77 protein-coding genes and 1 other RNA gene are annotated in these 84,153 nt (G+C 40.5%); 48 read left to right on the top strand and 30 right to left on the bottom strand.

Translation table 11 applies throughout. The annotated features are described in order from the left end of the window. The 3 genes from HY063_13470 to HY063_13460 all read left to right on the top strand — a co-directional run. Window positions 1-137: hypothetical protein (locus HY063_13470; GenBank protein MBI3502795.1), on the top strand; the 137-nt coding region annotated here is incomplete at its 5' end. A 274-nt stretch (window positions 138-411) separates the two neighbouring features. Then, complete coding sequence (locus HY063_13465) at window positions 412-2,637, top strand: T9SS type A sorting domain-containing protein (protein ID MBI3502794.1); 2,226 nt, start codon at window positions 412-414, stop codon at window positions 2,635-2,637. 81 nt (window positions 2,638-2,718) lie between these two features. After that, window positions 2,719-3,750, top strand: a complete 1,032-nt coding sequence (locus HY063_13460; protein ID MBI3502793.1) for a T9SS type A sorting domain-containing protein — start codon at window positions 2,719-2,721, stop codon at window positions 3,748-3,750. 11 nt (window positions 3,751-3,761) lie between these two features. On the opposite strand, the gene HY063_13455 is transcribed toward HY063_13460, so the two are convergent. After that, window positions 3,762-4,361, bottom strand: a complete 600-nt coding sequence (locus tag HY063_13455) for a redoxin domain-containing protein (GenBank protein ID MBI3502792.1) — start codon at window positions 4,359-4,361, stop codon at window positions 3,762-3,764. A 67-nt stretch (window positions 4,362-4,428) separates the two neighbouring features. Between HY063_13455 and HY063_13450 the strand changes: the two genes are divergently transcribed. The 8 genes from HY063_13450 (at window position 4,429) to HY063_13415 (ending at window position 10,704) form a co-directional block, all read left to right on the top strand. Then, window positions 4,429-5,442, top strand: a complete 1,014-nt coding sequence (locus HY063_13450) for a bifunctional oligoribonuclease/PAP phosphatase NrnA (GenBank protein ID MBI3502791.1) — start codon at window positions 4,429-4,431, stop codon at window positions 5,440-5,442. An 8-nt stretch (window positions 5,443-5,450) separates the two neighbouring features. Beyond that, the gene (locus tag HY063_13445) at window positions 5,451-5,978 is read left to right on the top strand and encodes an FKBP-type peptidyl-prolyl cis-trans isomerase (protein ID MBI3502790.1); all 528 of its coding nucleotides are present in this window, start codon (window positions 5,451-5,453) and stop codon (window positions 5,976-5,978) included. A gap of 83 nt (window positions 5,979-6,061) precedes the next feature. Further along, the gene (locus tag HY063_13440; GenBank protein ID MBI3502789.1) at window positions 6,062-6,910 is read left to right on the top strand and encodes an FKBP-type peptidyl-prolyl cis-trans isomerase; all 849 of its coding nucleotides are present in this window, start codon (window positions 6,062-6,064) and stop codon (window positions 6,908-6,910) included. A 9-nt stretch (window positions 6,911-6,919) separates the two neighbouring features. Further along, a complete protein-coding gene (locus HY063_13435) occupies window positions 6,920-7,846 on the top strand; it encodes an FKBP-type peptidyl-prolyl cis-trans isomerase (GenBank protein ID MBI3502788.1) in 927 nt (308 codons plus the stop codon). A 3-nt stretch (window positions 7,847-7,849) separates the two neighbouring features. Continuing rightward, a complete protein-coding gene (locus HY063_13430; GenBank protein MBI3502787.1) occupies window positions 7,850-8,692 on the top strand; it encodes an FKBP-type peptidyl-prolyl cis-trans isomerase in 843 nt (280 codons plus the stop codon). A 54-nt stretch (window positions 8,693-8,746) separates the two neighbouring features. Further along, complete coding sequence (locus tag HY063_13425) at window positions 8,747-9,178, top strand: GxxExxY protein (protein ID MBI3502786.1); 432 nt, start codon at window positions 8,747-8,749, stop codon at window positions 9,176-9,178. Between the two features lie 27 nt (window positions 9,179-9,205). Beyond that, complete coding sequence (gene panB, locus HY063_13420) at window positions 9,206-10,024, top strand: 3-methyl-2-oxobutanoate hydroxymethyltransferase (protein MBI3502785.1); 819 nt, start codon at window positions 9,206-9,208, stop codon at window positions 10,022-10,024. Continuing rightward, a complete protein-coding gene (locus tag HY063_13415; GenBank protein ID MBI3502784.1) occupies window positions 10,024-10,704 on the top strand; it encodes an RNA pseudouridine synthase in 681 nt (226 codons plus the stop codon). The genes panB and HY063_13415 overlap by 1 nt, the downstream gene beginning before the upstream one ends. Here HY063_13415 and HY063_13410 read toward each other — a convergent pair. Both HY063_13410 and arfB read right to left on the bottom strand, forming a co-directional pair. Next, on the bottom strand, window positions 10,699-11,754 hold the full coding sequence (locus tag HY063_13410; protein ID MBI3502783.1) for a hypothetical protein: 1,056 nt from the start codon (window positions 11,752-11,754) through the stop codon (window positions 10,699-10,701). The two genes, HY063_13415 and HY063_13410, sit on opposite strands and share 6 nt — an antisense overlap. Window positions 11,755-11,787: 33 nt before the next feature. After that, on the bottom strand, window positions 11,788-12,195 hold the full coding sequence (arfB, locus tag HY063_13405; GenBank protein MBI3502782.1) for an aminoacyl-tRNA hydrolase: 408 nt from the start codon (window positions 12,193-12,195) through the stop codon (window positions 11,788-11,790). Between the two features lie 20 nt (window positions 12,196-12,215). Here arfB and HY063_13400 point away from each other — a divergent pair, with 20 nt between their 5' ends. Genes HY063_13400 through HY063_13390 form a run of 3 tightly spaced genes read left to right on the top strand, consistent with a single transcriptional unit; the run spans window position 12,216 to window position 16,382 of the window. Next, window positions 12,216-13,424 carry an N-acetylmuramoyl-L-alanine amidase gene (locus HY063_13400; GenBank protein MBI3502781.1) on the top strand — a complete coding sequence of 403 codons (1,209 nt, stop codon included), beginning with the start codon at window positions 12,216-12,218 and terminating at the stop codon, window positions 13,422-13,424. A 45-nt stretch (window positions 13,425-13,469) separates the two neighbouring features. Continuing rightward, window positions 13,470-14,564, top strand: a complete 1,095-nt coding sequence (locus tag HY063_13395; GenBank protein MBI3502780.1) for a PA0069 family radical SAM protein — start codon at window positions 13,470-13,472, stop codon at window positions 14,562-14,564. A gap of 9 nt (window positions 14,565-14,573) precedes the next feature. Then, complete coding sequence (locus HY063_13390) at window positions 14,574-16,382, top strand: tetratricopeptide repeat protein (GenBank protein ID MBI3502779.1); 1,809 nt, start codon at window positions 14,574-14,576, stop codon at window positions 16,380-16,382. 176 nt (window positions 16,383-16,558) lie between these two features. On the opposite strand, the gene HY063_13385 is transcribed toward HY063_13390, so the two are convergent. Both HY063_13385 and HY063_13380 read right to left on the bottom strand, forming a co-directional pair. Continuing rightward, window positions 16,559-17,341: a C40 family peptidase gene (locus HY063_13385; protein MBI3502778.1), complete on the bottom strand. Its 783-nt coding sequence runs from the start codon at window positions 17,339-17,341 to the stop codon at window positions 16,559-16,561. After that, entirely contained in the window at window positions 17,341-18,519 is a 1,179-nt protein-coding gene (locus HY063_13380) for an acetyl-CoA C-acyltransferase (protein ID MBI3502777.1), read from the bottom strand. Before HY063_13380 ends, HY063_13385 begins: the two co-directional genes overlap by 1 nt. A 72-nt stretch (window positions 18,520-18,591) precedes the next feature. Between HY063_13380 and rimO the strand changes: the two genes are divergently transcribed. From rimO to HY063_13340, 8 genes are read left to right on the top strand one after another with little or no spacing between them, the layout of a single operon-like run. Next, complete coding sequence (gene rimO, locus HY063_13375) at window positions 18,592-19,938, top strand: 30S ribosomal protein S12 methylthiotransferase RimO (GenBank protein MBI3502776.1); 1,347 nt, start codon at window positions 18,592-18,594, stop codon at window positions 19,936-19,938. Next, window positions 19,935-21,200 carry a bacillithiol biosynthesis cysteine-adding enzyme BshC gene (gene bshC / locus HY063_13370; protein MBI3502775.1) on the top strand — a complete coding sequence of 422 codons (1,266 nt, stop codon included), beginning with the start codon at window positions 19,935-19,937 and terminating at the stop codon, window positions 21,198-21,200. Before rimO ends, bshC begins: the two co-directional genes overlap by 4 nt. Before the next feature lie 22 nt (window positions 21,201-21,222). After that, complete coding sequence (locus HY063_13365) at window positions 21,223-21,708, top strand: methylated-DNA--[protein]-cysteine S-methyltransferase (protein MBI3502774.1); 486 nt, start codon at window positions 21,223-21,225, stop codon at window positions 21,706-21,708. Then, window positions 21,705-22,133: a hotdog fold thioesterase gene (locus HY063_13360; GenBank protein MBI3502773.1), complete on the top strand. Its 429-nt coding sequence runs from the start codon at window positions 21,705-21,707 to the stop codon at window positions 22,131-22,133. The genes HY063_13365 and HY063_13360 overlap by 4 nt, the downstream gene beginning before the upstream one ends. 2 nt (window positions 22,134-22,135) lie before the next feature. Beyond that, window positions 22,136-23,341 carry a 3-oxoadipyl-CoA thiolase gene (pcaF, locus tag HY063_13355; GenBank protein MBI3502772.1) on the top strand — a complete coding sequence of 402 codons (1,206 nt, stop codon included), beginning with the start codon at window positions 22,136-22,138 and terminating at the stop codon, window positions 23,339-23,341. Further along, entirely contained in the window at window positions 23,338-23,931 is a 594-nt protein-coding gene (locus tag HY063_13350) for a transferase hexapeptide repeat family protein (protein ID MBI3502771.1), read from the top strand. Before pcaF ends, HY063_13350 begins: the two co-directional genes overlap by 4 nt. Then, entirely contained in the window at window positions 23,928-25,055 is a 1,128-nt protein-coding gene (locus HY063_13345; GenBank protein MBI3502770.1) for a T9SS type A sorting domain-containing protein, read from the top strand. Before HY063_13350 ends, HY063_13345 begins: the two co-directional genes overlap by 4 nt. A gap of 2 nt (window positions 25,056-25,057) precedes the next feature. Next, window positions 25,058-25,516, top strand: a complete 459-nt coding sequence (locus HY063_13340) for a hypothetical protein (GenBank protein MBI3502769.1) — start codon at window positions 25,058-25,060, stop codon at window positions 25,514-25,516. Here the strand turns inward: HY063_13340 and HY063_13335 are convergent. After that, window positions 25,513-26,925: a SpoIIE family protein phosphatase gene (locus tag HY063_13335; GenBank protein ID MBI3502768.1), complete on the bottom strand. Its 1,413-nt coding sequence runs from the start codon at window positions 26,923-26,925 to the stop codon at window positions 25,513-25,515. The two genes, HY063_13340 and HY063_13335, sit on opposite strands and share 4 nt — an antisense overlap. Window positions 26,926-26,997: 72 nt before the next feature. Between HY063_13335 and paaZ the strand changes: the two genes are divergently transcribed. Next, window positions 26,998-29,124, top strand: coding sequence for a phenylacetic acid degradation bifunctional protein PaaZ (gene paaZ, locus HY063_13330; GenBank protein MBI3502767.1), 2,127 nt, complete (start codon window positions 26,998-27,000; stop codon window positions 29,122-29,124). Here the strand turns inward: paaZ and HY063_13325 are convergent. Then, on the bottom strand, window positions 29,121-29,756 hold the full coding sequence (locus HY063_13325) for an endonuclease III (protein MBI3502766.1): 636 nt from the start codon (window positions 29,754-29,756) through the stop codon (window positions 29,121-29,123). The genes paaZ and HY063_13325 overlap by 4 nt on opposite strands. 62 nt (window positions 29,757-29,818) lie before the next feature. Here HY063_13325 and HY063_13320 point away from each other — a divergent pair, with 62 nt between their 5' ends. Both HY063_13320 and HY063_13315 read left to right on the top strand, forming a co-directional pair. After that, entirely contained in the window at window positions 29,819-30,142 is a 324-nt protein-coding gene (locus HY063_13320) for a DUF4188 domain-containing protein (GenBank protein MBI3502765.1), read from the top strand. A gap of 3 nt (window positions 30,143-30,145) precedes the next feature. Beyond that, window positions 30,146-30,919: an enoyl-CoA hydratase/isomerase family protein gene (locus HY063_13315; protein MBI3502764.1), complete on the top strand. Its 774-nt coding sequence runs from the start codon at window positions 30,146-30,148 to the stop codon at window positions 30,917-30,919. 78 nt (window positions 30,920-30,997) lie between these two features. Here HY063_13315 and HY063_13310 read toward each other — a convergent pair whose 3' ends face one another. Next, window positions 30,998-33,070 carry a dihydrofolate reductase gene (locus HY063_13310; protein ID MBI3502763.1) on the bottom strand — a complete coding sequence of 691 codons (2,073 nt, stop codon included), beginning with the start codon at window positions 33,068-33,070 and terminating at the stop codon, window positions 30,998-31,000. Window positions 33,071-33,196: 126 nt separating this feature from the next. Between HY063_13310 and HY063_13305 the strand changes: the two genes are divergently transcribed. The 3 genes from HY063_13305 to HY063_13295 all read left to right on the top strand — a co-directional run bounded on the left by HY063_13305 (window position 33,197) and on the right by HY063_13295 (window position 37,210). Next, window positions 33,197-35,266, top strand: coding sequence for a tungsten formylmethanofuran dehydrogenase (locus HY063_13305; GenBank protein MBI3502762.1), 2,070 nt, complete (start codon window positions 33,197-33,199; stop codon window positions 35,264-35,266). A gap of 1 nt (window position 35,267) precedes the next feature. After that, entirely contained in the window at window positions 35,268-35,696 is a 429-nt protein-coding gene (locus HY063_13300; protein ID MBI3502761.1) for a GNAT family N-acetyltransferase, read from the top strand. A gap of 86 nt (window positions 35,697-35,782) precedes the next feature. Then, the gene (locus tag HY063_13295) at window positions 35,783-37,210 is read left to right on the top strand and encodes a T9SS type A sorting domain-containing protein (protein ID MBI3502760.1); all 1,428 of its coding nucleotides are present in this window, start codon (window positions 35,783-35,785) and stop codon (window positions 37,208-37,210) included. Here the strand turns inward: HY063_13295 and HY063_13290 are convergent, their stop codons facing one another. The 3 genes from HY063_13290 to HY063_13280 all read right to left on the bottom strand — a co-directional run bounded on the left by HY063_13290 (window position 37,211) and on the right by HY063_13280 (window position 40,546). Then, window positions 37,211-38,635 (bottom strand): sugar transferase, encoded by a 1,425-nt coding sequence (locus HY063_13290; GenBank protein ID MBI3502759.1) that lies wholly within the window; start codon window positions 38,633-38,635, stop codon window positions 37,211-37,213. It abuts the gene before it with no gap. 81 nt (window positions 38,636-38,716) lie between these two features. Further along, on the bottom strand, window positions 38,717-39,556 hold the full coding sequence (locus HY063_13285) for a hypothetical protein (GenBank protein ID MBI3502758.1): 840 nt from the start codon (window positions 39,554-39,556) through the stop codon (window positions 38,717-38,719). Between the two features lie 3 nt (window positions 39,557-39,559). Then, a complete protein-coding gene (locus HY063_13280) occupies window positions 39,560-40,546 on the bottom strand; it encodes a Gfo/Idh/MocA family oxidoreductase (GenBank protein ID MBI3502757.1) in 987 nt (328 codons plus the stop codon). 64 nt (window positions 40,547-40,610) lie between these two features. On the opposite strand from HY063_13280, the gene HY063_13275 reads away from it, so the two are divergent. After that, window positions 40,611-41,255: a protein-L-isoaspartate(D-aspartate) O-methyltransferase gene (locus tag HY063_13275; GenBank protein MBI3502756.1), complete on the top strand. Its 645-nt coding sequence runs from the start codon at window positions 40,611-40,613 to the stop codon at window positions 41,253-41,255. 2 nt (window positions 41,256-41,257) lie between these two features. Here the strand turns inward: HY063_13275 and HY063_13270 are convergent, their stop codons facing one another. Genes HY063_13270 through HY063_13260 form a run of 3 tightly spaced genes read right to left on the bottom strand, consistent with a single transcriptional unit; the run spans window position 41,258 to window position 44,437 of the window. Continuing rightward, on the bottom strand, window positions 41,258-42,376 hold the full coding sequence (locus tag HY063_13270; protein MBI3502755.1) for a glycosyltransferase: 1,119 nt from the start codon (window positions 42,374-42,376) through the stop codon (window positions 41,258-41,260). Between the two features lie 15 nt (window positions 42,377-42,391). Then, on the bottom strand, window positions 42,392-43,468 hold the full coding sequence (locus HY063_13265) for a glycosyltransferase family 9 protein (protein ID MBI3502754.1): 1,077 nt from the start codon (window positions 43,466-43,468) through the stop codon (window positions 42,392-42,394). A gap of 30 nt (window positions 43,469-43,498) precedes the next feature. Continuing rightward, window positions 43,499-44,437, bottom strand: coding sequence for a glycosyltransferase family 2 protein (locus HY063_13260; GenBank protein MBI3502753.1), 939 nt, complete (start codon window positions 44,435-44,437; stop codon window positions 43,499-43,501). 189 nt (window positions 44,438-44,626) lie between these two features. On the opposite strand from HY063_13260, the gene ffs reads away from it, so the two are divergent. Then, window positions 44,627-44,725: signal recognition particle sRNA small type (gene ffs / locus HY063_13255), an RNA gene on the top strand. A 197-nt stretch (window positions 44,726-44,922) separates the two neighbouring features. Here the strand turns inward: ffs and HY063_13250 are convergent. Both HY063_13250 and HY063_13245 read right to left on the bottom strand, forming a co-directional pair. After that, a complete protein-coding gene (locus tag HY063_13250) occupies window positions 44,923-45,657 on the bottom strand; it encodes a hypothetical protein (protein ID MBI3502752.1) in 735 nt (244 codons plus the stop codon). 44 nt (window positions 45,658-45,701) lie between these two features. Continuing rightward, a complete protein-coding gene (locus HY063_13245; protein ID MBI3502751.1) occupies window positions 45,702-46,157 on the bottom strand; it encodes a hypothetical protein in 456 nt (151 codons plus the stop codon). A 331-nt stretch (window positions 46,158-46,488) separates the two neighbouring features. On the opposite strand from HY063_13245, the gene HY063_13240 reads away from it, so the two are divergent. After that, the gene (locus HY063_13240; GenBank protein ID MBI3502750.1) at window positions 46,489-47,253 is read left to right on the top strand and encodes a hypothetical protein; all 765 of its coding nucleotides are present in this window, start codon (window positions 46,489-46,491) and stop codon (window positions 47,251-47,253) included. A gap of 382 nt (window positions 47,254-47,635) precedes the next feature. Here HY063_13240 and HY063_13235 read toward each other — a convergent pair whose 3' ends face one another. The 4 genes from HY063_13235 to HY063_13220 form a co-directional block, all read right to left on the bottom strand. Beyond that, window positions 47,636-48,022 (bottom strand): hypothetical protein, encoded by a 387-nt coding sequence (locus HY063_13235; protein ID MBI3502749.1) that lies wholly within the window; start codon window positions 48,020-48,022, stop codon window positions 47,636-47,638. A 38-nt stretch (window positions 48,023-48,060) separates the two neighbouring features. After that, on the bottom strand, window positions 48,061-48,453 hold the full coding sequence (locus HY063_13230) for an endonuclease domain-containing protein (GenBank protein ID MBI3502748.1): 393 nt from the start codon (window positions 48,451-48,453) through the stop codon (window positions 48,061-48,063). A 63-nt stretch (window positions 48,454-48,516) separates the two neighbouring features. Further along, the gene (locus HY063_13225) at window positions 48,517-51,324 is read right to left on the bottom strand and encodes an N-6 DNA methylase (protein MBI3502747.1); all 2,808 of its coding nucleotides are present in this window, start codon (window positions 51,322-51,324) and stop codon (window positions 48,517-48,519) included. 231 nt (window positions 51,325-51,555) lie between these two features. Continuing rightward, complete coding sequence (locus HY063_13220; GenBank protein ID MBI3502746.1) at window positions 51,556-54,018, bottom strand: TonB-dependent receptor; 2,463 nt, start codon at window positions 54,016-54,018, stop codon at window positions 51,556-51,558. A gap of 189 nt (window positions 54,019-54,207) precedes the next feature. Here HY063_13220 and HY063_13215 point away from each other — a divergent pair, with 189 nt between their 5' ends. The 4 genes from HY063_13215 to HY063_13200 all read left to right on the top strand — a co-directional run bounded on the left by HY063_13215 (window position 54,208) and on the right by HY063_13200 (window position 57,108). Next, a complete protein-coding gene (locus HY063_13215; GenBank protein ID MBI3502745.1) occupies window positions 54,208-54,588 on the top strand; it encodes a 30S ribosomal protein S6 in 381 nt (126 codons plus the stop codon). Between the two features lie 35 nt (window positions 54,589-54,623). Beyond that, complete coding sequence (locus HY063_13210; protein MBI3502744.1) at window positions 54,624-54,902, top strand: 30S ribosomal protein S18; 279 nt, start codon at window positions 54,624-54,626, stop codon at window positions 54,900-54,902. A 75-nt stretch (window positions 54,903-54,977) separates the two neighbouring features. Then, a complete protein-coding gene (locus tag HY063_13205) occupies window positions 54,978-55,427 on the top strand; it encodes a 50S ribosomal protein L9 (GenBank protein ID MBI3502743.1) in 450 nt (149 codons plus the stop codon). Between the two features lie 76 nt (window positions 55,428-55,503). Further along, window positions 55,504-57,108: a peptide chain release factor 3 gene (locus HY063_13200; GenBank protein ID MBI3502742.1), complete on the top strand. Its 1,605-nt coding sequence runs from the start codon at window positions 55,504-55,506 to the stop codon at window positions 57,106-57,108. A gap of 18 nt (window positions 57,109-57,126) precedes the next feature. Here HY063_13200 and HY063_13195 read toward each other — a convergent pair whose 3' ends face one another. Then, on the bottom strand, window positions 57,127-58,359 hold the full coding sequence (locus HY063_13195) for an ABC transporter permease (protein MBI3502741.1): 1,233 nt from the start codon (window positions 58,357-58,359) through the stop codon (window positions 57,127-57,129). Between the two features lie 101 nt (window positions 58,360-58,460). On the opposite strand from HY063_13195, the gene HY063_13190 reads away from it, so the two are divergent. The 3 genes from HY063_13190 to HY063_13180 are packed head-to-tail and all read left to right on the top strand — an operon-like array spanning window position 58,461 to window position 61,163. Continuing rightward, window positions 58,461-59,003 (top strand): DUF5606 domain-containing protein, encoded by a 543-nt coding sequence (locus HY063_13190; protein MBI3502740.1) that lies wholly within the window; start codon window positions 58,461-58,463, stop codon window positions 59,001-59,003. Next, a complete protein-coding gene (locus tag HY063_13185; protein ID MBI3502739.1) occupies window positions 59,003-59,884 on the top strand; it encodes a universal stress protein in 882 nt (293 codons plus the stop codon). The genes HY063_13190 and HY063_13185 overlap by 1 nt, the downstream gene beginning before the upstream one ends. A 58-nt stretch (window positions 59,885-59,942) precedes the next feature. Continuing rightward, the gene (locus tag HY063_13180) at window positions 59,943-61,163 is read left to right on the top strand and encodes a cation:proton antiporter (GenBank protein MBI3502738.1); all 1,221 of its coding nucleotides are present in this window, start codon (window positions 59,943-59,945) and stop codon (window positions 61,161-61,163) included. 126 nt (window positions 61,164-61,289) lie between these two features. Here HY063_13180 and HY063_13175 read toward each other — a convergent pair whose 3' ends face one another. Beyond that, window positions 61,290-62,135, bottom strand: coding sequence for an MBL fold metallo-hydrolase (locus HY063_13175; protein ID MBI3502737.1), 846 nt, complete (start codon window positions 62,133-62,135; stop codon window positions 61,290-61,292). Window positions 62,136-62,228: 93 nt separating this feature from the next. Here HY063_13175 and HY063_13170 point away from each other — a divergent pair, with 93 nt between their 5' ends. Further along, on the top strand, window positions 62,229-63,590 hold the full coding sequence (locus HY063_13170; protein ID MBI3502736.1) for a peptidoglycan synthetase: 1,362 nt from the start codon (window positions 62,229-62,231) through the stop codon (window positions 63,588-63,590). Here the strand turns inward: HY063_13170 and HY063_13165 are convergent. The 4 genes from HY063_13165 to HY063_13150 form a co-directional block, all read right to left on the bottom strand. Next, complete coding sequence (locus HY063_13165) at window positions 63,577-64,086, bottom strand: DUF4199 domain-containing protein (GenBank protein ID MBI3502735.1); 510 nt, start codon at window positions 64,084-64,086, stop codon at window positions 63,577-63,579. The two genes, HY063_13170 and HY063_13165, sit on opposite strands and share 14 nt — an antisense overlap. Window positions 64,087-64,200: 114 nt before the next feature. After that, window positions 64,201-65,718: a transcription termination factor Rho gene (gene rho / locus HY063_13160; protein ID MBI3502734.1), complete on the bottom strand. Its 1,518-nt coding sequence runs from the start codon at window positions 65,716-65,718 to the stop codon at window positions 64,201-64,203. 257 nt (window positions 65,719-65,975) lie between these two features. After that, window positions 65,976-68,420: a primosomal protein N' gene (gene priA / locus HY063_13155; protein MBI3502733.1), complete on the bottom strand. Its 2,445-nt coding sequence runs from the start codon at window positions 68,418-68,420 to the stop codon at window positions 65,976-65,978. A gap of 18 nt (window positions 68,421-68,438) precedes the next feature. Continuing rightward, window positions 68,439-69,113, bottom strand: coding sequence for a DUF2490 domain-containing protein (locus tag HY063_13150; GenBank protein ID MBI3502732.1), 675 nt, complete (start codon window positions 69,111-69,113; stop codon window positions 68,439-68,441). 103 nt (window positions 69,114-69,216) lie between these two features. Between HY063_13150 and uvrA the strand changes: the two genes are divergently transcribed. Continuing rightward, window positions 69,217-72,084, top strand: coding sequence for an excinuclease ABC subunit UvrA (gene uvrA, locus HY063_13145; protein ID MBI3502731.1), 2,868 nt, complete (start codon window positions 69,217-69,219; stop codon window positions 72,082-72,084). On the opposite strand, the gene smpB is transcribed toward uvrA, so the two are convergent. Next, the gene (smpB, locus tag HY063_13140; protein ID MBI3502730.1) at window positions 72,081-72,530 is read right to left on the bottom strand and encodes an SsrA-binding protein SmpB; all 450 of its coding nucleotides are present in this window, start codon (window positions 72,528-72,530) and stop codon (window positions 72,081-72,083) included. The two genes, uvrA and smpB, sit on opposite strands and share 4 nt — an antisense overlap. 19 nt (window positions 72,531-72,549) lie before the next feature. On the opposite strand from smpB, the gene HY063_13135 reads away from it, so the two are divergent. Continuing rightward, on the top strand, window positions 72,550-73,587 hold the full coding sequence (locus HY063_13135) for an RHS repeat protein (protein MBI3502729.1): 1,038 nt from the start codon (window positions 72,550-72,552) through the stop codon (window positions 73,585-73,587). Between the two features lie 42 nt (window positions 73,588-73,629). Here HY063_13135 and HY063_13130 read toward each other — a convergent pair whose 3' ends face one another. Together HY063_13130 and HY063_13125 are read right to left on the bottom strand one after the other, a co-directional pair. Beyond that, window positions 73,630-75,525: an Nramp family divalent metal transporter gene (locus HY063_13130; protein ID MBI3502728.1), complete on the bottom strand. Its 1,896-nt coding sequence runs from the start codon at window positions 75,523-75,525 to the stop codon at window positions 73,630-73,632. Next, complete coding sequence (locus tag HY063_13125; GenBank protein ID MBI3502727.1) at window positions 75,503-76,183, bottom strand: metal-dependent transcriptional regulator; 681 nt, start codon at window positions 76,181-76,183, stop codon at window positions 75,503-75,505. Before HY063_13125 ends, HY063_13130 begins: the two co-directional genes overlap by 23 nt. Before the next feature lie 168 nt (window positions 76,184-76,351). Here HY063_13125 and HY063_13120 point away from each other — a divergent pair, with 168 nt between their 5' ends. The 7 genes from HY063_13120 to HY063_13090 all read left to right on the top strand — a co-directional run bounded on the left by HY063_13120 (window position 76,352) and on the right by HY063_13090 (window position 83,627). Next, on the top strand, window positions 76,352-76,699 hold the full coding sequence (locus HY063_13120; GenBank protein ID MBI3502726.1) for a hypothetical protein: 348 nt from the start codon (window positions 76,352-76,354) through the stop codon (window positions 76,697-76,699). Window positions 76,700-76,774: 75 nt separating this feature from the next. Continuing rightward, complete coding sequence (locus HY063_13115; GenBank protein MBI3502725.1) at window positions 76,775-78,067, top strand: TolC family protein; 1,293 nt, start codon at window positions 76,775-76,777, stop codon at window positions 78,065-78,067. Window positions 78,068-78,073: 6 nt separating this feature from the next. Beyond that, on the top strand, window positions 78,074-79,270 hold the full coding sequence (locus tag HY063_13110) for an efflux RND transporter periplasmic adaptor subunit (GenBank protein MBI3502724.1): 1,197 nt from the start codon (window positions 78,074-78,076) through the stop codon (window positions 79,268-79,270). Between the two features lie 105 nt (window positions 79,271-79,375). Beyond that, window positions 79,376-79,807: an IS200/IS605 family transposase gene (gene tnpA / locus HY063_13105; GenBank protein MBI3502723.1), complete on the top strand. Its 432-nt coding sequence runs from the start codon at window positions 79,376-79,378 to the stop codon at window positions 79,805-79,807. Then, window positions 79,785-79,964, top strand: coding sequence for a hypothetical protein (locus HY063_13100; protein ID MBI3502722.1), 180 nt, complete (start codon window positions 79,785-79,787; stop codon window positions 79,962-79,964). Before tnpA ends, HY063_13100 begins: the two co-directional genes overlap by 23 nt. Beyond that, entirely contained in the window at window positions 79,961-83,056 is a 3,096-nt protein-coding gene (locus HY063_13095) for an efflux RND transporter permease subunit (protein MBI3502721.1), read from the top strand. The genes HY063_13100 and HY063_13095 overlap by 4 nt, the downstream gene beginning before the upstream one ends. Window positions 83,057-83,180: 124 nt before the next feature. Next, the gene (locus HY063_13090; protein ID MBI3502720.1) at window positions 83,181-83,627 is read left to right on the top strand and encodes a DUF1003 domain-containing protein; all 447 of its coding nucleotides are present in this window, start codon (window positions 83,181-83,183) and stop codon (window positions 83,625-83,627) included. Between the two features lie 7 nt (window positions 83,628-83,634). Here HY063_13090 and HY063_13085 read toward each other — a convergent pair whose 3' ends face one another. Then, entirely contained in the window at window positions 83,635-83,991 is a 357-nt protein-coding gene (locus tag HY063_13085; protein ID MBI3502719.1) for a hypothetical protein, read from the bottom strand. Window positions 83,992-84,153: the final 162 nt, after the last annotated feature.

Raw genomic sequence — 84,153 nt, 5'->3', positions numbered from 1 at the left:
TTGAACTGGCGTATTTCAGCATCGGCATTTCGTATGATATAAATATTGCCTCTGCTTCGCAAGTCAGTAAACCAAATGCTATAGAGATTTCGCTGAAGTATTCCAACCTGAAAGACGCTTTGTTCAAAGAGAAGTAAAATATTCAAGACACTGCTCTGATAAAGATAGGAGCAGTTTTTCATTTTAGTTTTTAAAGGTAGCAAAACATCCCCGGAATAACACCCTCATTCGTAAAATTCGTTACTTCGTTACCAGGAATAGAAATCTACATTCTTACATTTGATACGCCACCCTTCTTTCCGTTTTTCTTTCCGGGAAAAGGTGCAAAACCCGTTGAAAAAATAATCTTCAAATAATTTGTTTTTGTTGCGCCAAAAAATACCTTTGTACTACTCAAAAACCAATTCTCCTATGAAAAAAACTTTTACCCTATGCGCTTTCATGCTTGCAGCAGGCACGAGCGCCAGTTTTCTTTTTGCGCAGGAACACATTCAAACGCCTCCCGATGCCAACGGATACATCCGCTGCGGGCAGGTGATGTACGAGAATTACCTCCGCTCCGTTGACCCCAAGTTTGACGAGAAGCGCGCGGAAGCGGATAGAATAATCAGTGAAGGCGCAAAGCAATTTTTAGAAGCGCGCCTGAACGGAAACAGCGTCAATACGGTTTATACCATTCCGATTGTAGTTCATATTTTATACAATGGATCCGGGCAGAACCCCACCGATAACCAGGTGAAAGCCGCCATTACGCAAATGAACAAAGATTGGTCGCGCACCAATGCCGATGCCGCGAACACGCCTTCTGCCTGGGTGCCGCGCGCAGTGAGTTTGGATGTTCAGTTCTGCCTCGCGCAGAAAGACCCCAGCGGAAATTCTACCACCGGAATTATTCATAAGGCAACCAGCGTTGCTTCTTTTACTACGGATGATAAAATAAAATCAAATGCCTCTGGCGGTGATGATACCTGGCCCATCAATCAATACTTCAATATATGGATTGGAAATTTGGGAGGCGGCTTGCTCGGCTATGGTTCGTTTCCCCCTCCGGGCTCTGGGTATGGAACCGTGGTTCACTACTGTACCATTAACGGAACCTGTCCTCCTTATAATATGGGAAGAACCCTCTGCCACGAAAACGGGCATTGCTTCGCCCTCTATCATATATGGGGCGATGACGGTGGCGCCTGCACCGGCAGCGACCAGGTGGCGGACACCCCCAACATGGCGGATGCAACTTCGGGCAACCCGAGCGGCTGCGTAACCGATGCCTGCGGAGTGGGTGCCGGTTCCAACGAGGGCTCTAACACCTGTTCCCCCTACCCGGGAAGAATGTACCAGAACTTTATGGATTATACCGATGATGCCGGTTATAATATGTACACCACCGGGCAGAAAGCGCGCGTGCAGTCAACCGTTACCAGTTATTTAATGGCGCTGGCAAATAATTCTTCTGTGGTATGTTCTCCCCCCGTTGCGCTCGATGCAGGCATTTCATCCATTGTTTCTCCCAACGGAACAATATGCAACACCTCTTTCACTCCTGTGGTTACAGTGAAAAATTTCGGAACCACTACGTTAACTTCCTGCACCATCAATTATCATGTGGATGCCAATCCAAGCGCAATGTTCAACTGGACGGGTTCTCTTACCACCGGGCAAACTGCCAATGCCACGCTTCCGGTTCAAACCGCTGCGGCAGGAACGCATACTTTTTATGCTTCCACCAGCGCTCCTAATAGCGGCTCTGACCTGAACACGAGCAATGACCTGTCGTCAAATCCGTTTGTGATTGGCACAACGGGTGCTGCGCTTCCTTATACAGAAGCGTTCGGAACATTTCTTCCTTCGGGATGGACGCAGACAGCCGCTCCCGCCAATGCCGACCTCTGGCTGCAAAACACCACGTACGGAAATCCGGCTCCCAGCGCGTTGTATAATTTCTGCAACCCTACTTACACCGCCACCGCACGGGTGAAAATGATTACCACCGGCTATAATTTTTCTGCCGCCAACTCGTCAGCGCAAATGACTTTTGATGTGGCGTATGCTCCCTGGGATGCTACCTACAGCGATACACTGGATGTTTATTATTCCACCAACTGCGGCAATACATGGAACATGGTTTATACCAAAGGCGGCACCACGCTCGCCACTGTTCCGTGCATCATGAGCAACACTGCTGCCTGCAGCGCTTATGCCGATGGGCAGGGATGTTTCATTCCCAACAGCAGCGCATGGCGCAATGAAAACGTATCGCTTGCTGCAGTAGTGGGGCAGAGCAACGTCTTGTTCGCTTTTGAAGCGCGCAACGGCTATGGCTCCAATCTCTTTGTGGACAACATCAACCTTCAGGCGGTGGTGGGAGTGAATGAACTCAGCCAGGAGAATGCCATTTCGGTGTTTCCCAATCCTACCGATGGAACGGTGAACGTGAGCGTGAACATTCCCAATGCCGGGCTCACAAGCGTGAAGGTTTACACTGTGGTGGGAGAAACGGTTTCGGAACTATCGGATAACATAGTCACGCCCAAAAACTTTAAAGTGAACCTTGCCGACAAGCCCAACGGAATTTATTTCATTGAAGTGAAAACAAATTCGGGCAAGGCGACTAAAAAAGTGGTGCTGAATAAATAAAAGCCGGAAGAAGGGAGGGTTGGAACAGCATTCATCATTCCAACCTTCCAATCTTCCATCCTTCCATCCAATTATTCTTTTATGAAAAAATCGTTACTTCTTCTTTTACCTGCTTCCTTTTTATTCGCGGAAGCATTTTCACAAAACGTAAATTATGTTCTCCAGTTTGACGGAAGCAGCAATTACGTGAACATAGGAACTTCTGCCGGAGCCGGAGTGCGCAGCATTGAATTCTGGTTTGCGCCTTCCATCACTATTACTCCTGCAACCACCGACCCTGCCTATACGTTCATTCAGCGCAACGATGCCACGCAATATCATGAATATGGATTTTCCATTCCCGGAACGGATTGGTCGACCGGTTATAGGGGATATATTAATTTCGGAATGCGTGATAACGGCACGTTGCATAATGTAACATCCAACGCCAACACATGGTCTGCAGGCGTATGGCATCACGTTGCCGGAGTGATTGACCCCGCAACAGGAGTGAAACTTTATATTGACGGAGTGCTTCAAACTTCCACCGACCCAACCGGAACTGTTCCCATTGCCGCGAGTACGGAAATCACCGCCTTCGGAACATGGGGCGATGCGTTTATCCGTTTTTACAACGGCTTGCTGGATGAAGTGCGTTTTTGGAACCGCGCGCTTTCACAAACGGAAATTCAGCAGAAGATGTGCTACTGGCTTGTTCCCGCCAACGAAACCGGTTTGGTGGGCTACTGGAAAATGAATGAAGGAAGCGGCACCACTGTTTACGATGCAACTTCAAGCAGCAATAACGGTACCATCAGCGGTGCAACTTTTGTGCAGCAAACCAATTGCTTTACCGGATATTTTGGCGTGAACGAATTGGAAAGCGGGGTGAACATTTCTGTTTTTCCTAATCCTGTTTCTTCCGATGCATTCATTCAGTCAGATAAAATTCTGAAGAACGCAACGCTTACTATTTGCAATCAACTTGGGCAGGAAGTAAAAACAATAGAAAACATTTCGGGGCAAACGATTCAAATAAGTTGTACCGATTTATCCGAAGGGCTTTACTTTGTTCACCTGAAGCAAGAAGGAAAAATTCTTGCCGTGCAGAAACTGGTGATGGGCGCTCAATAAATTCGCGGGTGCTATTTTTCCGACACCCACTTTACAATTTCATCAACGGGCAAATGGTCGCCAACAAATTTTCCGTAATAGGCGGTGTGAATAATTCCCTGATCATCAATTAAAAAATCAGCGCCTATCCGGTTAAGATGCCCGTCTCTTTCATAGTTGTTTTTGAAAAGTTTTTTTCCTGCCGAATGTTTTTGTCCATAATGGTTGAACAAGCCGATAAACGTTTTCCACCAACTCTTTTGCACCTTGAATTTTTTATACAGCGTTTCCTGCGGGTCGGCAATCAGGAAGAAAGGAATTTCTTCTTTGCTCGCGTACTGCGTGAGCATTTCTTTGCTTGATTCGTACACGGAAATAATAACAAACCCTTTTGCTTTTAAACTATCGTACTGCTGAAGCAGTTCGTGCGTGCGGAAATTGCAGAGCGGGCAACTCACATAGCGGTTGAAGGTGAGAAGAATCTTTTTTCCTTTTAATGCACCGGTAGAAACCGTATCGCCAAACGCGCTCGTGAGAAAAAGCGCGGGCAATTTATCTCCCGCTTTAAATTTATGCGGTGATTGAGAAAATAAAGAGAATGGAATGAAAAGTAAAGAAAGAAAAAGTTTCATTCTGCAAATATACCCCAATCATTTCCGAAAATTCAAGACAGGGACAATTCCGTATATTCGCAAATCCATGACACAGCAGGAAGCAGAAGAAATAAAAGAGTTGCTCTCTTCAAAAAAGAGCATTGTAATTGTTACGCATAAAAATCCAGATGGCGATGCCATGGGCTCTTCGCTGGGCTTGTATAATTTCCTGCTTCGGAAAAATCACCGCGTAAGCGTAATCACTCCCAACGGTTATCCTGAGTTCCTTAAATGGCTGCCGGGCGATGATAAGGTGCTTGAATTTTCAGAGAACCCGGATAAAGCGGAAGCGCTCGTCAAAAAAGCCGCAGTGATTTTTTGCCTCGACTTTAATGCGCTGCGCAGAATAGAAACGCTGGGAACGCTGGTGAAAAAATCCAAAGCGATAAAAATTCTTATTGACCATCACCTGCTGCCGGAAAAGTTTGCGCACTATATGCTTTGCGATAAAAAATCCTGTTCCACCGCGCAACTTGTGTTTGATTTCATTGTGATGCTCGGTGATAAAAAAGGTATTAATAAAAAAGTGGCGAACTGCCTTTACACCGGCATTATGACCGATTCGCTGAACTTCAAAATCAATACCACTTCTGCGCATACGCACCGCGTGGTTTCCGATTTAATTGAAGCAGGCGCGCAAAATAATCTTGCCTACTCAAACGTTTTTGATACCAATTCAGAAAACAGAATCCGCCTGCTGGGGCATTGCCTTGTGAAAGAAATGAAAGTGCTGAAAGAATACAATACCGGCTTCATTGCGCTTTCGGCAAGCGATTTGAAAAAATATAATTTTCAGAAAGGCGACACCGAAGGCGTGGTGAATTATCCGCTCTCCATCGAAGGAATAAAATTTTCTGCTCTCTTCACTGAACTGAAAGGCGAAATACGGATTTCGTTCCGCTCGAAAGGAAATTTTGATGTGAATAAATTTGCGCGAAAACATTTCAGCGGTGGCGGCCACCTGAATGCTGCCGGTGGCGAAGCGCACACCACCCTTGATGAAGCGGTGACCAGATTTGTAAACATTCTTCCCGAATACAAAGACGAATTGCTGAAGTGATTTTACCTATGAAATTTACTTTTTATTTTTTAGTATCTTCATTTTTATTTTTGTTTTTCTCCTGCGGAAACCCTGAAGTGAAAAAGAAAAAAGAAATTAATCCCGATAAATTCAAAGAGCAGTTGCTTAAAGTGAATAAATACGAAGTGGAAAAAGAATCGGATGAAATCAACCAGTATATTGCCAATCACAACTGGCAAATGGAAAAAACCGGAACGGGCTTGCGCTATATGTTTTTGAAAAAAGGAAACGGGCTGCCGGCTCAATCCGGAAACAATGTAAAAGTGAATTATAAAATTTCTTTGCTCGATGGAACGGAATGTTATTCTTCTGAAAAAGACGGAGCATATGAATTTAAAGTGGAAGGCGAAGCCATTGAAAGCGGCTTGCAGGAAGGAGTGCAACTGATGCATGTGGGCGATAAAGCAAAATTTATTGTCCCCTCTTGGCTTGCGCACGGCTTGCATGGCGATGACGCAAAAATTCCTCCGCTCTCCAGCATCGAAGCAGATATAGAACTTTTAGAAGTGAAATGAAAATGCCAGCGAAGCACGAACACTTTACGAACGTACGAAGTACGAATTATTTTTTTTACTTTTCACTTCTTACTTTTCACTTCTTGCTTTTCTCCTGCGGTGACAGCAGGTTTCGCGATTTTACCAAAACAAAAAATGGTCTTTACTATAAACTCATTGATGTAGGCGAAGGAATTAAAAAAGCAAAACCAAATGATTATGTTACTGCTCAAATAATAATCAAGTCCGAGAAAGATTCTATTCTTTATGATACGCGCACCATTGGTTTGCAGGGCGCGGTAACTTTTCTTCTCCCTCCTCCTGAATATGAAAAGGACTACCGCGAGGGATTTCAGTATTTATCAGAAGGCGACAGCGTAGTTTTTATTACCGATGCTTACACACTGTACATGAAAAAAAATCATACGGTGATTCCCGCAGGCATCGGAATGTATCTTGAATCGCCCATTTATATTTACGCGAAAGTTTTTAAGGTGCAAACTCCCGCAGAACACGAACAGGATGCGAAAGCGGAAAAAGAAAAATCAGAGCAGGGAGAGTTTGAAGAAAAAAAAGTTCTTGATAAATATCTTGCCGACAGTTCAGTGTCGGCAGAATTAATTTCCAACGGAATGTATTATATGAAACTCAGCGAAGGAAAAGGGCTCATGCCCGATTCGGGAACAGTCGCGCTGCTGAATTACAGGGGAACTTTTTTAAACGGACGCTGTTTTGATTTTTTCTATGAGAGTCAGCCCTTCGAATACATGGTAGGAATGGAAGACCAACTCATAAAAGGATTGGAAACCGGAGTGCGGAGAATGCACGAGGGCGAACGCGCAAAATTTATTATACCTTCGCACCTCGCTTACGGAAGCAGTGGTTCAGCAAACGGAATTGTGCCTCCGTTCACGACTGTAATTTATGAAGTAGAACTAATAAAAGTGCAATAAAAAAAGTTTATGGTTTACAGTTTACGGTTTTCGGTTTGGATTCTTTCCATTTGCCTTCTGCCATCTGCCATCTGCCTTGTCTCCTGTGGAGATTCAAAATATTCCGGCTTTGAAAAAACTCCCAGCGGCTTGCGCTATAAATTTCATGTGCATGGAAAAGATACCGCGCATCCGAAATACGGGGAAATTGTTCGTTTGAAAATGCTCACGCGCATTGGCGACTCAACGGTTGACAACACTTCGCTCATTTATCCCGATGGCGTTCGCAGAAATCTTCGTGAGCCGATTTTCAAGGGCGCTGTGGAAGAAGGGATTCACATGATGGCGATTGGCGACAGCGCAACTTTTCTCGTGCCCACCGATTCGGTAAATAAATTTTATCCTTCGAAAGATTCTGCCAAAAATTATTTGACGGGCGAATACCTCGAGTTCAATGTGAAACTGGAAAACATTCAAACCATGCAGGACATCATGTGGGAACAGGAACAGCAGCGGAAAATGTATATGAGCGAGCGCAAAGAAAAAGAGCCTAAAGAACTCAGCCAGTATATCACAGACAACCACATTGACGCGAAGCCGGCAAAAAGCGGAATGTATTTTATTGAAACCGCCAAAGGAAAAGGCGCAAGCCCAAAGGATGGCGATTCGGTGCTTGTGCATTACACCGGAACTTTTCTCAACGGAACCATTTTTGATTCTTCAGTGAAACGAGGGCAGCCGTTTACATTTGCTGTGGGAGAAAAAAAAGTGATTGAAGGATGGGAGCAGGCAATTAAAATGATGAAGAAAGGTTCTGCGGCTACAATTATTTTGCCTTCTTCACTGGCGTATGATTCCAGTGGCGTGCAGGACCCGCGCACCGGAAAATATTTTCTTCCTCCGTACATGCCTCTTAAATTCGATATTCAACTGTTAGACATTAAATCAAAAAAATAAAATATGAAAACAATTATTTCTTTTTTTATTGCAGCAACTTTTTTGTTTCCTCTTTCCTCGTTCGCTCAGAAAAAAAAATCGCAGGCAAAAACTGAAACGAAAAAGGAAACCATTGAACTCAACAAGGAATACACCACCGCTTCCGGCTTGAAATATAAAATCACTAAGAAAGGAACAGGAGTGAAAGCAGAAGCCGGTGATATGGTTTCGGTTCACTATGTGGGAACACTTCCCGACAGCGCGAAAACAAAATTCGACAGTTCGCGCGACCGTGGGCAACCATTTTCATTCACGCTTGGCGCAGGACAAGTAATTAAAGGATGGGACGAAGGAATTGCGCTGCTGCATGTAGGCGACCAGGCAATGCTCACCATTCCTCCTGATTTAGGATATGGCGCGCGCGCTATGGGAAAAATTCCTGCCAACGCAACTTTACTGTTTGAAGTGGAGTTGATGGATGTGAAAGCGCCTCCCAAACCATGGGATGTGAAAGGATTGAAAGTGGATTCAACCGGTGATGGATTAAAATATATTGTGCTAAAAAAAGGAACCGGAGCCAAAGCCGTGAACGGAAAAAAAGTTTCTGTTCATTATTCAGGATTTTTAGGCGATGGAAGTTGGAAACTTTTTGATTCATCGGTTCAGCGCGGGCAGCCCATTGAATTTAATCTCGGAGTAGGGCAGGTGATTAAAGGATGGGACGAAGGCATTGCGCTTATGAGCGTGGGCGATAAAATGCGCCTGCTTATTCCGTATCAACTTGCGTATGGTGAACAAGGTCGTCCGCCTATTATTCCTCCGAAGGCAACTTTGATTTTTGATGTGGAGTTGATGAACGTAGAATAGAACAACCAGTCCTGGTAACGAATTAACGAATCGGTAACGAATGTTACAAATCCAATGAAAGAAGATTTATTATTTCCTGAATTGAGTTATAAAATTGTTGGGTGTTCTTTTGAAGTATTTAATGAAATCGGAGGTGGACATAAAGAGATTACTTATCATAAAGCATTTGGAATAGCGCTTTCTAAAATCCAAATCCCATACAAAGAGAATTTATATTATCCCGTTAAGTTTAATGATACAACTGTAGAGAAAGGATATTTTGATTATTTGGTGGATGAAAAAATTGTTGTAGAATTAAAATCACGCGATGTATTTCTTAAAAAAGATTTCGAGCAATTGACAAATTATCTCATAAATTCAAAATTGAAATTAGGGATTCTAATTGCTTTCGGAAGTACGCAAGTAAAATATAAGCGCGTATTAAATACAATACTCCTGAATAAGGAAAAAGAACTTTTATCTGATTCCGATTCGTTAAATTCGTAATAAGATTCGTTAATTCGTTACCGGAAAATGAACAAAGGAAAAAAGGAAATAAAAAGAATCACCACGCACGTTCTTCTCCAAATGAAGAAGAACGGAGAAAAAATTTCCATGCTCACCGGTTATGATTTTACTTCAGCAAAAATTTTGGATGCAGCAGGAATTGATGTAATTCTTGTTGGAGATTCCGCTTCCAATGTAATGGCTGGAAACGAAACAACTCTGCCAATTACGCTCGACCAGATGATTTATCACGCCACTTCGGTTGTTCGCGCGGTAAAGCGCGCGCTCGTTGTGGTTGATTTGCCCTTTGGTTCTTACCAGGGAAATTCAAAAGAAGCATTGAATTCCGCTATACGAATCATGAAAGAATCGGGCGCGCACGCAGTGAAACTTGAAGGAGGAAAAGAAGTGAAAGAATCCATCGAGCGGATTTTATCGGCAGGAATTCCTGTGATGGGACATTTAGGATTAACTCCGCAATCCATTTATAAATTCGGAACGTATGAAGTACGCGCAAAAGAAAAGGTGGAAGCGGAACGAGTTGAAAAAGATGCGCAGTTGCTTGAAGAGACCGGATGTTTCGCGATTGTTCTTGAAAAAATTCCTGCCAAACTTGCCGCGCAGGTCTCAAAAAATATTTCTATTCCTGTAATTGGAATTGGTGCAGGCAGCGAAGTGGACGGACAGGTTTTGGTTTTTCACGATATGCTCGGGCTCAATAAAGAATTTTCTCCCCGTTTTCTCCGCAGGTATTTGAATCTTTACGATGATGTGAAAACTGCCGTGCAAAAATATATCAAGGATGTAAAGAGCAAAGATTTTCCGAATGAAAAGGAACAGTACTAATGGAAATTCTTTTTGAAGACAATCACCTCATCGCTGTAAATAAAAAACCTTCCGAAATTGTTCAGGGCGATAAAACGGGCGATGAGCCGCTGAGCGAAAAAGTAAAAAAGTATTTAAAGGCAAAATACAACAAGCCGGGTGAAGTTTTCCTTGGAGTAATTCACCGCATTGACCGCCCGGTGAGCGGAGTTGTGATTTTTGCAAAGACCAGCAAAGCCCTTGCCCGCATGAATGAATTGTTCCGCACGAAAGAAGTGAAAAAAACTTATTGGGCGGTTGTAAAAAATAAACCGGAACCCGAAAGCGGAAATTTAATTCATTACCTAAAAAAAAATGAACAGAAAAATATTTCACGTGCGTATGAAAAAGAAATGGAAGGAAGTTTAAAAGCGGAACTGGAGTATAAAATCAGTTGCCATTCGGAAAATTATTTTCTTCTTGAAATAAATCCGCATACAGGAAGGCATCACCAGATTCGAGTGCAACTTTCAGCCATCGGCTGCCCCATCAAAGGCGATGTGAAATATGGATTCAAACGAACGAATGAAGATGCAAGTATTCATCTTCACGCCAGAAAAGTTGAATTTATTCATCCTATAAAAAAAGAATCTATAACAATCACCGCAAATCCTCCCGATGAACCGCTCTGGAATTTTTTTTTGAAACAAGTTCAGTTATAAGTTACGCAGGTAACTTACAAAAGGAATCATGCCCGAAACCGCAATTCCAAAAACTCTTTTGTTGAGAGAAAAATTTCCGAAACCAAAGTCGAACGAATTTTTTTCTCCCATATAGCGCATGCCTGCCGTAAGAAATTTTATTTTATTGTCAAATGCAAGCCAGTTTTCTGTTACCAGCGCGCAATGCGGAGTTAAGCGATGTTCTGCGCTGAGCGTAAAAGTGTTTACATATACATTGTAAGTATGATGCAAGTAATAATATCTTCTGTTCTGATACGTAAAATATCCATAGCCGCCACCAATGCTGATGTGCGAATTTCTGTTTCCAAAAGTCAGCATTCCATAACCAAAAGCAGAATATTGTTTTCCTGTGCGCAGAGAAAAAAGTCCGCCACCGCCTGCATAAATTCCGTTGCTGATTTTATAACTTAAATGCGGTGCAATAAATACTGCAACAGGAAGAATGACTCCTCCGCTCAGCGAAAAATTTTTTGACAGCGATGCTTCGAATCCGTTAAAGAGCCCCATCGTGTTTTGGTAATACGCTTCGTTTGTATTCAGCGGAATGGAGGAAGGAGTGATAAAGTAATGCGCGTCTATGGAAGTTTTGAACCAGTATTTTCCATTCGGAAAATTTCCGGGCGCAATCACCTGAATGTTTTTTATTTTGTTCACATCCACTATAACATTTCCAATTGCCGAAGTTTCAACAATAATTTCTTTTTCTTTTTTGTTGATGATTTTCCCCTGCAAGATGGTCCCGTTCATCAGGGTAATGAGATAAAATTCCTGCGGCTCTATTTGCGCTATACTTGCCACATCGCGTGCATGGAAAGAAACATTTCCGAGCAATTCATCCTGAAAAACAGTTTCTCTTTTTTCCTCGCTGATAATTTTTCCTTTTAATACCGTGCCGTCTTTTAGCGTCACAATGTGATAAAGCGAATGCAGCGAATCGCTGCCGGAGAATGAAGTTTGCTGGGAGAAAGAAAAAAAAGAAATAGGAATAAAAAAAATAATCAGAATAATTTTTTTCTCATTCGCGCTCATAATCTTGCAAAGGTAAATTAAAAAAATCGTGCCTCAAATCCATTTTTCAGAGCGGCTCTTTTTCAATTCGGAGCGTATTTTTTTTTGCTTTATTCTTTTTTCTTTCGAAGTTCTTGTTGCCTTGGTGATAATTCTTTTCTTTTTCTCCCTGAAGCAGTCATGGATGAGTTTGTGAAATTTTTTCAGTGCAATAAATTTATTTTCCAGTTGCGAGCGCGATGTCTCCGCAGTTACTTTCAGAATTCCTTCCTTATTGATATGTTGAAAAAGTTTTTCAGAAATTTTTTGTTTTTGCTCATTCGTTAATAACTTCGAATTGGCAACATCAAAATTCAATTCTACCTTTGTGGAAACTTTATTTACGTTTTGTCCGCCTTTGCCGCTGCTGCGCGATGCACGGTAAAAAATTTCTTTCTCAAAAGGAAGCGACAAAATATTCATAAAGCGAAAGTACAATTAAGATGAGAATCGGAATTACTATAATTCTTACTCTGGCTATCACCCTGAGCGTAGTCGAAGGGTCTTTTGCACAAATTAATCCCGATAGTTTGATTTCAGTTTACACAAAGAAGATGCAGAAATATCTGGATAAAGAAAATAAACTGTCAGAATTTTTTTCTTTCACAAAAGAAGGAATTGAAGTTTATCAGCCGGCAACCGATACTTCGAAGAAGAAATTACAATTCTTACTGCAATGGAATAAAACAGATAGTTTTATTTTATCAATGAATTCCAAAATAAAGAGACATTATGGTCGCATTGCTCACGATAAGGAATTGAGTTTTTTAGCAATTGCTCTCGACCCCGGCCACATAGGCGGAGATTTAGAATCAGCGAAGAAAGAAAAAAAATGGGTGGAAATAAAATCCAACCCTCCGATACAACTTATTGAAGGAAATCTTACTCTCGCTACTGCAAAAGTTCTAAAGAAGAAATTAGAACGCGAAGGCGCAACCGTAATGCTTACAAGAAATGAAGAAGGCATTTCTTCTTTCGGAGTTACATATGAAAAATGGAAAGACAGTTTGTTTCTGCGCTCGGTTGATTCCGCTTTTACAAGAGGAGATATTTCTTTCGAAGAAAAAAATTTTCTTTTAACAAAAGCAAATGATTTGGAAATCTTCCGCAGGTTTTTTTTGCAGGAAGATTTGCGCGAGCGTGCAAAAAAAATAAATGAGTTCCATCCTGACTTAACGCTGATTATTCACTACAATGTGGATGAAACAAATAAAGAATGGAACAAGCCCACAAAAAAAGATTTCAATATGGCGTTTGTAGGTGGAAGTTTTTCTGCGGATGAACTGGACAAACCGGAAGCGCGAATTGATTTTCTTCGCCTGCTTCTTACGGATGATATTCAAAATTCAATTTTGTTTTCTAAATTCATTGTAGAAAGTTTAGTGGAGAAAACAAAAGTTCCTGCGGCAATGGATTCTTGCGCAATTTATCTGAAAGGAAATTGTTTGAATACAGATGTGCCTGGAGTTTTCTGCCGCAACCTTGCTCTTACGCGAATGGTGCGCGGAACTTTGTGTTATGGCGAATCGCTTTGCCAGGATAATAGTAATGAAAGTAAGGCGCTGAATCAAAAAGATTCAAAACGAATAGAGGAAGTAGCAGAAGCATACTTTGAAGGAATAATGAATTACGTAAAAAGTAAAAACAAATAGGTGCGGGTGAATTGCAATTCGCTCGTACTTCGATGAAATAAAAAGATGGAAGAAGATGAAAAATATTTTCGCGGAAGAGGCGCACAGGTAAATCCGGCTAACCGTTTCTTCAATGATTCTTATGTGAAAGAGTTTCCGGAAATGATTGATGAAGAAATGCTGCGCGAAGAACAAACTCAGTACATAGAAGTTTTTCCAAAGACAATTGTAAACAAAGTCGAAAGCCCCGATATTCCCGGAATGTATTCAATGAATCCGTATCAGGGATGCGAACACGGATGCTTATACTGCTATGCGCGCACCACGCACGAATACTGGGGTTACAGCGCGGGGCTTGACTTTGAAAGAAAAATTCTTGTAAAGAAAAATGCTCCTGAACTTTTAGAAAAAAATTTTCGGAAAAAAAACTGGGAGCCGCAGCCGATTATGCTCTCAGGAAATACAGATTGTTATCAGCCCATCGAAAGAAAATTAGAAATCACGAGAGGAATACTGCAAGTTTGTTTGAAGTACAAGCACCCCGTTTCTCTCATTACAAAAAATGCATTGATACTTCGGGATATTGATATTCTTTCCGAACTTGCAAAATTAAATCTCGTGCATGTGATGGTAACTATTACTTCTCTCGATGAGGACTTGCGATTGAAACTTGAACCGCGAACTGTCACCTACAAAAACCGAATGAAAGTGGTCAGGCATTTATCCGATGCAGGAGTTGCTGTTGGAATTATGAATGCGCCAATCATTCCCGGATTAAATTCAACTGAGATTTACGATGTCATAAAAACTGCCGCTGAAAACGGAGCAAGCAATGCAGGATATACAATTGTGCGGCTCAACGGTGCCATTGCAACTGTATTTAAAGATTGGCTTGAGAAAAATTTTTCTGACCGTGCGGAAAAAGTTTGGAATCAAATTAAAGAATGCCATGGCGGACAAGTGAATGACAGCCGTTGGGGAACCCGAACAAGAGGCGAAGGAAAAATTGCTGAATCCATCCGCAATCTTTTTAAAATGGCTGTGAAAAAATACTTGAACGCAAAAGATAAATTTGAGTTTGATTCGGAAGCGTTTTATAAAAACCGCCAAAAAATTTTTATGGAAGAAAAAAACAAAGGACAATTCTCTTTGTTTGATTAAACTTGTAAGATGAAAAAGTTTCTTTTACTTTTTTATTTTTTTATTCTCATAATTTTTTTTTCAATCGCTCAACCTATTTTGGATTCTCTTGAAAAGGTAATGAAAGGTTTGCCGGAAGATTCTTCAAAGGTTGATATGCTGAATATACTTTGCTGGAATTATCTTACTGTAAATATCAATAAAGCATTTTTATTTTCTGAAGAAGCAATTTCACTTTCAAAAAAAATAGGATATAAAAAAGGACTTGCGAAAGGATATGTGTTGACGGGAAATATTTTTTATGAAAAAGGAGAATTGCAGAAAAGTATTGAGGAATATCACAAAGGATTAAAAATACGTGAAGAGACAGGTGATAAATGGGGAACAGCCGGTGTTTACGGCAACATCGGTCATCTTTATGGCTTGATGAAACAATTTGACAAAGCGATTGAGTACCAGCAAAAATCTTTGAGCATGTTTCAGCAGATTGAAAAAGAAAATCCATCTAAGGACAATCAGTTCAGCATTGCGGAATGTTTGATGGATTTAGGAGGTATTTATAAAGAGTTGAAGCAATATGATTCAGCAATGAAAAATTTTCAGCAAGCGCTTTTTATCTATGAAAAAGACGGTTACATGCCCAGCATTATCTGGTCAATGAATGAAATGGGCGCGCTTCTTCATTTGATGGGAAAAAATACAGAGGCGCTGGAGTATGATAAAAAGACGCTGGACATAAGCAGAAAAACAGGAGATAAAAAATCCGAATCAGATGCCTGTTACAACTTGGCTATAATTTATTTATCAGAAAATAATTTTGACAAAGCAATTGATTTTGCAAATCGCTCTCTGGAAATTGCCGGAGAGAATTCGAATAAGGAAAATATAAGTTTGTCATACCAACTCCTTTCGAAAGCATACGAAGGGAAAAAAGATTTCAGAAATGCGTATGAGAATTTTAAACTGCATACACAGGTAAAAGATTCCATGTTTAATGAAGAATCTTCAAAGCAAATCACCGAAATGCAAACAAAATATGAAACTGAAAAAAAGGAACAGCAAATCAAATTATTGAATAAAGACAAAGAACTTCAGAATTCCCAGCTTAATAGGCAGAAAATAATTATCTGGTCAGTTGCCTTTGGTTTGCTGATCGTAGTAATACTTTCAGGATTTATTTTCAAAGAGAGAAGAAAGAGTGAAAAACTCTTGCTGAATATTCTTCCCGTTGAAACAGCAAAAGAACTAAAAGCAAAAGGCAAGGCAGCTCCCAAATATTATGAAAATGTAACTGTAATGTTCACCGACTTTAAAGGATTTACAACCATTGCAGAAAAACTTTCTGCTGAAGAATTGGTAAACGAATTAGATTTTATATTCAAAAAGTTTGACGAAATAATTTCCAAACACAACATTGAGAAAATAAAAACTATTGGCGATGCGTATATGTGTGTAAGCGGGTTGCCAATTCCAAACTCAAATCATGCAGAAGAAATTCTAAAAGCAGGACTCGAAATTCAATCATGGATGAAAGCACAGAATAATAATTGGAGTTTGCGAATTGGAATTCATTCTGGTCCGGTTACTGCAGGAGTAGTTGGAGATAAAAAATTTGCTTACGATATATGGGGAGATACTGTGAATGTTGCAAGCAGGATGGAATCTTCATGCGAAGCAGGAAAAATAAATATTTCAGGAGCAACGTATAATCTCATGTCACACATCTCATATCTCAATACTGTTTTCAGAGGAAAAATTCCTGCCAAAAACAAAGGCGATATTGAAATGTATTTTGTTGAGCAAAAAATTTATATCTTTATCTTCTTTTTCTTACTCTGACCATTCTCCGAAACTTTTTCCGATTCTTTGATTGGTTTTCTGAAAACAATTTTATCATCAAACACATCCATCACCCAATCTGTGAAATGATAAATATCAGGTAAGAATGGCAGATAGGATTTTGGAAGAGTGACGATTTGGCTATGAAGAAAGAAGAAACAAGACAAAAAAGCGTGCTAAATAAAACGTTTTACAACTCTCAACCTGTGCGTATATTTTTTCAGATCCTCATTATAAATTCCCTGGTGGTCGAGTTTATCTATGCGAACTTTTCCTGAGGCGTGAATAATTTTTTCATCGCCAAGTAAAATTCCAACGTGAACAATTCTTCCTTCTTCGTTGTCAAAGAAAGCGAGGTCGCCTTCTTTGGCTTCTTCGAGAAAACTCAAAGTAGTTCCTTGCTCGGCTTGCTGGTGTGCGTCACGCTTTAATTTTATTCCGCAGAGTTTGAAAACCATTTGTGTAAACCCGGAACAATCTAAACCGAAAGGTGAGCGTCCGCCCCAGAGATAAGGAGTGTTTAAATACCATTTTGCAATTTCGGACAACCCCCTTTCATCCCCCTTTTTTAAGGGGGAATTTTTTGCAAAGGGAAAAGTTGCCTCTCCTTCGAAAGAATATTTTTCTTTTCCAAGATAAAATTCTTTGTTAGAAAATTTCGGGAGTGAACTGCCGAGTAAAATAGAAATCATTTTTCCGTTTTCGCCTTCAGCTAATTGAACTAAGTCCGTAGAGACAGCAGTAGTAGAATCATTTATTCCTTTTACATTCAGAGGTAGGAATTGTTTTTTATCTATCCAGCATTCGTAGCCGTCATACGCAATGCGGATTAATGTCCAGGATTTTTTTTCTTCGAGAACTTCAAAATGTTCTCCGAATAATAATTGTGTAACCATTTCGGATTTATCCGAAGGTTCTTTTCGGCAGGGAACTATAGAGAGATTACAAATTCCGTACATCAAACATTTTCGATTACCATCGCGCTCGCACCTCCTCCTCCATTACAAATTCCCGCAGCGCCATATTTTGCTTTGTTCTGTTTCAAAACATTTATAAGTGTTACAATAATCCTCGCGCCTGAACAGCCGAGCGGATGCCCGAGAGAAACCGCGCCTCCGTTCACATTTACTTTGCTTGCATCAAGTTTCATCTTTTGCATATTTACAATTCCCACTACGGAAAATGCTTCGTTCAGTTCAAAATAATTTATGTCAGACATTTTCAGATTTCCTTTTGCAACTGCTTTCGGAACGGCAAGCGATGGAGTAGTGGTGAACCATTCAGGCGCTTGTTCCGCATCTGCATAAGAAACAATTTTCGCTATGGGTTTTAATCCAAGCGCAGTCATTTTTTCTTTGCTCATCAAAACAAGTGCAGCAGCTCCATCATTCATCGTTGAAGCGTTTGCCGCAGTAACAGTTCCGTCTTTTGTAAACACCGCGCGCAGCTCAGGAACTTTCGCGAAGTTTACATTCTTGTATTCTTCATCTTCTTTAAATAAAATCGGATCGCCTTTGCGCTGGGGAATTTCTACCGGAACAATTTCATCGTTGAACTTTCCTGCCTTCCATGCATTCGCAGAGTGCGTGTAAGATTCTATAGCGAAGTCATCCTGTTCTTTTCTTGAGATGTTGCATTCCTTCGCGCACAAATCGGCAGAAACGCCCATTGCGTTATTGTGATACACATCGGTCAAACCATCTTTCGCAAGCCCGTCAATCATCGAAACATTTCCATATTTATTTCCCCAGCGCAAATTTTCAGAATAGAACGGAACCGAACTCATATTTTCCATTCCACCTGCAACAATCACATCCGCTTCGCCCAATGCAATTGTTTGCGCGCCCAGCATAATCGCTTTCATTCCCGATGCGCAGACTTTATTTACCGTAGTGCAAATCACGCTGTCGGGAAGCCCGGCAAACTTTGCTGCCTGACGAGCAGGTGCTTGTCCGAGATTTGCCTGCAGAACACAGCCCATAAAAACTTCCTGCACTACTTTCGCGTCTAATTTAATTTTCGCTAGCGCGCCTTTAATTGCAGTTGCTCCGAGTTTTGTTGCTGAAATATCTTTCAATGAACCGCCAAAACTTCCAAGCGGAGTTCGCACTGCGGAAACGATAAACACTTCTCTCATAAAATTATTTTTTTCAGTTTTAGAATTAAAATTTCTGTCCGAATATAGTGTTATTTTTGTTGCAGGAAATTTATGAAAACAAAAACGCTCCGGAAAAATAAAGTCAATGTAATTACACTCGGTTGTTCTAAAAACTTAGTGGATTCTGAAGTATTAATGGGTCAGTTGAAAGCGAACAATTTTGAAGTTGAATATTCAGATGAATTAAGCGACAGTAATATACTGGTTATTAATACTTGCGGATTCATTGAAAATGCCAAGCAGCAATCCATTGAAACGATATTAAATTGTGTGGATGCAAAGAGAAAAGGAAAGGTTGAAAAAGTTTATGTGACCGGATGTTTGAGCGAGCGCTACAAAGATGATTTGCAAAAAGAAATTACTGATGTGGATGCATGGTTCGGAACGAAAGATTTGCCGCGACTTCTCAAAACTTTAAAAGCAGATTACAAACATGAACTGATTGGAGAGCGATTGCTCACTACCCCTGTTCATTACGCTTATTTAAAAATTTCAGAAGGATGCGACCGCCCTTGTTCTTTCTGTGCGATTCCGATTATGAGAGGCAAGCATGTTTCAATTCCAATAGAAAAAATCATTGAAGAGACAAGAAATCTTGTGAAGAACGGAACAAAAGAAATTATTCTCATCGCGCAGGATTTGACTTACTACGGTTTAGATATTTACAAGAAAAGAAATCTGGCTGAACTGCTGGAAAAACTTTCGGATGTAAACGGGCTGGATTGGATTCGTTTACATTACGCCTATCCAAGTGGATTTCCTTTGGAAGTTTTGGATGTGATGCGAGAAAAGAAAAACATTTGCAACTATCTCGACATTCCGCTTCAGCATATTTCGGATAATATGCTTAAGTCAATGCGCAGGGGAATTACGAAGGAAAAAACAATTGAGTTGGCGGAAACTATTCGCGAGCGCGTTCCGGGCATTGCAATTCGTACTACGCTCATTGCAGGCTATCCGGGAGAAACCAAGCAAGACCACGAGGAAATGCTGGAGTGGATAAAGGAATCAAAGTTTGAACGGCTGGGAGTTTTTACTTACTCGCACGAGGATGATACGCACGCATTCACGCTGAAGGACGATGTTCCGCAGAAAGAAAAACAAAGGCGAGCGGATGCAGTGATGAAAGTCCAGCAGAAAATTTCTGCCGAGTTAAATAAGAAGATGATCGGAAAAACTTTCAAAGTATTGTTCGATAAGAAAGAAGGAAACTATTTCATCGGCAGAACGGAATTTGATTCTCCTGATGTGGATAACACCATTCTTGTGGAGGCCTCACCCCGGCCATCTCCGAAGGATAGTGAGCAAAAGCAAGTTTATGTTCGTATTGGAGATTTTGCAGAGGTAAAAATTATTTCTGCAAAGGAATATGATTTGATCGGAGAAGTTGTAAAATGAAATTCCACCACGTATCATTAGAAAAGACAAATCATTTTTCAAAACTGTTTCTTGATTATATCAACCAAGAGAAAAATCTTTCTTCTTTCTATAAGTATTCTCCATCTGCAGATTCTTTTTCCCAGGCAATAAAAGATATTTCTGCTCTTAAGTTCAATCGTAAGTTGTTGGTAGATGTAATTACTGAGCAATATGCTAAGACGAGTAATTGCCAACTGCCAACTGCCAACTGCCAACTTCTTCTTGACGAGAAAACATTTACAGTTTGCACCGGTCATCAATTGTGTCTCTTCACCGGCCCGCTGTATTTTATTTATAAAATAATTTCTACAATTAATCTTGCTGAGGCGTTGAAGAAAAAATATTCTGCTTATAATTTTGTCCCTGTTTACTGGATGGCAAGCGAAGACCATGATTTTGTAGAAGTGAATCACATCAATCTTTTCGGAAAGAAGATCGAATGGAATAAAAAACCAGGCGGACCTGTCGGGAAATTTTCTACAGCAGGAATTAGTGAAGTGATTTCAGAGTTGAAATCTCTTTTGGATGATTCAAAAAATGTGGCAGAGTTGATTGCTTTATTTGAGAATGCATATCTGAATCATTCGGATTACGCTTCTGCAACAAGATATTTAGTGAATGAACTTTTCGGCAAATACGGTTTGGTTATTCTCGATGCGGATGATAAGCGTTTGAAAAATGAATTCAGAGAAATTATCAGAGACGATATGTTCAATCACACCAACTTTAATCTCGTTAATGAAACAATTGCTCAGTTAAAAAATAACGGATATGATGCTCAGGTAATACCGAAGGAAATAAATTTTTTTCTTCTATCAAAAAAATTCCGAGGATGGATTGATACTGCAAAAGTTCAGTCAGAACCTGAGGAGTGGAAAAAGAAGCTTGTCGAAGAAACAGAACGATTCAGCCCGAGTGTGATTACCCGCCCTTTGTATCAGCAAAAAATTTTTCCCAACCTTGCTTATGTTGGCGGTCCCGCTGAGATTTCATATTGGCTGGAGTACATAGTCATGTTCGATCATCATAAAATATTTTTTCCGGTTTTAATTCCGCGCAACTTTGTTCACATAGATAATGAAGAGACATCCGAAACAGAAATTTTTAAAGGAGAACTGCAGGAACGCCATGATAATTTCATTCCTTTTTATTTGAAGCATGGTAGAAATCTTTTTGATGAATTGAAAGGAAATCTGAACCCGTTTGATTTTCGGTTCACTATTCTATCAGAAAAGGAATAGTTGTAATTGCTACATTTGGACAATGGAAAATACTCTCTATAAAACCTATTATGAATCTCCTGCGGGACTTATGGAGATCATGGCGAATGATACAGGAGTTACTTCCATTTTGTTTGTGAAGAAACGCGTTGGACAAAGCAAGAACAATGAGCATACGACAGAATGCCTGAAACAACTTCACGATTACTTTAATAAAGAAAGAAAAACATTTTCCGTTTCGCTAGATCTGATAGGAACTGATTTTCAGAAAAGAGTCTGGAATGAACTGCTGAACATTCCTTTTGGAAAAACAATTTCTTATTTGCAACTCGCAATTAATCTCGGAGATAAGAAATGTATTCGCGCAGCGGGAACTGCGAACGGAAGAAATCCTGTTTCAATTATTGTTCCTTGTCACCGTGTGATTGGTTCGAATGGAGATTTAGTTGGCTATGGCGGAGGATTGGATAAAAAGAAATTTTTATTAGAACACGAAGGCGTATTAATTCAACAAGAACTTTTTGCATGAGTAAAGATTTAGCAAATAGAATTGTAGATAAAATGTACGACAACGACTGGTTCAGCCAGTGGTTGGGTATTGAGCGTGTATTAATTGATCAAGGTCATTGCATTTTGAAAATGAAAATCAGAAAAGAAATGCTGAACGGTTTTAGCAGTACGCACGGTGGAATTACTTTTTCATTTGCTGACAGCGCTCTTGCATTTGCTTCCAACGCACATGGACGGTTAAGCGTTGCGCTGGATTGTTCTATTTCTTTTCCAGTCGCGGTGAAAGAAGGTGATGTGCTCACCTGCGAAGCGAAACAACTTTCTCTCACTGCTAAAACCGGAACCTATTTGATTGACGTTAAAAATCAGAAGAACGAAAGTGTGGCATTCTTCAAAGGAACAGTTTATCGCACAAGCAAAGAATGGTTTCCTGAAAATAAATAATTATGAAAAGTGCTTATATCATAGACGGAATAAGAACTCCCATAGGAAATTTCGGAGGAACACTTTCTGTTGTTCGTCCCGATGATTTGGGAGCAATCGTTTTGAAAGAACTTCTGAAAAGAAATTCTTCCATTGATCCGAAGGAGATTGGAGATGTAATTCTAGGTTGTGCAAATCAGGCAGGAGAAGATAACCGTAATGTTGCGCGTATGAGTTTGCTTCTTGCCGGACTTCCTTATTCTGTTCCGGGAGAAACCGTAAATCGTTTATGCGCTTCAGGATTATCGGCAAGCATTTCTGGCGCACGAGCAATTATGGTTGGCGATATGGATTTAGTAATTACTGGCGGAGTTGAAAATATGACGCGTGCTCCATGGGTGATTTCAAAAACTTCTACGCCTTTCGGAAGAGACGCGCAAATGTTCGATTCAAGTTTCGGATGGAGGTTCATTAATCCGAAGATGAAAGAAAAATATGGTACAGATGGAATGGGAGAGACCGCAGAAAATTTAGTAGAGCGTGATAAAATCTCCCGTGAAGATCAGGACAAGTTCGCTCTTTGGTCTCATCAGAAGGCAACCGCTGCTCAAAAGAAAGGAAGATTCAAAAAAGAAATTATGGGAGTTGAGATTCCTCAGAAGAAAGGAGAAGTGAAATTATTTGAGAACGATGAATTCATCAAACCCGATACTTCGATGGAAATTCTTTCCAAACTCAAACCCGCTTTCAGAAAAGACGGCTCAGTGACTGCAGGAAATTCTTCCGGACTGAACGATGGTGCCTGCGCAATTCTTCTGGCTTCTGAAGATGCGATCAAAAAATATAATCTCAAACCGAAAGCAAGAATTGTTTCTTCCGGAGTTATCGGTGTTGAACCACGCATTATGGGAATTGGTCCGGTGGAAGCAAGCAATCGCGCTCTGAAAAAGGCAGGACTGACATGGAAAGACATTGATATCATTGAACTCAACGAAGCTTTTTCTGCTCAGTCACTTGCCTGCACACGTTCGTGGGGATTGGCAGATAACGATTCAAGAATAAATCCGAATGGTGGCGCAATTGCTCTCGGACATCCTCTCGGAATGAGCGGAGCAAGAATTCTGAACTCTGCTGCGATTGAATTGCACGAGCAAAATAAAAAGTATGCGCTGGTTACTATGTGCATCGGAGTAGGGCAGGGTTACGCAGTTGTGATTGAGAAAGTATGATCTACAAATTCAAAAAATATATTCCAGTCATTCATAAATCTTCTTTTGTTCATCCGCTTGCTTCGGTGACTGGGAATGTGACCATCGGCAAAAATGTTTTTATCGGTTCAGGTTCTGCCATTCGCGGGGATTTCGGGGAAATAATTATTGAAGACGGCTGCAATGTGCAGGAGAACTGTATCATTCACATGTTTCCTGGTGTGACGGTGCGTTTACAAAAAGGCGCGCACATCGGTCATGGAGCAATTATTCACGGAGCGCAGATTGGAAAAAATGTTTTAGTCGCAATGAATTCGGTAATAATGGACAATGTGGAGATTGGTAATGACTGTATCATTGGTGCACTCTCGCTCGTTACAGATGGAATGAAAATCCCAGAGAGAAAACTTGTAATCGGCAATCCGGCAAAAATTATAAAAGATGTTTCGGATGAAATGCTGGAATGGAAAACAGAAGGAACAAAAATTTATCAGCAGTTAACAGAAGATTGCCTTGCGCAGATGAAAGAAGCAAAACCTTTAAGAGAAGCTACTGCTAAAAAAGAAAAACAGAAATCCAATTATAATACATGGAAGAAAACAAAATCATGAAAAAGTTTTTTCTTTTTATCATTTTACTGTTTTCGCTGCACTGTTTTAGCCAAACTTACAGCTTTACCTATCAAAGTATTCTTCGCAGTTATATTGTTCATCTTCCAACCGGATATACTTCGAGCATAAAATACCCGATGATAATTAATATGCACGGCTATACTTCCAATGCTTCGCAGCAGGAAGTATATTCGCAAATGGACGCAGTAGCGGATACAGGAAAATTTATTGTGGTTTACCCCGATGGAGTGAACAAGGCGTGGAACGCAGGATTCGGAACAAATCCGTCTGTGGATGATGTCGGGTTTCTTTCCATGATGATTGACACGATGAAGAAAAATTTCAGCGTTGACTCCACAAAAGTTTATTCCTGCGGACTTTCGAATGGAGGATTCATGAGTTTTCGACTTGCATGCGAACTGGAAAATAAAATTGCAGCCATCGCTCCGGTTTCCGGATTGATGTCTGATAGTACAAGAATATTTTGCCAGAGCATTTGTCCCATTCCCCTGATGTATTTTCATGGCACAGCTGATGGTATTGTTAATTACAATGGCATGTCTCCCGGATATGTTTCTGTGGATTCAACAATAAAAATATGGGTGGGAAAAGATGCTTGTCCGCAAACTCCCTTTGTTACAAATGTTCCTGACATAAATCCTGCGGATAACTGCACCGTTACAAAATATGTTTACAGCCCCGGGCAAAATAATTCTGAAGTTGTATTTTTCAAGATTACGAATGGCGGGCACACCTGGCCGGGCGGAGTTCCAGTTCCGAGTTTAGGAAATACAAATGAAGACATCAATGCAAGCGGAGAAATCTGGAATTTTTTTCGAAAGCATAGTTTGCAATGCGGAGCGAATGGAGTGGAGGAGAATTATTTTTCGGAAGAGATAATTGTATATCCTAATCCATCATCGGATTTTTTTTCTCTGCGAATTACAAATCCTTCCGAATTACGAATTACGGAGGTAAGGTTGTTTGATATTTATGGAAAAGAAATATTAATTGAACCTATTCGTAATTCGAACTCATTCATAATTCGTAGTAGTAAAGGAATTTATTTACTGAAAGTAAAAACTGAAAATGGAATTTCAATTCATAAAATAGTAAAGGAGTAATCATGCAGGAAAATATTTTATATATGAAAAATTTCCCCAATCACTTGCGCTCGCTTGAACCGACAGCAAAAGGGAAATGGGGAAAGATGAACGCACAGCAAATGGTGGAACATCTCACAGATTCCACGCGCGTGGCAACGGGAAAAGAATATCAGAAAAAAGAATTAACGGAAGAACTCACAGAAAAAGCCCGCAAGTTTTTTCTCGGCGATAAACCTTTCCGCGAGAATACGACCAATCATCTTCTCCCGGTTCAACCGAATCCAGTCCGTAATTTGTCTATGGAAAATTCAATAAAAGAATTTGAAACGGAGTTGAATGAATTTTTTTCCATGTTTGAAGATTCACAGCGCACTACAATAAATCCTTTCGCGGGTAAATTTAATTTTGAGCAATGGGTTCACTTGCTTCATAAACATTTTCAGCATCACGCAAAGCAATTCGGGTTATCAGAATATTAAAACCTGATTCCTATTACCTGAATATCATCCACCTGTTCCAGGTTTCCTTTCCAGTTTTCTAAAATAGAAGAAAGTTTATTTTTCTGCTCTGTCATTTGTTGTTTGTGAATGTTCAGAAAAGTTTCTTTTAGTTGCTTCGAAGAAAACTTTTTCCCTTTGGGTCCGCCAAACTGGTCGGTGAAACCATCGGTATAAAAATAAATGATGTCATCTTCGCGGTAATCCATTTTCACTTCGTTAAATACTTTGCACCCCGTTATCATTCCACCGAGTGTATGTTTGCTTCCTTTTAGTTCAGTCATTTCTTTGTTGCGAATGAAAACAGCCGGACGTTTGGCAGAAGTAAAAGTGAATTCCTTTTTTGCCTTATCCACTTTCAGCAAAGATAAATCCATTCCGTCCTGAACAGAATGCTCGTGTTCTTTCTGCTGTTTCAAAGTAATGTTGATGAAATTATCGAGCACCAAAAGAATTTGCGATGGCTGTGTTATTTTATTATCAACGATTGTCTGATTGAGCAAACTGCTTCCAATAACTGTCATCATCGCGCCCGGCACTCCGTGGCCTGTGCAATCGGCACATACAATAATATAATTATCTCGGTTAATTTCATAAAACCAAAAGAAATCTCCGCTTACAATATCACGCGGCTTATATAAAATAAACGAAAGAGGGATGCTTCGGTAAATTGTTTCTTCATTTGGTAAAACAGCATGTTGAATTTTTTTTGCATAGTTAATTGAATCAGTAATATCTTTATTTTTTAATTGAAGTTCTTTGTGGCTTGCCTCCAATTTATTTTTTTGTTCTTGAATTTGTTTTTCTGCGCCTGTTCTTGTATTTAATATCTGTGTTAATCCGTAAACGATGAGGGCGAAAGGAATAAGAGTCGCAAAATAACTTTCCTTCAAAAACTGCTCCGGTGGAATTGTGTAGTTAAAAATTTTATATCCGGTACTGGCGTTTATCGCTCCAAGGGAATATTGAAGAATAATAAAAATTGTAATTCCCAATCCCCACTTTTTTCCAAGAACAAAAAACACAAGAATTATAGAAGTGATAGACCAGAGTATGCCATCTATTCTTGGTTCATATTTATTTATATATCCGTTTGCAATGTGCATTACTATTTGCATGAACACAAACAGGTATCCTGCATATTTCACATTTTTTGTTTTCTTGAGAATAAATAACAAACTGGTGATAGAAGGAATAGCGAAACAAGTAGTGAGATAAATTTCCCATGTATTATGATTGGCAATTACACTGCCTGTGAACATACATCCCATCACAAGAAGAAAAACTGAATAATCAAACATTAATTCAATTCGCGCCTTTTCAAAAACATCATCTGTGTTAGCAAGTGCACTGCCGATAAAGTAGTTTTTGAATTTTTTGAAAGGATTCATCAGAGTATAAAGGTAGAAAAAGACAAATTCATAAGAAGGATTTTTTACCTTTGGAATTCTAAAAATATTCCTATGACTACCGCTGCAAAAATTTCTCTCCGTAAATTAGAAAACTACGCCCTCGGAAAATTTATTTCCGGTGAAGGCGAAGGACAAGTTTTATACAACGCCATTACGGGAGAAGAAATCGCAACAGCTTCTTCAAAAGGGCTTGACTTTGCGAAGATGTGCGAGTATGCACGAACTGTTGGCGGACCGAAACTCCGCACACTAACTTTTCACGAGCGGGGATTAATGTTGAAAGCGCTTGCGATGCATTTGATGGAGAAAAAAGATTTGTTCTACAAAATTTCCTGGGCAACGGGTGCAACAAAAATTGATTCTTGGGTAGACATTGAAGGAGGAATCGGAAATCTTTTTGCGTATTCATCTTTGCGCAGGCAATTTCCCAATGAAACTTTTTGTGTGGAAGGCGATGTAGCAAAACTTTCAAATCAAAATACTTTCATCGGACATCACATCTGTGTTCCGAAAGAAGGCGTTGCCATTCACATCAACGCATTTAATTTTCCCGTATGGGGAATGCTCGAAAAAGTTGCGGTGAATTGGTTTGCGGGCGTTCCCGCCATTGTGAAACCCGCAACGATAACTTCTTTTCTCACTGAAGCAGTAGTAAAAGAAATTATCGCGAGCAAAATTCTTCCCGAAGGCGCACTGCAATTAATTTGCGGAAGTGCAAACGGAATTCTTGACTATACAATGAATCAGGATGTAGTGACTTTTACAGGAAGCGCATCAACAGGAAAAATGCTGAAGAGCAATAAAAGATTGATTGAAGAATCTGTTCACTTTAATATGGAAGCCGATTCGTTGAACTGCTGTGTACTTGGTTCTGATGTTTCTCCGGACAAACCCGAGTTTGATATTTTCATAAAAGAAGTTGTAAGAGAAATCACAACCAAAGCAGGACAAAAATGTACAGCAATAAGAAGAATTATAGTTCCTGAAAATCGTGTGGAAGAAGTTAGAACTGCTTTAGGAAAAAGATTAGCATCAAATATCATTGGCGATCCGAACGTGGAAGGAGTTCGCATGGGTTCACTCGCGGGAATGACTCAGTTAAAAGAAGTTAAAGAAAAAGTTGAACAACTTTCCAAGTCGCAAAAAATAATTATTGGCGATTTTGAAAAGTTTGAAGTGAAAGGCGCAGATAAAAACAAAGGCGCGTTCATGCCTCCGATAATTTTCCTGAATGAAAATCCATTTAAAAATATTGATTGCCACAATGTGGAAGCATTCGGTCCGGTTTCAACTTTAATGCCTTACAAAAATATTGACGAAGCAATTCAGTTAGCGAAAATGGGGAAAGGTTCACTTGTGAGTTCAATTATTACTGGTGATGATAAAATAGCCAAGCAATATGTGCTTGGTTCTGCATCGATGCACGGAAGAATTTTAATTCTCAATTCCGATTGCGCAAAAGAAAGTACGGGCCACGGTTCTCCTATGCCGATGTTGGTTCATGGTGGTCCAGGGAGAGCGGGCGGAGGAGAAGAAATGGGTGGCAAGCGCGGAGTGTTTCATTATTTGCAGCGCACCGCCATTCAAGGTTCGCCAACTACGATTACAAACATCACGAATCAATATCAGATTGGCGGAAAATATATTCATACGGATGTTCATCCGTTCAGAAAATATTTTGAAGAGTTGCAAGTGGGTGAAACTTTAATTACAAAAACTCACACTGTTTCCGAAGATGACATCATCAACTTCGCTGAACTGAGCGGGGATAAATTTTACGCGCATCTTGAACCTGATTCTTTAGAAGGAACAATTTTCAAACGCACGGTTGCTCACGGATATTTTATTTTGTCGCGTGCAGCGGGGTTATTTGTTGATCCTCCGAAAGGACCTGTTCTTCTTAATTATGGTTTGGATGAATGCCGTTTTACAAAACCAATTTATCCGGGAATGACAATCGGAGTTCGTTTTACCTGCAAAGAAAAAATAGAAAATGACAAAGGATTGAAAGCCGCTAACGGTGAAGATGTAAAAGTTGGAATTGTAAAATGGGTTGTGGATATTTACGATGCAAGTTCAGAAGAAATCAGAAAAAAATATGAAGTGGATTTAACCATGGGAGATACTGTAGGCATTGCAACCATTCTTACGATGGTAAAAAAGAAAAATCAGAATTAACTTTTCTTTTTCACTTCTTTGTAATACCCGCACACTTCTTTCATCACACACTCTTCGTGTTTCGGATTTGTCGGTCTGCAAATTTCTCTTCCTAAAAATGAAATCGCCATTCCAATTTCTCTCCAATCTTTTTCAGGAAGTGTTTCCATAATTTGCTTTTCAATTTTCTTCGGATCAGTGCCAGTAGCGATTCCTAAACGCGGTGCAACTCTTACAACGTGTAAATCCACAATCACGCCTTCGGCTTTCTTTCCTGTCTCGCGCATAATTACGTTTGCGGATTTTCTTCCGATGCCTGTGAGTGCTGTCAATCCATCCATTGTCAGAGGAATATTTTTGTCTTCTTTTACTGTCTTTGCAAGATTCATCAGCCACTTGGTTTTGTTTCCAAAATTTCTAACGCCTGAAATATATTTATGAAGCATTTGCTCATCAGCTCTCGCCAGCGAAGGTATATCTAGAAATGCTTCGAAGAGCGGAATCGCAACCTGATTTATATGCCGGTCAGAATCCTGCGCGGATAGAATCACCATCACCACCAGTTGATACAAATTTTTGTAATCGAGCGGATGTTTTTTGCCTTTGTATTTTTTAATGAGCGGCTGAACCGCTTCGTGCCAGTTAATTTTCATTGTATATTTTTTTAAAATGGCTTCAAAGATAAATTGATAATTTTATCTCCTGAAAAAAATTTATGTGGCTCAAAGGCGCTCCTCCTGAAAAAGATTATTACGCAGTGATTTTTATTTCTACCAAAGAAGAAGATTTAACTGGCTACTATGAAATGGACAATAAGCTAATGGAGCTTGCGCAAACACAAATTGGATTTTTAGGATGGGAAAATGTGAAGAAGGATAATCAAAGTATTTTTATTTCTTACTGGGAAAATATGGAAGCGATAAATAACTGGAGAATAAACTCCACGCACTTAACTGCCAAAGCGCAAGTGAGCAAATGGTATAAAAGATATTTAAGCCAGATTTGCAAAGTGGAACATTCAAAACTTTTTGAAAAATAATTTATGGAGAACGGAAAAGCAGAATCAAAAATTGAAAACGGAATCGCAACGATTTCTTTTTTTCATCCGCAAAGCAATTCTCTGTCTGGAGCAATTCTTAGAAAACTGGCATATGAAATTACTTCCGCAGGAAATAATTCAGAAGCAAAAGTTATTATCTTGCAAAGCGAAGGAGAAAAATCTTTTTGTGCAGGAGCTTCATTTGACGAACTCATGACAATCAAGAATTTTGAAGAAGGGAAAAAATTCTTTTCCGGATTTTCTTTTGTGATTAACGCCATCCGCAAAGTTCCAAAGTTTGTAATTGTCCGCGTGCACGGAAAAGCTGTTGGAGGTGGAGTGGGGCTTGCTTCTGCTGGAGATTATACGTTAGCGGTGAAAGACGCTTCTATTCGTTTAAGCGAACTCGCTTTAGGAATTGGCCCGTTTGTAGTTGGTCCTGCAGTGGAAAGAAAAGTTGGAACATCGGCTTTCACTGCGCTCACAATAAATCCCACCGAATGGAAAGATGCAAACTGGGCTCGTGAAAAAGGATTGTATGCGGATATTTTTTCTTCCGTTGCTGAATTAGATAATGCGGTTCAATCTCTCGCGGAAAAACTTTCGCAAAGCAGTCCTGAAGCAATGGCTCAACTGAAAAAAGTTATGTGGGAAGGAACAGAAAACTGGGATACACTCCTCATCGAGCGCGCGGAAATGAGCGGGCGTTTGGTTCTTTCGGACTTTACGAAAAAGTATATTGAGAAGTTCAAAGCAAATCCTCGAAAAGCGAATTAGTACGAAAAATACGAAAGAGAAGAATGGCAGTTGTTTCGTATTTTTCGTATCGTTTCGTTTTTCGAAGATTAAAAAATACTAATTCACCACCGCCAGTAGTGAATATTTTTTCCCATACTCCAGCATTTGCTGTACAAAGTCAGAAGGATATTCAATTTTCACATCGGTGATTTTATCTCCGCTCATCACTGGAATTAATTTCGGCTGGATGAAACCCGCATAAGGTGCAATTCCAACTTTGTTGTAGCGGTCAAGGACTTCTTTGTGAAGTTCGGCATCCACTTTCACTCCGTAATTCTCTATGAGAGTTTTTCCAGCGTTGTAATCGCCTTCCGATTTTATGCGCTGCACTTCTTTCAATAATTCCCCGAAGAGCGTGCGGAGTTTTTCGTAATCGTTAATCACAAAATAAGTTTTTCCTTCGGGAGATTTTTTCCGTTCAATCACATTATCTTTTTTTCCTTTTTCATAGCACCACGCGGCAATCATCTGCCGGTTGCGCATATGCGCTTCTTCAATGTTGTCGCCTAATTTCAACCGCGCGAGCTGCACGAGCAAACCGTTCGTGATATAATTATCGTATTCCGCTTTTCCGACTTCAAGCGAAGGCATCACGCCAATCTCAATTAATTTTTTGTCGAGAATATAATAGAGCGCAACTAAATCCGCGCGCCCTTCTTCGAGAGCGTTCGCATAATTTTTCAGCGTTTCGCTCGGGTCGCCAACGCCCGGATTAATTTGTCCAGAGGCGTGACCAATCACTTCGTGCATATCGGTGTGAAGCGCTCCACCCAGCGCGCCAAATTCTTTCACGCGCTTGTTCATTTCGGGATTAATGTAAAACTCATCGAGCAGCGAAGGAGATTTTGCTTTTTCGTATGCGTAAACAATATTTCCAAGGTTCACCGATTTGCTTCCGTGCTGCTGGCGAATCCAGTTTGCGTTCGGAAGATTAATTCCAATCGGAGTAGTGGGAGCCGATTCCCCCGATTCAACCACCGTGAGAATTACTTTCGCGGAAATTCCTTTTACGTTTTTCTTTTTATGTTCCGGCTTCAACGGAGAATTATCTTCGAACCACTGTGCCTGTCCGCCAATTGCCGCAATGCGTTTGCTCGCTTCAAAATCTTTTACCGACACAACGGATTCAAAACTTCCTTTTCTTCCCAGCGGGTCGCCATACACTTCAATGAAACCATTCACCACATCAATTGCCGATTCCGTATCGTGAACCCACGCGATGGAATACTCGTCAAATTTTTTCAAGTCGCCTGTTTTATAAAACTCGATGAGAAGTGTGAGTGCTTTTTTCTGCGCGTCATTTTCCGCTATGGCGCTTGCTTTTTCCAGCCAGTAAACAATTTTATCGAGCGCGCCCGAATACATTCCACCCACTTTCCAAACTTTCTCCACCACTTTTCCATCCACTTTTGTAACTTTTGAATTCAGCCCGTAGGAAACAGGAGTTTTATCATCGGGCTTGTTCATTGATTTGTAAAACTCGGTAACTTCTTTTTCATTCACGCCTTCGTAAAAATTTGTTGCCGAGGATTCCACCAAATCGAATTTAGTGTCGAGGTTGACTTTTTTCGCGGCAACATTCGGGTCGAAAATGATGGGAATTATTTTCGCGATGAACGCATCCAGTTTTTCGTGAGGCGCCAAAGGAAGCTCCATATCGCTGGAATTTTTAATCAGCTCTGTAAAATATTCTTTCGAACATTCAGGAAGAAATTTTTGCATTCCATAGTGGTGGTGAATTCCATTCGAGAACCATACGCGCTTTGCATACACCATAAATTTTTTCCAGTCGGCTGATTTTTTATCACCCTTGTAAGTGGAAACAATCGCTTCCAAAGTTTTTCTCACAGTGAGATTGTATTTATAATTCTGGTCCCAGAAAATATCTCTTCCCGCAAGCGCGGCTTCATATAAATAATAAAGAAGTTCTTTTTGCCTGAGCGAAAGTTTTTCAAAGCCCGGAACCTGGTAGCGGAGAATTCGTATGTCGGCAAACTGCTCGACATTGTATTTGAAAGTGTCGGCAGCAACAGCCGGAGTGGTTGGCTTCGGATGTTTCTTTTTGCTTGTCTGGCTGAATGAGAAAAGAAAAATTGTGACGATTAAAGTGAGAGCGGAAAATAATTTCATATAGTGATTTTAGTTGGCAAAAATAAAAATTAATTCGAACGACTTTTTACTTTTTCAAGTCAATATCTTATGATTCTACGAATGCTTTGTAGTTCCAATGGATAGATTATTTTTACGCTTAGAATTATGCGTGAAACAGAAACCAAAATTAAAATCTCCGAAGAAATTCTTCTTCGAGCGTTTGAGTTGATGTGCACCGCGAAGGCGATGACGGAGATTTATGATAAGAACGCGCAGTTCACTTCCAAATATGTTCACGCTACTTCGCGCGGGCACGAAGCAGTTCAACTCGCGCTTGGCTTGCAGTTGAAGCCGCAGGATTGGCTCTCGGCTTACTACCGTGATGATTCCATTCTTCTCGGAATCGGAATGCAGCCGTATGAATTAATGTTGCAGTTGATGGCGAAACGCGATGATCCTTTTTCAGGAGGAAGAACTTATTATTCTCATCCGAGTTTGAATCGCGATGATATGCCGAAGATTCCGCATCAATCTTCTGCAACAGGAATGCAGGCGATTCCCACTACGGGAGTTGCGATGGGAATTCAGTATAGAGAAAAAGTTTTTCCGCCAACGGATGAAAAAGAAAAAGGAGTAGTTGTTTGTTCTCTCGGTGACGGTTCAATCACTGAAGGTGAAGTTTCTGAAGCATTCCAGATGGCAGTATTGAAAAAACTTCCTATACTTTATTTTGTGCAAGATAATGACTGGGATATTTCCGCGCACTCGGATGAAATCCGCGCGCAGGATGCAACTGAATTTGCAAAAGGTTTTCACGGACTGGAGACACGAAGCATTGACGGAACAGATTTTTTTCAATCCTATAAAACAATTCAGGAAGTTTTGGAAATCATCCGTAAAGAAAGAAGACCGTTTCTCATTCACGCGAAAGTTCCGCTGCTGAATCATCACACATCGGGAGTTCGTAAGGAATGGTATCGCGAGGACTTGGAAGAACAAAAACTCCGTGACCCGTTTCCTCGCTTCAGAAATAAATTAATCATTGAAGGATTTGATAAAGATGAACTGAACGCAATTGAAGAACGCGTAAAGAAAAAAGTGGAAGAAGATTACAAGCGTGCAAAAAATTCTGAAGACCCGCGCCCCGAAGATTTATTCACTCACGCATTCGCGCCAACTCCTATCACCGAAGAAAAAGGCGAGCGCGAACCTAAGGGAAAAGAAAAAAAAGTGATGGTGGATTCTGCTTTGTTTGCGATTCGCGAATTAATGGAGAAACATAAAGAATGTTTGCTCTATGGACAGGATGTTGGAAAAAGATTAGGCGGAGTTTTCCGCGAAGCAGCAACGCTTGCAGAAAAATTTGGTGATGAAAGAGTTTTCAATACTCCGATTCAGGAAGCATTTATTGTTGGAAGTACCGTTGGAATGTCTGCGGTCGGATTGAAACCAATTGTTGAAGTTCAGTTTGCAGATTATATCTGGCCGGGATTAAATCAATTGTTCACTGAAGTTGCACGCTCGTGTTATCTCACCAATGGAAAATATCCGGTAAGCATGATTCTCCGCGTACCGATTGGCGCATACGGAAGCGGTGGTCCGTATCATTCTTCCTCGGTAGAAAGTATTGTAACAAACATTCGCGGAATAAAAGTTGCGTATCCATCTACAGGCGCTGATTTGAAAGGACTGATTAAATCTGCTTACTACGATCTGAATCCCTGCGTGATTCTCGAACACAAAGGACTTTACTGGAGCAAAATAAAAGGAACGGAAGATGCAAAGACGGTTGAGCCGGATGAGGATTATATTATTCCATTTGGGAAAGCGAGGATTGTACAATCTGCAGAAAAAGATGCAAGCAAATCTTCGATAACAATTATCACTTACGGAATGGGCGTTTACTGGGCGAAGAACGCTTCCAAAAAATTTCCGGATCGCATAGAAATTATTGATTTGAGAACTTTAGTTCCGCTCGATGAAGAAACTGTTTTCAATTCCGTTCGGAAACATTCACGTTGTTTAGTTGTGACAGAAGAACCGCCACAGAATTCTTTTGCGCAGGCGCTGGCGGGATTTATTGCAGAAAAATGTTTTGAATCGCTCGATGCTCCTGTGCGGATTATTGGCTCGGAAAATCTTCCCGCCATTCCGCTCAACTCCACGCTCGAAGCCGCCATGCTTCCCAATGCGGAGAAGGTGGCGAAGGCGATGGAAGAACTGCTGAATTACTAAGATGAATTCCAATTTTATTATCCGCGAACTTTCCAAAGAAGAAATGCTTCTTCAGTTTCCTCTCCTAAAACAATTAAGCGCAAACGCAAAGAAAAAAGATTTCAGGCGGATACTTCCTGAAATGTTGAAGCAGGGATATAGAATGGTTGGTGTGTTTGACGGAAAAAAATGCATTGGCATTTCCGGTTTCTGGATTGCAACAAAACTTTACAGCGATAAATACATTGAGCCGGATAATGTTGTCATAGATAAAAATTACCGTTCGAAAGGAGTCGGTAAAAAACTTTTCAAGTGGCTGGAAAAAGAGGGAAAGTGTAACGGTTGCAAAACAATTATGCTTGATGCGTACGTGGAAAATTTCTCCGGCCATAAATTTTACTGGCGCGAAGGATATACTGCAAGAGGTTTTCATTTTCTGAAAAGATTATAATTCGGCATCAAATAATCGCTTTACTCTGGCAATCTTTTATTTGGAGAATTCTTTTGCGAAACATACCTTCGGCAAAAATTCACATCATGAAAAAATTTACTCTTTCGCTTTTTGTTTTTTCCATCTTCCATCTGACCTCTTACATGTGCCATGCAGTCAATTGGCTCGTTGGTCCTGCAAAAACTTATACAATGCCGAGCCAGGTTTCAACGCTTGTTGCGAGTGGAGATACTGTTTCAATTGACGCTGCGACTTACACAGGCGATGTCTGCAAATGGACAGCAAATAATTTACTTATCCGCGGAGTGAATGGAATGGCAACGCTTGATGCGAACAATACTTCTTACGGGCAGAAAGGAATTTTTGTGATTGACGGAAACAATTGTACGGTTGAGTATATTGAATTCCTCCACTGCCACGATGTGGTTGGAAACAGCAAAAACTGGGCGGGCATTCGCTTTGAAGCATCGGGCATTACCATTCGTAACTGTTATTTTCACGACAATGATGATGGCATTTTAGACAACGGTGTTAGCACTTCTCCAATTTTAATTGAGTTCACAGAGTTTGCGCACAATGGATATGGCGATGGCTATTCGCACAATCTTTACATCAATCACAGCGACACGTTGATTTTTCGTTACAACTATTCTCATCTTGCTTCCATAGGGCATGAATTGAAATCACGCGCTAGTGTAAATTATATTTTGTATAACCGTTTCAGCAATGAAGCAACAGGCGATGCCAGCCGCGAAATGGATTTACCCAACGGAGGCATGGCAATCGTGATGGGAAATATTATTGAGCAGGGACCCAACTCCACCAACTCAGGCATTATTGAATACGGATTGGAAGGTTTAACAAACCCCGCTCCCAATAATTTTTATTTCATCAATAATACGGTGGTGAATGATAAAAGCAACGGAACTTTTATTACGCTTCAAACGGGAATGGATTTGTACAAAGCATACAATAATATTTTTGCCGGACCCGGAACGTTATTAAGCGGCTCAGCAACCACCATTGACACTATGAAAAACTGGGTTGTAACAACTATTGCGAACTGCGGATTTGTAAACGCTTCAAATTACGATTATCATCTCACTGCAGGTTCTGGAGCGATTAATGCAGGAGCAAATGCCGGAACTGCAAGCAACGGTTACAACTTGACTCCAGCGCTTGAGTATTCTCATCCTGCGAATAATATTCCAAGAAATATTTCAGGTGTGATTGATGTTGGTGCGCACGAGTATGTTTCGGCAAATGGAATTTTAGAAAACACATCTGATTTTAATTTCAGTTTTTTTATTTCGAATAAAACATTAAATCTCTTTTATGATTCAGAAAAAAATGCTTCAGCAAAAATTATTGACTTGAATGGAAGAAACCTGAAAGAAGAAAAAATATCTAGAGGAAAATCCGAAATAGACATTTCAAAATTTGAATCCGGAATTTATATTCTGGAAATTATTTCGGGAGAGCAGAGAAAGACAGGAATATTTTTTCTGCAGTAATTATTTTCCTCTTCCCTGCAGAATAATCATCACAGTATAAATCAGGATTTTGAAATCAAGCGCGAGCGACATGTTTTCAATATAGATAATGTCGAACTTAAGGCGCTCAGTCATCTGGTCAACATTTTCCGCATAACCGTATTTCACCTGTCCCCACGAAGTGATGCCCGGGCGCACTTTCAACAAATGTTTGTAATGCGGAGCGCGTTGTAAAATCTGGTCAATGAAATGCTGGCGTTCAGGACGCGGACCGACAATGGACATTTCGCCAATCAGCACATTGTAAAACTGCGGCAGTTCATCGAGGCGGGTTCTGCGCATAAATTTTCCGAAGCGTGTAATGCGCGGGTCATTGCTGCTGGAAAGCTGCGGACCGTTTTCTTCCGCATTGTCAACCATTGAACGGAATTTATGAATCATAAATGGAACTCCGTGCCTTCCGATTCGCTCGTGGCTGTAAATTATTTTTCCCGGAGAACCGAACTTTACTATGAGAGAAACCACTGCGAATACCGGGCTGAAAATAACCAGCACAAAAACGGAAACAACAATATCAATCATGCGCTTGAGCGTTTGCTGCCATACGGGCATAATTTCTCTCGAGATTTCTATGAGAGGAGTGCCGAGCACGTTGCCCATTTTCACCTGCCCGGATAAAATATCGTACATGTCGGGAATAATTTTTATGCTGGCGGAAGTATCTTCCAGTTCGCTGATGATTTTTCCCAAACTCTCATGCTCCGATGATTCAATGGCAATGATTACTTCTTCCACATTTTTTTCCCGGATGCTAGATTGAATATTATTAATATTTCCAAGGCAAGAAACTTTTTGCTGAAGTTTATGAGAGTAACCGTTTTTATCGTCCACCATTACAAACCCGATGAATTTATTTCCGGAAGATTTTTTCTGGCTTTCCATCTCGTTAAAAATTTTCCATGCTTCTTCATTGCTTCCTACTAAAAGCGTATTGAAACCAATAATCCGGTTGTGAACTTTATGAACGGTGTTGCTTACAAGAAGAAACCGTACAGAGAATGTAAATAAAAAATGCAGTGAAAAAATTGCCAGGAAAGATTCGTAATAGGTTTTATAAGTTATAATTTCATCGTCAAGAATTAATGTAAAGAAAATTACAATTACACCAATGAGAGAAATAAGAAGAGTTTGCCCAAGTTCCTTTAAGCGTGATTTCCTATAAACATCTTTGTAAGCGCCTGTGGAAGCATACAACGCAAACCAGAAAAAAGGAATTATCAATAACCCTAAATAAAATTTTTTTCCGAACTCAATGGGAATATGCTGGTGGTACTTTGCGCTTTCTATATAAACTTTCCGGAAAAAATAAAATGCTGTCCATGCTGCGCCCGCAGTGAACAAATCGGCAACAATATGTTTGAGTATCTGTAAAGTTTTATCCCGCATGAAAAAGCATTGTTGCGCAAACGCCTTCGCATTTTTTTTATTGCATAAGGCGCTGCGAAGTTATTAACAAATAATAAACACCTAATCTATAACCTTGAGGTTATCTATATATAAATAGGAAGAAGAAAGGTTATCATCTTTTTTCATGGCAATATAAACAGCAAACTTTTCAGCGCCTGCGTTGCGAAGCGTAGTGGCAAGGTTCACATACGCTTTGTCCCATCCGGTGGTGGGAAGCAATGCCACTATGCCGGTTTGAAGCAATAAATTGTTTCCGGAATCATACGCCTGAATGCCAATGGTAAACTCCGTGTTGCAATTATAATTTAATTCAAGAAAAATATTTCCGCTGGATGCAACTGCATATTTGCTGCAACTCACGCCATAATAACCACCGCTGGTGAGTTCTACTTTCCCGCTGCCGGTTCCTTCAAAAACTTCGGATATGTTTTTCGTGATTTTTATATAGGTTGTGTCATTGGAGAAATCGCTTTTGCATAAGGTGTGCGTGGCGGCTTCAAAATCTTCGAGCCAGAGAAAATTTGCAATCGGAGAGTACGTTATGGTTGGTGTAAGAAAAGTTTTTTGTCCTGCTGTCAAGGTTACATCGGTTTCATAATCGGAATAAAACGGATATTGAATTCGTGTAGCAGCAACTCCGTTTTCTTTTATGCCTGGAAAAATTTTCACTGTGTGTTTTCCGCTGTATAAAACAGGAAAGGTGCACGGCATTTCAAATGCACCTATCAGGTCATTGTCAACATACACCCAGGCGTCAACTATTTTTTGCGAATTGGTTCCCTGCGTGGATAATGTTGTAAGATTCATTTTATCTATATGAATGTAGGAAGGAATGGGAACTTCTTTGTGGCAGGAAATACATAAAACCCAGAAGAGGAAAAAATAAATTTTGTTTTTCATTTTTTAATTTGTGGAAACAGTAGTAAGCATTGCTTTCTCCATTATTTTATATCCGACTTCAAGCGCGCGATAACCGTCTTCTGCGCTGACGGCAGTTGGTTTGTTGTTAAGAATAGAATCAGCAAACGATTCAAGTTCCATTTTTATTGCATTGGTTTCTTCCACTTTTGGATTGTCGAAAAAAATTTGTTTCATTCCTTTTCCGGCTAAGTCAATCGTAATGGCAAACGGGTCATCGGGTTCTTTGGAAATTGATTTCATGCGGATGACTTCTGTTTTCTTTTCTAAAAAATCCACAGAGATGTAGGCATCGCGCTGAAAAAACCGGCTCTTGCGCATGTTCTTCATGGAAATTCTGCTGGCAGTTATGTTTGCCACTGCGCCATTTTCAAATTCAATTCGGGCGTTGCAGATATCGGGCGTATCGCTCACCACTGCCACCCCGCTCGCATTAATTTTTTTTATGTTCGATTTAATTACGCTCAGCACAATATCTATGTCGTGAATCATTAAATCCAGCACAACCGAAACATCGGTGCCGCGCGGATTGAATTGAGCAAGACGATGCGTTTCAATAAACATAGGGTTATCAAAATATTTTTGCACCGAAAGAAAAGCCGGGTTGAAACGCTCCACATGCCCGACTTGCGCTTTCACTTTTACTTCTTTTGAAAGAGAAGCAATTTGTTTTGCTTCTTCCAGCGTATTTGCAAGCGGCTTCTCAATAAAAATATGTTTGAATTTTTTCAGCGCCTTTGTTGCAATTTCATAGTGAGAAATGGTGGGAGTTACAATATCAATCGCATCGCAGTTTGAAATCAATTCCTCTTCCGAATTAAATGCAGTGATATTATATTCCTGTTGAACCTGCTGTGACTTTTGTTTATCAACGTCAAAGAAACCTGCAACTTGAAACTGCGGAATCTCCCTGAGAAGTTTCAAATGAATTTTCCCGAGATGCCCAACTCCGAACAATCCAATCTTAATCATAAATCGTTGTAGATTTGCCTGCAAAAATAATCATTCAAAGAGAATGCCCGTTTCTCCCAATCAATTGAAAGATGAACCCATTCATCAGGGCATGCGCGCGCGGCTGGTAAAGTTGCTTGCTGAAAAAGGAATTACCGATATAAATCTTTTGAATGCAATCGGAAAAGTTCCGCGCCATTTTTTTTTCAACACTACTTTTATTCAACATGCTTACGAAGACAAAGCATTTCCCATTGCTGCGGGACAAACCATTTCGCAGCCCTACACGGTTGCTGTTCAAACGCAGTTGCTCGAAATAAAAAGCGGAGAAAAAGTTTTAGAGATTGGAACCGGCAGCGGTTATCAAACCTGTGTGCTGCTCGAAATGGGCGCAAAAGTTTTTACCATTGAGCGGCAGAAAGAATTGTTTGATAAAACAAAAATTATTCTTGCGCGAATGGGATACGTTCCGAAAATGTTTTACGGAGACGGCTACAAAGGAATGGAAGCATTCGCACCGTTTGATAAAGTTCTGGTAACGGCTGGCGCGCCTTATATTCCCGAACCGCTGAAAGAACAATTGAAAGTTGGAGGAAGATTGGTGATTCCTGTCGGGAAAGGTGATATGCAGAAAATGGTTTTGATTGAAAAAATATCGGCTTCGGAGTACAAAGAAACCGAGCACGGATATTTTCGTTTTGTACCGATGCTCACCGAGAAAAATAAATAGCGTTATAAACTTTTGCTGAAATCAATTATTGCGTTTGCCAGCGAATCCCACGATAAATTATTCTTAAGCAATTTTATTTCTTCCCGGAATTTTTCTTTCAGGTTTTCTGAAAAATATTTTTTGATTGCATCGGCAATTAAAGTTGAATCGGGAGAATCAACGATGATTCCGGTTTTGTTGTGATGGATGCTTTCCTTTAATCCTCCGGTATCAGTCGCAATCAGCGGCAAATCGAAATGATAGGCAATGGACGTTATTCCGCTCTGCGTTGCCGACTTGTATGGCAGCACGCAAACATCTGCCGAAGAAAAAAACAAAGGCACTTCTTCATCGCTGATGTAGCGGACATGCAGCGCAATTTCATTTTTACTATTCAAACTTTCAATTTGCTTTTCATATTTTTCAAAAGGGCCGTAAACCTCTCCGGCAATCACTAAAATATATTCATCGTTTAATTTGGTCATGGCTTCAATCAGCAAATCCAGTCCTTTATAATCGCGGATGAAGCCGAAGAATAAAATAACTTTTTTATTTTCCGAAATGTTGAGTTTTCTTTTTGCCTCTGTAGCATCCACTTTATTTCCAAAATGATTGTACAAAGGATGAGGATGAAAAATATATTTTGCACCGGGCAAAAGTTTCAGTAAATCATTTTTCACTGCATCGCTCATCACCACGAAGCCGTGGTTTTGTTTCAGGAAATATTTTGTAAAGGCAGCGTCAAAGATTTTTTTTTCGTGTGGAATTACGTTATCAAGAATTGTAATCACTTTTGCATTCTTCTTCACTTTTTTTGCAACCGTGCCGAGCGAAGGCGCCATGTAACTGAGCCAGTATTTCATCAGCATAACATCAGGCGCGAATGAATTTATTTTTTTTGCAGCGGTAAAATAAGAGAGAGGATTGATGCTGTCTAAAATTCTTTCAGAAGGAATTTTATCCGCCTTATCTTTTTCTGTTACCATTTGTGTTTCTCCGGGAAAAAGAAAATCGGGATACTGCCGCGTGAACGTGAATGCTTTTACAGAATTGTTTTTTTCAAACGCGCGATACAACGAAGCATTGAACTGCGCAATGCCGCCACGGAAAGGGTAGAAAGTGGAAAGGTAAGCGAGTTTCAAGTTTCTGGTTTCAGGTTAGACAAACTTCTTGATGGCAGTAAAAACTGTTTCCACCGGAATATCTTTCATGCAGTGCCGTTCGCGCGAACATTTGCTGCCGTAAAAATCATCGCAGCCGGAAGCGGGTTCAATGATTACTCCGTTATTATAAAGGTAGAACTCGTGCCTGTTAAAAATATTATTGAAGAGCACAAGCGGTTTTTTCAGCCCGATGGCAATGTGCATCATCATGGAAACGGCTGTGAGCACCGCATCGCAAACAGAAGTGAGCGCAATGAATTCCTGCAATGAAAAAGTTCCGGGATAAAATGCAGCGGTGGATGCAGAATATTTTTTATTCATTTCGTCTTCATCGGGTCCGCCTAGTAAAAGAGGAAAATAATTTTCCGCCTGAAGTTTTTTAATCAGTTCGAGCCAGTATTCTTCGGGCCATAAACGCGTTTGCCAGCGCTTGCCGCATCCGGTGTTCAAGCCGATTATTTTTTTTCCTTTTGCTTTTTCTTTTATATACTGAAATTTATCTGCAAGTTTGGAATCGAAATTCAGAAGATAATTTTCTCCGTTGAACTTCATGCCGCAGATTTCAAAAATCTCTTCGAGATAATTTTTCGTATTCTCTTTTGAAATGTTGTCAAAGACACCGGTAATTAATTTATGCTCCGCCTGAGGAGTGGCAGGCGCAACATGATTGTCTTCCCATGTGAAACCAAATTTTCTTTTTGCCTTCACATTTTTCAGCAACATGCACGCTTCTTTGTCTTTGTCAAGGTTGATTGCAATATCGTATTCCGTATTTTCAATTTTATAAACGGAAGCAAAATCAAATTTATAATTATCATTTACATAATTGCGCGGAAGAATTTCAGGCGTGTGCGTAATCCATGTGATGTGCGGAGAAGGAAAATCTTTTTTGAAACGATGGAGCAGGGGAGTGGAGCGCATCACGTCTCCGATTGCGCCCAATTTTATAATCAGGATCCGTGTCTGAATTTTTTCGTATTCATCGCAAGAGGGACAAACTTTGTTGCGCAGTTTGTTCGGCAGGCAGGGAATTTCTCCTTTGAAATGAAGGCAGTCGAATTTTATTTCCATCTACTAAATTACTAATTGGTACTAATGAAATCAAATTCCAATCTTTTTTTCGATGAGATATGTATTTCTCACAGGAGAATTTCGCGAAACGAGTTCGCCTAAAAACCCGCCCACAAATAAAATGGTTCCGAGAATCATGGCAAGCAAACCGAAATAAAACAGCGGGCGCTCGGTCATTTTATATTCGGCAAAAATAATTTTCGCTGCCGCGAGATAAACGGCAATTCCAAACCCGATAAAAAAAATAATTGTTCCCCACAAGCCGAAAAAGTGCATGGGGCGTTTTCCGAATTTGGAAATGAAACTGATGGTGAGCAAATCAAGAAAGCCGTTGATGAAACGCTCCATTCCGAATTTTGTTTTTCCGTATTTCCGTTTCTGATGCTGCACAACCTTTTCCCCTATGTTTCCGAAGCCGGCTTTCTTTGCAATCACCGGAATGTAGCGATGCATTTCTCCGAACACTTCAATGCTTTTCACCACAGTTGCGCGGTATGCTTTCAACCCGCAATTGAAATCGTGCAGGTGAATGCCCGACATTTTCCGGGTAGCAAAGTTGAAAAGTTTGGTGGGAATTGTTTTGGTAAAGGGGTCAAAGCGTTTTTGCTTCCAGCCGGAAATCAAATCGAATCCGTCTTTCGAAATCATGTTGTATAAACCGGGAATTTCATCGGGAGAATCCTGCAAGTCGGCATCCATGGTAATGACCACATCGCCCAGCGCGGCTTCAAAGCCCAGTTGCAGCGCGGCAGATTTTCCGTAGTTGCGCTGAAGGCGGATTCCTTTTACATTATTATTCTTCGTAGCAATCTCCTGAATCTTTTTCCATGAGTTATCCGAACTTCCATCGTCCACATAAATTAGTTCGTAAGAAAAATTATTCGCTGAACACACGCGCGCAATCCAATCAGAAAGTTCCTGCAGCGATTCTTCTTCGTTCAGAAGAGGGATGACGATGGAGAGATTCATGGGCGGCAAAGTTAAACCTTATTTGAAAGTCCCAAGTTCCAAATTCCAATTTCCAAGTCCCAAAGCAAAAACAGCATGGCTGTTTCTTGTAACTTATGACTTTTCACGCGGGGATTAACGATTCACCCATCCGAATATTGTGAGGAAAAGTTTTGGGAGCGGGAAAAAGTAAAATGGTATTTTCGCAGCGGGCAAGCCCTGTACGACCAGCTCCTGTTGAACTCTCCAGGTTCGGAAGAAAGCAAAGATAAAACGGTTGAGCGGTGCGCTGCAGCAAGCTTGCTCTTTTTTTTATTAGACATTATTCAGATTAGATGTTTATAGAGGTTTGTCATTTCGAACCCTGCTTTGAGGGTGAGAAATCTCCCCCTGAATGAGGGGATTTCTCCCTTCGGTCGAAATGACAACATACACATAGTTTCTTATTTTGAATAATGTCTATTCAGCATGTCTTTACTTATACCTTATACCCTATATCCCTGCCGTCACTTCGCGCCCTTCTCCGTCCACTTGTAGACCTTTTTTCCTGTGTGAGAAGTTTTCACTTTATGCTTTTTATCGGGCAAAGGCAGTTCGCGGATGAAATACGAAATTCCGAAGGTGAGGAGCACATCCATTACGTTGGGGGCTTCCCATTTGCGTGCATCGGAAATGGAGAAACGGAAATCGCCATTGAGCGCCAGGTTATCATAGAGCGGGGAAACAAAACCCATTCCGCAATTCATTCCCCACGATTTCACTTCCACGTTTGTTCCGCTGAAAAGATTGTTCAACGGGTCGGGCGTTCCGGCATAGAGCGCATTCCACAGGTGGCGGTTAATGCCGGCAAGAAAAAATAATTTGGTGGAAGAAGCGGTGAAAAAATAAAAGTGCAGGTTCAAATCGTATTTGCGCGTGTGCGCATCTTCCCATTTTAAAAAAACCCGGTGCACGGGGAACAAGGATGCTTCTGCGGAAATAGAAACCGTTCGCTTAATTTTAGCATCTAAAGCGAAATGAAGCCCCCTGTAGGTGTTGGTGATTCCTGAGCCGGTGTAGCGGCTTAAATCAATGCAGGAGTTTGCAATGCCGCCTTCGAGAAAAATGCGCGGCTCGGATGGCAGCAGATTTTGTGCCAAGAGATGCCCGCATTGCTCTGAAAGGAGTATAAAAAAAGAAAGTGAGAAAGTGAGAAAGTGAGAAAGCCCCTTTAGGGATTTAGGGTAAAAGAATTTTTTCATGCTTGCTGTAAAGGTACAATTTCTACGTGAAAGAAATAAAATGGTTACGGTTCCGTGAATTCCACCAGAAGCAGCACTAACCCCAGCGCCACTGCGCGGGCAATGGTTTTGCTTTTCAGTTTGCGCTTTATGCTCTCGCGCTGGTTGTGAATGGTGTTTTTGCTTTTGCCTTCTATTTTTTTTATGTCCCCGCAATCGTATCCATCGGCATAATGCTGCAATATTTTTTTCTCGCAAGGAGTGAGTTGTACGCTGCGGAATTTTTTCCAGCCCTTTACTTTTATTTTGCCTGCATTCACCACTATGCCCACCGCGCGGGCAAGGGTGTGGCAGTTGAGTTTTGTAATCATATAAAAACAGGCATCGTTGTAATTTTCTTCTGACAGGCGCATGATTTTTCGTATCCGCTCCGGCTTATGCCCATCGGCATTGAGTTGAAGTATTTTTATTTCTTTTTCGTTTACACACTCAAGGCGGCAATCGTCTTTTTCATTTTTCATAGTAGACATTATTCAGATTAGATATTTATAGAGGTTTGTCATTTCGAACCCTGCTTTGAGGGTGAGAAATCTCCCCCTGAATGAGGAGATTTCTCCCTTCGGTCGAAATGACAACATACACATGGTTTCTTATTTTGAATAATGTCTAGTGGAAGAGGAAATAATTTATTGCTATTTGCAACTATTTATCTGTTCAAGAATTGGCTTAGTGTGTTTACCGTATAGGCACTTGAGCAGGTCTTTTCTATAATTGCGCACTCAAAAAAACAGGCGGGCTCTTTCAGCCCTTTGACGGGAAAAAATAACAACTGAATTTCTAAATCCAACCCCTATGAAAAAATTAGTCAGTTACTTTCACATCATGCTTCACTTAGACAGAATGACCATTTCGGAATTGGTGAGTTTCGCATTCGGCATTAAAACCACGGGCGACCCCGATATTCCCTCCGTGCATTTCACCGATGCGCAAATTCAGGCGCAGGCGCAATTAGTGCAAACCGAAATAGGCAGCCGCGCCACCGACCCCAAGCCCTCGCTCACTGCGCAGGAACAAAAAGATGTGGATAAACTTTGCCGCATGATTGTGGCGGTGAAAAGCGATGTGGAAATTCCTGCCAACGACAAGGCGCAGGGCGACCGCTCCATCTTTGATGTTATTGCCCGCAGAACCGGTTTCATTCCCAGAGGAATTTCTAAAAAGCACCAGCGCGTGTTTGAATCGCTGCCTGCTGAAAAAGGAAGTTTTCATGTGCGCGTGCCTTCTGAAAAAATGAGAGGGCTTACCTATATATATGAATACGGCATTACCACTGCCGAAAATGTGCTGCCCGCAAAATGGGAGCGCGATATTTCCCTCTCCGTAACCGAGTGCATTGTAAAAGGGCTGCCACCCGGCAGCATGGTGGCGGTGCGCTATGCCGTTTCAAAGCATCCGGCTCACAGCAAGAAAGCGCTCAAGACCAAACTGCCCGATTCCGACCATGCCATCAGCAAGGTGGTTACCGTTCACACGGTGAACGCCCAGGGAAAGGTAACAGTTACTCACGGGGTGGACTTTCTCAACTTCAGCGATGTGATTTACATTGTCATTCAGTAACACGAAAACAACTAACAGGTCTTGTCCGGCAACAGACAGGGCTTGCCTGCTCACACACACGTTGTATCCGTTACCATTCAGGTTGTGTTCAATAACGAACAAATCCTGACCAATAGCGAATACATCCTGACCAATAACGGAAAATCTCAATCTGCTTACAGGCAGTTTCTGTTTGTTAACAAACAATTATTAATTGTTCACGGACTGCGCTTGTTTGACATCAAACGGAGATTATCCGTTATCAAACTGCGCTTGTCTGTTAACGGACTGCGCTTGTTCAATGCCGGACAGGGCTTGTGTGAGGTGAGAGAGCGCTTGTTTGAACTTGGATGTGGAATGCAGGTGAAAAAATGCGAACTTTTTTGTAGGAGTACTTATGAATTTAAAACAGGGTTAACTGACTGTCGTCATCCTGTTGCTTTACTTTTGACGCGGGCTGTTCAACAGGTTTTGTTTCTTCTTTTACTATTTCCTGCCGTTCTTCTGCTTTGGCTATGAATGTTTCCATATCTGCAATTGCCAATTCGATTTCACTCGGAACATCTGCAATATTATTTTCGGCTTTGTAAATACGTGCTTCTATTATTTGTGTGCGCCAGATTTCAAGCAGTTCTAATGAACCAGTATTTTTTGCTTTATGGGCAAGCTCCATTTGTATATGAACTAAATCAAGTCGCTTTGCTAATTCCTTATCAGATTTAGTTGCCAATTTCTCCACGTATTTATCGTGGTTATCAATACAATCTTTTATGCGAACTGATATACTCATTTATTTTTTTATCCCCCTCTGGAGGGGGCAGGGGGAGGTTATTTATTTTCCTCCAATCTTTCTATTGTTTGTTCAATCGCTCGTTTTACATTTTCAATTCCTTTCAATACTTCTTCATCAGTAAATCTAACAACTGTAAATCCTGCTTTTTCTAAATCGGTTTGTTTCTTTTCATCTTTTTTAATCACCTCATCCAAAGTATGTGAATATCCGTCCACTTCAATTACCAATCTTAATTCTTTGCACATGAAATCGGCAATGTAATTTAATACTGCACGTTGCCTGTTAAATGTATATCCATTCATCATTTTTGCTCTTAAAGCGTACTTCCATAAGCATGCTTCCGCTTTGGTCATGGTGTAACGCAACTCATGTGCGTTTTCTCGCACGTGCGTGTTATATAGGTTATGGTTTTCTTTTGTGGCTTTCATTTTCCTCCCCCTTTATCCCCCTCAAGAGGGGGACAGGTTATTCTTTTATGCGAACTGATATGCTCATTTATTTTGTGCTTCTTCTATTATTTTTATTTCATCTTTCTTTAAATCGTATAACTCATAAACCAATTCATTAATTTTTTCTTCGCTGTGTTCTATTCGTTGTTTTATCTGTTCGATTTTTGTTTGAAGTTTTTCTTCTTGTAATTCTTCATTAAGTTTCAGAAGTAAGTCAACGTGTTTTATAATTTCATCGTGTGTATTTTTCTCGGCAGTATTTTTAAAATCAATTGGCTTTATTGGGATTGAATGTAATTCGTATAAGCCGATAGTAGGCATTTTATATTTATTGCAATACCAATACGTAACCAATTTTGAGTTTAATACACCGCAGATATATTTTAATGAATGTTTCTTGTCCCATGAATCGTAGCGAGAAACATTAACTGTATCTAAAAAATAATTTTTATGATTATCGTATGTAACCAGCAATTGCATAGAACTATTCACTCTTTGAGTTACTAATTTTTCAGATACTTCAAAGAATTCTTTTGAATGCGGAAGGCAACCAACTTTTTCTTTCATTAAATCAGGACGATACCATACCCATTCCTTTTCCCAATTTAATTGATATGCTTTGATATTTCTACCTCTGAATATTTTATAGCAATCTTTATTTTTTTTGTCATTAAGAATAAAACGAGTATCATCACTTGTCTTTATCCCTCTTGAAAATGAAATAAATTTTTCAAGTGGCTCAGAACCCAATCCAATTTTATCATAAAGTTTTTGTTTGCTTTCGCTCCACTCAAGGTCAATACTGAAATTATTATTTTGAAGAAACTTATAGGGAATTTTTACTCTTTCAGAAAAATCACGATTTCTAACCTTGATAGAAGAATTATTATGAGAGCAAATAATTATAACTGTACTGACTATTGCTTCGTCAAATACTTTGAATCCCATTTCAACAATTTCTTCAATTAGTTTGTTTTCAATCAATAATTTGCGTAGCAATTCAAAACTTTCAGTAGCAAGCCAAGTATGAGGAACAATAAATCCAAACTTAGATTTTTCTTCGTTGATTAAAGAAATTGATTTTTCAATGAAGAAGGAATATAAATCGCTCTTATTCTTACAGGTTTTAAATTTTTCTTGAAAGTAACTCCGTTGCTCCTCTTCAATAGATACTAAATTAACATAAGGCGGATTTCCAATCACCACATCAAACCCTCCTTGTTTAAACACATCCTGAAATCCTTTCTTCCAACTGAAAGGTTTAATTTTTTTCTCAAAACCTAAAGCCATTTCACTATCGTAAATATCCGTATCAATTAAACTGTTTCCGTCTTTAATATTTTTATCGAGATCGGGGAGAACCCGCTCGTGAAACATACTAAGCTGCTGTTTAATGCTGGCTTCGGTTTCACCTTCCATACATTTGAGAAGCAAACTGAGTTTGGTTACTTCCACCGCGTTGGCGTCAATATCAACTCCGAAAATATTATTGAGCAGTATGCGCTTTTTTTCGTGGGTGGTTAATGTGCCTTGCGGAGTGAAGGGATTATCTTTTCCTTTTTTAGTTGCGTAACCTTTATTGTGATACCAGTTAATGTGATGATTCAATAAATATTCAAACGCGCCCACAAGAAAAGAACCGCTTCCGCAAGCGGGGTCAACAATTTTTATCTTCTCAATTTCTTTCGGGGATTTTCCGTCAACAAGTTTTCCGACAGTGTTTTTTACAATGTATTCAACTATGTATTGAGGCGTGTAATAAACTCCGCCCGCTTTTCGTACTTCGGGTTTTTCTTCAATGCGCACACTTCGCGCGGGTGTAATGCGAATTACTTTTCCGAGGAACTGCTCGTAGGCGTTTCCGAGAACTTCAACAGGCATTACGGAAAATTCGTATCGGCAGAGCGGATAATAAAGGTCTTCAATTATTGATTTTATTACTTTATTGTCGACCTTAAGGTGAGGAGTAATTACATCTTTCTTGAAATCGAAAAGACCTGAATTATATTTATCATCGGCTAACTTGAAAAGATGAAAAAGATTTTGATAGGAATTTCCTTTTGAAACTTCTTTCTGCAACTGTCCGTAAGGTTCTACCGCGCGGTCTTCGCAGAAGCGCAGGAAAATTAATCGGTCAATCGTCTGCTGAACAGAAAAATTTATTTCTTCGTCATTTAATTTTCGGTTGTTGTGCGCAATACTTACGGCAAGGTATCTGCGCCACTCATCCAAACTTTGAACAAATTCTTTGTCGAGCGTTTGGCTTCCTTTTTTATTTGTGTCGCTTTGCACATACTTGTCGAACTTACCATGCGTAACCGCTTCGTGAGAAAAGGTGTCGTAAATAAAATCAAACTCTTCGAGATATTTTTCAAAGTGAATGTGCTTTAGTTTCGCAACGCTCGCGCTGTCGTGCAGATTTGGAACGCGCGAACAATCGTAAACAATAAAGTCCTCGAAGTTTGTGAGAATGGAAACATACGCCTGCGCACTGCTTCCATAACGCCTCAACTGATAGGCGGATTCTTTATTTGCCTTGAGTGAAACGGATGGTTTTTTCGCTTCCACATAAAACAATCTTTTTTTCGCGCTTCCCGAAAGCCGAAATCCGTAGTCGGGCGCTTTCGCTTTTCCTTTAACAAGTACCTTATCTTCATAGATCACCTCGCGATAAGCTTCGCTGTGTCCTTCCTCATTATCTACATCCCAACCCAATGCTTTGAAAAACGGGTTGATGAAATCCTGACGAGTTTTTGCTTCGTTATAATCGGCTAAATGGTAATCGTTCCGATGTTCGCGGAAGCGTTCAACTAACTTTTCTATGGTGGCTTTCGCCTGGTCTCTGGTCATTTTCAGTGATGAAATCAGGCGAAAATACTACTTTAAAATGTAACATCTTGTGTTTGTTGAAAAGTCATTTTTCATAGGGGAGAAGGGCAATAATTTTTTGACGCAGTTTTCTGCCGCAGCAGTGTCTCCGCTTCGGGACACTGCGTGAATGGCGCAGAGTCCTCTGCCGAGAGACTCTGCTTGGACTGAAAGTGGTGGTTCAGTAACTCAACTCGCTTGCGTTCTGCTCCTTCAAAACTCAATTCTATAGCCGCCATAGGGAAACAACCCCAACTGAAACTCCTGCACCACCGCCTGTTTGTTGTCATTGTAAACCTGCTGAAGCACATTTTTGCGGTTGAAAATATTTTCAACATGCAGGAAGATGTAATGCGAAACCTTTTTGCTGTTGATGCGGTACGAAATTTTGAAATCAACTTTGCGGTAATCGCGGAACTGTTTCGCGAAGGCAAGCGAATCAACATACACGGCATCCTTGCGCAAAATGGATTGCTGAATGTCAATAGGAGTGTAGCGGTTTCCTCCTGCAAAAGTCAGTTTCACATCAAACGAAATGCTGTGGTTTTTTTTAGGGCCGATGGGCAGTTCAATTCCGCCAAGCAGATTATACACATAGCCACCGCTGAAGGCAGTGTGGCGCAAAATTCCATCGCTGCCTTTGTACTGCGAATTATAAACCGAAAGCGAAGAGAGAAAATAATAATGGCGGCTGAAAAATTTCTCCAGCGTGAATTCAGTTCCGTAATTAAACCCTGTTCCTTTGTTATGCAGCGAATCCACAAACGTTAATCCCTCCAGTTCGTTGCCCACATTCAGCGTGGAAAAAGAATTGCTGCGGTATTGCTCTATGGGAATATTGTATAGGTTCTGATAGTATGTTTCAAGTTTCAAACGAAAATCTTTTGCAAAGTTGTAATCATACGCAATCACATAATGAATGCTCTTGCTGAAATCAAGTGCGCGGTTGGTGTTCACGTACTTTGCCGATGCCGAATCATACGTCTGATAGAAATAATAAATCAGCGGAAGCGTTTGGCTGTGCATTCCGAACGATGCGGAAAGTGTTTGCTTCGGCATAAACTGCCAGCGCATGCCTGTGCGCGGCTCAATGGCATACGAGTTGCTCAACTGAAAATAATTATAATGCACTCCGCTGTTGAAGGTAAGTTCATCCGTGCAGCGGTATTGCCAGTGCAGAAAAGCATTGAAAGAATTGGTGCTTCCTTGTTCGTTAAATTGGTCGAGCGTAAGTTTATCGCGCCTCGACCAATAAGAGGATTTATAATTCACCTGCATGTTTTTCCAGGTATAACCCGCCTTTAGCAAATGATGCGCGCTGATTTTATCGGTCACGGTGTAGTTGGCAAACACCTGCCCGTCTTTCGAATCGTTTGTATAAACGCGGAAAGGATTTTTGCTGGCGGAAAGCGTATCAATCGTTACGTTGAATTGCGAACCCGAAGCGGAAACATTCAACTTGCCCGAAACTTTCTCATTGAAAAAATATAAATGAGAAAATCCGGTTGCCGCCATCTTCGAACCAAACCTCAGGTCTTCTCCAAAGTCGGTGAACGTCCAGTCCGCAGAATCTTTCTGGCTGTCGAGCAAAGAAATATCGCTCACGCCCCCGATTCCCCACAGCGTAAACACGCCCGCTTTCGCAGTGGGAACATTTACTTTGAACGAAACATCCTGATACGTTGGAATTCCTGAAACGCCAAAACTTATTCCGAGAAGTTGAAAAAACTTCAGCGAGTTGTAACGGTAATTAATAAGGTAGGAAGCGCGGTTGGTGGAAAGAGAAGAGGAATCTTTTTTTCCGAAAGGACCTTCAATGCCCGCTTCAAGCCCGTTCAGTCCGGCTTGTCCTGTGTATTCGGTACGCTCGTTGTTTCCGTTCCGCATTTTCAAATCGAACACGCCTGCCATTTTATTTCCGTACTCAGCGGGAAAAGCGCCCGTGAGAAAATCAGATGAGCCGAGAAGATTATTGTTGAGAATGCTCACCGGTCCGCCCGTTGCGCCCTGCGTGGAAAAATGATTCGGGCTGGGAATGTCGGTATCTTCGAGCCGCCACAACACTCCGAGGGGAGAATTTCCGCGCACAATAATATCATTGCGCGCATCGTTTCCGGTGGCAACGCCCGCATAATTGGCAACCATTTTGCTGGGGTCACCGCGGCTGCCGGCATAGCGTTCGGTTTCTTCGCGCTGAAAATTTCTTCCGCTGTTGGTCACCAAATCATTGTTCGCTTTTGTTTTGTCTTTCTCTGCCACAATCTCCACTTCTTTTCCCATTAAAAGTTTTTCGCGCATCTCCACATTCAGCACCACTTCTTTTCCGGTAATGACAACAATATTCTGAAGCACCGCATCTTCATAGCCAATCAAAGAAAATTTAATGGCGTGCCTTCCTACGGGAACTTTCGCCAGGCGGAATTTTCCATTCGCATCGGTGACGGATGAAATGTTTGAATCACTATTTATTATTTTGACGCCAACAAGTTCAATGGGTGACTTTGAATCGGCATCCATAACAATTCCCCGGACGGTTTGGGTAAGGGTTTGAGAATGCAAGTTGGAGGTTGGCAACAGGCAGAAGGCAAGTAAAAAAAGAAAAAATGGTTGAATGATTAAATGGTTAAATGGTTTACCATTTTTCCAGCATTCCATTCTTCCATTCTTCCATTTCATAGCGTGCGCAAAGATAGGGCTAAATTTCTACTATGAAATTTCATTCCCTTCGTATCAAACCTTTTTTTATATTTGCGTCCCTTTTTCAGAAAAGGAAAAATAAATAATAACCCTTGTGCCCCTCCGCAATAACGCGGAGTCCAATGGCTCCGATAAATCGGAGATAGGGCATGAGACAAAACAAAAACAATGTCAAACAAACAGTACGAAACAGTTTTCATACTGACACCCGTTCTCTCGGATGAACAAACGCGCGAGGCGGTGAACAGTTACAGGAAACTTTTCAAGGAACTGGGCGCGAAAATCGTCCACGAAGAATCATGGGGGTTGAAAAAACTTGCTTATCCCATCAAGAAAAGAAACACGGGCTTCTATCAACTTTTTCAGATTGAATCGCCCGGCAATGCAATTGCTGATTTAGAAGTTGTATTCAGGCGCGATGAACGCGTGCTTCGCTATCTTACCGTTCACCTCGATAAATATGCGCTCGAGTGGGCGGAGAAAAGAAAAGCAAAACGCGCTGCGCGAAAAGACAGCCATAAGGATAGAAAAGAAGAAGTGGCTGCATAATTAATTTATAATTCATAATTTTTAATTTCCTTACTATGGCAGTAATAACAACCGATACAGGCGAAATCAGATATCTGAATCCTCCTGTGCTTGAAGTGACACGCGAAAAATATTGCCGCTTCAAAAAAATGCGCTGGCATTATATTGATTACAAAGACCCGGATTTTCTTTTGCGCTTCATCAACGACCAGGGGAAAATTCTTCCGAGGCGTTTGACCGGAAACTCAATTAAGTTTCAGCGCAAAGTATCGCAAGCGGTGAAACGCGCGAGGCATCTGGCGCTTCTTCCATTCGTAACGGATGGGCTAAAATAAAAACCGTTAGAGGTTAGATGTTTGAAGTTCAAACAACATCTAACGTCAAACATCAAACATCTAACATTTTAAAACATGGAAGTAATATTAAAAGAAGATGTAAAACATCTCGGTTCAAAACATGAACTGGTAAAGGTTCGCCCCGGATATGCAAGAAACTTTTTAATTCCGAAAGGTTTTGCTGTGGAAGCAACCGAAGGAAGAAGAAAAGAACACGCGGAGGTTATAAAACAGCGTGCGCATAAGGAAGAAAAAATCCGCACCGCAGCGCAAAAAGCGGCAGAGGTTCTAAAAAACATGACACTGAAAGTTGGCGCAAAAGTGGGAGAGAAAGGAAAAATTTTTGGCTCCGTTACTGCAATTCAAATTGCGGAAGCAATTAAAAAAGCCGGCTACGATGTGGATAGAAAAAATATTTCCATAGAGAACGAAGCGAACATTAAAACTCTCGGCACTTATTCAGCCAACATTAAACTTCATAAAGAAGTATCGCTGAAAGTGAATTTTGAAGTAGTGGCGGAGTAGAAAGGTATAGTGGAATAGGGGAAATAGGGGATATGTAAACCTTATTTCCCCTATTTCCTTTATTGCCCTTATCATCATGACACAAAAAGAGGAAATAGCAAAACGCAGAACGTTCGGAATAATTTCTCATCCTGACGCAGGGAAAACTACGCTCACGGAAAAACTTCTTTTGTTCGGAGGTGCCATTCAAACGGCTGGTGCCGTGAAGATGAATAAAATCAGGAAAGCAGTTACTTCCGATTTCATGGAGATAGAAAAGCAGCGTGGAATTTCTGTGGCTACTTCTGTGATGGCATTTGATTATTCCGGCTATCGAGTAAATATTTTGGATACTCCGGGCCACAAAGATTTCGCGGAAGATACGTATCGCACTCTCACCGCAGTTGACAGCGTAATCATGGTGATTGATTGCGTGAAAGGAGTAGAGGAGCAAACGAGAAAGCTCATGGAAGTTTGCCGCATGCGCCATACACCCGTAATTGTTTTCATCAACAAACTTGACCGCGAAGGACGCGATCCGTATGATTTGCTCGAAGAAATTGAAAAGGAACTTCACATTCACACCCGCCCGCTTTCATGGCCTATTGGAATGGGCTCCGAGTTTAAAGGAGTGTACAATCTTTATGAAAAAAAATTACAGTTGTTTTTTTCTTCAGACAAGCAGAGAATCGCGGAAGATGTAATTGCAATAAATGATTTGAATGATTCTTCTTTTGAAAAATATGTGGGAGAAAATTTTGCAAAACAACTTCGGGAAGATGTGCATTTGATTGAAGGCGTTTACGAGCGGTTTGATAGGAGTTTGTACCGCGAAGGTTATCTCGCTCCTGTTTTCTTCGGAAGCGCAATAAATAATTTCGGAGTAAAAGAATTGCTCGATACGTTTGTGAAGATTGCTCCATTCCCTTTATCGCGGCAGGCAGATGTAAGAATGGTTTCTCCCGAAGAAAATAATTTCACCGGATTTGTTTTTAAGATTCACGCGAACCTTGATCCGAATCACCGGGACAGGATTGCATTCTGCAGAATTTGCTCCGGAAAGTTTGAACGAAATAAATTTTATCATCATGTTCGTCTTGATAAAGAACTCCGCTTCTCAAGCCCGACAAGTTTTATGGGCAACGCAAAAAATATTGTAGACGAAGCGTTCCCCGGTGATGTGATTGGATTGTATGACACAGGGAATTTTAAAATTGGCGATACGCTCACGGAAGGAGAACATTTACAATTCAAGGGCATTCCAAGTTTTTCTCCTGAAATTTTTAAAGAGTTAATTAATAAAGACCCATTCAAAACAAAGCAACTGGAAAAAGGAATCCGCCAGTTGACGGATGAAGGCGTTGCGCAATTATTCATTCAGCAGATGGGGAATAAAAAAATTGTCGGCACGGTGGGTGAACTTCAGTTTGAAGTGATTCAATTTCGCTTGCGTGAAGAATATGGCGCTTCCTGTGAATTCCGTCCGTTAGATTTTTACAAAGCATGCTGGTTCACTTCCGATAACAAAGAACAGATGGATAAATTTTTCAACGTGAAGCTTCTTAACATTGCTTACGATAAAGAAAACCGTCCTGTATATTTTGCGGAGAGCGCGTGGATGTTACAGAAAGCGCAGGAGAGTTATCCCGAAATTAAATTTCATTTTACTTCGGAGTTTTCAGAGAAGGAAGTGTCCCTTTAGGGATTTAGGGTTTTGTATTTACTCGTAGCGCAACGCTTCAATCGGGTCAAGTTTAGCTGCTTTCATCGCGGGATAAATTCCTGAAATAATTCCAACCGTTACACAAATCACAAGCCCTCCGAAAATCCACATCCACGGCATGATGAAACCGGAATGCATTTGAAAGGAAGTGATGTTGCCGATAAAAATTCCGAGAAGAATTCCTACTAATCCTCCGAGCAAACAAATCACAATTGCTTCAATCAAAAATTGTCTGCGTATATCCGAACGCGTAGCGCCTAACGCTTTTCGCGTGCCGATTTCACGTGTGCGTTCCGCAACCGCAACCAGCATAATATTCATTAAACCGATTGCCGCTCCGAGCAGCGTGATGATTCCGATAATAGTTGCAGCAAGCGTTACGTATTTAATATTGTCTATGAGAATTCCTGCAAGCGCATCGCTTTTTGAGATTTCGAAATTATCTTCTTCACCCGTTTCAAGTTTCCTGATTCCTCTGAGTAAACCGGTCGCTTCGGCAAGCGTTGCGTCAAGAACTTGCGCGTTGAACGCAAGCACGCTGATGGTAAAACTCATGTCAGGCCGGGGAAAATATTGGCGCGCGCTTGTAATAGGTATCATGCAAATTTTATCTCCGCCAAACATCATGGAACTTCCTTTTGATTTCAAAACTCCGATGATGGTAAACTTCGCGCTTCCGATAGTAATAATTTGGTCGAGCGGATTTTCTTTTTTCTTAAAAAGAACAGGAATTAGTTCCGCTCCTATAATTGTTACGTGAGAATTATTTTGAATATCCTGAAAAGAAAAATTTCTTCCTCTGCCAAGTTCATAGCCGGAAGTTGCAAGATAATCTTCATCTGTGCCAAGCACCTGCACATTCGGATTACTTTTGTTCGATAAGAATTTCAGCGTGGCAGTTTGCGAAGCCCATGTGGAAACCGCCACAGCAGTTCCATATTGAAATTCTTTTTTGAACTGCATTGCCTGCGCAAAAGTGATGGGAGGAAATTTTTTTGCTTTCTTTCCGCGCCTTCCGATTCGAATGGACATTTCGCGGTTGCGAACTGTAAACGTGTTCGCGCCCATATCGGAAAAATTACTGTTGATGGAATTTTTTATGCTGTCAATGGCTGTGAGAATTCCGACCAGCGCTGTAATTCCAATGGCAATAATCAGAATGGTGAGAATAGTTCTCAGTAATTGACTTCTGATGGAACGAAGCGCGATGCGGATATTTTCTAATAACATTTTCAAGATGCCGAAGATATGTGTAAATGTAATAAGGAATATGTAAGAGGTAATATTTGAAAGTTTGTTACATTCGCAATCTAACTTTTATATCTGAAAAAATGGATCTAAGCAAAATTCTTTCTATCTCCGGAATGAGCGGGCTTTTCAAAGTAATCGCGCAAAGCAAAAGCGGTTTGATTGTTGAATCGCTTGCTGATAAAAAAAGAATTCCAGTTCATTCATCGAACAAAATAAGCGTGCTGGATAATATTAGCATCTACATAAATAATGGCGACACAGTTCCGCTTGCAGATGTGCTCAAAAAAATATACGACAAGCAAAACGGTCGGCCCGCGCTCGATTCAAAATCTTCTGATGAAGAACTGAAAAAGTTTTTTGAATCCGTTCTTCCGGAATATGACAAAGAAAAAGTTCACACTTCCGATATCCGCAAAGCAATTCTCTGGTACAATCTTTTGCAGAAGACGGATATTTTCACTCAGAAAGAAGAAGAGAAAAAAGAAGGTGACGAAGTTTCTGCGGTATTAAAAGAAGAAAAAGAAAAAAGTTTTACGCAGCATGGTCATGAAGGGAAACATTTAAATCCTCAAATGAATGCACCTAAGAAAACAATGGGCGTTCGCAAAACAGGAACCGCTTAATGGAATTTGATATTCAGAAATTAAAAAAGCGCCCTTCCTATCCGTTCGAAACCATTGCGGTTGCGCTGGCTTTTTCTCCGCGCATGGAATCCATTCTCATTGAAGCGAAAAAAATTTCTGATGCCTGCAATTCAAAATTAGTTCTCGTCCATGTTGGTGCGAAGACGAAAGAAAAAGAAAAAACGCTCGGAGATATTTTATTCCGCAATAATATTGAAGAGAAAAAAATAAAAACAATATGGGCAGAAGGCGATGTGGTGGACACGCTTCTCAAACTTTGCAAATTAAATATTGTTGACCTTCTCATTCTTGGCGCGCTCGAAAAAGAAAATATTCTGAAATACTATCTCGGTTCTATCGCGCGTTCCATCAGCCGCAAAGCAAAGTGTTCGGTGCTTCTTCTTACAAAATCTTCAGGAGAAAAAATAAAACAAAAATTAATTATCAATGCAGGAGCAGACCATCCGAAAACAATTCATACCATTAACACCGCTTTTTATTTTGCAAAACATATCGGAGTAAAAGAAGTTACGCTTGTGCACGAAGTTCATGCGCCTGCACTTGCAATGGCAATGGCAGAAAGTTCCAGCGCACCTGAAGTTACCAGAATAAAAAAAGAATATACTGAGGAGGAAACGAACAAACTTCATTCGATGATTTCGAAATGCGATACCGGCACTCTGAAAATAAATGAAAAAATTATTAAAGGAAAACCCGGCTACGCAATCCGCCAGTATGCTGAAACTAAAAAAGCAGATTTGCTTGTGATTAATTCTCCCGATACGCATCTCACTTTTCTCGACAGAATTTTTACGCACGATATCGAATTCGTTCTTGCCGACCTTCCGTGCAACTTATTAATCGTACACTCTCGAGTTTAACTGAAAAAATAATCGGTGTAATCTTGAATTAGAAATCGGTGTAATCCCAAAATAATTTGTGTCACATTTCACTCACAACGACCTGATAATTCTTCTCACAGCAATAGGTGTCATTCTGATTTTATCGCGCATCATTGCTGAACTCGGCAGGCAATTCAAATTTCCGATTGTTATGGGAGAAATTCTTGTAGGAATTCTTCTTGGTCCCACGCTCATCGGAACAATTGATCCTACTCTTTTTGAAAAAGTTTTTCCAAAAGACGGTTTTGTTTCCGCAGCATTCGATGGCCTGGTGAATTTATCTGTTGTGCTTTTGCTTTTTGTCGCGGGACTTGAAGTGCAATTGCAATTAGTGTTGAAGCAGGGAAGAACCGCCATCTCCACAAGTTTTTTCAGCATGATAATTCCGTTCGCTACCGGTTTTGCAGCTGCCTGGTATTTTCCGCAGTGGTTTGGAAATGATTTAACCGGAGATATTTTTTTCTCCATGTTCATTGGCACCGCGCTCGCCATTTCCGCGCTGCCTGTCATTGCAAGAATTCTGATGGACATGAATTTATTCAAGACAAATATCGGAATGCTGATTATTGCTTCCGCCATGTTCAATGATTTAATCGGCTGGCTGATTTTTTCTTTTATACTTTCAATTAAAAGCGGGAATGAATCTCTCGGGGCGGGCTATACCATTTTTTACATTCTTGGATTTGGAATATTCATGCTCACCATCGGAAAAAAAATTATTGACCGCTCGCTTCCGTGGATTCAAACAAAACTTTCGTGGCCCGGTGGCGTGCTTTCCATTTCAATCGGAATTTGTTTGCTCTGCGCTGCCTTCACCGAGAAAATAAATATTCACGCAATACTTGGCGCGTTCATAGCGGGAATTGCGTTTGGAGATTCGGTTCACCTCCATGAGAAAGCAAGAGAAATCATTCACCAGTTCATCATGAATTTTTTTGCGCCATTGTTTTTTGTTTCCATCGGGCTGCGCGTAAATTTCATAGAGAACTTTGACTGGAAAATTGTTTTAATTGTGCTTGCGCTTGCCTACTTCGGAAAAGTTTTTGGAGCTGCGCTTGGCGCATATCTTGGAGGAATAAAAAATAAAAAAGTATTTGCGGTTGGTTTCGGAATGAGTGTTGGCGGAGCAATGGCAATTATTCTGGGAACACTCGCGCTGAATGCAGGACTTATTTCTCCCAAACTTTTTGTAGCGCTGGTGATCATGGCGCTCGTAACAAGTATGACAAGCGCTCCGATGATTAGAAAATTTTTGTGATTGTTAATCGCTGAACTGCTATGCGAAAGTGATTGCGAATTACGGGAGAAGGAAACAATTCATGGATAGCAACCCCAGCCCTAAAGGGAGAAACAACAAATGCAATAAATATTTTTCTAAGTCCCTTTAGGGATTTAGGGCAACGAGTGAAAAACTTTCCTTCAACCTCACACCCTTTTCCGTTTTCTGCACAGTGCAACATTCGTTTTTAGGATCGTGTTCAAAGAATAAAATATATTCTTCTTCAGCCGCTTTGTTCAAAAATTTTTCTTTTTCATCCAGCGTAATCAGCGGGCGCGTATCGTAGCCCATCACGTACGGAAGCGGAATATGCCCAACTGTTGGAATTAAATCCGCAAGATAGACAACCGTTTTTCCTTTGTACTTTATGTGTGGATGCATCATTGCATCGGTATGCCCGTTGGAATAGATAATTGTGAAACCGGGAAATAATTCTTCTCCTTCTTTTGTAAATTTTAAATGTCCGCTCTCGTGAATGGGTAAAATATTTTCTTTCAGAAAACTTGGCTTCTCTCGAACGTTAGGATGAGTTGCCCAATTCCAATGCTGTTCGTTGCTCCAGTAAGTTGCGTTTTTGAAAGTGAGTTCAAATTTTGTTCTGGCATTGTTCCACTTTACACTTCCTCCGCAATGGTCGAAGTGAAGATGCGAGAGAAACATATCCGTAATATCATCGGGAGTGAACCCATATTTCGCCAACGATTTTTCCAGCGTGTCATCTCCATGTAAATAATAATAGGAAAAAAACTTTGCATCCTGTTTACTTCCCATTCCGTTATCAATCAGTATTAATTTATTTCCATCTTCCACTAGCAGCGCGCGCATTGCCAAATCAATCATGTTGTTTTCATCGGCAGGATTAGTTCTGTTCCAGATTGATTTCGGAACAACGCCAAACATTGCGCCTCCATCCAATTTGAAATAGCCGGTGTTGATAGAATATAGTTTCATAGAATCAACGAAAAACGAATTGGTACGAAAAATACGAAAAAGAAAATTACACAACTTTCGTATTTTTCATATAGTTTCGCTTTTCGAAGATTTATGAGAGTACATTTTATTGCTATCGGTGGTGCCGTCATGCACAACCTCGCTATTGCGCTTCACAAAAAAAAGTATACTGTCACGGGTTCGGATGATGAAATTGTGGAGCCATCAAAATTTCGATTAGAAAAACTTGGTTTGCTTCCTGCAGAAATGGGCTGGCATTCTGAAAAAATCTCTAAAGAACTTGACGCAGTGATTCTCGGCATGCATGCACGTGTTGATAATCCTGAATTACTTCGAGCACAAGAATTAGGTTTGAAAATTTATTCCTATCCCGAATATATTTACGAGCAGACAAAAGATAAAATCAGAATTGTCATAGGAGGAAGTCACGGAAAAACAACCATCACTGCAATGATTCTTCACGTGCTGAAACAATGCGGAAAAGATTTTGATTTTCTTGTTGGCGCGCAGGTGGAAGGTTTTGATACGATGGTGAAACTTAGCGACTCTGCAACTATTGCTGTCTTCGAAGGCGATGAATATTTTGCTTCGCCAATTGACTGCAGACCGAAATTTCTTTTGTACAAACCGGATGTGGCATTGCTGAGTGGAATCGCATGGGATCATATAAATATTTTCCCGACTTATGAAAAATATGTGGGGCAGTTCAAAAAATATATTGACTGCATTGAACAGATTGGCGCGCTGATTTATTGTGAAGCAGATAGTGAAGTAAAAAAACTTGTTGCGAAAGCACGGGCAGATATTCGATTATATCCTTATTCAATTCCCGAATATAAAATTGAAAACGGAATTACGTATTTGAAAGATGATAGCAAAGAAATTCCTTTGCTTGTTTATGGCGAACACAACCTCATGAACATTAATGGCGCTCATTTAGTTTGCAAGCAGGTTGGAATTTCTGACGAAGATTTTTACAAAGCGATTTCTTCTTTCAAAGGAGCGGCAAGAAGATTAGAATTGATTGTGAAGAATGAGAATTTTTCTTTCTATAAGGATTTTGCTCACTCGCCTTCAAAAGTAAAAGCAACCATTGAAGCAGTGAAGAAACAATTTCCAGATAGAAAATTAATTGCTTACCTTGAACTTCACACGTTCAGCAGTTTGAATGAAAATTTTTTGAAAGAATATTTCGGCTCTATGAATTCTGCCGATGAAGCGATTGTTTATTTTAATCCGCATACGATTGAGCATAAAAAATTAAAACCGATTTCTGAAGAGCAAGTAAAAAAATCTTTCGGAAGAAATTCTTTGCTGGCAGTTACTGATTCAAAAAAGATTTCAGAATATATTCTCTCTCAAAATTGGAACAATAAAAATCTTTTGATGATGAGTTCAGGGACTTTTGATGGAATGGATTTGAAAAAATTAGGTGAACAAATTAATTCTCATTAGCAGAATTTCTTCGCACAAAAAATGTAGAAAGGATAAACGAAAGGATTAATCCAGAAATTAAAATTCCCGTCAGCACTCCGGTTGCCTGCTTGAAAGGAGAATAAAATTCTTTCAGCGCAGTTAATTCAATTTCTATTTCATATGAAGTTTTATTTTCTTTATGCATGAAATCTGTTGTGCGTGTAATTAGTTGCTCCAGCGTTTCGTGGTCAATGAATTTATAATAGAGAAAAGTGAATGCGCAAATAATCAATCCTGATATAACAGAAATTCCCAAGCCGACTTTCATAACTTCTTTCAGTGTGATAAATCCACCAAGTTCATTATCGCGCCTGTTTTTGATAGCAAGAAAAAGTGGAACAGTGAGAAGTAAGAGCGAAAGCAGTCCGGAATAAATTCCAATTGCGGAGAACTGCGTGTGAGTAAAATAAACAAGAAGTTTTACTGCAATTACGAGAAAAGAAGCGAGCAATGAATATTTAAAGATTGGCTTCATCAGTTTATAGTCGTTGGTTATTAGTTTTAGTTTTTAGTTAGTAGTTATAGGCATTCGAACTGAAACTAAAGCCAGCAAACCAAAACTAAAAACTTTCAAACAATAAACTGTTTTTTAACTATTCATCGAAACCAAAAACTCCTCATTGCTGTTTGTGTTGCGCATTCTGTCTTGAATAAATTCCATTGCTTCGAGCGGATTCATGTCTGAAAGATGTTTGCGCAAAATCCAAACGCGCTGCAAAGTTTCTTTGTCCACAAGCAAATCATCTCTTCGCGTGCTGGAAGAAACAATATCTATAGATGGATAGATACGTTTGTTCGCGAGTTTGCGGTCAAGCTGCATTTCACTGTTGCCGGTTCCTTTGAATTCTTCGAAAATCACTTCGTCCATCTTTGAGCCGGTTTCCGTAAGTGCGGTTGCGAGAATGGTGAGAGAACCTCCATTTTCAATTTTTCGTGCAGCGCCAAAAAACCGTTTTGGCTTTTGAAGCGCGCTTGCTTCCACACCACCTGATAAAACTTTTCCGCTCGCAGGCGAAAGCGTATTGTATGCGCGTGCAAGCCGTGTAATCGAGTCGAGAAGAATTACCACATCGTGTCCGCATTCCACCATGCGTTTTGCTTTTTCCAAAACAAGATTCGCAATTCGCGCGTGGCGTTCTGCGGGCTCATCGAATGTAGAAGAAATTACTTCTGCATTAACGCTGCGAGCCATGTCAGTAACTTCTTCCGGGCGCTCGTCAATCAAAAGCACAATCAAATATGCTTCCGGATTATTTGCGGAAATGGCATTCGCCAAATCTTTCATCAAAACTGTTTTTCCTGTTTTCGGCTGGGCAACAATGAGTGCGCGCTGTCCTTTCCCGATAGGTGTGAATAAATCCACAATGCGCAGCGACATATTTTTTTCTTTCGAAGCGGCAAGTTTGAATTTTTCTATAGGAAAAAGAGGCGTGAGATGCTCGAACGGAACGCGGTCGCGCACATACGATGGGTCGCGGCCGTTAATCATTTCCACTTTAATGAGCGGAAAATATTTTTCTCCTTCTTTTGGCGGACGAATGGAACCTGTTACTGTATCGCCTGTTTTCAAACCGAACAAACGGATTTGCGATTGCGAAACATACACATCATCGGGTGAATTCAAATACTGATAATCAGACGAACGCAGGAAGCCGTAGCCATCGGGCATGATTTCCAGAACGCCTTCACCCTGCACAATTCCATCGAAGTTAATTTCGGGCTTTCGTTCGCGCTGCATTTCCTGCGGAGGAGTTTCTTCCATGCGTGTTTCGCTGGGAGAAATTACCGGCTCAACGGGAAGAGAAAATTTTTCTTCTTCGGCATAGGATTGCTCCATGCGTTTGGGCTCATCGGAAGGCGCAGGAGTTTCTTCACCGTTAGTGTCAATAAAATCATCCTGCATTTTTTTGGAAGGTCGTTTTTCGTCCATGGGTTTGCGGGTTTTTGTTTGCGTGGAAGCTTTGGAAGGGTTTATTGCCTGCTGGTCGAGAATTTCATAAATGAGGTCTTGCTTCTTCAGCGTTTCGAATTTGAGAATGTTAAGTTCTTTTGCGATTTCTTTCAGTTCATTCAGCGCTTTGCTGTTTAGTTCAATAATGTCATACATAATAAAAGTAGAAGTTAAAAGTTTGAAGTTAGACGTTAGAAGTTAAATACAGAAAAAACCGTAATAATTTTGGAAGAATTTATATTAGCTATGATTAAAAAATAATGCCACAATAAAGATTCAGAAACCGACTATGAAATTTATTTTAATATTAGAAAGAAAACTGAAATACCGGGATTCTGCTGAACCATCCCGATGGAATCGGGAATAACAGTGCAAACATACAACTTTTTCTGATATAGCGAATAGTTCCCTTTCTATAATGGGTCTACATCCGCATGCACTTTAACTGCTTTATAAGCGTCCGCACTTTGCATTTTTGAAATTAATTCAAAAATTTTTTCTTTCACTTTAGCCGATGATTCTTCGCGGGCAATCTTCAAAAGAATTTTTTTATGGTAAAGATTTTTAATTCGGGGAATCAGTGCAAACTCAGGACCAAGCACGCGTTTGCCAAGAAAGTCACGCAATTTTTTCGTGAGTTCATCGGAAGAAAGAATTACAACATCCATATCCCTGTGCATTACTGTAAGTTCAATCAGCCGGTGAAAAGGCGGATACTTGAAATTTTTCCGGTGTTCAATTTCTTCGCTGAACATTTTTAAGTAATCGTGTTTCACCACGTGTTCAATCACAGGATGAGTTGGCGAATACGTTTGAATAATCACTTTGCCTTTGTTTTTTCTTCCGGCTCTTCCCGCTACTTGCGACATGATTTGAAAACTCCGCTCATGCGAACGAAAGTCGGGAAAGTTGAGCATCTGGTCAGCACTGAGAATTCCAACTACACTTACATTGTCAAAATCCAATCCTTTCGTTACCATTTGCGTTCCGACAAGAATATCTATTTTTTTTTCTTCAAAATCATTAATTAAATGCTGATAAGCAAACTTTGAGCGTGTGGAATCCAAATCCATACGCGCAATTTTTGCCTGCGGAAAAAATATTTCGAGTTCTTCTTCAATTTTTTCTGTGCCGAAATTTTTCATCTTGATATTTGTGTCTCCGCATTTTTTGCAGGCAGATGGAAGCGGCAATGTGAATCCACAGTAGTGGCAGCGAAGTTGATTTCCGGTTTTGTGATATACCACGCTTACATCGCAGTTTTTACATTGCGGAATCCATCCGCACGACTGGCATTCGAGAAAGGGAGCAAAACCCCTGCGGTTCTGAAAAATTATTATCTGTTCTTTTTCTTTCAGCGCAGATTCAATATTCTCAAGCAGAATAGGGGAGAAGTGTGATTTCATTTGCTTGAGTTTGGAAGCAAGTTTCACATCGGAAATAATTATTTCAGGAAGTTCCGCACCTCCATGCCGCGTTTGCAGTTCAGCGAATCCGAACTTGTTTTCCTGCGCATTGAAATAACTTTCAACAGAAGGTGTAGCAGAGCCGAGTAAAACTTTTGCGCCATGCATTTTTGCCAGTACAATGGCTGCATCCCGTGCGTTATATTTCGGAGCAGGATTTTGCTGCTTGTATGAACCATCGTGCTCTTCATCCACAATCACTAAACCTAAATTGGAAAAAGGAAGAAACAAAGCGGAACGGGCGCCAAGAATAATTTTAGGATTTATAATTCCATTCCAGATTTCTACCCGTTCGTTTTCATTGAAGCGCGAATGATATACGCCAAGTTTGTCTCCGAAATATTTTTTTATCCTGCTTGTGATTTGCGTGGTGAGTGCAATTTCGGGAAGAAGATAAAGTGCCTGTTTCCCCTGCGCGAGCATTTCTTCAATAAGTTTTACATAGATTTCTGTTTTGCCGCTGGAAGTTACTCCATGCAGAAGAACAACTTCTTTTGTTTCATATTCGTTTTTTATTTTCTGAAAAACATTTTTTTGTTCTGCCGAAAGCGTCTTGCTGAATGCATGCGCATCTTCCGAAGCAAAACGCCCGGTTTCTTTCCGGTATATTTCAAATATATTTTTCTTAACAAGCGATTGGAGAGTTGATTCTTTTGCTCCGGATGTTTCCAATAGTTCAGATTTTTTTACTTCCTTTTTATTTTTTGAATGGCGCTCGGAAAGTTTTACATAGGCAATCACCAACTCCAACTGGTTTTGTTTTTTCTCTTCCAATATTTTATAAATCTCTTTCAGGTTTTTTTCATCATCGGCAAAGGGAGTGAAGCGGACAAAGGGAATAATTTTTGGTTTGAATTTTTCTTTTAATTCTTCCTGCAGAAGAATAATTTCTTTTTCTAACAAAGACGCGATTACCGGATAAACATTTTTCTTTCCGAGAATTTCAGTTGCAGCATCAATAGATAAAATATTTTTATTTTCCAGCGCATCAATAATTAGCAGTTCGTCAATGCTTAAATTTTCTTTTGCGCTTTCTTTGCCGCTTAATATAATTTTTGTTTCGCTCGAAAGTTTTAATCCCGAAGGCAGTGCGGCATTCATCACTTCCCCAATGGTGCAGAGGTAATAACCCGCCATCCATTTCCAGAAGGCAAGTTGTTTTTCATTCGCCACCGGCATTTCATCCAGAATGTTTTCAATGGGTTTTGTTTTATAGTCAGTGGGTTTATTTTCATGAACGCGGCAAACGATGGCGGTATAAAGTTTTTTTGTTTTGAATTCCACCACCACGCGCATTCCTGCTTTTATTTTCTTTTGAAAATTTTCAGGAATGGAATATGTAAATGCTTTTGGAAGGGCGAGCGGGAGAATTACATCGGCAAAAAGTTCCATAATCTTTGAAAAGGGAAACTACCAATAAAGTTTTCGCGCGTAGCCGATTCCGATAATCCAATTGGTAAACGGCTGTGAAATGTGATAATGCGGTTCAACGAGGTAGTACAATTCAAATTCATTAATTAAATCCTTCTCATAAAAAACTCCCGCGTAATATCTCATGCGGTCTGTTTCTTTTCCGTTTGGCTGAGAATTGTTCCATTGAAAATAAATTTCCTCTGCCACATAGGGAATAAAATCTTTTTTCGTATTGTATTTTATCGTCACTTTATTTCTCAGGTAGTAACTCGGAATATTCCAGTTAGGCGAGCGAAGAATATCGTTGTATTGATTCTGGAACATCTGGCGGTCATAAAAAGTGAATCGGTGAATTTTTTTCTTAAGCGTGAAGTCAAAATAAAACTGGTGGCGGAAACTGACATAATCATCTATCTGTTTTTTTGCAATAGGGACATACGCCAGTGTGAAATGTAAATGTTTGCAGGCCTTATAGGTAATTCCCCAGTCGGTATAAATATAACTGGGGCGCGTTATGTTTTCAGTTATTCTTCCTTCTTCATTCATGTGAATGACCCAGCGCTGAGTAATATTTTTTTCAAGATAAATATTTTCCCATAACTGCGCATCATCGAACTGAGAAAAACAAATTCCTGAAACAAGAAGAAAAAGAATAAGTAAATAGTTTTTCATGCCTGGGCAAAGATAATTTTTAAAATTGTATTGCATCCGGGTAAAATCTTACTGTGGGCTCTTCTTTTTAATAAATATCTTTGCAAACTTTTTAAGAGTTATGATGGAAGAGAAAATAAATGAAATTATTTCCAGGTCGAAGGGAATTGTCATTAAAGGCGCGCGCGTTCACAACCTGAAAAATATTTCTCTTGAAATTCCAAGAAATAAATTGGTAGTGATTACCGGTGTTTCCGGTTCGGGAAAATCTTCTCTCGCTTACGATACCATTTACGCAGAAGGCCAAAGAAGATATGTAGAAAGTTTATCTTCTTATGCGCGGCAGTTTCTCGGAAAGATGCACAAGCCCGAGGTGGATTTCATTCACGGAATTGCTCCTGCCATTGCCATCGAGCAAAAAGTTATTTCAAGAAGTTCACGCTCCACAGTTGGAACTTCCACAGAAATTTATGATTACCTGAAATTGCTTTTTGCCAGAATCGGGAAAACTTTTTCTCCCGTTTCCGGCAGAGAAGTGAAACGCAATACAGTTTCGGATGTGGTAAATTATATCAATTTATTGGAGAATGAAACACAAATAACTCTTCTCGCCCCGGTTAAAACAGAGAAAAATATTTTTCAGCAATTAGAACTTTTGCAGAAGCAGGGATTTTCAAGAGTGGAAATTGATGGCGAAATAAAAAAGATTGAGGATGTTTTGGAAAATAAGAAAAAGAAATTAAGCGTTGAGAAAATTTTTCTTGTCATTGACCGCTTCACCGTTGAAAAAGGAAATGAAGAAAATGAAAACCGCATTGCAGATTCTGTTCAAACTTCATTCTATGAAGGCCACGGTGAATGCACATTGGAAATCACTACTCAAAAAATGCTCGTTACTAGAAAATTTTTTTCCAATAAATATGAATCAGACGGAATCACATTTGAAGAGCCGAGCGTTCATCTTTTCAGTTTTAATAATCCCATTGGCGCATGCAAAACCTGCGAAGGTTTCGGAAGTGTGATTGGTCTCGATGAAAATCTCATTGTGCCAAATAAAAATCTTTCCATCTACGATGGCGCCATTGCCTGCTGGAAAGGTGAAAAAATGGGAGAATGGAAAGAAGAATTAATTAAGAATGCTCATAAATTTAATTTTCCGATTCACCGCCCTTACAATGAACTTTCAAAAGAAGAAAAAAAACTTTTGTGGACGGGCAATGAATATTTTGACGGGCTGAATGCTTTTTTCAAATTCGTGGAACAGGAAAGTTTCAAGATTCAATACCGCGTAATGCTCGCGCGCTTCCGCGGAAAAACTCTTTGCCCGGAATGTCATGGCTCACGCTTGCGAAAAGAATCCTCTTACGTGAAAGTGACAGGAAAATCCATAGGGGAAATTGTTTCGATGCAGATAAAGGATTCATTTTTCTTTTTCAAAACCATTCCTCTCAATGCTGAAGAAAAAAAAATTGCAAAACGCCTGCTGATTGAAATCACAACGCGCCTGCAGTTTCTCAATGATGTTGGATTAGATTATCTCACGTTGAACCGTTTGTCAAACACGCTTTCAGGCGGAGAATCGCAGCGGATTAATCTTGCAACATCTTTGGGAAGCTCGCTCGTTGGTTCCATGTATATTCTCGATGAGCCGAGCATCGGCCTTCATCCGCGCGACACGCAGCAATTGATAAAAGTTTTGAAATCGTTGCGTGATGTAGGCAACACAGTAATGGTGGTGGAACACGATGAAGAAATTATGCTTGCAGCAGATGAAATAATTGATTTGGGTCCCGGTGCGGGCACGAACGGTGGGGAAATTGTTTTTCAAGGAAGAATAGGGAATAAGGAAATAAGGGAAATAAAGGAAAACTCTATTTCCCCTATTCCCCCTATATCCCTGACCATTTCCTATCTCACCGGAAAAGAAAAAATTCCTGTTCCAACAAAAAGAAGAAAATGGAAAAACTATATTGAAATAAAAGATGCGCATGAAAATAATTTAAAGAACATTGATGTGAAATTTCCTTTGGGAATTTTTACCGTAGTAACTGGTGTGAGCGGTTCGGGAAAAACTTCGCTTGTGAAAAAGGTTTTATACGAGGAACTGAAAAAAATAAAAGACGGATACGTTGACCATACCGGAAAAGAAGAAGCCATTAAAGGCGATGTGCATAAAATTTCTGCTGTTGAAGTTGTTGACCAGAATCCAATCGGAAAAAGTTCGCGTTCCAATCCCGTTACCTATATAAAAGCATACGATGACATACGGAATCTTTTCGCATCACAACCGCTGGCGAAATTGCGCGGATACAAGCCCTCCACTTTTTCTTTTAATGTCGATGGCGGGCGCTGCGAAGTGTGCGAAGGCGAAGGCGAAGTAACCATCGAAATGCAATTCATGGCAGATGTTCATCTGGAATGCGAAGCGTGCAAAGGAAAAAGATTCAAAGAGGATGTTTTGGAAATTGAGTATAAAGGGAAAAATATCGCGGATGTTTTGGATATGACAGTGGAAGAAGCTGTGAAATATTTTTCTGAAGAAAAAAAAATTGCTTCCAAACTAAAATTACTCGAAGAAGTTGGAATGGGCTACATCAAACTCGGGCAATCTTCCAGCATGCTCAGTGGTGGAGAAGCGCAGCGGGTGAAGCTTGCAACATTTCTTTCTGCCCCCACCCTTTCACCCTCTCCCAATGGGGGAGGGATGGGGAGAGGGCTTGGTTCATTTTTTATTTTCGATGAGCCAACCACCGGTTTGCATTTTCACGACATAAAAAAACTTTTATACGCGCTGAATCGATTGGTGGAGGAAGGACACACGCTTCTTGTAATTGAACACAACCCCGAGGTAATCAAATGTGCGGACTGGGTTATTGACTTAGGTCCAGAAGGCGGAGATGCAGGAGGGCATTTGGTTTTTGAAGGCACTCCCGAAAATTTAGTGAGGAGTGAGAAAAGCATTACGGGAAAATTTCTGAAGGCAAAAATCTAAACTCTGAAATCCCTTCGCAACTCTCTTTCTGTTTCTCTTTTCTTAATCGCTTCACGTTTGTCGTGAATCTTTTTTCCTTTGGCGACAGCAATTTCCAATTTTGCAAATCCTTTTTCATTGATGAAAAGCCGGATGGGAATAATCGTGAGTCCTTTATTTTTTAATGCCTCCCCAATTTTTTTTAATTCATTTTTAGTAAGAAGAAGTTTTCTGTCGGCAGTTGGAATGTGCCCGAACTGCCCGGCATTTTTATATTCGGCAATGTGCATTCCTTTTACAAACATTTCACCGGCATTCATAAAACAGTAGGCATCATTAATGGTTGCTTTTCCTTCGCGGATAGATTTTATTTCGGAACCTTTTAAAATAATTCCCGTAATATATTTATTAATAAAAGCATATTCAAAGGATGCTCTTTTATTTGTTATAGTAACCCGATTGTTCATATTTTCATTAACTTTGCCTATGTGCTTTCCTAAAAAAATATTTTTTCTGTTCTCTATCTTTAATTTTTTCTGCCTGTTTGTTTTTTCGCAGCAGGAAGAAGATAGCCCGGCAAAAATAAAACAGAACAAAATCAAAATTCAGAAAGTTTCCAAATATAAATATGATTGGGGAGAGCCCGTGCTGCAAGGCGATTTAATTTTTTCAAAATCGTATGATGAAAACGGAAACCTCACCGAGAGCAAATCGCCCAACGCGCGTTTGGCATACAAATACAATGAGAAAGGAAAAATGGTTCAGGAAACTTATTTTAATCCGAGCGGAACCATAAAATACAGGTACAATTATACCTATGACGGCTTGGGAAATTTAACCGATGAAGCAGAAATGAATGTGGACGGAAGTTTTTATTTCCGCACTTCGTATGAATACGACAAAGGCAAGCGTGTGAAAACGCTTACGTACAATGAAGACGGCAGCATAAAAACCGCTTTCAAGTATGACGAAAAGGGAAATCTCATGGACGTGGCGGCTTACGACAAAGACAAAAGTTTTTATTTCAACACCGTTAATAAATACGATGCGAAAGGAAATTTATCGGAAGAAACTTACTTTAATCAAGATGGAAGCATCAGCAAAAAAACATATTACTCCTACGATGACAAAGGAAATAAAACCAAAGAAGTGAAATACGGAACCGATGGAAAGGTTGAGGATAAAAAAACGTATACGTATGATGTCCACGGAAAAATTACTGAGCGAGTTGAATATAATTCCGAAGGGCAGGTGTACAATAAAAATGTTTATCACTGGGGAATTCTCGGAAAACTATTAGAAGAAATTTCTTACTCGTATGGAAATTTTTCTTCACGCAATACTTATTTATACGATGACAAGGGAAATGTGATTGAAGAAATAGTTTACGGAGATAAAGAAGTGATTCTTTCAAAGACCACTTATAAATACGATGTGCAGGGCAACCGCACGGAAGCAGTCAAATATAATTTTCTGGATGAGCCGGAAATGCTTCTGAAGTATGAATACGAATTCTATCCCTAATTTTCTCTTTCGTATTTTTCGTATTAATTCGCTTTTCGAAGATTAAATAATCATCACCGGTATTTTTACGTGATGGCGCACCGCTTCCAGCGTTGTGCCGAAAGCAATATCCTGCAGCGCACCGTGTCCGTGCGCGCCCATCACCAGCAAATCGGCATTTGATTCTTTCACCAAATCAGGAATAGAAACTTTCGGGTTTCCATAGCCGAGTTTTATGTTTGTGTTCAGCCCGAGATTTTTTAATTGTTCCGAATATTTTTTAAGCCCCGCAGAATCCGCTTCGGTTTCATAGTCATCAATGTCTTCATTCATCATCAATGCTCCTGCTGTTTCCACCACGTGAATTAAAATATACTCCGCCACTTTTCCACCTTGTCCGAGCGCTTCCCTCACCGCTTTCGAATCCGAATTAGAAAAATCTACCGTTACGGCAATTTTTTTGTATTTGCTTTCCGCAGGCAAACTCAAATCCGTGGGAAGAAAAAGTTCCGCGGCTTCTTCGTGCGGGATTTTTCTGCGGAGAGAAATAATATGCCTGAAGAGCGGAGAAAAAGTTACATACAGAAGAAAAATTCCCGCAGCAGCAGAAAGAGGAATTACCAGAAAATAAATCAGCGAAACTGTTGAACTTGTTTCTGTCCATTCAATAATTTTTTCTATAACGAGTTTTACATTCAGCGAAACAATTATTCCAGCCACCACCCACGAACAAATTTTCACCCAGGGTTTGATGGCAAACTCTCCCATCTTCTTTTTATCGCTGGTAAAATGAATAAGCGGTATTATCGCAAAACCCAGTTGCAAACTCAAAATCACTTGGGATAATACAAGCAGCGCTCCGATTTTCCCATCTCCGAAAAAATAAATGGTGATGAATGCCGGAATGATGGCGAGCAGGCGCGTAATCAACCTGCGCAGCCACGGCTGAAGGCGGAGATTTAAATATCCTTCCATCACAATTTGCCCCGATAAAGTTCCGGTGAGCGTGGAACTTTGCCCGGCAGCAATGAGCGCAACTGCAAAAAGAATGGGCGCGAATTTGGTTCCTAAAATTCCTTCGAGGAGTTTATGCGCATCCTGAATTTCGGAAACATTATATAAACCCGAATTGTAAAACGCAGCCGCTGCAAGAATGAGAATAGCGGCATTTACAAAAAAAGCGAGGTTCAGCGCAACTACCGTATCAATGAAATTAAATTTCAGCGCAGAGGCAATCCCTTTTTTTGTGCGCTCAAATTTTCTTGTCTGCACCAGCGCGGAATGCAAATACAAATTATGCGGCATCACGGTGGCGCCAATAATTCCGATTGCAATATACAGCGCATCTGAATTTGGAATCACCGGAATAAATCCTGTCGCAATTTCTCCGGCAGCAGGATGAGAAAAAATCATTTCACAGATAAATGCAAAACCAATGGTAAGAATGAGCGCAATGATGAACGCTTCCATTTTCCGCATTCCGTACCGCTGAAGAAACAGCAGGAGAATTGTATCGAGAATGGTAACCGAAACTCCGATTAATAACGGAATGTGAAATAAAAGTTGCAAGCCGATTGCCATTCCGATTACTTCTGCAAGGTCGCATGCTGCGATGGCAATTTCGCAGAGGATCCAGTTGAAGAAATTTATTACGGGATGATATGCTTCACGAGATGCCTGCGCCAAATCCAGTCCCCGCACCAATCCCAATCTCGCGCTCAAACTCTGAAGAAGAAGCGCCATCAGATTGCTCATCAGCAAAACCCAAATCAATGTGTAACCGAATTTGCTTCCGCCCGCAATATCAGTTGCCCAATTGCCCGGGTCCATATAGCCAACGCTCACCAGATATGCCGGACCAAAAAACGCAAAAAGTTTTTTCCAGAAACCGGATTGCTTTATGGTGTCAACTGATGAATGAACTTCTTCGAGCGATTTATTTAATCCGACTGCCCTCATTGGCTACTAAAATATTTTTTGCAATCTGGTTGCTGATGAATAATTTTTTCTTTCCATTGAGAAGAATTGAAAGCGATTTATCATACGGTTGAATTGCGCGTACTTTTATTTTGCTTCCCAATTTGAATCCTCCTTTATCCAGCAGTTGAAGAAATGAATTCGAATGGTCCACTACCCCATTCACCACATACGGAATATTTTCTTTCGCTTCGGAAAGGCAAATAGATTTTCCCTTCGGCAAAATAAATTTTCCATGCCTATCGGGAATCGGGTCACCGTGCGGGTCAAACTTTGGAAAGCGCAGCACTTTGTCTAAATGCTGAATTAATTTCTCCGAGCGAATGTGTTCTAATTGCTCTGCCACTTCGTGCACTTCATCCCATTTGAATTTAAGAACCTTCACCAAAAACATTTCCCACAAACGATGTTTTCGGATAACGGAGAGCGCAGTTTTTTTTCCCGAATCAGTCATGCTGAGTCCCTGGTACTTTTTGTATTTAATCAATTTCTTCTTCGCAAGTTTTTTAAGCATGTCTGTTACCGAAGCGGCTGACGTGTTCATCCTTCTGGCAATATCGTTTGTGGTGATGTAACCGTCACCACTCTCCGCAATCTTGTAGATTGCTTTTAGGTAATTTTCTTCTGCAAGCGAGTTCATGTGTGTAACTTTAGATACAAAAATAATAAAATTTAGACAATCCTAAATTTTATATTAGATTTGACAAATACATTTAATATCCTTTTGTATAATCTCATAAAAATGCGTGTTAAAAAATGTTAATGGAATATATTTCAGAACAAAAGAGATAGTATCTTTAGCAACTTTATGAAGAGCGCGTATCCGATATTCATTTTTATTCTCGCATGTTTTTGTACAAAGCATTCATTTGCTGCCGAAACAGCGCGCATTCAATCCGAAGCCGCGAATATTTTTTTCACGCAGGATTCGCCCGTCAGCGATTCCTATTCAGACGATGATTTATCGGATGCTAACGATGATGACATAAACAATGAGGCGAAGAAAAAATTTTCTTTTGCAAGCAATAGTTTAAATGCAGTTGAGATGCTTTACTCAAATAATCGCATTGATTTAACCGGAAATATTTTCCATTCATTCGGGCAATTCAATTTTTCTTCACGGAATTATCTCGCCTTGCGTGTTCTCAGGTTGTGAATTCATAATGTTGAAGCAGCACAGAGATAAAGTATTTTTGCCTGCCGGTTTCCCCATTACAGTAAAATAAACATTATGAGTTTTAGGTTAGTTGCAATAAATATAATTTTTCTGGTAACTTTTGCATCGGGTTTTTCCATTGCACAGCAGCCGGCTTCTTCCAAATCAGACACCTTGCGATTAACGGTTGACACTGCCGAAAAACTTTTTCTAAAAAACAACCTTGCTCTCATCGGACAGAAATTTCAGATTGAAGCAGACCGTGCGCAAATCATACAGGCGAAGCTTTTCCAGAATCCTAACTTCTATTTTGAAAGTTCTGTTCCCACATCGCTGAACGGAAATTTTTATGACCCTACCATGCATTCTGAAAATAGTGTGCAGGTGCAGCAATTATTTTATCTCGCGGGAAAAAGAAAAAAGCGTGCGGAGGTTGAAAAGATCAATACAAACATAAGCGAGTATGAATACTATAATATTCTCCGCCAACTCCGAAATGAATTGTACGTTTCATTTTATCAGTTGAATTACCAGATTCAGTCGCTGAAGATTTATAACCGCCAACTTGTTTCCGCAAAACAAATTGCCGATGCAATGGACGAGCAATACAAGAAAGGAAATATTTCTCTGAAAGAAGTAACCAGAATCAAGGCGCTTGTTTTCTCCCTTGAAAGCGCAAAATTAGATGTGCTCAGCGATGTTTACGATAAAGAAAATTCATTGCGAATTCTCACGCGAACTCCCGCGCAATCATTTGTTCTTCCGGTCGCAGATGAAAACAAAATAGAATCTTTCTCTACGAATAATTTTTCGCTGCAGCAATTGCTTGTCACTTCCGATACCGCGCGCTATGATTTAAAGGAATCCGAGTTTGCTGTGAAAAGAGAAGAAGCAAAATTGTCTTTGGAAAAAGCAAATGCTGTTCCCGATGTTTCCGTTGGCGGAGTGTATGACCGCGCGGGAAGTTTCGTTCAGAATTATACAGGCGCTGGCGTGAGCGTTCCGCTTCCGGTTTGGAACCGCAACCAGGGAAATATTAAAACAGAAAAAAACTTAGTGGAACTCCGCAAGACAGAATTGGAAGAAAAGAAAAACGAAGTGCACAACGAAGTAACTTCCGCTTTCGCGAAAGCGAACGAAGCGGATAAACTTTATAAATCATTTGATAAATCTTTTGCAAGTGATTATGATAAATTAATTACAGGAATCACCATGGAATACCAGAAGCGAAATATTTCCCTGCTGGAATTTTTAGACCATTACGAAACCTATACTGAAAGCATGTCGCAGATTACACATCTGAGAAACCTTCGCATTGAAGCGCTCGAAGGAATTAATCTTACGACAGGAACAATTGTTATAAAATAATTCTTTATGAAAAACAAAATTCAGAGGAAGGATGGAATGTTGGAATGTTGGAAGATTGGTAAACAGCCATTGTGGTATTCTTCCAATCTTCCAATCTTCCAATCTTCCATTTTATTTCTTGCAATCGCGCTGATGTTTTTCTCATGTGGAGGTAGCAAGCAGGATGAAAATTCTGAAGCGAAACAATTCTGCATAACAGATTCGCTGATGCAATCCGTTACGTTCGACACGGTGAAAATGCAATCCGTAACCAACGAATTGATTCTCTCAGGAAAAATAACCGTGAATGAAGAAAAGCAAGTGAGAGTTTTCCCGCTTGCTGGCGGGCATGTGGAAGAGGTGAAAGTTTCGCTTGGTGATTTTGTTCAGATGGGACAAGTGCTTGCTGTGATTCGAAGTACAGACATTGCGAATTATTTTAATGAATACACTTCTGCAAAGTCGGAATTAGACATTGCCACAAAAAATCTGGAAGTAACGGAAGACATGTACAAGAACGGATTGAGTTCTGAAAAAGAACACATCACCGCGCAGGAAGAATTTACCAAAGCGCAATCGGCATATAACAAAGCGAGTGAAGTGTTGAAAATTTATGGCAATGCAACAAAAGAAGACGCAATCACCGGTTCCGGCTATGTCATTAAATCACCCATCACAGGTTTCATTGTAGAAAAAAATATTAACAGCGGAATGGAATTGCGCACGGATGACGCGGCAAATTTATTTACGGTTTCCGATTTAAAAGAAGTTTGGGCAATAGCGAATGTGTATGAATCGGATATTGCGAAAGTACAGTTGGGATACGATGCTGATATTACCACCATGAGTTATGGCGATAAAAAATTTACGGGGAAGATTGACAAGATATCCAACATCATGAACCCTGAAACAAAAGTGCTGAATGTGAAAGTCCGCCTGCAGAATACTGACTATTTGCTCAAGCCCGGAATGTTTGCGCGAATTACACTGCACTATCCTGAAAAAGAAAAAATGCTTTCCGTTCCTGCCGCATCCGTAATTTTTGATGACAATAAAAATTATGTGGTGCGCTACAAAGGCAAATGCGATGTGAAGATGATGCCGGTTACCGTTTGTAAATCGCTTGATGGAAAAAGCTGCATACAAGGCGAAGGGCTTAAAGAAAATGATGTGGTGCTTACTAAAGGCGGACTCTATGTTTTCACTGCGCTGAAAAAACAATAACAAGACAATTGCCGTTTGCTTTAGCGGAATTGCCGTTCGCTTTAGCGAACGGATAAAAATAAAAGCAACAAAACCGGCTTTAGCCGAAAACAAAAATTAAAGTTCATGTCCTATCTCACAGTTTGGATTCATTATGTGTGGACGACACAAAACAGGGAACCTATTCTTACAAAAGAAATAAGACAAAAACTTTTTTCTCACATGCTTGAAAATGCAAAGGCAAAAGAAATATGGATTGACGAAGTGAACGGCTATTCAGACCACATTCACTGCCTTGTTTCATTGGGAAAAGAGCAAAGCATTGCAAAAGTCGCACAATTGATAAAAGGCGAATCGGCATATTGGTTAAACAAATCGGGTTTGCTTAAAAATAAATTCACATGGCAGGACGATTACTTTGCTGTTTCTGTCAGCCATTCACAAATTGATGTGGTTCGAAAATATATTCGAAATCAGGAAGAACATCACCGGAAAAAATCTTTTACAGAAGAAGCAGATGCATTTATGAAAAAATATGGTTGGAAATTTTTGGGCTGAAGCCATGAAGGTTATTGCATATAAATACCGTTGGCTGAAGCCAACGGAAATTGTCAAAACAAAAAAAATGCTGTTGGCGAAATTGCCGTTGGCTTCAGCGAATGGAAAAAATGAGAACAACAACCCGGCTTTAGCCGAAATGAATTTTGAATTATGATAAAGAATATAATCGGATTCGCTCTTAAGAACAGAATATTTGTTTTCTTTCTTACAGCGATTCTCCTCGTAGCAGGAATTTACTGTTATATTAAAACGCCCATCGTTGCTTTTCCTGATTTCACCAACACGCAAATAAGAATCATTACGCTGTGGCCCGGCAGAAGCGCGCAGGAAGTGGAACGCTTTGTTACCATTCCCATTGAGATTACGATGAACAGCGTGCAGCGCAAAACAAATCTTCGCTCGCAATCTATGTTTGGATTGTCAGTTGTGTCGCTGGTGTTTGAAGACGATGTGGAAGATATGTACGCGCGCCAGCAAATAACAGGATTGCTCAACGATATTGATTTGCCCGAAGGAGCCGAAGTGCAGCTCACTCCGCCAACGGGACCCATTGATGAAATTTACCGCTACACGCTTTACTCTCCCAATAAAACTCCTGCTGAACTCCGCACCTTGCAGGATTGGGTGATAGACCGCAACCTGCGAACAGTTCCCGGAGTTGCCGATGTGGTTGCATTTGGCGGACCTGTAAAAACTTTTGAAGTGAGCGTGAATCCGAATCTGCTCGCCAAGTACGGACTCACCGCGCTGGATGTTTATAGCGCGGTCAACAAAAGCAACATCAATGTTGGAGGCGATGTGATTGAAAAAGCAGCGCAGGCATTCGTGGTGCGCGGCATCGGCTTGCTGAACAACATTCACGAAATAGAAAACATAACCGTTCAGAATGTGAACGGAACTCCCATTCTTGTAAAGAGCGTTGCCGATGTAAAAGAATCAAATCGCCCGCGGCTTGGACAAGTTCAAAGAGGAAATGACGAAGATGTGGTGGAGGGAATTGTGCTTATGAGAAAAAATATTGACCCCGGTCCTGTGCTGAGCGCGCTGAGCGATAAAGTAAAAGAACTCAACGAAAAAATCCTTCCTGCCGGTGTGGAGATGAAGACATTTTACAACCGCCAGAACCTGATTGACTTTTGTCTTCACACCGTTTTGCATAATGTAACGGAAGGAATGATTCTCGTCATCATTCTTGTTTTTGTTTTCATGCTCGATATGCGCAGCACCATCATTCTTTCCATCACCGTTCCGCTTTCGCTTTTATTCGCATTCATGATGTTATATATAAAAGGAATGTTCGCCAATTTAATTTCCATTGGCGCTATTGACTTTGGAATTTTAATTGACGGACCTGTGGTGATTATTGAAGCGGTGTTTGTCGCTCTTGCGCAGCGCGCACGCGAAATGGGAATGGAGCGCTTCAACAAATCGGCAAAACTCGGGCTGATTAGCGGCACCACATTCGGAATGGCACGCAGCATCTTCTTCTCCAAACTTATTCTTGTTACCGCGCTCATTCCTGTTTTCGCCTTTGAAAAAGTGGAAGGAAAAATATTTACCCCGCTCGCCTACATGCTCGGCTTTGCGCTGCTCGGCTCTGTAATTCTCACCTTCACGCTCATGCCCGCCATGGCAGGGCAATTCCTTCGGAAGAATGTAAAAGAAAGACATAATGTTTTTCTGGAGGGAATGCTGCGCTACTATGAAAAATTTTACGACTGGCTCATGCGCAACAAGCGCCTTGCGCTCAGTATTGCCGCTGTCATTTTAATTTCTTCCTTCATCGCTGCAAAATTTCTCGGCACGGAATTTCTTCCCCACCTCGATGAAGGCGCAATGTGGGTGGAAGGCGAAGCGCCAATGAGCATTTCGCTCAAAGAGAGCAACGACCTCGCTTCAAACATGAGAAAAGATTTGCTGTCGTTTTCCGAAGTGAAAGAAGTGGCTTCACAGGTCGGAAGACCGGATGACGGCACCGACCCGAAGGGATTTTACAATATAGAATGTCTTGTTGATTTGCGCCCGCAGGAAGATTGGACAACGAAAACTAAATCGAAAGAAGAACTGATTAATAAAATGCAGGAGAAACTTGAAGCGAAATATACCGGAGTGGTTTGGAAATTTTCCCAGCCCATTATTGACAATGTGAATGAAGCAGTGGCAGGTTTGAATGTTGACCAGGCGGTAAAAATTTTTGGCGACAACATTGACAGTTTAACAAACATAGCATGGAAAGTTTACGATGTAGTGAGCAAGGTTCCGGGCATGGAAGATGTAGCACCCATTAAAAACTCTGGTCAGCCCGAATTAAGAATTCTTCTCAACCAGGAAAAAATGGCGCTCTACGGTGTAAGCACTGCCGATGCAAACTCTGTAATTGAAATGGCGATTGGCGGAAAAGCCGCTTCGCAGTTATATGAGAATGAAAAAAAGTTTGACATCCGGATTCGCTATCAGGAACGTTTCCGCAAGAGCGAAACAGAAATAGAAGATTTGATGGTGCCCACTTCTTCGGGAACCAATATTCCCCTGCAGGAAATTGCAGACATAAAGTTGAGAAGCGGTCCCGCATTTATTTACCGCGACAACAACAGGCGCTTCACCGCAGTTCAGTTTGCTGTGCGCGGAAGGGACTTGGGCGGCACCGTTGCCGAAGCGCAGGAAAAGTTAGGCAAACTTTCTCTGCCAAAAGGATATTCGCTTCAGTTCAGCGGAGAATATGAAAGTGAAATCCGCGCCATGAAAAAACTTTCCATCGTGGTGCCCATTAGTTTAGTCATCATCTTCATTATTCTTTTTATTGCTTTCCGAAACGGGCGCGATGTAACAATAATTCTTCTCAACGTTCCCTTCGCGCTGGTGGGAGGAATTTTCGGGCTGCTGCTTACGGGAACTAACTTTAACATTTCCGCAGGAATCGGTTTCGTTGCGCTCTTCGGTGTCTGCATTCAGAACGGAGTCATTCTCGTTTCAGTATTCCGCCAGAATCTTTCCGCGCGAATGCCATTGCATGAAGCGATTAAAAAAGGCGCTCTCTCCCGCGTGCGCCCGGTAGTGATGACTGCGCTGCTTGCCATTTTTGGTTTGCTTCCCACCGCCATGAGCACCGGCATTGGTTCGCAAACACAAAAGCCGCTTGCCATTGTTATTGTGGGAGGAATGATTACCGCCATGGCGCTGGTGCTGTTTATTCTTCCTGTTATTTATCAGTTGTCGTACAGGAGGAAATTAAGCAAGGAAGGGTAAAAGAAAGGAGGTGAAAGCGAAGAATAGTTCTCACTATTTTCAAAATAATCTCTTTGCAGTAATAATTACATTTGCGTTCGGTACGTAATTTTGAAAACTAAAATCATTTTAAAAACAATCGCTCATGGAAACACCCACCTCCCTGTCAGAACTAAAAAGAATTCATAAAAAAATTCGAAATGTAAATATCGAACACAAAGATAAGTTAAGCAAACTGGATAAACTTGCTTTATGGATTACTGACCATGTGGGAAGCATGGGGTTCTTCATCATTATTTTAATCTGGACGTTCGTATGGCTGACTTGGAACATGTTTGCGCCCGCTGCTATGCGCTTCGACCCGTATCCGGCATTTGTGCTTTGGTTGTTTATGTCAAACATGATTCAAATTTTTTTGATGCCGTTAATTATGGTAGGGCAAAATCTGCAATCGCGCCATTCGGAAGCGCGCGCGGAAGCCGACTTTGAGGTGAACACAAAAGCCGAACACGAAATCGAAACCATATTGCTTCATCTTGAAAATCAAAATAAACTTATCCTGAAAATTCTGGAACAGCAGCCGGCTAAGTAATATGAACCTACCCGCGGTGAATAAGGATATGAATTTTCCCATCCGATTCTTTTTTACTGAATGTAACTGGCTGCCCGCCCGAACCGTATTGCGCAATAAGTTTTGCATGCTTGCCGTTCATGTTTTTGTGCAGCAGTTCAACCAATTCCGGGCATTCGCGAACTTTTTCCTTCACCGCTTCGATGCTGCGTATATGCGGACAAAAAATATCATTCAGCCGGGAGTTGATGGTTTCCACATCGCGCCTGTTGGAACCGAGTTCTCGCCATATAACACCGGTTTTAATTTCGTGGAGATGAAGAAAAAGAATTTCCTGCTGAAGCGGGCAAAGTTCATTGCCTTCGAGGTGTTCTGAAATTTTCATAGAATTGTTTTAACCTACTGGACATTTTGTACGATTTGTATAGTGAGATTCCTCATTTCGCTTCGCTTCATTCGGAATGACAGCGTTCACGGTTTAGAGAGGAGAGAGCGGGCGCGGGCAAAGCCCGCGCCCGCTCTCTCCCTTTACCAGAAATAAGAAGCA

This window comes from Bacteroidota bacterium (assembly GCA_016195025.1).
In the GTDB taxonomy this organism is placed as follows: Bacteria; Bacteroidota; Bacteroidia; order Palsa-948; family Palsa-948; genus Palsa-948.
This window is presented reverse-complemented; position numbering and strand designations above follow the sequence as displayed.

Bases quoted from the DNA above. Each gene is read 5' to 3' on its own strand.
- HY063_13085 (MBI3502719.1), bottom strand. From the start codon at position 83,991: ATGAAAATTTCAGAACACCTCGAAGGCAATGAACTTTGCCCGCTTCAG.
- panB (MBI3502785.1), top strand. From the start codon at position 9,206: ATGAACAAAGGAAAAAAGGAAATAAAAAGAATCACCACGCACGTTCTT.
- HY063_13455 (MBI3502792.1), bottom strand. From the start codon at position 4,361: ATGAAACTTTTTCTTTCTTTACTTTTCATTCCATTCTCTTTATTTTCT.
- HY063_13325 (MBI3502766.1), bottom strand. From the start codon at position 29,756: ATGAAAATTAACTGGCACGAAGCGGTTCAGCCGCTCATTAAAAAATAC.
- HY063_13335 (MBI3502768.1), bottom strand. From the start codon at position 26,925: ATGAATCCTTTCAAAAAATTCAAAAACTACTTTATCGGCAGTGCACTT.
- HY063_13095 (MBI3502721.1), top strand. From the start codon at position 79,961: ATGATAAAGAATATAATCGGATTCGCTCTTAAGAACAGAATATTTGTT.
- HY063_13385 (MBI3502778.1), bottom strand. From the start codon at position 17,341: ATGTACGGAATTTGTAATCTCTCTATAGTTCCCTGCCGAAAAGAACCT.
- HY063_13380 (MBI3502777.1), bottom strand. From the start codon at position 18,519: ATGAGAGAAGTGTTTATCGTTTCCGCAGTGCGAACTCCGCTTGGAAGT.
- smpB (MBI3502730.1), bottom strand. From the start codon at position 72,530: ATGAACAATCGGGTTACTATAACAAATAAAAGAGCATCCTTTGAATAT.
- HY063_13295 (MBI3502760.1), top strand. From the start codon at position 35,783: ATGAAAAAATTTACTCTTTCGCTTTTTGTTTTTTCCATCTTCCATCTG.
- HY063_13365 (MBI3502774.1), top strand. From the start codon at position 21,223: ATGGAAAATACTCTCTATAAAACCTATTATGAATCTCCTGCGGGACTT.
- HY063_13260 (MBI3502753.1), bottom strand. From the start codon at position 44,437: ATGAATCTCTCCATCGTCATCCCTCTTCTGAACGAAGAAGAATCGCTG.
- HY063_13185 (MBI3502739.1), top strand. From the start codon at position 59,003: ATGGAATTTGATATTCAGAAATTAAAAAAGCGCCCTTCCTATCCGTTC.
- HY063_13235 (MBI3502749.1), bottom strand. From the start codon at position 48,022: ATGAGTATATCAGTTCGCATAAAAGATTGTATTGATAACCACGATAAA.
- rho (MBI3502734.1), bottom strand. From the start codon at position 65,718: ATGTATGACATTATTGAACTAAACAGCAAAGCGCTGAATGAACTGAAA.
- HY063_13120 (MBI3502726.1), top strand. From the start codon at position 76,352: ATGAAGAGCGCGTATCCGATATTCATTTTTATTCTCGCATGTTTTTGT.
- HY063_13225 (MBI3502747.1), bottom strand. From the start codon at position 51,324: ATGACCAGAGACCAGGCGAAAGCCACCATAGAAAAGTTAGTTGAACGC.
- HY063_13415 (MBI3502784.1), top strand. From the start codon at position 10,024: ATGGAAATTCTTTTTGAAGACAATCACCTCATCGCTGTAAATAAAAAA.
- HY063_13390 (MBI3502779.1), top strand. From the start codon at position 14,574: ATGAAAAAGTTTCTTTTACTTTTTTATTTTTTTATTCTCATAATTTTT.
- HY063_13425 (MBI3502786.1), top strand. From the start codon at position 8,747: ATGAAAGAAGATTTATTATTTCCTGAATTGAGTTATAAAATTGTTGGG.
- HY063_13200 (MBI3502742.1), top strand. From the start codon at position 55,504: ATGACACAAAAAGAGGAAATAGCAAAACGCAGAACGTTCGGAATAATT.
- tnpA (MBI3502723.1), top strand. From the start codon at position 79,376: ATGTCCTATCTCACAGTTTGGATTCATTATGTGTGGACGACACAAAAC.
- HY063_13300 (MBI3502761.1), top strand. From the start codon at position 35,268: ATGAATTCCAATTTTATTATCCGCGAACTTTCCAAAGAAGAAATGCTT.
- HY063_13285 (MBI3502758.1), bottom strand. From the start codon at position 39,556: ATGAAAAACAAAATTTATTTTTTCCTCTTCTGGGTTTTATGTATTTCC.
- HY063_13460 (MBI3502793.1), top strand. From the start codon at position 2,719: ATGAAAAAATCGTTACTTCTTCTTTTACCTGCTTCCTTTTTATTCGCG.
- bshC (MBI3502775.1), top strand. From the start codon at position 19,935: ATGAAATTCCACCACGTATCATTAGAAAAGACAAATCATTTTTCAAAA.
- HY063_13340 (MBI3502769.1), top strand. From the start codon at position 25,058: ATGCAGGAAAATATTTTATATATGAAAAATTTCCCCAATCACTTGCGC.
- HY063_13435 (MBI3502788.1), top strand. From the start codon at position 6,920: ATGGTTTACAGTTTACGGTTTTCGGTTTGGATTCTTTCCATTTGCCTT.
- HY063_13280 (MBI3502757.1), bottom strand. From the start codon at position 40,546: ATGATTAAGATTGGATTGTTCGGAGTTGGGCATCTCGGGAAAATTCAT.
- HY063_13170 (MBI3502736.1), top strand. From the start codon at position 62,229: ATGAGAGTACATTTTATTGCTATCGGTGGTGCCGTCATGCACAACCTC.
- HY063_13265 (MBI3502754.1), bottom strand. From the start codon at position 43,468: ATGGAAATAAAATTCGACTGCCTTCATTTCAAAGGAGAAATTCCCTGC.
- HY063_13115 (MBI3502725.1), top strand. From the start codon at position 76,775: ATGAGTTTTAGGTTAGTTGCAATAAATATAATTTTTCTGGTAACTTTT.
- HY063_13150 (MBI3502732.1), bottom strand. From the start codon at position 69,113: ATGAAAAACTATTTACTTATTCTTTTTCTTCTTGTTTCAGGAATTTGT.
- HY063_13250 (MBI3502752.1), bottom strand. From the start codon at position 45,657: ATGAAAAAATTCTTTTACCCTAAATCCCTAAAGGGGCTTTCTCACTTT.
- HY063_13245 (MBI3502751.1), bottom strand. From the start codon at position 46,157: ATGAAAAATGAAAAAGACGATTGCCGCCTTGAGTGTGTAAACGAAAAA.
- HY063_13195 (MBI3502741.1), bottom strand. From the start codon at position 58,359: ATGTTATTAGAAAATATCCGCATCGCGCTTCGTTCCATCAGAAGTCAA.
- HY063_13230 (MBI3502748.1), bottom strand. From the start codon at position 48,453: ATGAAAGCCACAAAAGAAAACCATAACCTATATAACACGCACGTGCGA.
- HY063_13450 (MBI3502791.1), top strand. From the start codon at position 4,429: ATGACACAGCAGGAAGCAGAAGAAATAAAAGAGTTGCTCTCTTCAAAA.
- HY063_13110 (MBI3502724.1), top strand. From the start codon at position 78,074: ATGAAAAACAAAATTCAGAGGAAGGATGGAATGTTGGAATGTTGGAAG.
- rimO (MBI3502776.1), top strand. From the start codon at position 18,592: ATGAAAACAAAAACGCTCCGGAAAAATAAAGTCAATGTAATTACACTC.
- HY063_13410 (MBI3502783.1), bottom strand. From the start codon at position 11,754: ATGAGCGCGAATGAGAAAAAAATTATTCTGATTATTTTTTTTATTCCT.
- uvrA (MBI3502731.1), top strand. From the start codon at position 69,217: ATGGAAGAGAAAATAAATGAAATTATTTCCAGGTCGAAGGGAATTGTC.
- priA (MBI3502733.1), bottom strand. From the start codon at position 68,420: ATGGAACTTTTTGCCGATGTAATTCTCCCGCTCGCCCTTCCAAAAGCA.
- HY063_13210 (MBI3502744.1), top strand. From the start codon at position 54,624: ATGGCAGTAATAACAACCGATACAGGCGAAATCAGATATCTGAATCCT.
- HY063_13445 (MBI3502790.1), top strand. From the start codon at position 5,451: ATGAAATTTACTTTTTATTTTTTAGTATCTTCATTTTTATTTTTGTTT.
- HY063_13240 (MBI3502750.1), top strand. From the start codon at position 46,489: ATGAAAAAATTAGTCAGTTACTTTCACATCATGCTTCACTTAGACAGA.
- HY063_13190 (MBI3502740.1), top strand. From the start codon at position 58,461: ATGGATCTAAGCAAAATTCTTTCTATCTCCGGAATGAGCGGGCTTTTC.
- HY063_13400 (MBI3502781.1), top strand. From the start codon at position 12,216: ATGAGAATCGGAATTACTATAATTCTTACTCTGGCTATCACCCTGAGC.
- HY063_13320 (MBI3502765.1), top strand. From the start codon at position 29,819: ATGTGGCTCAAAGGCGCTCCTCCTGAAAAAGATTATTACGCAGTGATT.
- HY063_13090 (MBI3502720.1), top strand. From the start codon at position 83,181: ATGGAAACACCCACCTCCCTGTCAGAACTAAAAAGAATTCATAAAAAA.
- paaZ (MBI3502767.1), top strand. From the start codon at position 26,998: ATGACTACCGCTGCAAAAATTTCTCTCCGTAAATTAGAAAACTACGCC.
- HY063_13345 (MBI3502770.1), top strand. From the start codon at position 23,928: ATGAAAAAGTTTTTTCTTTTTATCATTTTACTGTTTTCGCTGCACTGT.
- HY063_13130 (MBI3502728.1), bottom strand. From the start codon at position 75,525: ATGAGGGCAGTCGGATTAAATAAATCGCTCGAAGAAGTTCATTCATCA.
- HY063_13220 (MBI3502746.1), bottom strand. From the start codon at position 54,018: ATGAAATGGAAGAATGGAAGAATGGAATGCTGGAAAAATGGTAAACCA.
- HY063_13125 (MBI3502727.1), bottom strand. From the start codon at position 76,183: ATGAACTCGCTTGCAGAAGAAAATTACCTAAAAGCAATCTACAAGATT.
- HY063_13310 (MBI3502763.1), bottom strand. From the start codon at position 33,070: ATGAAATTATTTTCCGCTCTCACTTTAATCGTCACAATTTTTCTTTTC.
- HY063_13175 (MBI3502737.1), bottom strand. From the start codon at position 62,135: ATGAAACTATATTCTATCAACACCGGCTATTTCAAATTGGATGGAGGC.
- HY063_13290 (MBI3502759.1), bottom strand. From the start codon at position 38,635: ATGCGGGATAAAACTTTACAGATACTCAAACATATTGTTGCCGATTTG.
- HY063_13165 (MBI3502735.1), bottom strand. From the start codon at position 64,086: ATGAAGCCAATCTTTAAATATTCATTGCTCGCTTCTTTTCTCGTAATT.
- HY063_13100 (MBI3502722.1), top strand. From the start codon at position 79,785: ATGGTTGGAAATTTTTGGGCTGAAGCCATGAAGGTTATTGCATATAAA.
- pcaF (MBI3502772.1), top strand. From the start codon at position 22,136: ATGAAAAGTGCTTATATCATAGACGGAATAAGAACTCCCATAGGAAAT.
- HY063_13205 (MBI3502743.1), top strand. From the start codon at position 54,978: ATGGAAGTAATATTAAAAGAAGATGTAAAACATCTCGGTTCAAAACAT.
- HY063_13135 (MBI3502729.1), top strand. From the start codon at position 72,550: ATGTGCTTTCCTAAAAAAATATTTTTTCTGTTCTCTATCTTTAATTTT.
- HY063_13350 (MBI3502771.1), top strand. From the start codon at position 23,338: ATGATCTACAAATTCAAAAAATATATTCCAGTCATTCATAAATCTTCT.
- HY063_13315 (MBI3502764.1), top strand. From the start codon at position 30,146: ATGGAGAACGGAAAAGCAGAATCAAAAATTGAAAACGGAATCGCAACG.
- HY063_13305 (MBI3502762.1), top strand. From the start codon at position 33,197: ATGCGTGAAACAGAAACCAAAATTAAAATCTCCGAAGAAATTCTTCTT.
- HY063_13430 (MBI3502787.1), top strand. From the start codon at position 7,850: ATGAAAACAATTATTTCTTTTTTTATTGCAGCAACTTTTTTGTTTCCT.
- arfB (MBI3502782.1), bottom strand. From the start codon at position 12,195: ATGAATATTTTGTCGCTTCCTTTTGAGAAAGAAATTTTTTACCGTGCA.
- HY063_13360 (MBI3502773.1), top strand. From the start codon at position 21,705: ATGAGTAAAGATTTAGCAAATAGAATTGTAGATAAAATGTACGACAAC.
- HY063_13215 (MBI3502745.1), top strand. From the start codon at position 54,208: ATGTCAAACAAACAGTACGAAACAGTTTTCATACTGACACCCGTTCTC.
- HY063_13395 (MBI3502780.1), top strand. From the start codon at position 13,470: ATGGAAGAAGATGAAAAATATTTTCGCGGAAGAGGCGCACAGGTAAAT.
- HY063_13465 (MBI3502794.1), top strand. From the start codon at position 412: ATGAAAAAAACTTTTACCCTATGCGCTTTCATGCTTGCAGCAGGCACG.